Source organism: Alcanivorax sp. VBW004, from assembly GCF_009718865.1.
GTDB lineage: Bacteria > Pseudomonadota > Gammaproteobacteria > Pseudomonadales > Alcanivoracaceae > Alcanivorax.
This window is the reverse complement of the sequence record NZ_WNHC01000001.1, coordinates 1,860,641-1,975,983: the sequence shown is the minus strand read 5'-3', so window position 1 is coordinate 1,975,983 and position 115,343 is coordinate 1,860,641. Positions and strand designations below refer to the sequence as shown.

Genomic DNA, 115,343 nt, shown 5'->3' with positions numbered 1-115,343 from the left:
CGCATCTCCCAGGTCCTGGCGCAGAAACCCGGCCAGGTGCTGCAAGGTATTCACATGCGCCCCGCGGGAGACCCGCTTCTTCATGGCGGTCATAACCGCCTGGATATAATCCCGGGCAATGTCCTCCAGGGGGCGCGCCTTCATATCCGCCAGCATGGGGCCCAATTCACGGTAGGTTTTCTGACAATGGGCCAGTAACTGGAATTTGTGCCGGCTGTGGAAGGCAATCAGCTGCTGGGCGGTAAGCCCCCGCTCCATCATCTGGCACCAGTCGTCATACAGAAAAACGCGCTCAATGAAATTCTCCCGCAGGGTCGCATCATTCAATCGCCCTTCTTCTTCCAGCGGCATCAGCGGGTAGCGCTCTGCCAGCGCCGCCGCGAACAACCCGCTGGCATCACGGCGCTGCACATTGCCGGCAGCGTTATAAACACGGATTCGCTCCATGCCACAGCTGGGGGATTTGGCCATCAGGATATAACCGCGCAGGGGGGCCAGAGACGGCAGCGTACGGTCAATAAAATCCTGCATCAGCGCGGTGCAGTCACGCTCGCCATCCGTGGTCAGCAGGCGCAGGGCCTCGCTGCCCGGCTCCTGTTCTGCCTGGGCAGGCTCGACAAGATGCATGGCCTTGCGCGGCGCCGGCATCCCCGCCCCCATTTCGGGGCACAGCGAGCGGAATTCAAAGTACGACGACAGCACCTCGGTACAGTAGCGGGAATGCTTATGCCCCTTGTCATGGCGCACCTCCAGGCCCATCAGACAGGCACTGATCCCCACCGGAATACGCATCCCGGGCAACGTCGACAACGATGATGATGATTGAGCACTGTCCATGGAGCGACCTCACTGGTTGCATGAAAGAGCATCACGATGCATGGGCTCTTTCATGTTGTACACGAAGTAAATCTTGTACAACTTTAACCTGTCACTCTGTCAACGACCTGTGAATGCGGCTATCCATCTATCCATCACGTGCCTGCAAGACAACAATCACAAAGGTGCAATCGCCGGGCCCTATGCTTATACTTCCCGCAACACTGACATTATGGACAGTATAATGCGTATTCTTGTCTGCGGTGGCCGCGATTTTGACAACCATGCCCTGCTGGAGCAGACCCTCTGCCGCCTGCACCGGGATGACACCCTGAGCCTGTTGATTCACGGCAACGCCAGCGGCGCCGACCGCCTGGCAGGCCAGTGGGCCCACAACCACGGCATCGACCAGGTGAGCTACCCCGCCAACTGGAAAGCCCACGGGCGGGCCGCCGGCCCCATGCGTAACCGCCGCATGCTGCATCATGGTCGCCCACAGGGCGTCATCGCCTTCCCTGGCGGGCGCGGCACTGCACACATGGTGGAGCTGGCTGAATTGGCCGGCCTGCCTGTGTGGAAGCCCGCCGAGGAACACGACAACCGCTTGTTTCAACGCACTGGCGAACTGCAGCGCTGATCGATCGCTGCCCGCACGGAACATCGGAGGGAGAGAGAAGCTGGGAGGCTGAAACGAAAAAGGGCCCGCCGTAGGCGAGCCCTTTTAAATATGGTGGGTCGTGCTGGATTCGAACCAGCGACCAATTGGTTAAAAGCCAACTGCTCTACCAACTGAGCTAACGACCCGCTCCCGAAGGAGGCGCAAATAATACGGATTTATTTCTGGGTGACAAGGGGTTAACCGAATTTTTTTCCGCTTTATTGATAGTTTGTTGGATCTTTAACCAATGCATCCTCGAACCCCTGGCTGCGCAAGCGGCAACTGTCGCATTTGCCACAGGCATTGCCATTCTCGTCAGCCTGATAGCAGGACACCGTGAGCCCGTAATCCAGCCCCAGCGCTACCCCCTGCTGAATAATCTGCGCCTTGCTCAGGTGCATCAACGGGGTCTCGATCTGCATCGGCCGGCCTTCCACCCCGGCCTTGGTGGCCAGATTGGCCATGGACTGGAACGCCTCGATAAACGCCGGGCGACAATCCGGGTAACCGGAATAGTCCACCGCATTCACGCCAATAAAAATGGCTTGTGCATCAACCACTTCCGCCAGGCCCAACGCCAATGACAGGAACACGGTATTCCGCGCCGGCACATAGGTCACCGGGATGCCCTCGCCGCCATCTTCCGGCACATCGATGGAATGATCGGTCAGGGCGGAGCCGCCAATATTGCCCATACCCAGCTCGATAACACGGTGGCTCAATGCCCCCAGCGCCCCGGACACCTGCACCGCCGCATCCAGCTCCGAACGGGTACGCTGGCCATAATCAAAGGCGATGGTATGGCATTCATAGCCCTGATCCCGGGCGATGGCCAGGCAAGTGGCTGAATCCAGGCCACCGGATAGCAACACCACGGCTTTTTTCATGGCAAGGCTCCTTAATTACTTATAGCTTGAAGGTTTCGGGTTTTGGGGCTGTACAGAAGGCAGTCAACGTCGGACGCCCATCAGCGCCCCCGGGCATCATTCCAAAGGTATTTATGCAGCTGTAGCTGAAAACGTACCGGCAAGCGGTCTGCCACAATCCAGTCCGCCAATTCTCCCGGCGCCAGACCGTCCTGCACCGGCGAAAACAGCACATCGCTGACCCGTTTATGCAGCTGGTGCTGGTCCAGCATGAAACGCGCCCAGTCATAGTCCTTGCGGTCCGCCAGTACGAACTTCACCTGATGGTGCGCCTTGAGCAGGGGAATATTCTCCAGACGATTGTTGTGCTGTTCCCCGGAACCCGGCGCTTTCAGGTCCATGACCACAGAAACGCGCTCATCCACTCCGACAATATCCATGGCGCCACCGGTTTCCAGGCTCACCTGGTAACCATCATCACACAGCGCCGTGAGCAACGGCAGGCAGTTCGGCTGAGCCAGCGGTTCGCCACCGGTCACCGTCACGTAGTGCGCCCCATGGGCGGCTACCTGCTCGCGAATCGCCGCCAAGGTCCATTTCTCCCCTCCGGAAAAGGCATATTCCGTATCACACCAGACACAGCGCTGCGGGCAGCCGGTCAGGCGCACGAATACCGTCGGGCAGCCCACGGTGCGGGATTCACCCTGTAGGGAATGGAAAATTTCGGTAAGACGGAGTTCCACAACATCTCCTGAGGGCCCCTTAATCGTCTGTTGGGGCGGAAATGCGCGGATTCTATCACCTTTGCCGGCCTCTGTGCCGCCGGTAAAGGTGACAGGAAGGTGTTACGCGTTGAGCTGGTCCAGCAGGCTCTTGGCCTGGCCGGCTTCGCTGCTATCCGGGTATTGCTTGATCAGCTTGTGCAGATTGACCTTGGCGGGCGAAACCTCACCGGCCTTGGCCTGCATGACGGCCAGGATATAGAGGCTTTTCGGGGCCTTGCTATGGTCCGGGTAATCGTCGGCCACCGCCTGAAAATGGCCTTCCGCCTTCTTCAAGTCCGGCTCTTTCTGGTCACTGTATAGCTTGCCCGCCCAGAAATGGGCGTTGGCCCGGGACATTCCCTGCGGGAATTCACCCAGATACGCCTCGAAACCGGCAATGGCACCCTTGAAGTCACCACTGACCAATTTGTCCTTGGCAGCATTGTAGGCGGCACGGTCCGCTTCCGGGTCATTATCCCCTTCAGCGCCGTCCTCTGGCTGCTCGGTCTGTCCCCGTTCAGCCAGCGTATTAATTCGGGTATCCAGATCCAGATAACGCTCACGCTCGGCTTCCTTGAGAGTGGAAAGCTCGTGTCGCAACTCTTCCAGCTGACCCTGCAGCTGCTGAATCTGTTCTTCAAACTGTTGCTGCTGTTGCATCAACACCATCAACCCATCCTCGTTCACCGCAGCAGACGGTGTGGAGGTATTGCGCATTTGGGATTGCGCCTGGGCGAGGCTACGCTCTTCAACGGCCAGCGGCCCAGTGCTCTGTGCATGCGCACAGAACACCAGGGAGCTGAGCATCGCGCCTGCGAACAGGCGCGCTGTCATCACTACCTTCATGCCTTACGGACGGCCGGACAGGTAGTTGATTTCTACGCGGCGGTTTTTGGCCCAGTCCATTTCACCGTGGCCAAAGGCTGCCGGCTTCTCTTCACCGTAGGAAACGATTTCCAGCTGTGAGGAAGCAACACCTTGTACGCGCAGGAACTTCTCTACCGCTTTGGAACGACGCTCGGACAGAGCAACGTTGTATTCACGGGTACCGCGCTCATCAGCGTGACCTTCCAGACGAATTTTCGCGTTAGCGTTGTTCTTCAGGTAGGTCGCGTGGGCACGCAGGGTTTCGAAAGCCGCAGCCGGAACGGTGTTGCTGTCGAACGCGAAGTAAATAACGCGAGAATCGGTAGTACCGTCGTAGTTGGACGGATGGTTGTAGAAGTTGTCAGCAGTCAGCGGGATGCTGCTGGTGTCCGGCTTAACCGGCTCTGACGGCTCAACCGGAGTGACCGGAGAAGTGTCAGTCTGCTGAGACATGTTGTCAGTCGCAGAAGTGTCGTCTTCAGTCGGGGTGCTGGAACAGGCTGCCAGGGCAGCTGCCAGCACAATGGCAAACAGCGGGTTAAGTAATGAACGCATGCGAAAAGCTCCTATAATTTCCTAGTATTGGACTCCGAGAACCACTCAGAGGAACGGCGACCATGCCGGTTCTCTGACTTCCCCTTCCTTCGACGGCAGCTCAACTTTCACTCTGCCATCGATGGATACGGCTTCCAGAACCCCCGTTCCCCCGTGTTGCGTCCCGTAAATTACCATACTTCCATTGGGTGCAACACTGGGCGATTCATCCATATCGGTGCGGGTCACAATATTGAATGTGCCGCGCTGGAGGTCCTGCACACCGACATTGAAATTTCCATTTCGTCGATGCACATAAACGAGATAGCGGCCATCGGGGGTCACATCCGAGCGCGCATTATAGGCGCCCTGGAACGAAACCCGCCGGACCGACTTATCATTTATGTTCAGTTTATAAATCTGTGGGCCACCGGAACGGCTGGAGGTGAACACCAGATGTTCGCCATCGGGCAACCAGCGCGGCTCGGTATCAATGCCGTAATTGTTGGTTAGCCGGGTCAGCCCTTTGGTGGACAGATTTAGCATATAAATTTCGGGGTTACCGTCACGCGACAGCGTCAGAGCCAGCTTCTGGCCATCCGGCGACCAGTCCGGGGCGCCGTTGATGCCACTGAAACTGGACACTTTTTCGCGCTCGGTGGTGGCCAGGCTGTGAATATAAATGGCCGGGCGTCCCTGATCTTCAAACGATACGTAAGCAATTTTCCTGCCATCCGGTGACCAGGTCGGGCTCATGATCGGCTCTTTACTGCGCAGAATCGTGGTCACACGATGGCCATCCGCATCCGCATATTGCAACTGATACGGGTTGGCATCATGACGGTTGTGCGTCACATAAAGAATCTTGGTGGAAAAGGCACCGGGAATACCGGTGAGCTGTTCGTAGATACGGTCACTGATGGCATGGGCCACATCGCGCAGCTGAGACTCTGGCGGGCGATAGGTTTCCGACATCAGTTTTTTCTGCCGGGCCACATCGAACAGCGCATAGCTGACTTCATAACCACCGGTTTCCTGAGCCTTCATGCTGCCCGTAATCACATATTCCGTGCCCAGCACCTTGAAGTCCCGGTAGATCATTTCCTGTTCATTACGGGGCCGGCTAAGCATGTCTTCCGGGGGCAGCGGCTTGAATTGACCGCTGCGATGCAGGTCGGCTTGCACAATCTGGGAGACATCTTCCGGGGCATTTTGTGCGCCATCAAAGGGCACAACGGCGATCGGCACCGCGTCCACGCGACCTTCGGTCACCTTGATCAGCAACTCTGCCTGGGCATTTACCATCCACAGGGCTGCCATCAGGGCGATACTGATTTGTGTCCACACTTTGCGTTTACAGGCTTGCTGCATCCTTAACACACCTATCATTGTGCAACTCCAGGATCAAATTCGATCACCAGTGAGCGAAACTGTTCGTTAAACAACTGGCCATCCGGTACCGGTAACGGACTGGCCAGCTTGACGGCATTCATGACCGATTCGTCGAAATCCGGGTAACCACTACTTTGTGCCACCGATACATTGATCACTTCACCGCCCGGGATCATCTGTATTTTTACCCGCGTGGTGATGTCATCCCGGTTACGGTAATTGCCGGGAATCCGCCAACGCTGCCCCACATGGGCGGCGATGGCATCGGTAAAACTGGCCACTTCGGCATCAGCCTGGTCCGCATTACTGGCCGCTTCCTGATCAGGCTGATCGGACGCCTTGCTCTGCCTGTCCATTTCCAGCTCTTCCTCGGCCAGCATTTCTTCCACGCTGGGAGTGTCAATGTCGGGCACTACCGGTTTTGGATCCGGTTTGGGCGCTGGCTTCGGGTCCGGCTTCTTCACCGGATCCGGTTTTTTGTCCGGCGCAGGCTTGGGCTTGGGCTTGGGTTTTGGTTTTGGTTTCGGCTTTGGCTCCGTTTTCGGTTCAGGCTTTGGCTTCGGCTTTGCTGCCGGCTTGGGCGTTGGCTTCACTTCCGTTTTCGGCTTCGCCACGGGCGCCGTCTGTTGTTTCGAGCGTTCCACCATGGTGGCTTTTACATGGGGCGGCACCACCGGAGCCTTGTGCAGGGACGGGTCTGTGCTCCAGCTGAACACCAGCAACCCGAACACCAGCAGATGGATAAACAGCGTGAACAGCAACCCAACGCGGCGATCACTCATTGCGTCCCTGCGGTTCCGTCACCAACCCGAGCTGGGAAATACCCGCTTCCTGTAACGCGCCCATCAACGACACCACCCGGGCATAGGCCACGTTGCCATCGCCTTCCACCAAAAACAGGGTGGACGGCTTGTGCTTGTGGATGCGCAGCACATGGCCTTTCACGGTTTCCAGGCTGGACGACTGCTGGCTGTCGCCACCCACATCGATGAAATAGCTGCCATCGGCGGTTACGGAAATGATCACCGGCTCGTTCTTGGTGGTATCAATGGGGTCGCTGTTACTGTCCGGCAGGTCCACATTGATGCCCTGGGTCATCATCGGCGCCGTGGCCATGAAGATCACCAGCAGCACCAGCATCACATCGATGTAGGGCACCACGTTCATCTCGGCAACGAGCTTGCGCGGCACCCGTATCTTTACGCCGCTCATGCTCATGCTCCGCGCCCGTGGGCCTGACGGTGGAGGACGGAAGAAAACTCTTCCGCAAACATTTCATTTTCCGTCAGCAGGGCGTCGCTCTGGGCGGAGAAGCGGTTATAGGCCATCACCGCCGGGATCGCCGCGAACAGACCAATGGCCGTGGCAATCAGCGCTTCTGCGATACCCGGAGCCACCACACTGAGGGTGGCCTGCTTCACGTTGGCCAGCGCCATAAAGGAGTTCATGATGCCCCAGACTGTACCGAACAGGCCCACGTAGGGACTGGTAGAGCCGACCGTGGCCAAAAAAGGCAAATGTTTGGTGAGCCGGGTCTGTTCTCGCTGCAGGGCCACGCGCATGGCCCGTTGAGCACCATCCATGACCGCTTCGGCCCCGCGGGTACTCTTGGAAAGCCGGGCGAACTCCTGGAAGCCGGCACGGAAAATGGCCTCGCTACCGGAATCCACATCCGGATCCTTGCGGCTCTGATTATAGAGAGAAGCCAGATCATCGCTGGACCAGAACTTTTCTTCAAAAGCCCGTCCCGCCCGATGGGCACGGCCGAGCACCCGGAAACGGCCCACAATCATGTACCAGGACGTCACTGACGCCATAATCAACAGCGCCATCACCAGCTGCACCACCACGGTGGCATTGCTGATCAAACTGACGACAGACATGTCGGATGCCTCAACCATGTAGCCCTTCTCCTTTGCTGGCCGCGCTAAATTTTTTATACAGTGCCGGCGGAAGTGCCGACGGCTTCAGGGTATCGGCGCTCACGCAGGCCACTTTAATCTCTGCCTGGCAGATCAAGGCGCCCGTTTTGCGCACCTGCTGATCGAACACCAGCGTGGCCTTACCCAGTTTTTTCAATGTGGCTGTCACGGTCAGCGCATCATCAATACGTGCCGGTTGGCGATACTGCACATTGGCGGAATGCACCACAAACTGAAAATTGTCGTCCGCCAGCGCATAATGCTGGTAGCCCAGCGTACGCAGAAACTCGGTGCGCGCCCGCTCCATGAATTTCAGATAATTCACGTAATAGACAATGCCACCGGCATCAGTGTCTTCGATGTAGACGCGCACAGGCAGGGTAAATTCCCCGTTTTCCTGATCTTTTTCAATCATTAAACAAATCACCGTCCTGCCGCGGGCGCTGCAGGCCAAAATGTCGCCAGGCGTGGTTGGTCACCGCACGCCCGCGCGGGGTGCGCTGAATGAAGCCCTGCTGAATCAGGTAAGGCTCCACCACCTCTTCCAGGGTGCCGGAGTCTTCATTGAGCGCCGCCGCCAGGGATTCCAGCCCCACCGGCCCACCATCAAATTTGTGCATGATCATGTCCAGCAGGCGGCGGTCTGTGCCATCCAGGCCACAACTGTCCACTTCCAGCATATCCAGTGCCCGCTGAGCGATGTCTTCGGTAATGCGACCATCGCCTTTCACTTCGGCGTAATCGCGCACCCGGCGCAACAGGCGATTGGCGATACGGGGGGTGCCCCGGGCGCGGCGTGCCACTTCCATGGCTCCCGCCGTTTCAATGGGAATGGCCAGGATGTCGCAGGCGCGGCTCACAATGCCGGACAGGTCATCCACGGAATAGAATTCGAGGCGTTGCACAATGCCGAAGCGATCGCGCAATGGAGCGGTGAGCAAACCGGCGCGGGTGGTCGCGCCCACCATGGTAAACGGCGGCAGGTCCAGCTTGATCGAGCGAGCGGCCGGGCCTTCACCGATCATGATATCCAGCTGATAGTCTTCCATGGCCGGGTAGAGAATTTCCTCTACCACCGGGGAGAGGCGGTGGATTTCATCCACGAAGAGCACGTCGCCCTCTTCCAGATTGGTCAGGATGGCGGCCAGATCCCCGGCTTTTTCCAGCACCGGACCGGAGGTGGACTTGAGTTCGCAACCCATTTCACGGGCAATAATGTGCGCAAGGGTCGTCTTGCCGAGACCCGGCGGGCCAAAAATAAGGGTATGGTCGAGAGCTTCACGGCGACCGCGCGCGGCATCAATAAAGATTTCCATGCGCTCGCTGACTTTCGCCTGCCCGTGATAATCCGCCAGGCTGGCCGGGCGAATGGCCCTGTCCTGTTGCTCTTCGTGGCTGCCAACCGCAGCCGCGGTAATGACTCGTTCGTTATCCATGCCTGCGGCGGGCTTGCCTCTATATCGTGGGAGTCGCTAGCGTATCGCACCCCGATGCCGTACTGCTATTACTGTTATCACAAAGTGAGGGGCAACATCAGGATGCAGCGCTAGCGGGCCAGGCTTTTGAGTGCCTTGCGGATTAATTGTTCACTACTGAGGCCATCCTCATCCGCCGCTTTGGCCACCGCCGCGGCAGCGTCCTTGTTGCGGTAGCCCAGCGCTTCCAGGGCGGCAATGGCATCGCTACGGGCGTCATCCGGCTGTCGGGTATCGACCCGGCCGGGCAAGCTCACCGGGCCACCGTCAATCTTGTCGAGCCGATCACTCATTTCGATCACCAGCCGCTCGGCGGTTTTCTTGCCAATGCCTGGCACCTTTACCAACGAGGTAGTGTCCTGATCCTGGATACAGCGCGCCAGGCGATCCGCTTCGATGCCGGACAGAATCGCCAGGGCCATTTTCGGCCCCACACCGTTCACCTTGATCAAGGCACGAAACAGCTCTCGCTCATAGCGGTCGGCAAAGCCATACAACAACTGGGCGTCTTCGCGGACCACAAAATGGGTATGCAGGGTCAGTTCTGCGCCCGCGTCGGGCAGGTCGTAGAACACGGTCATGGGGGCTTCCACTTCGTAGCCAACGCCGCTCACATCCAGCAACAATACCGGGGGGCGTTTTTCCAGCAGGGTTCCGCGAAGTTGTCCGATCATGGGTTTATCCGTGTTATTTGCAATTAACTGAAGAGCGCTTAACGAAGCCGCCCTCGCCTGACAGCCGTGGCGCCGCCCACCTGGCCAGAGAAACACGCATATGCGCGTGACAAAGGGCGATAGCCAGCGCATCGGCCGCATCTTCCTGGGGGCGCTGTTCCAGCTTTAACAGGTACTTCACCATTTCCCCCACCTGATTCTTTTCCGCCCCACCTTTGCCAACCACCGCCTGCTTCACCTGGCGAGCGGAATATTCAAACACCGGAACATGGGCCTGCATGACGGCAGCAATGGCTGCTCCCCGGGCCTGTCCCAGTTTCAGGGCGGAATCCGCATTGCGCGCCATAAAGACTTTTTCAATGCTGACTTCCGCCGGGCCGAATTCTTTCACCACCTGATCAATGCCCGCGAATATTTCCCCCAGGCGCGGCGGAATCTCCTTGTGGGTAGTGGCGATAGTACCGAAAGCCACCGCGCGGGAACGGTTTCCCACCACATCCACCACGCCGTAACCGGTGCGTCGCGAGCCGGGATCAATACCCAGAATAAGCGCCATATTCCATAGACCCGTAATAGAAAGACAGGCACCACAATCCAGCACCTGATAATTGCCTCCGTTCTACCTGACCACTGTCCGGATGTCCAGCTTGATCAGGAGACGCTTCACGCGGCACGCCTGATGCGGCACGCCCAAAACCCGGGAATGGATTGCAACTGCCAGCACGAAGCCACCAGCAAACGCCAGATAACAAAAAGCCCCGAGCTATCCGGGGCTTTTGTTTGTTTCGCAGCGAGACGCTGGACGCTTATTGCGACTCGTCTTCCGGCGCCGGCCAGCTGGCGTTGGTATAAACGTTCTGCACGTCATCCAGATCTTCCAGCATGTCGATCATCTTCTGCACGGTTTCCGCGGTATCGGCATCCATTTCCGCTTCCGTGGACGGGTGCATGGTGACTTCCGCTTCGGCGAATTCCAGCCCCGCTTCACGCAGGGCATCAACCACTTCACCGAAACTCTTGTCGGGTGTGGTGGTGACCACAAAGCCGTCGTCTCCGACTTCTTCCACATCTTCTGCGCCGGCTTCCAGGGCCACTTCCATCAACTTTTCTTCGTCTACACCGGACTCAAAGAAAATTTCGCCACGCTTGGTGAACAGGAAGGCCACAGAACCGCTGGTACCCAGATTACCGGCAAACTTGGAAAAGGCATGGCGCACTTCGGCCACGGTGCGGTTCACGTTATCGGTCATGGTTTCTACCAGTACCGCCACGCCACCCTTGCCGTAGCCTTCATAGGTGATTTCGTCCATGTTGCCGTCGTCATCACCGCCGGCACCACGCTTCACGGCCCGGTCGATGGTGTCGCGGGTCATGTTCTGGCCCAGCGCCTTGTCGATAGCCGCCCGCAGACGCGGATTATCGTTGGGTTCGCCGCCACCCATCTTCGCGGCCACGGTAAGCTCGCGAATCAGCTTGGTAAAAATCTTGCCGCGCTTGGCATCCTGGGCCGCCTTGCGGTGCTTGATGTTGGCCCACTTACTATGTCCTGCCATGTTACCTCCGCCAGCACGCAGCACGCGTCACGCAACACATTTGCGGCACGCTTCTTTGCGTGAAGCGTGCTGCGTGGTGCATGCCTGCGTCTCTTTATATCAACCTTCTTCTTTTCGTACCTGTACGCCCACTTCACGCAGCTGCTTGTTGTCCACCGGTGACGGCGCGTTGGTCATGGTGCACGCTGCGGTCTGGGTCTTCGGGAAAGCAATCACGTCACGGATCGACTCACAGCCGGTCATCAGCATGACCATGCGATCCAGGCCGAACGCCAGACCACCGTGGGGCGGTGCTCCGTACTTCAGACCATCGAGCAGGAAGCCGAACTTTTCATCGGCTTCTTCATCGGAAATACCCAGGGCTTCAAATACGGTGCGCTGCATGGCCGGGTTGTGGATACGGATGGAACCGCCACCCAGCTCGGTGCCGTTAAGCACCATGTCATAGGCCCGCGACAACGCTTCTGCCGGGTTGCTCTTGAGCTCTTCCGCGCTACAGCTGGGCATGGTGAAGGGGTGATGCAAGGCGTGGTACTGCCCTTCGTCTTCCTCGAACATGGGGAAGTCCACTACCCACAACGGCGCCCACTCGCCTTCGACCAGGTTCAGGTCGTGGCCCACTTTAACGCGCAGGGCGCCCAGGGCCTCGTTGACGATCTTGGCCTTGTCGGCACCGAAGAAGATCAGGTCGCCGGTCTCGGCGCCGGTGCGCTCAAGGATCCCTTTGATCGCATCCTCAGTGAGGAATTTCAGGATCGGTGACTGCAGGCCTTCTGCGCCAGCGGCCAGGTCGTTGACCTTGATATAGGCCAGGCCCTTGGCGCCATAGATGCTGACGAACTTGGTGTAGCCGTCGATATCCTTGCGCGACAAGGAGCAACCGCCCGGTACACGCATGGCCGCCACACGGCCTTTCGGATCGTTGGCCGGACCGGAGAATACCTTGAAGTCCACTCCAGCCAGCAGATCGGCGATGTCGATCAGCTCCAGCGGAATACGCAGGTCCGGCTTGTCGGAACCAAAACGCTGCATGGCTTCGGAGAACGGCATGCGCGGGAAGTCCGGCAGCTCCACATCGAGCAATTCTTTAAACACCGAACGCACCATCCGCTCGGTAATCCCCATGATGTCTTCTTCCTCTACAAAGGAAGCTTCCAAGTCAATCTGGGTGAATTCGGGCTGACGGTCCGCACGAAGATCTTCGTCACGGAAACACTTGGCAATCTGGTAGTAACGATCAAAGCCCGCCACCATCAGCAGCTGCTTGAACAGCTGCGGAGACTGCGGCAGCGCAAAAAAGCTGCCCGGATGGGTCCGGCTGGGCACCAGATAGTCACGGGCACCTTCCGGAGTCGCCCGGGTCAGGATCGGGGTTTCCACGTCCATGAAACCCTCGCCTTCCAGGAAAGCACGGACCACGTGGGTCAGGCGCGAACGAAACTGGAAGTTGCGCAGCACTTCCGGGCGGCGCAGGTCCATATAGCGGTACTTGAGGCGCACCTCTTCACCGGCAGCAGAGTGGGCATCCAGCTCAAACGGCGGCGTCTCGGCCTCATTGAGGATGGTCAGTTCCTTGCCCAGCACTTCGATGTCGCCGGTGGACATCTTGCTGTTACGCACCGCTTCGTCACGCATGCGTACCCGGCCGCTCAGGCGCACCACATACTCGCTGCGTACTTTATCGGCCAGGGCAAAGGCTTCAACGGTATCCGGGTCGAACACCACCTGCACCAGACCATTACGATCGCGCAGGTCGAGGAAGATCACCCCACCGTGGTCACGGCGGCGACTGACCCAACCGCAAAGCTCTACTGTTTCTCCGTCGTGGGAGGCTCGCAAATCACCGCAATAATGGCTTCGCATGCTTAACGTCCGCTTGTGTTCTGATTACGCCGTCCGGCTTATTGAAGGCGACCCCAGGCTGACTGAAGCCTGCCCCGACGCCGGACCACTGAAAAAGGCGCCACAGTATAGCGATTCAACCGTCCACGAGCCATGCCAGACGGCGATTCACTGCCAAACGGGCCACATGCCTACCTAATTTCACAAAATACCTTGAAAAATAGTGTCCCTACGCCTTGTGCCCTGAAAATCCATGGCATATAAAAGATGCGAACCCTATCAGGCGCCCTCTGTGTTGTGCAGTCCAGGGGCAGACCTGACAAGGAAGCACCGCCGGTTATCCGTACCATTGCGGAACCAATACAACATCAGGAAGACACCAAAAAGGGGTAAGCAATCCATGGCTGCAAAGAAAAAGACAGCTGCTAAAGCTTCCAGCGCTACAGCGGCTCGCAAGGTGAAAACCATCACCGAACCGATGAACAAAACCCAGATCATTAACCAGATCAGCGAAACCACCGGCCTGACCAAGAAAGACGTCAACGCGGTTTTCGACGAGCTTGGCGATATCATGGAAGGTCACCTGAAAAAGCGTGGCGCCGGCCAATTCACCCTGCCGGGCCTGCTGAAAATCGTGACCCAGAAGAAGCCCGCCACCAAAGCGCGCAAGGGCATCAACCCGTTCACCGGGGAAGCCACCACCTTCGCTGCCAAGCCTGCCCGCACCATGGTCAAGGTTCGTCCGCTGAAGAAACTGAAAGATATGACCGCCTGATTCATGCTCCACCACCGGGTGCCTGGCGCCCGGTGGGCTCTCCCTCTCTCCCCGCCCATTTCATCGCGCCACCCCGACTTGTTTGCCCTGCGCTGGCCCCCAAAGGCCGCAAGCCTCTATAATGCCGCCGCATACGGAGGAGACCCCCATGGCTGAACGTAAAGACAAGCAGAAGGTGATCGGCGAGCCGATGACCGATGAACAGATCGCAGTATTTTTCGACTTCCCTCCCGAGGAGGGCGTAAACGGGGACTTCCACCTGCTGGAAAAAGCGTATCGCGCCCTGCGCGCCGAGGATTTCGCCCGCTTTCTGACGTTCTTTAAGGACCAGAACCGGGATCTGGATGCCCGTGACCCACAAGGCCGCACCCTGCTGGACCTGGTTGCCCAGCACCCGAAAGGCAAGGATTACGCGCAAGCCCTGCGCGACGCCGGCGCCAACGCCTGATCCGCTCCCCTGCTCCCTCGCCTGCCCGCCAAACCGGGCAGGCACATTAACGATACACTCCTGCTGACAAACTCATACTGAGCAGAACTTGTTCACTTCCCGCCTGCGTGGCATTGTTAGGTCACAACCAAGGGCTATCGGGGCCCGGCGAACCTGTTCGCCTACAACACACAACAACAACAAGAGCTGTAAACATCATGGCAGCATATTTTGTACCGTTCTGGCGCTCTCTGTGCCTGATCGCGCTTTGCGCTATCAGCTTGCAAGTCCATGCGGCCCGCGATGACGAGGCCGACGACGAGATGGATGAAGTCACCCCGGAAGAACTGCAAATGCAGGAAATCCCGGTGGATGAACGCATCTTTGTCGAAAAATGGAATGAAGTGCCCTACAAGAAAAGCTACTTCACCTATACCGACAAACAGATCCGCGACAAATGGGAATACCTGATGCGCGGCCTGAAGGTGCCCTACCCGTCCGCCGCCTACATGAAGGAACAGTTCGAAAAGTACCCCTTCATGAAAGAAGACATCGAGGGCTGGAACGGTGATTATCAGGTGCTGGAGGCCCGCAGCCTGCAGGTATGGCGCAAGTTCTTTGCCGGTGACTTCCAGGAAGCCCGCGAAGAAGGCCTCAAGCTTGGTCCCATCGGCAAGATCCCTGCCCTGTTTTCCCAGCTGATGTACGCCATCTACCTGGCCGATCGCCAGAGCACCAAATACATGATGCTCCAAGACGTGGCCAACCAGGCGCAAGAGTACTTTGATGACATGGAAGAAGCGGCCGACGATCCTGCCGTGGCCCCCATTGTTGCCTCGGTGAAACTCGGTTACGCCTACGCCATTGCCCGCATCGCGGAAGAATCCCCGGTGCCCGTGGTGGTCGCCCGTCGCTATATCGGCAAGATCAAGAACAGCGCTGAGGAAGTGGTTGAGATCATGCCCGACCAACCGCTGGCACATGCTTTCCGCGCCGGCGTGGACGCCGGCATTATGCGCCGGGTGGGCAAGTTCACCGGCCGCATGACCTATGGCGCGCGCACCACCACGGTGGAAGAATCCTTTGCCGACGCCCTGACGCTGGCTCCGGATATTCCCATCGTCAATTACGAATACGCCAACGCACTGATCTACATGAACCGCAAGCGTGACCTGAACGAAGCGATCAGCTACCTGGAAAAAGCCATGAAGATTCGTCCGGAATATTCCATGGATGCGCTGGACGTCATGTACTCCTACAAGCGCCTGCAGGAAGTGCGCCTGTATGCGCTCAACTTCCGCAGCTTCCGCAAGTTCGAGAAACTGCGTCGCAAGTACAGCAAAAAGACCGACCGGAACCTGACCAGCATTATCAGCGACCCGCTGAGCATGGATATGCTGAACAACCCGGACAAATACATCCTGCCCGAGCGCAACTAACAGGCAACGCATGTCCTTTTATGAAGACAAGCTGTTCCCGGTATTACTGGATTGGGCCACCCGCCCGGTCTACCGGGACCGGCAACGTCTGCTGGCCCAGGCCAGCGGCCGGGTATTGGAGCTGGGCGTCGGCACCGGCGCCAACTTCCCTTTCTACAGCCATACCGCCACCGAAATTCATGGCATTGAGCCAGCCGGCGGGCTGCTCTCATTGGCCCGTGACAGTGCCCAACAGTGCGATTCGCCCGAACGATTTCATCTGCAAGAAGGCGATGCCCAACAGCTCCCCTATCCCGATCAGCATTTTGACACGGTGATTGCCTGCCTGGTGTTCTGCACCATTCCGGACCCGGATCAAGCGGCGAAAGAGGCCTTTCGCGTCCTCAAGCCCGGCGGCACACTGCTGTCACTGGAGCATGTACTCAGCGAACGCCCCTGGATTCAACGCCTGCAAAAAACCCTGAATCCAGCGTGGAAACCGCTGGCTTGCGGTTGTCAGCTCACCCGCGATACCGCTCGTATTTTCCAGCGTGCGGGTTTTCAGGCCGAGACCGCCCGCCAGCACCGCCATCCCAAACTGCCCGCCTTTGCCGGCGAGCTATACGAAGGGCGACTGCTGCGGCCTTGAAGAGCAGTAGAAAGTTCAAAGTGTAAAGTTCAAACGCGATGATAATTTCGTGCCGACACTGAAAAGCGTTCCTTCGCGCTGCGGCACTGTGTGCGGGTGCTGAGCCATGGAATGGCACGGCGCTATGACGCGCTTTTCAACTTTACACTTTGAACTTTCAACTCGCCCTCACCCGGGCAAACTGCCACACCTCCCCGCGCCGATTTACCGCTACAATAGCCACCATGGATAACCGCCCTCCCTTATTGAACTGGCGCCTGCGACTCATCTGGTTGCGCAGCCTGCTGGTACTGGCCATCACCCTGGCCCTGATCGTGCTGCAACGGTTCGGCCATACCGGCTATCAGTTGGCCGAACTGGGCTGGCTGGGCGCGTTGTTGCTGCCCAACCTGGTCACCCTGTTCACCCGCAAGGTCCACGGTCGCCGCCACAGCCAATTATTGACGCTGGAGCTGGCCATGGACGTGGTGCTGTTTGCCGGCCTGATCCAGGGCTTTGGTGGTGCCGGCAATCCGCTTTCATTCTACTTGCTGGTCCCCGCCCTGATGGCCTCGCTGACTCTGCCCATGACAGGGGGACTGTTGGTCGCCCTGCTGGCACTGGGCGGCTACATGGTGTCGCTGAGCTGGTATCAGATGCCCGCCATGAACAGCCCGCTACACGCCCTCAGCCACCAGCTCAGTGGCCTGCACAGTGCCGGCATGGCCGCTGTCTTCATTGCCCTGCTGGTCATGCTCAGCCTGCTCGGGCAGGTCATCCAGCGACTGATGCGACAACAACAACGACAACAGGAACAGGCACTGGATCTGGCCGGGCGCCGTGAGCACATGTATCAGGTAGCCGCGACCCTGGCGGACCAGGCCCATGAACTGAATACCCCGCTGGGCACACTGGTGATGCTGGCAGACAATCTTCTCCACGCCCCTGAAATGCCCGATTCCCTGCGTCCGGAAGTCGAGCAAATGGACCACCTGGCCCGCAACGTGGCCAGCCGCCTGAAACAAGGCACAGCCACCCAGCTGGAATCCGGCCTGCCTCTCAGCGTCCTGATCCAGCAGTTACAGCAGCATTTGCGTCATCTGGCACCCACCCTCAGCGTGACGCATGCGCTGGAAACGGACCCTCAAGTGGCCGACAGTCAGAGCTGGTTCCGGGTACTGTGCAATCTGGGCTACAACGCCATGGACGCCGGCGCCACGCGACTGACCATCACTGTCAGCGACCATGCACCCCTCTATCGGCTCCAGCTCAGTGATGATGGCCCGGCCCACCCGGATTCAGAGCGCGAAGGGCTGGGCATGGGGCTCACGCTGGTGCACTCCAGCCTAGCGCAAATCGGTGCCGAGCTGGAAATGGACTTTGGCCACAGCTGGACCCAGGCGCGGATTCACTGGCCGCAAACCGACAGCCCGGGAGCCGCATCATGAACAACGCCTCTCTCAGCCGTCAGCTGTTGCTGGTAGAAGACGACGACTTGCTCGCTGAACAAACCGCCCGGGCACTAAGCCGCCATGGTGCCCAGGTCCATGTGGCCCATGATCGCGAGCAGGCATTGCAGCTGATCGCGCAGCTCACCGCCCAAGACACCCCGCTGGACGGCGCGATTCTGGACCAGAACCTGGGCAGCGATAATGGCCTCGACCTGATTGAACCGGTCCGCCAGCAGTTCCCCCTTTGCCGGGTGATCCTGTTGACCGGCTACGGCAGTATCGCCGCCGCCGTCGCCGCCACCCACCGTGGCGCCCACAACTATCTGACCAAACCCGCTGGCGCCAACGACATCCTGCAGGCACTGGATGCCGACCCGGCCAGCCAAGCGCTGCCCCTGCCAGACAGCCCGCCCTCACTGCAGCGGCTGGAATGGGAACATATCCAGCGCACCCTCGACGCCCACGGCGGCAATATCTCGCGGGCTGCAGACGCCCTTGGCATTCACCGCCGCACCCTGCAACGCCGGCTGAAAAAACGGCCCAGTGCCAGCGACTATTCACGTGACAACCAGCGAGAAAACCCGCACCACAAGGTTGACCCGCCAGGCAGTTAAGGTTCTCGTTCCCCCCGCCCTTGGCTTACACTGTGGGCTGACGTAAACAGGGATGCAGAGCTTGGCGCACCATCGATACCACAATCGGCAGAGCAAGACGTTCATCCTGATGCTGCTGATGCTGTTTCCCGCCCTTGCGTTCGCCAAAGACACGCCAAACCTGCACATCACCGGCAACGCCAGTGAGGCGGTGGCCAACAACATTCGGGCGCTGGTGGACCTGTCTCGCTATCCCTGCCGGCCCCCCCGGGCCCAGTACGGCCTGATCCGCCGGCAAATCATTGCCAACAGTACCGATGCCCTGCAGGCCATGGGCTACTACGACAGCCAGCTTTCCCTGTCCGCCGATGAAAACGGCGACTGCGTCAGCGTGACCCTGGACGTGAACACCGGCCCACCAGTGATACTCAAACACGTGCAAGTGGAAATCACCGGCGATGCGGCCCAGGATCCGGCGTTCACCAGATTGGTGGAGCAGGCGCAGCTGGCCACCGGTCAGCGGCTGCAACATGACCGCTACAGCAACCTGAAAAAGAGCCTGCAACAGCACCTCATCAGTCGCGGTTACGTCCACGGCGAGCTGACCACCCACACCCTCAAGGTGGACACAAAAGCCCACCGGGCCAGCATTACGCTGCATGTGGACAGCGGCCCGCGCTATCACTTCGGTGAAGTCACCGTTAGCGGCAGCGTACTCAATCCTTCATTGATTAACGCCTATGTCAGCTTCCAGGAAGGCGAGCCCTACGACAGCGGCCGCATGCTGGAAACCCAGCAATCGTTTCTTGGTGCCGGCTACTTCAGCGCCGTGCGGGTACAAAAAGGGGAACCTAACGACACCACCCGCCGGATTCCCGTCAGCATCGCACTGACGGACAACAACCGCTGGTCGCTGCTCACCGGTGTCGGCATCAGCACCGATACCGGGCCACGGGTCCGGCTGGGGGTAGAGAATCGCCGGGTCAACAAGGCCGGCCACCGCTTCCGGGCGGAGACCGAGTTGTCCGAAGTGCAGCAAGGGGCCGGGGCCAGTTACCAGATCCCGCTGAAGGACCCGCTCCATGAACGGCTGGACCTGCACACCAGCTTCGTCAACGAAAACACTGACAGTAATGAAAACGAGCGCTGGAGCACCGGGGCGGATTATATCGTCGAACTGGAAAATCGCTGGGTGGCCACCACCTCCCTGGAATTCCTGCGTGAGACCTACCAGATCGCCGACCAGGTGGATCAGGCCGAACTGCTGATTCCCGGTTTCCAGTTAAGCCGCGTCAAGGCCGACGACCCGGTCTACCCCACCTTCGGGTGGCGCCTGAACACCGCCGTACGGTTCGCCGATCAGAACCTGTCATCCACGGCCTCCTTCTTGCAACTCACCAGCGGTGGCAAGATTCTCTTTCCCTTGCTGGGCGGGCGCGTTTTGATGCGCACCGATCTGGGTTACACCGAGGTCAATGATGTGACCGAACTGCCAGCCTCCATCCGCTTCTTCGCCGGTGGCGATTCCAGCGTGCGCGGTTTCGCCTATGAATCCCTGGGCCCGGAAGACAGCAACGGCGACGTCATCGGCGGGCGTCACCTGGCCACCGGCAGTCTGGAATACGATCACCCGCTCACCGAGAAATGGCACTTGGCAGCTTTCACCGATGCCGGCAACGCCTTCAACGATTTCGATGCCTTCGAGCCGCGCCACAGTGCCGGCATCGGCATCCGCTGGCGCTCGCCACTGGGGCCGATTCGCCTGGACATTGCCCGGGCCGTGGACGAGCACCGCGACTGGCGCCTACACCTGAGCATGGGGCCGGACCTGTGATCGGGCGCGAACCTCAAAACGGCTTTGCCCTGCGCTCCGTCCTGGCCCGCAGCTTGCTGGTATTACTCAGCCTGTTGCTGGCCTGTCTGCTGGGCCTGACGCTGCTGCTGGGCACCGCCACCGGCAACCGCTGGCTACTGGAAAAAGCCTCCCCCTTTATCCCCGGCGAACTCAGCCTGGGCGAATGGCACGGCAGCCTGCTCAGCGGCATCACCCTCAATGACATCGACTACCGCTATCAGGGGCTGACCGTGACCCTGGATCAGGTCAGCGCCGACATGGTGCCACGAGCCCTGTTCAGTGGCTGGCTGGAACTGGAAAGCCTGTCCCTTGGCACCCTGCACATTACGCTTGCGCCCGGAGATGACACCGAGCCGCAACCGGCGGCCCTGCCAGAGAGCCAGGCACTGCCCTTCGGGATACGTATCGACCGGTTAACCGTGGATGCCTTTCAGCTGAACGACACGGTACTGGTCAGCAAGCTGGAAGCAGACAGCCTCGCGGCCTGGCGACGCTTCCAGATCGCCCGCCTGCACACTCACACCCTGGCCGGTGCCAGGGTGCAGGCCACCGCCCAGGGCAAATTGACCGCCCCCTTCGATGTGCAAGGCACCGCTAGCTGGCAGCTGCCACTGCCCGACACCGATACCTTGCAGGCACAACACGCCAGCGGCCAACTCACCCTGGCGGGCCCACTGAGCCAACTTCAGCTGCACCATCAGCTTACCGGCCCGGTGGAAATGCAAAGTCAGGGGGAGTGGCGGCTCAAGGATGAGCAATGGCAAATCGCCCTGCACCATCGCTGGCCAGCCCAGCCGTTGCCGCTTGCCTTGCCGCAGCCTTTGTCGCTGGGCAAAGGCGAACTGGACACAAGCGGCCCGCTCGACGCACTGCGCCTGAACGGCCACACCGGCTTGTCCAGCGGTGAGCGCAATGTAGCCATCACCGTGGACAGCGTCCTCATTCCCGGCGGTATTACCCTGCATGAATTCACCGTACAGGACGGCGACCAGACGCTGGCCAGCAACGGCCAGGTGATGTTCAGCCCATTAAGCTGGGATCTGGATCTCAGCGGCGACCTCAACACCGCCCTGCTGCACCCGCTCTTCCCCGGCCAACTGGCCATCGACGGCCACAGCCAGGGGCAATGGGACGGCGATCGCTGGACCCTGTCGCCCAGTGAGCTGTCGTTGCGCGGCCAGGTGCGCCAGCAGGCACTGTCATTCACCAGCACCCTGCAAAGCCAGACGCCCGATGGCAAACAACAATTGCAGCTGAACACCCAGGGCAGCTGGGGAGACAACCAGCTTCAGGCCAGCGGCCAGGTGTGGCCACAGTGGCAACTACGCAGCAACCTGACACTGGCACGCCTGCAGCAATTATACCCGGGGCTGAGCGGGAATCTGGCTGGCCAGATTCAGCTGCAGGGCACATATAGCGACCCGGCACTCAGCGGCCAACTCACCGGCAATACCCTGGGCTGGCAGGACTGGCAGATAGCACAGGTGCAAAGCCGGTTCTCACAACTGCGCCTGCCGCAAACCTCGCACCGCGGTGACATGGCGCTAAGCCTGACCGGCAGTCAGCTCAAACAAGGCAACACCGAACAGGTCAGCACCCTCTCCGTCACCGTCAACGGCAGCTGGGGCCAGCATCAGCTCAAGGCTGAAGCGAGCCGCGCTGAGGTGAGCCTGGAAACCCGCTTGCATGGCGGCATCGACCCGGCGGCCACCGCATGGCAAGGCACCCTCTCCGGCACCCGGCTGCAACACACTCGCCTGGGGCAGTGGCAACAGGACACGGACAGCAGCTTGCGTGTCTCTGCCCAATCGCAATCACTTGCTCCATTCTGTCTGGTACAGGCTCCCAGCCAGCTGTGCCTGCAGGGCAGTCATACAGCCAACGCCCAAAACAGCGTTGACGCAGAGCTACGCCTGGCAGATCTACCACTGGCCCTGGCCAATAGCCTGCTCGGCCCCACCCTGAGCCTGCAGGGCGCCGTGAATGCCGACATCACCCTACGCGGCCCGCTGGACAAGCCCGATGGCCAGTTCTCCCTGCAAACCCGGGACGCCAAGATCACCGTTAACACGGCAGATGCCCCTCCCCCGGTGGAGATCGAAGCGCTCACCGTGCAAGGCACGCTCGCCGATCAACGACTCAGCAGCAACCTGACCCTGACCACCGCGCTGGGCAATGCTCACGCGCAACTCGAACATGGCCTGGCACTGGACTCGTCGCTGCGAGGTGACGTGGATTTCACTCTGAACAGCCTGGCCTTTGTGGAACTGTTCACCGCCGACCTCCGCGAAGTGCAGGGCCGTATTCACGGCGACTTTTCCCTGGCCGGCACGGTCCGTCAGCCCATCATGAACGGCGCCATCAAGCTGCAGAACGGGCAAGCGCTGATTCCTTTTCTCGGGATCGATATCGCCGACTTGCAGGTGGCCATTCAGGGCAATCCCCAGGGCAAACTGGACATCACCGGCTCCGCTCAGATGGGCACGGGCACTCTGAATCTGAACGGCACGGTGGATCCCGGCGAGAAAAACATCCCCCTGCAGCTGACACTTGGCGGCGAACGCCTGCTTGCCGCTGACCGGCCCGATGCCCGCATCCTGCTAACGCCGGATCTGACCCTGGCGGGCGACCTGGAAGGGCTGAACCTGACCGGCGCCCTGGCCATTCCGGAAGCCGAAATCCGGCCAGTGGAAATTCCGGAAGGCGCCATCACGGTCAGCAACGATCAGGTGCTGGTGCATCAGGAAGGCGACAGCAACAGTCAGCTGCCACTGGGTATGGATGTCACCCTGACATTGGGTGACAAGGTCCACTTCAAGGGTTTCGGGCTTGACGCCATGCTCGGCGGCACACTGCAGGTTGAGCAGAAACCCCAGCGGCCACCGCAACTCAATGGCGAGCTGGTGATTCGCGAAGGCCGCTACCGGGCCTACGGCCAGAACCTGGCCATCAGCGACGGCCAGCTGATTTTCCAGGGGCCACCGGACAACCCCGGCCTGGATATTCGCGCCATCCGAAAAATCCCCAGCGAAGGCGTAGTGGTGGGTGTGCAGTTGAGTGGCACCCTGCAAGAACCCAGTGCATCTCTGTTTTCCGACCCCAGCATGGAACAAAGCCAGGCCATGTCCTACCTGCTCACCGGCCGCCCACTGGAAAGCGGCTCCAAGAGCGAGGGCAACCAGATTGCCCAGGCACTGGCGTTATACGGGCTGGAAAGAGGCAGCGGTGTCACCGAAAAGATCGGCGACAAACTCGGTGTGGATGACATCAGCGTGGGTAGCGACTGGGAAAGCGACGACGCGGCACTGATGCTCGGCAAACAACTCTCCGAACGGTTGTATCTGACCTACGCGGTGGGCCTGTTCGATGCCATTTCCACCGTCATCCTGCGCTATACCCTGACCCGAAGCCTGCACCTTGAGGCCCGCTCCAGCAGTGAATCGAACAGCATCGACCTGATCTGGGAAAAAGAATTGAGGTAAAGGAACGCGGCAAGCTACAAGCATCAAGCTGCAACGCGGGTTGGGGCAGTGCCACACTGTGACCGCCCTGCCCGCGAAACTCAGTTGAAAGTTCAAAGTGAAAAGGGAAACTGGGTGAGGCGTCCCCGTTACCCTATCCCGTTTTTGCAGCTTGCAGTTCAATGCGGCAGCGCATAGGTCCCGGTGACGTGGGCAACCATTTCATCGTTGCCCTCACTGAACAGCTGCACTTCCAGCACCGCAGCGCGACGCCCCAACCGCAGAATCACCGCCTCGGCAATCAGGTCCGCCGGGGCCGGGCGTGACAGGAAATTGATATTCAGGTTCTGCGTCACCGCCATTTCCACCCGACCCAGCTCACCCAGGATCGCCGCGTACATGGCCGCATCCGCCAGCCCCATCATGGTCGGCCCGGAGATACTGCCACCTGGGCGCAAGGTCGACGGCCGGAACGGCGAACGCACCCGCGCCCGCCGCGCCCCCACTTCCTCAATCCGCAACCCTTCTTCCGAGGCCGCTGGCAGGCCCTGGTAAATGACATCCTGCACCTGCTGCGCATTCAGCATATCCATCTCTCAATCAATACGGTAAAACCTCAAGCATACGAGAGCTCGCCAGATAAACACAGTGCGGGAAACGCCGGATGACTGGTTAGCAATGCCCTTTGGCCATAGAATGGAGGGCTATCGAATCAACTGGCCGAAGACATCTTTATGCGCACCTCCCAGTATTTGCTTGCTACCGTTAAAGAAACCCCGGCGGACGCCGTTGTGACCAGTCACCAGCTGATGTTGCGGGCCGGCATGGTGCGCAAACTGGCTTCCGGCCTCTATACCTGGCTGCCATCCGGGTTGCGGGTACTGCGCAAGGTGGAGCAGGTAATTCGTGAGGAAATGGACCGGGCCGGCGCGCAGGAAGTGCTGATGCCAGTGGTGCAGCCCATGGAACTGTGGGAAGAATCCGGCCGGGCGCCGGCCTATGGCCCGGAGCTGCTGCGCATTACCGACCGCCACAACAACCCTTTCTGCCTGGGCCCGACCCATGAAGAAGTGATCACCGACATGGTGCGCAACGAGCTGCACAGCTACAAACAGTTGCCGGCCAACTTTTACCAGATTCAGACCAAGTTCCGTGACGAAATTCGCCCACGTTTCGGCATCATGCGCTCGCGGGAATTCATCATGAAGGATGCCTATTCCTTCCATACCAACATGGATTCCCTGGCAGACACCTACCAGATCATGCACCGGGCCTACTGCGCCATCTTTGATCGGCTGGGCCTGGATTATCGCCCGGTGGAAGCCGATACCGGCGCCATCGGCGGCGCCGCCAGCCATGAATTCCATGTGCTGGCCGAGTCCGGTGAGGATGATATCGCCTTTTCCGATGGCTCCGACTACGCCGCCAATGTGGAACTGGCGGAGGCGCTGGCCCCTGCCATAGAGCGCCCGGCGCCCGGCGCCGCCATGGAAAAGGTGGATACCCCCAATGCCAGAACCATTGAGGAACTGGTGGCCCAGTTCGATCTGCCCATCGAGAAGACCATCAAGACGCTGGTAGTGAAAGGGGCCGAAGAAGGCCAGCTGGTAGCATTGCTGGTACGTGGCGATCACGAACTGAACGATATTAAAGCCGAGAAGCTGGAGGCCGTCGCCACGCCACTGGAATTTGCCAGCGAAGATGAGATTCGCAAAGCAATAGGTGCAGGCCCCGGTTCACTGGGCCCCGTAGATCTGCCATTTACGGTCATCGCTGATCGCAGCGTGGCGGTGATGAGCGATTTCGGTGCCGGCGCCAATGAAGATGGCAAACACCACTTCAACATCAACTGGGAACGGGACGTGGCCCTGCCACAAATCGCCGACCTGCGTAATGTGGTCAATGGTGATCCCAGCCCGGATGGCACCGGCACCCTGAGCATCAAACGCGGCATCGAAGTGGGGCATATTTTCCAACTCGGTACCAAGTACTCCGAAGCACTGGGCGCCACCGTGCTGGATGAAAATGGCAAATCCGTGGTGATGCCCATGGGCTGCTACGGCATCGGCGTGACCCGCGTGGTGGCCGCCGCCATTGAACAAAACAACGACGACCGGGGCATCATCTGGCCGGAAGCCATTGCCCCGTTCCAGGTGGCCCTGATTCCGGTGAACATCAAGAAAAGCCCCCGGGAGCGTGAGCTGGCAGAAACGCTCTACGCCGAGCTCACCGCTGCCGGTATTGAGGTGATCTTCGATGACCGCGAGAAGGAACGCCTGGGCGTCAAACTGGCTGACAGCGAACTAATCGGCATCCCCCATCGCATCGTCATCGCCGAGCGTGGCATGGACAACGGCGTGCTGGAATACAAGGGACGTGGGGATGCAGACAAGACCGAAGTGCCGGTGGATGAGGTGGTGGCGTTCATCAAATCCAAACTTGGCTAACCACACCTGTAGGAGCACCGTTCAGGGTGCGAACCTCGCGTAGCGAGGAATCGTCCGCAGGACGATCAAGCATCAGAACACTCGACAGGTGTTTAACAAAGCAATAAACAAAGAGGCCGCGCCCAACCTTTGGGCGCGGCCTCTTTGTTTATTAAAACTGGAAATGAATAAAGTCTGTTTGAAATCCGGGATTCCTGATCGTCCTACGGACGATACCGTGCTACGCACGGTTCGCGCCTCAAGATACGCTCCTACAGCGGCTCCGAAAAGAAGCTTCAGTTTAAAGCTTCACAGTCCTTTTCACTGCCATCACCTGACTCATGGTGTTGTCGCCATGGGCGGTCAACTGCCAGAGCGGCAGGCCACGGCTGTCCTTTTCTGCCGACCGGTTGATCAGCCCCAATGCCCGCAGATGGATTTTCACCTGATTAAAGGCATGGGCTGCCAGCACCACATTGCGCACGGCGTGGGCTCGAGGGAAATCGTTCTGCACATCCCCCAGAGCCTTGCGGCCGATAAAATCTTCCAGCGCTTTCTGCAACACCGATTCCGCCGCCGGGTTCAACATCAACGGCGCCACACAGGAAAAGGCCTGATCCCAGCTAATCTTGGTGGTCACCATGGCCAGCTTGCAGTCACCGCCTTCATACACATTGCAGGAATAATCCAGCGCCACCTGGTCCCCGGCACGGGCCAGGGTCTTCAAGGGGGGGCGCGCCTGGCTGAGCGCTTCTTCACGCTCTTTTTCCAGCAGTTCAATGCGCGCCTTGAGCGCCTCCGCCTGGGCACCACCGCCCTCGCCCGCCTGATCGGCACGCACCCAACCCACTGCATGGTGTTCACGCATCAGGTGGGGAATCACCTTGCCAGCCAGCTCGTTCAGGCCTGCTTCAGTACTCCAGCGATAGCACGTCACCTTCTCTTCCAGCAGGCGCACAAAATCGTCACGGCGCACCTGACCATCCCGGGTCGGCTCACGCTGCGCTTCCGGCAAGGCGGAGGGATTTTCATGGATAAAGGCAATTATCGGTTTGCGCTTGGTGGCGGCGAAGATGTACTCACGGTGGATCTCGCTGAGCCCCATCGGCGACAGGGTGCCGTAACGGCCGCCCACAATCAGGATGAAATAATCACTGGTTTCGATCAGCTTCTGGATCACCGGCAACAGGGTATTGCCGTCCGCCGCCGCACTATCCAGGCCGGTAGGAATCAGCCCGTGCTCCAGCATGGGCAGTATCAGTGCCTGGCGCGCGCCCTGCATATCAGGGAACGTGGCGCTGATAAAGACTTGATAGCGTTTGTTGGCTGTCGCGCTCACCCTGATCAAAACCTCTTTCTTTGTTATTCCGGCCCGCCGGGCCGTGCCTGTGGAGGGCTATTAAAGCGCCTGAATGCCCTGATCACAAGCCAGCCCGCTGACCCAAAAGCCGGGTCTGGCCACGACATGGGACATTTCACCGGTTCGTGCTAGCCTGAGCCCAGCCTATAACGCGGCCGGGGCCGCTATAATGGCTGGTCGCGCGGGCAGGCAGACGGGAGCCCCGGGCACTCCACTCTCAAAGCTTACAGGAAAGGGACGCCATGCAAACCATTGCCTTTTACAACCTGAAAGGGGGCGTAGGTAAAACCACCACCGCAGTCAACGTGGCCTGGCACGCTGCACGCTGGAAACACCGCACCCTGCTCTGGGACCTGGACCCGCAAGGTGCCGCCAGCTTTTACCTGGGGGTGGACGATGGCGATGGCTACAAGGCCGCCAACCTGATCAAGGGCAAGCAGCCCATTGGCCGCCTGAAACGGGAAACCCGCTGGGCCAACCTGGATGCGATCCCTGCCGACCTGTCCATGCGCAATGCGGATATCAAGCTGCTCGAGAATGGCGGCGCCAAAAACCGCCTGAAACAGCTCATTGCCCCGCTGGGGGAAAGCTACGAACTGGTAATCCTGGACTGCCCGCCCACCCTGAGCCCGGTGGCGGAAAGTATCTTTGCCGCGGTGGATTACCTGTTTGTCCCGGTCATCCCCACCCACCTGTCTGTGCGCGCCTTCCAGCAGGTGCTCGACTGGATCGACAGCAAGAACTACAAGAACCTGACCGTAGTACCGTTCTTCAACATGGTCGACCGCCATCGCGACCTGCACGTGGAAATGCTGGTGAAACGCCCCAAGGCCATGAAGGGCGGATTGAAAGGCTGGATTCCCTACTCCACCCACGTGGAGCAGATGGGCGACCACCGGGCCCCGGTCGGCGAATTCGCCCCCTACACCCCCTCCGCCCAGGCCTTCCGCGCCATGTGGTTCGAGATTGCGGGGAAACTGAAACTCTAATTAATAGCTGGCGCGAGCCCGCTCCAGGGTGTTTGAAACGCAAGAGGCCGCGTCCAGTATCTGGACGCGGCCTCTTTGCTTTCGGAATCAGAAACTCCTGATCCGCGACGTTATTAATTATTCATTATTAACTATTAATTGCCTTCCCACGGGTTTGCCCGCTCAAGAATCTCCCCCAGATCCAGCCCTTTGGGCAAGGTGCCGTAGTTGCGATCCCCATGCTCACCCAGTCGCGAAGCAATGAACGCTTCAGCCACGGCGGTATTGCCGGCGGCCACCAGCTGGCTGGCCTGCATGGTCAGTGATACCCGATCCACGATATCCCGGGCCCGGTATTCAGCCTCATCCATATCGCTGAATTCGCGCTTGAGCGCGTCCACGGCCTTGTCCAGACGGGCATCACTCCCCTGGGTCTTGGCCAGTTCCGCAAACCAGGTATCCAGCACTGCCGGCGTTTTACCGAGGGCGCGAAGCATATCCAGCGCTTGCACATTGCCGGAGCCTTCCCAGATCGCATTGATTGGCGCTTCGCGATACAAGCGTGCCATGATGAAGTCCTCCGTCACGCCGTTGCCACCCAGGCACTCCATAGCCTCGTAGGCATGGAACGGGGTGCGTTTGCAAATCCAGTATTTGCCGGCGGGCAAGCCCAGACGCAGCAGCAGGCTTTCATGGCTGTTGGACGGGTCCAGTGTGGACTGATCCAGCGCTTCGCCCATGCGCATGGCGATGGCCAGGGAACCTTCCACTTCCAGCTGCAGATCCGCCAGCACATTACGCATCAAGGGCTGGTCCAGAAGCGTTTTGCCGAAAGCTGCACGCCCGGCCGCATGGTTCACGGCCTGGGCCACCGCCTGACGTTGCCCCGATGCCGATCCGATCATGCAATCGAAGCGGGTCATCGCCACCATTTCGATAATCGCCGGCACCCCACGGCCTTCTTCGCCGACCAACCAGCCCAGCGCACCGCGCAACTCGATTTCCGAGGAAGCGTTGGACACGTTACCCATCTTGTTTTTCAGGCGCTGCACCTGGATCGGGTTCTTGCTGCCATCCGGGCGCCAGCGCGGCACCAGAAAACAGCTCAACCCGCTTTGCGTCTGCGCCAGCACCAGAAAGGCATCGCACATGGGTGCAGAGGTAAACCACTTGTGCCCAACCAGCTCATAGGCCTCACCCGGCCCTTCATTGCCAATGGCGGTAGCAACGGTGGTGTTGGCACGCACATCGGAACCGCCCTGCTTTTCCGTCATGCCCATGCCAATGGTCAGCGCCTGCTTCTCGGTATGGGGCACATTGCGCGGGTCATAGGCGTTATTGAGAATCTTGGGTAACCACTCCTTCGCCAGTGCCGGCGTCAGGCTGATGGAGGGCACCGAGGCAAACGTCATGGTCAGCGGGCAACCGTGACCAGCGTCGACCTGCGCCTGTAAATAGCTCTGCGCTGCCCGGGCCACGTGTGCACCTGGCTTGGGGTTTGACCAAGGCGAGGAGTGCATGCCGGACTCCAGCCCCAGGGCCATCAACCGGTGGTAGGACTCGTGGTATTTCACCAGGTCCACCCGGTACCCCTGACGATCGTGGGAAAAAAACTGTGGCTTGTGTTCGTTGGCCAGAAAGCCCCATTCGATCACCTCGGCACTGCCGGTGCGGGCACCGTGGGCAGACAGGGCATCCTCCGCCCAGCCCGCGCCATGGCGGGCCACCGCCTCGCGCAGGGCCGTATCGTTGTCGTAAGCGTTGTAATCTTCCAGCGCCCGGGCCTGGTTGAAGACCTCATGGGTCTGGGCCAGCGGGTCCGCTTTCAGGGTATCGTGCTTGGCATTCATATGAGCTCTCCCGGTTTATTAACGCAGCGTGTTTCACGCTTCATGCAACAAGCTCCACGCCCCACTCCCCACACAGGGAAAGCGCGCTGCCGTTGCCGCTTTTTACGCAGTCTGTTGCTGCTGAATAGCTTGCGCCTGCGCCCGGGGAGCACCCACCGCGCGCAGACAAAATTGGGTCAGGGATTCCGCCAGGCTGGCCTTGGGCAGCGGTTCGGACAGCGGCCCCACCAGCGCCTCAGCAATGGCACCCACCAACGCGGCGGCACTGACGGCTGTGTCCTGCAGCGGCAGGGAGCCCTGGCTGACACCGTCACTCAGCAGTTGCTGGTACAGCTCGGCATAACGCTGACGGTAGATCAGACGCTCCGCGTCCACGGCCGGGTCTACCGGCTCGGCGATCAACGACCAGGCCAGCGTGGGCGCGGCTTGCGCCCGGCGTACAAACACCTGCAGCACGTATTCCAGCCGCTGGGCAAAATCGCCGTCTTGCTCCATGGCCTGGGCCACCGCCGCCACTTCCCGCTCGGTGGCCAGGCGAAACACCTCCGCCGCCAGCATCGCCTTGTTGTCGAAATAGCGATACAGGGTGCCCACGCCAACGCCAGCCTGGCGGGCCAGCGTCTGCATGGTCAGCCCGGCAAAACCGCTGTCACGCACCAACTGCTCTGCATTACGCAGCAAGTGGGCACGCTGGGCCGCCTTGCGGGCTTTCACATTGTCGGTTTCCCGGTACGCCATAAACGGAATCCACATTCATTTCTTAAAAGAAGTGAATCATGATTCCGACTTTCGAGCAAGCACCACCTGTCGCGCGGCTCGATGCGGCAGGAGCGTCGCTAGCGACGCGCCTACAACAAGCCTGCCAACACCCCCAGCGCCGCCATGCCCAGCACCATCCCCCACAAGGGCACCGTCTTGCTGCGCAGCACCACGAATCCCGCTACCACGATCAACAGGTCCCACCCATCATGCACCGCAGAGACCAACACCGGCTGATACAGCGCCGCCAGCAGCAACCCGACCACCGCCGCATTGATCCCCGCCACCGCACCGGCCAGTGCCGGGCGGGAGGACAACCATTGCCAGCCTTCCATCATTCCCAGCACCAGTAAAAAACCGGGCAGAAAAATCGCCAGTGTGGCCAGCAAGGCGCCCCACCAGGGGCTGGCTGGCAGCAAAACCGCCCCCAGGTAGGCAGCCAGCGAGAACATCGGGCCAGGCACCGCCTGGGCAGCCGCATAACCGGTAAGGAACGAGTCCGGGCTCATCTGTGGCCCCACCAGCTCCTGCAACAATGGCAACACCACATGGCCACCACCGAATACCAGCGCACCGGCGGTGAAAAAATCATTCCAGAGACCCAGCAGCCGCCCGGCGGGCAGCACCGCCAACAGTGCCAGCAGCACCAACAGCCCCAACGGCAACCAGCGCCAGACCGGCTTGCCCTGCAACGGCTCCACGTTTGCGGGCCGCAACCAGTGCCAGCCCACCGCTGCCGCCAGCAGCAGGGCCACCACTTGCCCCCAGAGCGCAGGCCAAAGCAGCAGCAACAGAGCCACGCCCAGTGCCAGCCCCCTGGTCAGCGGGGCCGTACAAAAGCGCGTACCCATATTCCACACGGCATCGGCCACTACCACCACCGCCAGCCACTTCAGGCCTGTGACAACACCGCCCTGGAGCCACTCCGGCAGTGCTGCCGCATACATGGCCAGCAGTGCCATCAACAAAAAGGACGGCAAGGTAAAGCCCACAAAGGCAACAAAAGCCCCCGCCACGCCACCGCGCACCCGGCCAATGGCAAAACCCAACTGGCTGGAGGCCGGACCCGGCAGAAACTGGGTGAGAGCCAGCAAGCGGGCAAAGTCCGCCTCGCTCAACCATTGCAGTTGCACCACAAATCGCTGGTGAAAATACCCCACATGGGCCGCCGGGCCGCCAAAGCTGATCAACCCCAGCAGCAGAAACTGGCGAAAAATTTCTGTCATCACCTACACTCTTTCCCATCTACAGGCCCAGAACGCTACCACACCGTCATGGCAATCGAATGCCTGTCGCCCGGATGTCATCGTCCCGGCCCCACGGGTATACTCCCGGCCATGCAATCCAATGCCCACTCCGTTCTCGAACACGTCTTCGGCTACCACCAGTTTCGCGGTGAACAGCAGACCATTATCGATACCCTGATACAGGGCGACGACGCGCTGGTGCTGATGCCCACCGGCGGGGGTAAATCCCTGTGCTATCAGATCCCGGCCCTGGTCCGTGCCGGCACCGGTGTGGTGATCAGCCCGCTGATTGCCCTGATGCAGGATCAGGTGGATGCGCTCAAGGCGCTGGGCGTGAAAGCCGGCTTCCTTAATTCCACCCTGTCACTGGAGCAAGTACGCGAGCTGGAAAACGCCTTGCTGCAAGGCGAGTTGGACATGCTCTACATCGCCCCGGAGCGGCTGATACAGCCGCGCACGCTGGCGCTGTTGAAACAGGCCGAGATCGCCCTGTTCGCTATCGATGAAGCCCACTGTGTGTCCCAGTGGGGGCATGATTTCCGCAACGACTATCTGCAGCTCTCTCTGCTGCACCGGGAATTCCCGCAGGTGCCCCGCATTGCGTTAACCGCCACCGCGGACCAGCGCACCCGCACGGAAATTGCCGAGCGACTGGACCTGACCCAGGCGCGACATTTTGTCTCCAGCTTCGACCGCCCCAACATCCAGTACCGCATCGAGCGCAAGGACGGCGCCCGTAATCAGCTACTGCGCCTGTTGCGTGCCGAGCACGCCGGTGAAGCGGGGATCGTCTACTGCCTGTCGCGCAACAAGGTGGACCGGGTGGCCGAATGGCTATGCCAGCAGGGCATTAATGCCCTGCCCTACCACGCCGGGCTTTCTGGCCCTGTGCGGGAAAAACACCAGCAGCGCTTCCTGCGCGAGGACGGCATTGTCATGGTCGCCACCATTGCCTTCGGCATGGGCATCGACAAACCTGACGTGCGGTTTGTGGCGCATCTGGATCTGCCCAAGAGCATTGAGTCCTACTATCAGGAAACCGGCCGGGCCGGCCGTGATGGCAACCCGGCCACAGCCTGGATGGCCTATGGGCTGGAAGACGCCATCAAGCTCAAACAGATGCTCGCCCAGAGCAGCGGCAACGAGCAGCACAAGCGCAACGAAAACCAGCGCCTGGAAAGCATGCTGGGGCTGTGCGAAATCACCCATTGCCGCCGCCAGGCATTGCTGCACTACTTTGCTGAAACCCTGGAAAAACCCTGCGGTAACTGCGACACCTGCCTGCATCCACCGGAAACCTTCGACGCCACCGAAGCCGCCCAAAAGGCCCTGAGCTGTGTCTACCGCACCGGCCAGCGCTTCGGCGTCAATCACCTGATCGACGTGCTAACCGGCAACCGCTCCGACAAGGTCGCCAGCGCCGGGCACGACCATGTGTCTACCTGGAACATCGGCAACGAATTCAACGCCAACCAGTGGAAAAGCATCTACCGTCAACTGGTGGCCCGCGGCCTGCTCACCGTGGACATGAACGGTTACGGCGCGTTGCAACTGACCGACGCCTGCCGCCCCTACCTGCGCGGGGAACAGCCCCTGCACCTGCGCAAGGAAATTGCCAAAGCGAAAAAGGCCGGCACCCGCAAAAGCCAGTCCAACGTGGCGGAAGCGGATCGCGCCCTGTGGGAAGCACTACGCGCCTGTCGCAAACGGCTATCCGAAGAAGAAGGGGTGCCGCCCTACGTGGTCTTCCACGACGCGACCCTGATGGACATGCTCGCCATCCGCCCGCGCAACCGCATGGAACTTTCCGCCGTGAGCGGTGTAGGGGATCGCAAACTGGAGCGCTACGGCGACGACTTTCTTGCCGTTCTCAATAAAGCCGCGAATGGCAGCAGCGCCGGCGAGGCAGAAGACGCCGGCCCGGACAGCAACGAGATTCTCACCCTGGCCCTGGCCAACATGGACCCGTCCGCCATCGCCCGGCAGCAGAACCTGAACGAGCAGACCATCTACCGGGAGCTGAGCCAGCTGGTGGTCAACGGCAAGCTGTCACTGGAACAGGCCCTGGGCCTCAGCGACGTGGAAATCGGTATCATTCAGGACGCCCTGCTCAGCCAGGCCAACCTGGCGGAAGACACTTTCAGCTACCGCCAGATCAAGGAACAACTGGCTGACGACTGGCCCACCGGCGTCCTTCACTGTGTCCGCCAGGCCATTCTGGCTCAGTGCTGATCCGCACTGAGCCAGATTCAGCACGGACGTTCAAATAAAATTCACTGGATCGTCAATCCTCCCACACACGCCCTCTCCACAATCCCCCGACCGACTCTTATCTGACTGGGGAATCCATTGTGAAACGGCTCAATTACAACCTTGCGGCTCTGCTTGCCGCACTTGCGCTTACCGGCTGCGGGGGCGATTCGTCGTCCTCATCCGACGACACCGACACAACTGATAAAGGCAGCACCCCCGCCACCACAACCACCCTGCGCATCGGCTTGTTGCCCGATACCCAGGGCGGCGGCGACAACGTGGCCATGCACCCGATGAAAGCCGTGCTGGATAAAGAACAGGCGCTGGGCGCCAACATCGTCATCCCCGTGGGGGACCTGACCGACCACGGCACCACCGGCGAATTTGAACAGTGGACCTCCATTGCCGAAGGTTACCGCGATGCCGGCATCGAATTTCTGCCATTGATGGGCAACCACGAAGACAGCTATGCCTACTCCGTGGAGTGGGTTGAAAACATGAAGCACTACATTCCCGATGACGCCGTCCATATGGCCGGCGCGCAGTACCTGAATTATTACGTGATCCGCGACAACGTGATGATTGTTCTGCTCAAGTACTACAACCTGCCGATCGCTTTTCAGTGGATCAAGCAGGCGGTCAATACCCATCGCGATGAGGTAGACCATATCGTGATCGCCAGCCACGACGGCCTGATCGGCGCCAAATACGGGGAAACCCGCGAAATGATCGTGGAAGGCGTCACCGGCGACAATCTGCTGATGAACCAGTGGGATGATATCCGCGCCTTTTTCGCCCGCAATGACGTGATCTGGGTACAGGGCCACGAGCACATGTATCAGCGCTCTGTTATCACCGCCCCGATTTATGTGGATCCCGCCTCCTGGACCGAAGAGGAAGGCAACTACCGGCTGCCGCAGTACACCCAGATCGTTTCCGGCAACGCGTCCTACAAAGGCTACGAATTCCGTTACGGGGAACGCGAGCTGGTGCAGCGCATCGTGCAGCAAAAAATGAACACCAAGAGCAACGGCTCCACCGCCTACGATGTGAATGCTTCAGTACTGACCTTCCAGGGCCCGCGAGTGGATTACGAGTCATGGTTTGCCGAACACACTATCAGTAGCAACGAAGACGGCGTGAAAGAACTGGCTGATCCGAACTGGCAATTGCTGGACCGTTTTTCACGTACCAGCAACCGCTGCGAGCGCGTGGTCTACCCCAACTCCATTCCCGACGGCACCCGCCCGGTCATGTATCTGGACAGCCAGTACATCAGCAATGACTGCCGCGCAGACGATGGCAGTACTGCCAGAATGGTGGCCGGCACCAACAACACCTTTAACCGCCTGGAAAGCCGCACCCGGGACATGGAACTGACCCCCGGGTTCAGCCGAGCCGAGAGCGTGCCGGATTTGATGCGCCTGTCTTATCAATACCTGTTCCAGTACAACCAGCCCTGGACCCCGAACCTGAACGCGGAAAACCGGGTCATCCCCAACAGCGGCGACAGCAATGTGCTGGATATTCCGGAAACTACCATGGACCTGAAAGAAGATGTGGCCATGAGCTGGCAACCTGCCACAGAAGACACCCTTAGCGACATTCTGATCATCAGTGGCACCCAGAATCAGACTGGCACTTACTCCAGTGCCTATGGCGCGATCAAGGATCTGGAAGCCGATACCGGCCTGCCAGGCAGCCAGCCGGACGGCACCGCCAAGCAAGCCCATATCCTGCCCGCCAGCGCCAGCAAGGACTGGGATTTGAGCAGTGCAGTCTCAGATCGCTACGCCCTCACCTTTGATGTCGCCGCCGGTATCGCCACTGAGACGACTACTCTGGGTATGCATAGTGAGTCCGGTTGGCAGGCCGTCACCTCAGCGGGTTGCGTAATCAACCAACCTTTCGATGAGAGCTTCCTGGCGACCCCACCGGTGCGCAGCGCAGGCTGCGACGCGGAACCACTGGTGGGCTTCGATGCTGACCACGGGCAACGCTGGTGGGTCGTCCTGGAGCAGGACGCGGAACTGGCCTTGCTGGCACGTTAACCTGCCACGTAAAGCCCTGTTACCCGGCCCTTCCCGTCACGCGGGGAGGGTCACCCCTCCTCTTCCTGGCGTTTGAATGATCGAGAAAACTGCAGAATCAAAAAATTGATCAGCGACAGCACCAGGGCAATTTCATAACGACTGTAAGCTACCGAAATACCGATCGCCCCGGTATTCCACAGGCTCGCCGCCGTGGCGGTACCGCTCACATTAGCCCCATCCTTGAGAATCGCCCCACCGCCGATAAAACCCATGCCGGTAATAATCCCGTACATGACCCGCGCTTCCGCATCGGAACCGGTGTACACCTGCATTCCCACCAACATATAGCCACAAGCCGCAATGGAGACCAACGGGAAGGTACGCAAGCCAGCACCTCGCGCCCTCTGCTCCCGGTTCCAGGCCACCGGCAGCGCCAGCACAAAAGCGGCGCCAAGCTGAATCAGGTGGGTCCCCACCTGCGCCCAGTCCAGTTCCTGCATATCGCTCTCCTTGCTTAATAGGGGTACGGGGTTTTGCCCACGGCCACTGACAGCAACCCAACCCGGCTACCATTGAGACGCATATGTAAGCAAAAGCTTACATCGACACAACAGAAGCCCGCCGCCCGATCACGCTACCGTTAGTACACAGAATAAACAGAGGGGAAGGAAAAATGGAACAGGATGAGTCTCTGGATCTGAACTGGCTCCCCGAGCAGCTTGATGGCATCTTCGAAGACAGCCATGCCGCCGACGCCGGCCAATGGGAATCCATAGAAAGCCACGATATCAGCTACCAGGCGGCCTGAACCGGCCGTCGGCTTTACCAAGCATTACTCGTGTTCACGCCCCGGATCAGTTAGGCTTGCCGCCCTTTTCCAGCTGATCCTCCCAACTTCATGCATTTTTCAGATCTCGGGCTGTGTGATGCCCTGCAAGCGGCCGTGGCTGAGCGTGGCTACGACACGCCTTCCCCTATTCAGGCCCAGGCCATTCCCGCCGTACTGTCCGGCCGTGATGTGATGGCCGCCGCCCAGACCGGTACCGGCAAAACCGCCGGCTTTACCCTGCCGCTTCTGGAACGCCTTCGCACCGGCACCCCCGCGCGCAACAATCAGGTCCGCGCCCTGGTACTCACGCCAACACGCGAGCTGGCCGCCCAGGTGGCGGAAAGCGTCTCCACTTACGGCAAGAACCTGCCGCTGACGTCCAGCGTGGTATTCGGTGGCGTGAAGATCAATCCGCAAATGCAGCGCCTGCGTGGCGGTTGCGATGTGCTGGTGGCCACACCAGGACGCCTGCTGGACCTGTATCAGCAGAACGCGGTGAAGTTCGATCACCTGGAAGTGCTGATCCTGGATGAAGCCGACCGCATGCTGGACATGGGCTTTATCCACGACATCCGCAAGATCCTCTCGAAACTGCCTCCCAAGCGGCAGAATCTGATGTTCTCTGCGACCTTTTCGCCGGAAATTCGTGCGCTGGCCAAGGGGCTGGTTAACGACCCGGTGGAAGTGGATATCAGCCCGCGCAACACCACCACCGAACTGGTCACTCAATGGATCGCACCGGTGGACAAGAAGCGCAAACCCGCCCTGCTGACCCACCTGATTCAGGAACACGGCTGGTTCCAGGTACTGGTATTCAGCCGCACCAAGCACGGCGCCAACAAGCTGGCCAAGCAACTGGAAGCCAACGGCATTGAAGCCGCCGCCATTCACGGCAACAAAAGCCAGAACGCCCGAACTCGCGCTCTGGCCGACTTCAAGAACGGCAAGGTCCGCGCCCTGGTCGCCACCGATATCGCTGCTCGCGGTCTGGATATCGAGCAGTTGCCCCAGGTGGTCAACGTGGACCTGCCCAATGTGCCCGAGGATTACGTGCACCGTATCGGCCGTACCGGCCGGGCCGGCGCCACCGGTCAGGCCATCTCCCTGGTCAGTGCCGACGAATTCCAGCAGCTCAAGGACATTGAACGCCTGACCCAGCAACAGCTGGAGCGCAAAATCGTGGCGGGCTTTGAACCCGGCGAACCGCTTCCTGCTGGCCGCGCGCCCCTGCCTCCGAAAAGCTCGCGGCCCAAGAAACCGAAAAAGCCCTCCTCCGGTGGTCACCGGGGCGGGCAGTCGTCCGGTAACGGCCAACGCGCCCAGCAAGGCAACAAGGCCAGCGGCAATGGCGGCAATGCGGGCGCCGGAAAACCTGCCGGGAACGGGCAGCGTCGGCGCCGGCCGCAACGCAACAACCGTCCGGCAAATGGCAATAAAGCCTGAATCGCGACATGACTCATAATGTCCGGCGCCTGACGCCCGACAAAAAAACGGGGCCAACTGGCCCCGTTTTTTATGCTGACGCCAACCCTTAACGCTGGCGTAACAGCCCCTGGTAGTGGGCCATATAACCTTGCAGCTCGGCATCACTCAGGTCTTTCAGCACCTTGTTGTTCACCGCATGCACCGCTTTGCGGCTGCCATCCACCCCCACATTCAGGGCCTTCTGGGTCACAAAACCTACCTTCACTTCCTTGGTGTTGGCGACAAAAACTTCATCGATAATCTTGTCGGCCACATCGCCCATGGCGCGGGTGACCAGCGCCACATCCTCGGTGCCTTTGCCCGCCGCACACAACTCGGTGGCCTTGCGGAAGGTCTCGGCAAAGGCGTCATCCACCGGGAATGAAATATGGGCCTGGTTACCGTTATCGTCACCGGCCTGCCAGTACATGGCTTTCACGTTCGCCAGTACCGGTGCAAATTCCTTGCTGGTGATTTTCTTGAAGATCTGGCGAGTCAGCATGCTGGACGCTTTACCCGCAGTAGAAACGGCAAAATCGATGACTTTTTTCTGGCCACCGGACAGTTCGGTCATGTTGGCCGGCTCCACCAGAAACAGGCTGAGAACACGGTCGGTCAGATGATCTGCCATCTGGATAAACTTCTCCGCGCTGTCCTTGCGGTCGTTTTCAACAGCGTGGATGAAATCTTCCGTGCTGTTCACCAGCGCCGGGTTTGCGGGAATCGCCACCACATTTTGCATTGTTATGTCCTTGCCTGTTCTATGTGCCCAGGCTACCCCATCAGGCAGCCGATCAAGCTGGCCATAATAACGGGGCGATGGGCACAGGGGAAACGCCGATCAGGCCGGAATAACAAAGCTGATACGTCTTCAGGGCGAACTCGCACTTTGTGTAACCGCACCGGCTTGCGACGGATGACGGATATCCACCTGTGGCGTAGTCAGCATGGTGCCATTCATGGCGCAATCCGGCCCCAGGTTAACCTGTTCAAAACTGGCCGAGGCCTCGGCATTGCGCCATACCAGCGACACCGGGCCCGGACCGCAAACACCCCCGAGCAAGGGCACCCGGACTTTTACCTGCATATCATGCACCGTGAGCTTGCGGGGGCTATCCACTTGCCCTTGCCAGGGTAGCCCCAACGCCTTGATGCTTTTACACAAAGGATTGAGCCCGCCGAAAGTCACCTCAGTAACACGAAGCCCACCGGCGGCATCCACGCGGCCATCAAAGGTGGTTTCACAGGACACCGGTATCCGGCCTTTTTTCATGGCCAATTCACCACTGGCGGAAAAGGGCCCAGCCGGCGCCACGGCCACGTCGGCATAAGTGGTGAAGGAAAGCGACAACAACACGATGGGCAAGAGCACGGCGCTCCTGCGGGCAATGACAGTCCTTATCATTGTTATTATTCCTGTTTCTGTTCTTATTTTGTCCGATGTTTTTCTGATTATCTCCCCACACCCATACTGTCACGGCAATTCAACGGCTGCCAATCACCGCACGGCGGATCTTCGCCGCAATGCTACCGTTTATCGCCCTCCGGAAATTGAACAGCATTCACACCAATTGATAACTGATCCCGCCCAGCACCGCCAGGACCACCGCCCACTTGGCGGTTACATAGAATCGCTTGTTCTTCCGCTTCACCGATTTGAGAAAACCCTTGTAGGCGATCACACCCTTGCCCAGTTTGTTACCAATACCGGTGTGGCTACTGTCCACGTTGTCGATCATGAACAGGCGATTGAAAAACCAACCAAAGAACCAGTAGCCCTTTTGCACCCATTTGCTCTTCAAGGGACGGTCCACGTCGGTCATCAGGATGATGCGGGGCGTCTCGGTGCGGTTCCACGCAGAATGAATATAGGTTTCGTCGAAGATAATGCTGTCGCCATCGCGCCAGATGTAATCCTCTTCGTTCACCGTCAACCCGCAGTTTTCATCATTGGGCGTACTCAGCCCAATGGAGTAGCGCAGCGTATAGGCAAACGGGTCGTGATGACGATTCAGCTTCTTGCCCGGCATCAATACGGCGAACAGGGCAATATTCAAGGTGGGAATCTGCTCCAGCAGCGCCATGGTTTTCGGCGCCAAGTCGTAGGCCGAGGGCAGCTTGTTGTCGTACACCTTCAGATAAAAACTGGTCCAGCGATTGTCCTTGTAAAAACTGCTGGCCGGCAGATCTTCTTTCGCCGTAATCAGGCCACCGTGGTACAGCGCCACCGCCTCATCGCGAATGGTTTCCCAGTTGTCTTCGATCAACTGTAATTCCGGCAGATGCGACAAGCTGAGACGCGGCGTGGTTGGCACCTTGGACAGCAAATAGGCCGGAATATTGAACGGCACCATAAAGGTGGAAAAGTCCGACAGCTGGCGCTTCAGGCCAAACGGTTCCCGGTTACGCATCCGAATAAAAATAATGCAGCCGGCATAAATCAGCAGACAGGCCAGAATCACGGTCATCTGTTTTCCTTTGGTTCATTGATTCCAGGTTCGAGGCAACCCGCGCTGCCCGAAAAATCGACGGACGGGATTTTAAAGCAAAATCCCCCGTAAAACCGGGATAATACCTGCCAATTGCCGCCATTGCTCTGTCTGACAGGCCCGTCGGTCTGTTCGCCCCGGCCCTGCCGGGGCCGCCATCATTGGCCGACACCCCGGTTAGCGGTACATTCTAGCCTTGCCTTTGCACAACAGCCGCCACCCTTGAGGAATCCACCCTGTGACGCACCGAATTCTGCCCCTGATCGCCTGCCTGCTGCTCTTGGCACAGTGGAGCCACGCCGACGATAGCTCGCTGACCATCAAGGATGTCATTGATACAGGGGAGAAAGCCGAAGCGGTGATTGCCGACTCCCTGCAAGATGACAGCATTCGACCCGGTGACACCCCCCTCTCGACCATGCTGGCCATCATGGACGCCGCCCAGGACGGAAACTGGGACGCCGCCGGGGCTTACCTGGACATGCGTTACCTGCCCGCAGACATGGCCGACAAGGACGCCGCCACCTTGATGGAGCAGCTGAACATTGTCTGGGGACAGCAGCGCATTCTGGACCTGACCCGGTTATCCACCCACCCGGAGGGGCACCGGGATGACGGCCTGCCCAGCTACCGGGACAAGATCGCCACCCTGACCCTGCCGGACGACACCCTGACCCTCTATCTGCAGCGGGTACCCGGCGATGACGACCGTCGTATCTGGAAAATTTCCAACGCCACAGTGCAGCAAATCCCCCATCTCTGGGAGCTGTTCGGTTACAACCCGACCATCACCCGTTTGGCGGATTATCTGCCGGATTTCACGGTCCTCTATATGCAGAACTGGCAGGTGGCCGGGCTGATACTGATCATCATCGGCGCCTGGCTGGCCTCTTCCCTGCTGCGCCGGCTGACACTGCGCCTGCTGGAGTTCTCGGACCGATACCGCAATACCCTGCACCAGTTCTTCTCCATGCCGTTTCGCTGGTACCTGTTCTTCAAAATGATGCAGCTGGGCGTGGCCGAACTGGGCCTGTCCATCCGCGCCCAGGTGTACCTGAACCAGTCCGCCCTGGGCTATCTGGCCACCCTGTTCCTGGCGCTGGGCGTTATCGAGCTGCTCTCCGCCCTGTTCCTTAGCAGCGCCCAGAACCAGAAGTACTGGTCCGGCATCATCCGGCCAGTTCGTACCATCCTGAAAATGATCGCCGCTGTGGTGATTTTTCTGCTCTGGCTCAGCGACTCCGGCTACGACATCACCACGGTGCTGGCCGGGCTGGGCATTGGTTCCATCGCCGTGGCGCTGGCCGCACAAAAGACCCTGGAGAACGTGATTGGCGCCTTCACCCTGTACATTGCCAAACCCGTTCAACCCGGCGACTTCTGCCGGGTTGGCGCCACCGCCGGCGTCATCGAGGAAATCGGCCTGCGCTCTACCCGCATTCGCCAGACGGACCGCACCGTGGTGTACGTTCCCAACGCGGTACTCGCCAGCGCCAGCATCGAGAACATCAGCGAGTCCGATTTCCGTCGCTACCACCGCGACCTGCATATCCGCCTGGGTGCCAGCACCGACCAGCTGCGCCAGTTACTGGTCGACCTGCGGCGCTTGATTTACAGCCACCCACGGCTCACCGAGCGTGCAGCCCGAGTGCGCTTCGAGGAAATCCTGCGGGACGGCTACCGCATTTCCCTGAACTGCTATGTGGACAGCAGTGCCTACGGCGAATTTCTGGCCGTGGCTGAAGACCTGAACCTGCGCATCCTGCAAATCCTGGAGGATAACGGCGTCCACCTGGCGGTGCCGGTTCAGCAATGGGTCAACAACACCGAAGGCAGCACTCCCACGGTGCAACGCAGTCAAGATGAGGCTTTGCCCTTCCCCGACTTCAGCGACGACGACAAGGCGGCCATGAAAGGCAGCCTGGACTATCCGTACAAGGGCTAAAAACGTATATACATTGACTATCTAAAAGATAGCCTATAGCCTCATTGAAAGTCGAGCGTGAACCGGCGACGATGCGGCGTGATTTTTCATGGTGATGACCAATGGCAAAAAGCAAAGCCAAAAAGAAAAACAGCCAGCTTATCGTCCGAATCAACGACGAAGAGCGTGTGCGCTTTATCGAGCTCTGTGAGGAACTCGATACCAGTGCAGCAAGGGAAGTGCGCCGGTTTATTCGCGACTTTATCAAGAATCAGGAAGCGCCTTCCGGCGACTGACTGAAACCGATAAAACCTGTATTCGATATAAACGACGGAGCACACCATGTCTCAGAAGAAAAAGCTGAAAAAAGCCATCAAGAACAGTAAAGCCAAGATCAGCAAGCAAGAAAATGTTGTGAAGAAACTGAAGAAAAAGCTCAAGAAGCTTTAATCTTCCATTGAAGGGGCCGGCATCGCCGGCCTCCTTCAACCACGTTCAACCTTCCTCAACTTTCTTCAACGTTCTCCCGCACCCTCTCGCCCAATTGCATATCCCCCACGCACCCAGCCGCGCCGCGTACTGATTCAGTGTCAATCATCAACATCCCGCCAATGGCGGTGTTAACATCAAGCTTCACGGGTTCAGGGGATGTTTGGGAATGATGCAACGGCTCGCTTTGCTATTCAGTCTTTTCGCTTTCACTGCCGCATGCAGTTTTCAACCCGGCATCGTCGATGACAACGCTCTGCGCGAAGGCGCCACGCAACATGCGGAACAAGCGCTGACCGTACGCGCCAGCGTCATCAGTGACAGCGATGCCCACGACATCTTTGGCGTGGCCCTGGGCATACACGGCATTCAGGCCGTCTGGCTGGAAGTGGACAACAACACCGGAACGCCGCTGTATTACCTCCCTGTCACCACCGACCAGCAATACTTTTCGCCACTGGAAGTGGCCTGGAAAGTGAAGGGAAAGTTCGGCAAGGAAGATGAAAAAGCCGTGGACCGCATGTTCGTTTCCCGTGCCATGCCCATCAACCTGCCAACCGGCAAGCGCACCAGCGGCTTTGTATTCACCAACCGCGATCTTGGCGTCAAGGTGGTCAATGTGGACCTGCTGGGAGGCGGAAAAAGCTGGCAATCGTCATTCATCATCGACGTGCCGGGCATCAAACTCGATGTGGAAAAAGTCGATATCACCACCCTGTATAACGAGCAGGACCACCTGGAAGTGGATCGCGATGGCCTGCGCACCTGGCTAGCAGAGCAGCCCTGCTGCACCCACAACGACGACAGCAGCGCCAGCGGCGACCCGATCAATTTCGTCCTGGTCGGCGACAGCCAGTTGCTGCTCAGCGCCATGGTGCAACGCGGCTGGGACCTGACCGAGCGCATCCATGGTGGCTCGATCTGGAAAACCACCAAATCCTTCCTGATGGGTTCCAGCTACCGTTACTCCCCGGTGAGCTCCCTTTATGCCCTGGATCGCCCCCAGGATATGGCGTTGCAAAAAGCCCGTGGCAATATTCACCAGCGCAATCACCTGCGCCTCTGGCGGGCGCCACTACTATGCGACGGCGAACCGGTCTGGCTGGGACAGATCAGTCGGGATATCGGTGTACGCTTTACCTTCAAGTCACCCACCCTGACCACCCACAAAATCGACCCGGATGTGGATGAGGCCCGGGACTATCTGCTCCAGGACATGATTTTTTCACAACGGCTGGCCGAGTTCGGGTATGTACGCGCCATGGAAGCCAAACACATCGACAACCCCGGCCATAACCTCACCGGCGATCCCTTTATTACCGATGGCCTGCGGCTGGTAATGTTCTTCCATAGTCCCATGACGCCCATGCATGAAGTGAAAAATCTCCACTGGGAACAGCCGGACCGGAACCGTCGCCACTGGATAGAAAGCGATTCGGCCCCGGCAGCGCCATCACCGTAACTTTTTTGCTTTCTTTACAGATTGCCGCTTGAGTCCTTCAAATCAACCCGTAGGCTTTGTGGATAATGCTTACTCACCGATTGGAGCCAATCATGTTCATTCGATTTCTGACCGTGCTTGCCGCCGCGTCCCTGGTCGCCTGCGTAACCGCCGCCTCCCCGATCCGGGTTGCTGACGGGAACCAGAATGAAGGTACCGTGACCCTGGCCACCGACTATAACCTGATGCAGAACCCACAGATGGACTGGCAACAAGGCCTGCAAAAAGCCAGCGCGCAATGTCAGGGCTGGGGCTACAGCGGCGCGATTCCCAGTGGCAAACCCAGCCAGAGCTGCAGCAATGAAACCCAGGACGGTGACTGTATCGGCTGGACAGTGAACGCGACCTTCCAGTGCACCGGGCAGGCTCCCCAGCAGTAACGGCTGCCGGCAATGAATAGGGGTTATCGCGGAATTGAGTGATCAGCCGGCTTCAGAACTTGTCCTATTATCCAGTCCTGGCAAGCGTTGGACGCCGGATGCCCGACGACGAACGCTTGCACTCAAAGCCTGAAAACCTTGGTCGCCATGGTCTCTGCGCAAAATTCCTTACCCGATAATTGCCGAAATAATCGTCCTGACAATCCCTCAAAGTACTCCTCAAAAAAGGTACCGCAATAACGACAACTTCTCAGGCTATGGGGTTTTAACGTCAGGCATCCGGCGTCAAGTGTTTGGCAAAGCGCCGGGTATTCGCGATAAACCCTTAAGACGGCGAGTAGCGCGTTATTCACACTTATCCGCGAAAAACAAAAAAGCCTCTTAAAAGAGGCTTTTTTGTTTATCTTTCTGATGCCTAGATGCCTACTGAGCGAACGTGCCCAGGTCAGCCCTGATTACTTGTCGGCGTCCAGCGCCTGGTAGTAATCCATCAGGATCTGCGCCACTTCAGGGCGAGAGAATTCCGGCGGCGGGGCAATCCCCTGGCCCAGCATCTCACGCACCTTGGTGCCTGACAGCAGAACAAAATCGTCCTTGGTGTGATCCGGCACATCACGCATCATCACCACACGATCGAGCTTCTTGGAGTAGGCGGTATGGTCGGCTTCGAAGATCTTGATCTCCAGAGCGTCAGCCGGCACTTTCTCCTGGAAGATGGTTTGTGCGTCGAAGGCACCGTAATAATCACCCACACCAGCGTGGTCACGACCCACGATCAAGTGGCTGCAACCACAGTTCTGGCGGAACACCGCGTGCAGCACCGCTTCACGGGGGCCGGCATACAGCATGTCAAAACCGTACCCGGTGATCATCACGCTATTGGGTGGGAAATACACTTCTACCATCTTGCGAATAGAGGCATCACGCACTTCGGCCGGAATATCACCGGCTTTCAGCTTGCCCAGCAACATGTGGATCAGGATGCCATCGGCGTTCAGCGCTTCCTGGGCCATGCGACACAATTCTTCGTGGGCACGGTGCATCGGGTTACGGGTCTGGAAAGCAACCACATTACTCCAGCCGCGCTCAACAAACTCATTGCGGATGGAAACGGCGGTGCGGAAGGTGTCGGGGAAGTCGTCAGCAAAGTAGGAATAGCTCAGCACCTGGATATCACCGGAAACGATAAAGTTGCCCGCCGCCAGGAAATTCGCCACGCCCGGGTGCTGCTTGTCGTTGGTAGCGAAGACCTGCTCGGCCACCGCTTCCAGTTCCGCGTCAGAGGCTTCTTCGATAGCCGCCACGTCCATCACCGCAATCACCGGCTGGCCGTCCACATTGGGGTCACGCAGGGCAATGCGCTTGGCACCTTCAATCGCGCTGACATCCTTCAGCATATTGACGATCGGTACCGGCCAGAACAGGCCATCGGCAGTGGTCAGGTTTTCGGCCACTGACAGCATATCTGCCTTGTTCATGTAACCAGACAGCGGGGTGAAATAACCGGCCCCCATCATCACCGCATTGGCGGCAGCCGCGGAACTGATCACCACCGACGGCAGAGACTCCGCTTCATGCTGCAGGGCAACGCGGGCAGCTTCATCGGCGACGTACAGGGGGGTTAATGCGTCCGCACCATGCGGCTTGACCAAAGCGACCATCTATTCACTCCAAATGCTTAATCAACGAGGGATCCATTTCGCGGCGCAGTATAGCAAAGGATCGGCACCAGGTCGGCCCGGCAATAAGTAATAAGGAAAACACAAACAAGAATAAGGCAGACAGCGGCAACCGCCGTCCAATCAGACCGCCAGGGGGACTCGCCCCCCTGACGCCTGCCTGAGCTGCAACAGGTTGCGGGCCGGATTATACGATTGGCGGCTCCCCCGACAGGGTCGGCCCTTCTTCAATATCGTGGGTGAACTCTTCCAGCGACTGCGCCACTTCCCCCACCTCCTCGAAACGGGCGATGTGGTAGAGGGCTTCGCCTTCGTTAACCAACGGCAGATTGTTGCGGCCGACCAGAATGCCGGCGGCAGGGGCGTGGATATTAATGTCATCGCCGCCAAAGGGGCTGGAGATACGGCCGATGAGATCCCCTTTCTTGATCCAGGCGCCCAGGGCCACCAGGGACAGGAAGACACCGTCACGCTCGGCACGCACCCAGCTGGAGGAGCGAGCGATATAGGGCTCAGCGGGTGCCTTGGTGCGGCGGGAACCGGTCATGCCCAGATGATGCATCACGTTGAGCACGCCTTTGACGCCAGCACGAATGCAGGACTCATCAAAACGTAGCGCCTCGCCTGCTTCGTAAGTGATAACGGGAATGCCCTGGGCTTCCGCCACTTCACGCAGCGTGCCCTCGCCCAGCACCGAGTTGATTACCACGGGCACGCCAAAGGCGTTGGCCATGGCACCAGTATCGTCGTTGGACAGGTTGGCACGAATCTGTGGCAGATTATCGCGGTGAATGGCGCCGGTGTGCAGGTCCACCGCGTGGGTCGCACGGTCCAGTACCTGGGTCTTGAACTGCCACGCCATGCGCGCGCCCAGGCTGCCGGTTTCCGAGCCCGGGAAGCAGCGGTTCAGATCCCGACGGTCCGGCAGATAGCGAGATTTGTGAATAAAGCCGAACACATTCACCACCGGCACCGCCAACAGCGTGCCGCTAAGGTTTTTCAGGGCAGAATGGCGTAACAGGCGGCGGATGATTTCCACGCCGTTCAGCTCATCGCCATGGATAGCCGCGCTGACCATGAACACCGGCCCGGGCTTGCGACCGTGGATCACGTGAATAGGCACATTCAGCGGGGTCTGGGTATAAAGCTGAGCCAGCGGCAGCTCCACTTTTGTGCGGGAGCCGGGCTGAACGGTAATACCATCAATTTCAAAGGGAGCGTTTTTCGGTTCTTTTGGATTTTTCATTTCTCACCCGAAACAGGCACTAAAATTTCATCCACTGTAGGCGCCTCCCATGAAAGATAACCCTACGGTGCAACATCTTCGCGTTCGCGCCTCAAGTGGCGCTCCTACAGAAGCGAGGATCAGCCTTTGGATCCTTTCGTCTGGGTTCTGTAGGGGCGGGCATCCTTTTCGATGAACTTGATAATCATGCCAGCCACATCCTTGTTGGTGGCCATCTCAATCCCTTCCAGGCCGGGGGAGGAATTCACTTCCATCACCACCGGACCATGGTGCGAACGCAGGATATCCACCCCCGCCACATTCAACCCCATGATGCGCGCGGCTCGCACAGCGGTGGCGCGCTCTTCCGGGGTGATACGAATCAGGCTGGCACTGCCACCCCGATGCAGGTTGGAGCGGAACTCGCCCGGCGCGGCCTGGCGTTTCATGGCTGCAATAACCTTGCCGCCTACCACAAAACAACGGATATCAGCGCCGCCGGCTTCCTTGATGTATTCCTGCACCATCACCGACACATTCAGCCCCATAAAGGCTTCGATTACCGATTCCGCCGCCTTGCGGGTTTCCGCCAGCACCACGCCGATGCCCTGGGTGCCTTCCAGCATCTTGATCACCAGCGGCGCACCACGAACCATGTTGATCAGGTCGGGAATATCATCCGGGGAGTGGGCAAAACCGGTGATGGGCAACCCAACGCCTTTGCGCGAGAGCAACTGCAGCGAACGCAACTTGTCCCGGGAGCGAGAGATGGCTACCGATTCATTGATCGGGAAGACACCCATCATTTCAAACTGACGCACCACCGCCGTACCGTACTGGGTAATCGAGGCGCCAATACGCGGAATCACCGCATCAAACCCTTCCAGCACTTCACCCTTGTAGTGAATTTCCGGCTTGTGAGCCACCATGCTCATGTAACAGCGCAGGGTGTCGATCACATGCATTTCATGGCCCGCTGCTTCGCCGGCTTCGACCATGCGTCGCGTGGAGTACAAGCGCTTGTTTCGGGAAAGAATCGCAATTTTCATGGTTGCTCTTTTGTGCCGCCAAGGAGGAATGACGCTGTCGGGTCCACGGTAATCAGGTCCATGGCGGTTCGTCCCAGCAGCATGCGGAATTTCATGTTCTCACGGTCCGTGAGAGTAATCTCAATGGGCCAGTGACGCCCGCCCAACACAATCTCGGTGCGAATCACCGGGCGCTCTTCCTTGTGCCCACCGGAGTCGGTGACCACACGGCGATCCAGCACCGGAGCTTCGCATTCACGGATAGTATCCTGATCCTGGATCGGGTGAATGCAAAAACGCACCCACTCGGCGCCATCGCGCTCAAACGTTTCCACCTGATAGGCGTGCAACGCGGACGTGCGGGCACCGGTATCCACCTTCATCTTGATGGCGTCGATACCCAGTTCAGGCAACGTCGCCCATTCCCGCCAGCCAACGGTGACCTTGTTCGTCACTTGCGACTCTTTCAATGCCATCAATCGCGTCCCAGCAATTCGATTTTATAGCCGTCCGGATCCTGCGCGAATGCCAGCACCGTGGTGCCGTGCTTCATGGGGCCCGGTTCGCGGGTGATACGCCCGCCTCTTTCCCGAATACGCTCACAAGCAGCGTACACGTCGTCCACGGCCAGAGCCACATGGCCATAGCCGTCACCCAGATCGTAGGACGACTGGTCCCAGTTACAGGTCAGCTCCAGCACCGCGCCTTCAGATTCCGGCTGGTAGCCCACAAATACATTGGTAAAGCGCCCTTCCGGGTAGTCCTTGCGCCGCAATTCGGTCATCCCCAGCACCTGGGTATAGAAAGCGACGGACGCCTCAAGATCACCCACACGCAGCATGGTATGCAGGATTCGCATGGTTAGAAAAACTCCTGACAACAAGGAAATGCACAGGTGCCGGAAGCGCCTGCCGTGTCAGGGCGAAGTGTGGTGCGAGAAGGGTCGATTGACAATGAAAAAGTGGGTTTGCGGAGGGGAACACTGTAAAATATACAGGTCACCGTCGCTCATAGCGGACACGCCGGGGGCTACCCCGACATCAGGTGCGAGTCGCGAGAACCTGAAGATTTCACTCTTTGAGGTTTTGCCTTTCGACACTCGCAACTCGCCACTGCTGTTATCGCGACTCAGGGCAGGAACAGGGACCCCTGATCCTCTACCCAGGCTTCCGGCACACTGCCCTCACGGATACGCTGCGGGTGATCCCCCACATCCACCCGAGCCACTTCCTGGCCGCTGGCATAATTGAACACTGACATCTGGTCAGTGCCGCTCCAGGAAATATAGCAGTGTTCACCATCCTGGCTGGTGGTCACCCAGTAGGGTTTCTCGCCCACCCCGGTGTGAATCTGGTATTCAAAGGTGCCACGCTCCACCAGAGCCACATAGTCGCTCATGGTACCCGCCACACACAGGGTATCCCCGGCATCATTCATGGCGATACCGTGATGGGCCGAATCATTGACGTACTTTTCAATCGGCATGTCCGGCACAAGGTTAGGCAATTCCGCCAGGCGGGTAATCCGGTCTTCCTGCATGTCGTATTCGATGAAGCCATGCAGAAAGGAAAGCTGGAAATAGAAAAAGCGCTCGTCCGGGGTATGGGCCATGGGCCGGACCGCCGGGCTGAGATTAGCAAGGCCAGCCTCTTCCAGCTTCACTTTCATGTCGATTTTTTTGAGGATGTCCAGGCTGGCTGCATCCACCACCTGAAAGACTCGCTCGCCTTTCAACTTGATGGGGTCTCTATCCAGCGGCAGGAAAACATGACCAATGCTGGCATGGTAAATGCGCTCCCCATCCTCGGAATATACATTTTCGTGCGGGGAATTGCCTGACGGGAACTGGCCAACTTCGGTGCCGGTTTGCACATCCAGAATATGCACGACCTTGCCTGTGGACGCCGACACAGCCACTTGGCTGCCATCCGGGGAAATGGCCATATGATCGGAGCGATAGCCTTCCACCGCAAAGCGCCATGCAATATCACCGCTAGCAATATCGATGGCAACCACATCCGCAAAGCTGGGCCGGGACACGATCAGCAAGCGGCCATCATTGCTGCTGTACATATCGTCCACGTACTGATGGTGGCCTTCGCCAATGAAGACTTTGATCGCCTCGTAGAACAATAGCGTCACCGGGTTCAAATAGATCTGGGTCACCCGCTTTTGCTTATCGGGAATACCGTTGATACGCCCCAACCGCTCGTGACTGGCCATGTCGATCACATCAATCATGCCTTCCCAGTTGTTGCCCACGAAGATCACATCGCGCGCGCCTTGCGCCGTACTCCCCCCCGTCTCTTCTTCATCATCCCACCAATTCCACCAACTGGCGGACGCGAGCATCGGCAGGCCCAGTGCCACTATCAGCATCAGCACCTTAACCAGCCGGCTACCGCCCCCTGCATGCAGAATCTGCAACATATGCCTCTCTCCCTTGGTATTATTGTTTTATTGAGTGCACGACCGTACACCTGACAATGCAACCAGAACAAAAGGGAATAGACAGGAATGTGCTCACCTGCTCAGAGGCGACGGGACCCGGATCACTAAAGAGAAAAAGGTGCCAGATGGGGTCTGGCACTTTCTTCCAATGCAGAAGCGGCTAAGGTTGGCCACGCGGCCAGCCCTGGCACATGAAACCCTGCCCTGAATGACGGCCGGTGAGCGGTTCCTCATTGCAAAGAACAACCGGCTTTCAACGGTTCGCTTGTGAGACACCGCCTGCTTCAGGGCAGGAACAGGGATCCCTGATCGTCTACCCAGGCTTCCGGCACACTGCCCTCACGGATACGCTGCGGGTGATCCCCCACATCCACCCGGGCCACTTCCTGGCCGCTGGCATAGTTGAAGACTGACATCTGGTCGGTGCCGCTCCAGGACACATAGCAGTGGTCACCGTCCTTGCTGGTAGTGACCCAGTAAGGCTTTTCGCCAATACCGGTTTTCAGTTCATAGGAGAAATCGTCACGGTCCACCAGCGCCACATAGTCACTCATGGTGCCGGCCACACAGAAGGTGCTGTCGTCGGCGCTCAGGGCAATGCCGTGGTGGGCGGAATCGTTCACATAGGTTTCCCGGGTCACCAGTGGACCGGTCAGGTCCGGCAACTCGGCCAGACGCAACACTTTCTGCTCTTCCATGTCGTACTCGATAAAGCCGTGCAGAAAAGACAGCTGGAAGTAGAAATAACGCTCATCTGCCGTGTGCGCCATGGGCCGCACTGCGGTGCTCAGGTTGCCGTGGCCGGCCGCCTCCAGATCGGCTTCCAGATCCAGCGTTTTAATAATTTCCAGGCTGTCGGCATCCACTACCTGAAACACCCGCTCCCCCTTGGTCGCATCCAGCAGGTTCTTGCCCAGCAGGGCATCGGTGACGCCGCCCAGCAGCTCGCTGTCCAGCGGGGTGTACACGGTACCGATACTGGCGTGATAAATGCGCTTGCCGTCCTCGGAGTAGATATTTTCGTGGGGCGAGTCACCGGACGGGAACTTGCCCTGCTCTTCACCGGTTTCCACATCGAGAATATGGACCACATTGCCGGTTGAGGCGGACACGGCCACCTGGGTGCCATCCGGAGACAATGCCATGTGATCAGAACGGTAGCCGTCGACCTCAAAACGCCAGACCACCTCACCGGTGGCAATATCAATGGCGGCCACATCCGCATAGCTGGGGCGGGAGACGATCAGCAGGCGGCCGTCATTGGAGCTGTACATATCATCCACGTACTGGTGATGGCCTTCGCCAATCAACACGCGGATGCCCTGGAAAAACACCAGATCCACGGGGTTCATGGCAATCGCCTGCTCCCGCTCGGCCTGGTCCGGTATGCCATTGATGCGCCCCAGCCGCGTGTAGGTGCTGGCATCAATCACATCGACCATGCCTTCCCAGTTATTACCCACGAAAATCACCTTGCGCGGACCTGCGGGCTCCACCTCGGGGGGCGGCTCCGGCGTTTCGGTGTCGGGCACCTCTTCGTCAGACACCTCCCGACCGGACTCTTCCCCTGAAGGGGCGGCGGCCGGGGCCGAACTGCTACCGCCCCCGCCACAGCCGGTCATCAACAAAGAGGCACACAAAGCCAGGGCCCCCAGGGTCTGGGGCAAGAATGGGGTCGGCGAAACGGGTTGACGATCCAGCATGGCGATTCCTCAAATGAGCCTGTTGTTGTCGATATATCGCTGCCCACAGGTTAATTGAGACGATCGTACAATCTAAATGTATTTTCCTTGTTGTTATGTAACGTATTACGCCAGACACTCGATGCCTGACGCCTGACATAAAAAAACCGCCGCGAGCCAAAGGCTTGCGGCGGTTTCCGTGTTGCGTGCTGCGTGACGCGTGCGGCGTCTCTTTAACCCAACTTGCGGCCCGTCTTGGCGGCAATACGCAGGCGCAGCGCGTTGAGCTTGATAAAGCCTTCCGCATCTTTCTGGTCGTAGGCGCCGGCATCGTCTTCAAAGGTGGCGATGGACGCATCGAACAGGCTGTCGTTGTCGGAACGACGGCCTACCACGGTCACGCTGCCCTTGTAGAGCTTCAGGCGAACTTCGCCGTTCACGTGTTCCTGGGTGGCATCGATCAGCTTCTGCAGGGCCAGGCGCTCCGGGCTCCACCAGTAACCGTTGTACAGCAGCTCGGCGTACTTGGGCATGACGGAGTCTTTCAGGTGCGCGGACTCACGATCCAGAGTCAGGGACTCAATGGCACGGTGGGCCGGCAGCATGATGGTGCCCCCCGGTGTTTCGTAGCAACCACGGGACTTCATACCCACATAACGGTTTTCCACGATATCCAGGCGGCCAATGCCGTTATCGCCACCCAGCTTGTTCAGCTTTTCCAGCACCTGCGCCGGGCTCAGCGCATCACCGTCGATGGAGACGATGTCGCCCTTTTCGAAGCCCAACGTGATGTAGGTGGGCTGATCCGGCGCGGCTTCCGGGCTCACGCTCCAGCGCCACATGTCTTCTTCCGCTTCCCACCACGGATCTTCCAGGTTGCCGCCCTCGTAGGAGATGTGCAGCAAGTTGGCATCCATGGAGTACGGGGATTTCTTCTTCTTGCTGGAGAAATCCACCGGGATATTGCGCTCTTCGCAGTACGCCATCAGCTTTTCGCGGGAATTCAGGTCCCACTCACGCCACGGCGCAATCACCTGAATGCCCGGGGCCAGGGCGTAGGCGCCCAGCTCGAAGCGCACCTGGTCGTTACCTTTACCGGTGGCGCCGTGGGAAATGGCATCGGCACCGGTTTCTTCAGCAATTTCCACCAAGCGCTTGGCGATCAGCGGGCGCGCAATGGAGGTGCCCAGCAGATACTCGCCTTCGTAGATGGCATTGGCACGGAACATGGGGAATACATAATCACGCACAAACTCTTCGCGCAGGTCTTCAATGTAGATCTCTTTCACGCCCATGGCTTCTGCCTTGGCGCGGGCCGGCTCCACTTCTTCCCCCTGGCCGATATCGGCGGTGAATGTCACCACTTCACAGTCATAGGTATCCTGCAGCCATTTGACGATAACTGAAGTATCCAGGCCACCGGAATAAGCCAGTACCACCTTGTTGATCTTGGACATTGAAAGACTCCGCAAATGGGCGACCGGCAGCGCGTGGGCCGGCCCCCGATGAATCGTGGGGCATATCGAGGGGGCGTATTGTACCCGTCCGCCCCCTTGCACGTCACCTCCAGGCAGCGCCGGGCCCGGTTTCGCCTGTTGCCGGGGTGGGGATTCCGGTAGCATAAGCCCCGCTCGCAGCTGCGCTTGCGGTTTCTGCGGGGTCTTTGTGTTTGATGGAGTGATCATGAGCGATCAGCATCCCAGCCTGGCGCTACGTTTCCGCGGCTTTTTGCCGGTAGTCATTGACGTGGAAACCGGGGGATTCAATTCCCAGACCGACGCGCTGCTGGAAATCGCCGCCGTCCTGATAGAAATGGACGCCCAGGGCAACCTGCGCCCGTCCACCCGCATCCAGTTCCATGTGGACCCGTTCCCCGGGGCCAACCTGGAACAGGCGGCACTGGATTTCACCGGTATCGACCCGAGCAACCCGCTACGCGGCGCCGTCTCGGAAGAAACCGCCTTGAAAGGGGTATTCGAGCCCATACGCAAGGCCGTGAAGCAACACGGTTGCAGCCGCGCCGTACTGGTTGGGCACAACAGCTTCTTTGACCAGGGCTTTCTGAACGCCGCCACCGACCGGGCCGATATCAAACGCAGCCCGTTTCACCCCTTCTCCAGTTTCGATACCGCCACATTGGCCGGACTGGTGTACGGGCAAACGGTGCTGGCCAAAGCCTGCGAAGCCGCGGGTATCCGCTTCAGCCAGCGCGAAGCCCACTCCGCGCTGTATGACGCCACCCGCACCGCCGAGCTGTTCTGTTCCATGGTCAACCGCTTCAAGACCCTGGGCGGCTGGCCACCACCACCAGCAAAAACCATCCCGCCAACCCTGGCGAAAGCGCTGGATTGAATTAGCCGCAACACGCTCCACGCAGGCACGCCACACGCTAAAACCACCGCGTGCCCGCGTGTTGCATGCCGCATGAAGCACAAAAAAAAGGGGCGCTATTTCTAGCGCCCCTTTTTTTGTGCTGCTTTCTATTACAGCTTGTCTGCATTACCAGACAGGTACTCGGCCACACCGTCCGGGGTGTCCTTCATACCGGAATCACCTTTCTGCCAGCCCGCCGGGCACACTTCGCCGTGCTCTTCGTGGAACTGCAGGGCGTCAACCAGACGAATCAGCTCGTCCATGTTACGGCCCAGCGGCAGATCGTTAACGATCTGGCTGCGCACCACACCGTTCTGGTCGATCAGGAACACGCCGCGGAAGGCCATACCGCCTTCAGACTCAACGTCGTAGGACTGGGCAATACCGTGGTTCATGTCAGCAGCCAGAGTGTATTTCACCGGGCCGATACCGCCATCGTTAACCGGGGTGTTGCGCCATGCGTTGTGGGTAAAGTGGCTGTCGATGGAAACACCGATCACTTCCACGTTGCGCTCTTTGAACGCGTCCATGCGGTGGTCCAGAGCGATCAGCTCGGACGGGCACACAAAGGTGAAGTCCAGCGGGTAGAAGAACACCAGGCCATACTTGCCCTTGATGGCTTCGGACAGGGTGAACTCGTCAACGATGCTGCCATCGCCCAGTACAGCAGGAACAGTAAAATCCGGTGCAGGTTTACCTACCAGAACGCCCATTGTTTCTCTCCATTGTTTCCATTCTTACGGTATAGCCAGAGCAAAGCGCTCGCTCTGGCCGCTTGAAATCCTGTGGAGCAGCGATCATACAACGCCCGCAGCAATACTGCATGGGGCCGCTGAGTGCTGCTACGCACAATCATGGGGATTCCTCCCCGGCTTTCAACAGGTTGACCTGGTTGTTTGGCACGAATGTGAATACTTTGCGCAAAACACCGCCAATTCAACGGCGGGACCGGCTCCAGATCACGGTCCCCGTCAGCGCCAGGATCACCAGCACCAGCGCCGCCAAATCCATGACCAGCTGCCCGGCCAGGCCAAACAAGCGCCCTGCATGCAGATCCAGCAACAAGCGCTGCCAATTCAGTGACGGCGGCACACTCTGCGCCACAATGCGCTGCTTCATGGTGTCAGGCAGCGACTGCTGGCGAGAAGGCGTCCAGGCGGCATCATCCGGCAACGTCACACTGGCCAGCTGATCCACATCGTACTGGCTCAACCCCTGCTCGGTTTTCAGCACCAGCCCCTGATCATTGCGCCCCATGGCACTGAATGCCGGCACCCCATAGGCCGGCCCCATGCGTTCCACCTGCTGGCCCTGAGCATCCAGCAGCAACAGTGCGTCAGCACAGCCGACCACCGTCCAGCCGTTATCCTGCACCACGCCACGCAACGGCGCCCGACAATAGAGGCTCTTTTCCCCGTCAATAAACAGGCTGTCATTGGCCTGGGCATACCAGCGGTGATCCAGGGCGATACCCGACACGGACTTTGGCACCGGCGCACCGTACCAGCGAGCCAGCAGCGGCGGCAGCGGCCGGGACGACCAGCCAAAGGAGTCGATATGATTGAGCAGGACGCCGGTGACAGACAGCACCAGCACGGGCAGCGCCACGGCCAACCCCAACCAGCGATGCCAGCGGCGCCACTGCCGGGTCGGTTTGCGTTGGTTCATGACGGCCTCGGTATTCAAAAAACCCGTTAATGCGCAGCAACCGCTACGGCGTAAGCTGCTGATCCAGCCACAGAGCCAACCGGGCCGCACGCTGCAAGGCATCCACCGACAAGGTCGCACCGGTAATGCCATCGATGGAACGGTCCAGTTTGCCGTTTTCCAGTTGCGCCTGATCGAACTGCCGGGTGAAGAAGGCATGCCGCACTTCCCAGCCCCGGGATTCGCGATAAATCAACACGCGCAAAGAAGCGATTCTACCGTCTTTAACACTAATACCAAGGGTAATGGGGTGATCCCGCCCGATGACGTTCAGCACCCAGGCACTGGTTGTTCCATCTGACCAGTAACGCTGGCGGAACCCCGGGTCTTCCTTGCTGAGCGCAACCGCCTGCTGGCGCTGCGTCTCATCCAGCCAAAGCATGGCCGGCGCTGGCACAGCCGCAAACTGCTGCGCCATAAAATCTGCGACGGAAAGATACACATCTTCCGCGCGGGCGTTTCCTGACAGACACAGCAGCAGAGTGAGCGACGCCCACCCTGCTGCCTGTCGAAGCGATCTCAAGCGCAAGGCCTAGAAGCTCCAGCCAATACCGAGATTGATGCTGTCGTCAGCCTTATCATCCTCGGTGGAGTTTTTGTAATTCACATTCTGCATATCGGCCTTCACTACCACCTGCGGCACAATCCAGTAGTTCACACCGAAGGTGCTGATCATGGATGCTTCGTTGTCAGTACCATCTTCCGCCAGCAGGTTGATGTTCTCATAACGACCGAACACACCCAGCTTCTCGGTAGCCTTATAGGACAGCTCATACAACTCACCATCCTGACGGTCAGCAGCCGTATTAAAGCCGTTAAAGTCCCAGCGGGCTTTCTGTACCGTCGCGGTGATGCCCGCGATGGTGTAACGGGCGTGGGCTTCCACCAGGCGGGCGCTGACATCTTCCGGACCCAGATCCTGATTTACGTCTTGCTGGTACTGAACCGACGATGCCAGATCCAGCCCGGGAATGCCGACAAAGCGCAAACGCCCCGTGGCCGCCCCTTTATTGGCCGCTGCTTCAGAGACTTTCTGGCGGCTGCCGCGAATGCTGGTGGTGCTGCCCTGGAAATCCAGGCCGGAATGCACCGCGATGTCATAGGTCAGACCCGCGCCCAGATCCTGGCTGAACATGGCGCCGGCTTCCCACCAGGTCGCAGGAATCACCGCGCTTTCCAGGCGATTACGCTCCACACCGTAGAAGGTGTTCGGCTCATGGGTTTCGTTGATAATCCCCACCGGCACCAAAAATTGACCCAGCTTCAGCTTGGTATTGGCGGTCGTATCGATCTCGATGTAGGCCTGCTCAAGCTCAACTTCGCCGTCTTTGCCTTCCCCGGCCAGGCCATGCTCCAGCTCAAACTCGGAGAAAAAGCGCACTTTGTCCGTAAAATCGTAGCCGAAGAAAAGCACGAAACGGTGCGCATCGACTTCGTCATTCTGCTGCTTGCCACCGAACTCGGGGTCTTTATTGAAATGGTTGTAGTGCAGCTCGCCGTAACCGCCGATGCTCACTTTACCGAACGGATTGGAGGAGGCGCCCTGCTCTTTTTGCAGTGCTTCTACTTGCTGGGCAAGAATGTCGATCTGTTTCTGCAGGTCTTCGGCGGATTGCGCCGCCTGCGCAGAAAAAGGCACAGCGGCCATTGCCGCAGCCATAAGGGTACGCTTGAACATGTTTCTTCCCTTCCCTAATGAAGAAGAATTGAGTGATAACAACGGCGGGAATTTAAACGAAGAAGAAACAAGATTGAAACTTATTCTTAATACACTTTTTGTAGCCAAGCATTAAAAAACCCGGTTCACCCGGGTTTTTTAATGCTGAATATTATTCGGAGAAAAATAAAAAAGTTTCCCGAATTTAATTCAAATCAGGACTCGGACTCATCCGACTCCACTGCAACACCGTCCACCAGCTCTTTAAGCTGACCGGAACGGTACATATCCATGATGATATCGCAGCCGCCAACCAGCTCGCCGCCCACCCACAATTGGGGATACGTGGGCCAGTTCGCATACTCTTTCAGGTTCTGGCGAATTTCCGGCGCTTCCAGAATGTTCACATAGGCAAACGGCTTGCCAACGGCGGTCATGGCTTCCACCACCTGGGCGGAAAACCCACACTGGGGAAACTGGGGAGACCCTTTCATGTAGAGGATCACCGGGTTTTTCTCGATCTGGTCTTTGATGACCTGCATCACATCCATTACTTCACCTATCTCGTATTGAGTGCCGTTACGCCTGTAAATCTCGCGGCACGTAATCATCTGGCAACACCTCTGCCACAGAGTTACGCCCTATAGTGGCCATTGTACCACTGTCACCCCCCATAACCGCCACCACCCGGGGAGGCGATGATCAGCCGGTCGCCGGGGGCGACCTCGGTACTGTACTTGGGGGGCAAAGCCTGATTATTCAAGCGGTTCTCACCGGCAGCGCCCTCTCCACCGCCAGCCAGCCCCCAGGGGCGGTAACGGCGACGCTCGGTCAGCAGCGTTACACTGGCTGGCCCCAGAAATTCCAGTTCCCGCAGGATGCCCTCGCCCCCTCGATGCTGCCCGCGCCCTCCACTGCCGTGGCGAAGCTGGTAGCGGTGCACGCGCAGAGGGTAGTGGGATTCAAGGCTCTCAATCGGCGTGTTCAGGGTATTGGTCATATGACTGTGAACCCCGGACAGTCCCGCACCAGAGGCATGGCCACCGGTGCCGCCGGCCATGGTCTCATAATAATCCCAGCCCTGTTCTCCCGCGGCTCCCATGGCCACATTGTTCATGGTGCCCTGGCTCGCTGCCGGAATAACGTCAGGAGCCACTTGGGCCAGCGCGCCCAACACCACATCCACCACCCTGGAGCTGGTTTCCACATTACCGGCTGCCACTGCCGCCGGGCGACGGGCATTAAGCAGTGAACCTTCCGGTGCATACAACTTGATGGGGCGGAACAGACCATCGCAGGCGGGTACATCATCGTCCATCAAACAACGAAAACAGTAATAGGCCGCCGCCGCCGCCACGGACAAGGGGCAATTAATGTTGCCGGCAACCTGCCCGGCCGTGCCGGTGAAATCCAGCGACGCTTCTTCCCCACGGATCGTCAGCGCCAGCACAATGGGAATATCCTGTTGCCCCTGGCCGTCGTCATCCATGTAATCTTCAAAACGATATTGTCCATCTGGCAGCGCAGCGATACGCGCCCGGGCCCGCCGCTCACCGTAATCATTGAGCGCATCAAACGCCTGGGCCAGCGCCGCGCCATCCTGCTCTGCCAACGCCGCCAGACGAGCCGCCCCTGCCTCACAGGCACTGGCCTGGGCGGCGAAATCGGCAAAGCGGGCATTGTCCACCGGCAACACCGCCCGGGCGTCAGCCTGCAGCCCAGCCAGGCGCCGGCACAGCGGCACATCCCACCGCCCCTGCTGCTTGAGCAACGTGGGCGCAATCACTATCCCTTCCTGGGCCAGGTCCGTAGACACCGGCATGGAACCCGGGCTGTGAGCACCGATATTGGCGTGGTGGGCGCGGGTCACCGCGAAGCCGAGCAACGTCGGCCCCACCAGCACCGGCGCGATCACCGTCACATCAGGCAGATGCGTGCCGCCCAGGTAAGGGTCATTCACCACCATCAGGTCCCCCGCCTGCCACTCCCTGCCAGCAACCAGATCGGCCATGGCGTAGGCCATGGACCCCAAGTGCACCGGTATATGCGCCGCCTGGGCACACAACCGGCCCCGGGCGTCAAAAATGGCACAGGAGAAATCAAGCCGGTCCTTGATATTCGGAGACAGGGCACTGAGACGCAGCACCGCGCCCATTTCATCGCAGACACCGGCAAGGCGGTTGGCAAAAATACTCAGCTGGACAGGATTCATAAAGGCGATCAATAGCTAACAGTGAATAGTTAATAGCTAAAACCATTAACCCTTGAGGCAAACAAGCCTAACGCCAATCCATGCAGGGTGTTAACTATTCACTGAAATGTGCGCTATTATCGGGGGTTCCCGGCAGCCTAACAGCTGCCGTTTTTTGTTTTGGTCATGCCAAAACAGACGAATTCGCTTTAACGAGTCAGGGTAATGAGCCAGCAATTTTTGATTCCCACCTACGCGCGCCAGCCAGTGGCTTTCGTGCGGGGCGAGGGCGTGTGGTTGTACGATGAAAACGACCACAAATACATGGATGCCATCTCCGGGATTGGCGTGTGCAACCTGGGCCACTGCCACCCGGCGGTCACCCGCACCCTGGCCGAACAGGCCGGGCAGCTGATGCACACCTCCAACCTGTATCGCATTCCCGCCCAGGAATCCCTGGCCCAGCGCCTGTGCGAGCTGAGCGGCATGGAGAACGTATTTTTCTCCAACTCCGGCGCGGAGGCCAATGAGGCCGCCATCAAGATTGCCCGCCTGTACGGCTCGCGCAAACAGATTGCGCGCCCCACCGTGATCGTCATGGAAGGCAGCTTCCATGGCCGCACCATGGCGACCTTGTCCGCCACCGCCAATGCCAAGGTGCAGGAAGGCTTTGCGCCCCTGCTGGACGGCTTCATCCGTGTGCCGTTCAACGATCTGGCAGCGGTGGAAGCCCTGGCTGACAATCACGATATCGTCGCCGTACTGGTAGAACCGGTACAGGGCGAAGGCGGTATCCACATCCCCGCCAACGATTACCTGGCCGGCCTGCGCACCCTATGCGACCGCAATGACTGGCTGCTGATGCTAGATGAAATCCAGTCCGGCAACGGCCGCACCGGGGACTACTTTGCCTGCCTGGGCGCCGGCATCACCCCGGACGTACTGACCACCGCCAAAGGCCTGGGCAACGGCTTCCCCATCGGCGCCTGCCTGGTGGCCGGCAAGGCTGAAGGTGTTTTCGGCCCCGGTAACCACGGCAGCACCTACGGCGGTAACCCGCTGGGCTGCGCGACGGCCCTGGCGGTGGTGAACACTCTCACCGACGACATCATCGACGGCGTGGCCGATAAAGGCAGCTGGTTGAAAGACGCCTTTCTGCAGGCGTTTTCCGATCTGCCCATGGTCACCGAAATTCGCCAAAAAGGCCTGATGCTGGGCATCCAGCTGGATCGCCCCTGTGCCGAACTGGTCAACCGGGCCCGCGACGCCGGCCTGCTGATCAATGTCACCGCCGGTTCCGTAGTGCGGCTACTGCCGCCACTGGTGATCAGCCAGGCGGAAATGCAGCACCTGGTGGACACCCTGTCGACGCTGATCCACCGTTTTGCCGACGAGCAGGAGGTCGCATGACCCGTCATTTCCTGACCCTCACCGACCTCACTCCGGATGAGCTCGGCTACCTGATCCAGCGCGCCATCGAGCTGAAAACCATGCTGCGCAATGGTCAGCACCACGAGCCACTGCAGGGCAAAACGCTGGGCATGATTTTCGAAAAATCATCCACCCGCACCCGTGTTTCCTTCGAAGTGGCGATGACCCATTTCGGTGGTTCCAGCATTTTCCTGTCACCCCGTGACACCCAGCTGGGCCGCGGCGAACCGATCGAGGATTCCGCCCGGGTACTGTCACGCATGGTCGACGCGGTGATGATTCGCACCTTTGACCACGCCACCCTGCAGACCTTTGCCGACCACTCTGCGGTACCGGTGATCAACGCCCTAACCGACGACTTTCACCCCTGCCAGTTGCTGGCCGACATGCAAACCTATGTGGAGCACCGCGGCAGCATTCAGGGCAAGAAAGTGGTGTGGGTCGGCGATGGCAACAACATGTGTGCCAGCTACATCAACGCCGCCAACCAGTTTGATTTCGAACTGGTGATCAGCAGCCCGGATGGCTTCACCCCGGACAGCGATCTGCTGGGCCGTTACCCGGACCGGGTCAGCCTGGAGCCGGACGTGGCCACCGCCGTGCAGGGCGCTCACCTGGTCGTCACCGATGTGTGGGCGTCCATGGGGCAGGAAGACGAACAGCAAACACGCCTGAACGCCTTTGACGGTTATCAGGTCACCCCGGAGTTGATGGACAGGGCCGACCCGGATGCGCTGTTCATGCACTGCCTGCCAGCCCACCGCGGCGAGGAAGTCAGTCATGAAATGATGGACGACCCTCGCGCCGTGGTGTGGGACGAAGCCGAAAACCGCTTGCACGCCCAGAAAGCCCTGCTGGAATTCCTGCTCACCGGGCAGCATTGATGGCAACGCTGCACGCACCATGCGAGGCACAGCACGCGGGCATCGCCCCGTGCTGCGTACAGCGGGACGCCTGGAGCGCACGACCATGAAAGAGCCACTACTGCGCCTTGAAAACCTGGCTTGCGGCTATCACCAGCAAACCGTGGTAAAGGGGTTAAAACTGGAACTGGCGGCGGGTGAAATTGCCTGCCTGCTGGGCCCCAGCGGCTGTGGCAAGACCACCACATTGCGTGTCATCGCCGGGCTGGAACCGGTAACCGCCGGCTCTATCAGCATTCAGGGAAAACAGGTCTCCGGCCCCCATCGTCAGCTGCCTCCCAACCAGCGCGGCCTGGGCATGGTATTCCAGGAACACGCCCTGTTTCCTCATCTCACCGTGGCAAACAACGTGGCTTTCGGCCTGCGACAGCAAAGCCGGGAGGAACGCGAAGAGCGGGTACACGCGAGCCTGCAACGGGTACGGCTCAGCGGCCTGGAGCAACGCTACCCCCACGAACTCTCCGGCGGCCAACAACAGCGCGTGGCGCTGGCCCGGGCACTGGCCCCCCAGCCCGCCCTGCTATTGCTGGATGAGCCTTTTTCCAGCCTGGATCTGGATCTGCGCCGGGCTCTGGCCCAGGAACTGGGAGACATCCTGCGTCAGGAAAAGGTCACCACCCTGCTGGTGACCCACGACCAGGAAGAAGCCTTTGCGCTGGCCGACCGGGTCGGCGTCATGCAACAGGGCCACCTGGAGCAATGGGATACGCCCTATAACATTTACCACGCGCCGGCGAACCGGTTCGTGGCAGAGTTCGCCGGTTATGGCACCTTCCTGCGCGGCACCGTGCGTGATGGCAACACCGTTCACACCACCCTGGGCGATGTCACCGGCCGCAGCCATACCCCCCTGCAACCGGGCACTGAAGTAGAAGTGCTACTGCGCCCGGAAGACGTGATCGCCGACGAATCCGCCCCCCTGGCGCTCCCCGTCACCCGCCGCCAGTTCACCGGCGCCAGCATCCTCTACCACCTGCGGGTTGGCGCCAACGAAACCCTGCTCTGCCAGACCGACAGCCACACCAATGTGGTGGAAGGCGACAACCTGCATGTGCGGCTGGGCACCAAGCATTTGGTCACTTTTTCAATTAATAATGAATAGTTAATAACTCGCGACCAGACTAATCGTTGTCTGCACATACTAGGAGGCCGCGCCCAAACCATGGGCGCGGCCTCTCACCTTCCAAAAAACACTGACTTTTGTCGCGCAACTATTAACTATTCATTATTAATTATTCACTATTTCTTCATGCCACCTGGCTCTGATCCCGCCCCCCGGACTTGGCCTTGTACAAACCCTGATCGGCCCGGTTAAGCAGCTCATCGACACTTTCGCCATCCCGATAATCCGCCACACCCACAGACAGGCTGACAGTGGCCGGGCCGCCCTGGGCATCGAAACGCTGTTCACGCCAACGCTGACGCAGACGTTCAGCCACCAGCAGGGCGCCGTGGGCATCACTTTGCGGCAACACCAGCAAGAACTCTTCCCCGCCCAGGCGACCAAAGTAGTCACCATCACGCATGCCCGATAACGCCAGCTCGGAAAACTGGCGCAGCACCCGGTCGCCCCAGTCATGACCGTGCCGGTCGTTGATCTTCTTGAAGTGATCCAGGTCCACGTAGCACACGGCAAATGGTACCCCCTTGCCGTCAGACAGGGCGCGCTGGCGCTCCAGAATTTCCAGCAAGTGGCGACGATTAAACAACCCCGTGAGATCATCACGGATGGCCATTTCCCGCACCTTTTCCACCGCGTTGGCCAGCTCCCGGTTTTTTTCTGCCAGCGCATTCCGCAGGCGGTTTACGCCCCCACCGGTAACCGCAAAGCTGACCGAAATCATGGCGAACACCAGCCATTGCAACAGCTCCACCGACAGACTCAACTGCACCCAGCGATCCATCAGTGCCACCCACAGCATCAACGCATAGGCCGCACTGGCCAGAAACGCCACCGCAATCATCACTTTGCCACTCAGGCGGAACGACACCATCAATAACGCCGCAAAAAACAGGGTTACCACGCTGAGTCGAAACTCATCCACGTAATACCCCGACACCATGAACACCCCGGTGAAATACAGAATCAACGGCAGCGACAGGCTTGGCTCACGAAGATTCAAGGTAACACCGGTTGCCATCAACAGTTGGTACGCCAACAGGGAAATCCAGATCAACGACACCAGCACCAGCGCTTCCGGCAGCGCGATGTGCATATAACCCAGTTGAAAATAGACCACACAGAGCAAGGTATGCATGGCCATAATCGCCATGGCCGAACGGCTATGGCGTTGCATCAGGCGCTTTTCACTCAGCGTCAGTTTTTCTGCCTGGTGGAGATCCTGATTCATTCCTTCTCCCCGACAATCAATCTATCGCGTCCGGTTTCCTTGGCCCGGTACAGCGCCTGATCCGCCCGCCTGATCAACTGCGCAGGCGTCTCACCGTGATTCAGCATGGCCAGCCCTCCGGAAACCGTAACCACCAACCCGGGCGCATCCTTGAAACGCTGACTGCGCATGCCCATCAGGATGCCCTCCACCAGATTACGCGCCTCCTCAGGGTCACTCACCGGCAACACCAACATGAACTCCTCCCCACCCAGACGGGCGGCGAAGTCCTGATTGGTCAGGTGACGCTGTGTCACGTCCGCAAAGCGCTGCAGCACCAGGTCGCCCATGCGATGGCCATACTGATCATTGGTTTTTTTGAAATGGTCCAGATCCAGGTACACCACCCCCAATTGATAGGCACCGCGAGCGGATTGCCCACACGCCTTGCTCAGCAGTTCCATGGCATGGCGACGACGGTAAAAACCGGTCAGCTCGTCTTTCACCGCCATGTCATGAATGCGCTCAACAATTTGCCCCAGTTGCTGATTACGCCTCCCCAGCTGGAAGCGGATGGTGGAAATTTCTGACGCCACCAGCATGGCCGCCAGCACCATGACACTGAACAGGCCCCACTGGATCCACTCGCCGCGAACATCCACCACTTCCGGCCAGTACACACAAACAACCCCCAGCACCACCGCGTAACCCAGCACGCAATACCCGGCCAGGGCGAGGAATTGCCGTAGCGACGCCTGCAACACCCCCATCTGAACAATGGCAAAGAAAATCAGCATGATGCACAGACGCACCTGATCGACGACCAGGGCAGTCACCAGCAGCCCGGTGGTGGACCACACCATCAGCGGCATGATCATGGAAGGTTCGGATAGCCGGCGGTTCAACCCCACCAACATGAACAGAATAAACAGCAGATGCCCGGCCCAGAGGCCAGCAAAAAGAGAATAGAAAAGGACCTCGCCACCGCGGAAAAAATCCAGCTGCAAGGCAATCCAGCAAAGTAGCGTATGCGCACCACCTCCCGCGAGGATAGCGAAGAGCACGCGACGTAGCCGTTGCGACTGCATGGCCACAGGGTGGAGCGGTAACGTTTGATCCATGCGGATTCCCGATTCGGTGCGCCCCTCTCCCACTAGCAACCGCACCAACTGATAGCAAATTAGTATTAATATTGAACCAATAGTAATACCAAGTGCCTACTCCGTCACAGTTTGACCATCCCCTAAACCGAACCGCTCATCGTTGTAAAACGCATTTTACCGACGGCAAAACCCCTGATTTTTATGCCATTTACTGTTCTCAGGCACCCGGCGAAGCCTGGCAGACCCGAGCGACGGCATCCCGCCAGCCCTGATAGCGTTTCTGGCGCTCCGGTTCATCCAGCTGGGGGGAAAACTCCCGTTCACAGCGCCATTGCTCAGCCACGGCATCCAGTGATGTATATAGCCCGACCCCCAGGCCCGCCAGATAAGCTGCGCCGAGAGCCGTGGTTTCGGTCACCACCGGGCGGTCCACACAGACGCCCAGCACATCTGACAACGTCTGGCTCAGCCAGTTGTTCACCACCATGCCCCCGTCCACCCGCAGGGTGGTCGGTCGGGTGCCACAATCAGCCGCCATGGCATCGAGAAGATCCCGGGACTGATAGCACACCGCTTCCAGCCCCGCCGTTACCACCTCCGCAATCCCGGTGTCGCGGGTCAGCCCCGTCAAGGCTCCCCGGGCATGGGGGTCCCACCAGGGCGCCCCCAGGCCGGTAAAGGCCGGCACCAGATACACCCCGCCGGCGGAACCGGCACGGCGGGCCAGGGCTTCGGTTTCGCTGGCATCGCGAATCAGGTTGAGGCCATCGCGCAGCCACTGGATCGCCGCACCCGCCACAAAGATGGAGCCTTCCAGCGCATAGGTTGTCTTGCCATTCAGGCGATACCCCACGGTGGTCAGCAAACGGTTATGGGATTCCACCGCCTCGCCGGTATTCATGACCATGAAGCAGCCGGTGCCATAGGTGCTTTTCACCATCCCCGGGGCAAAACAGGCCTGCCCCACCAGCGCCGCCTGCTGGTCGCCGGCAATGCCGGCCACCGGCACGGCTGCGCCCAGCAGTTCCGGGCAGGTGGTACCAAAGTCTGCGGCACTGTCACGCACGTCCGGCAACACCGACGCAGGCACATTGAACAAGGCCAGCAACGCCTCATCCCAGCACTGCTCGTGGATATTGAACAACAGGGTCCGTGAGGCATTGGTGGCGTCGGTGGCGTGCACCTTGCCGCGGGTCAGCTGCCACAGCAGCCAGCTATCAATGGTGCCAAACGCCAGTTCACCGGCCTCGGCACGCTGGCGGGCGCCGGGCACGTTATCCAGCAGCCAGGCCAGCTTGGTGGCAGAGAAATACGGGTCCAGCAACAACCCGGTTTTGCTGCGCACCTGATCTTCATGGCCCTGATCACGCAGCGCCTCGCAGGTGGACGCGGTACGCCGGTCTTGCCAGACAATGGCTTTGGCCAGCGGGTCGCCGGTTTCCCGATCCCACAGCACGGTGGTTTCGCGCTGGTTGGTAATACCGATGGCCGCCAGCTGCTGCGCCTCTACCCGGGCATTGCGCAAGGCTTGCTGACACATGGCCAGAGTGTCATTCCAGATTTCCATGGCGTCATGTTCCACCCAGCCATCCTGGGGGAAATGCTGACGAAACTCTTTCTGCGCCTGCCCACAGGCACGGCCACTGGCATCAAAAACAATGGCGCGGGAACTGGTAGTCCCCTGGTCGATGGAAAGGATATAAGACATGACTCGGCTAACCTTGTTATCAGTATGGGGGGCGGGATCAAACAAACACCGCGAGATACCACGGGAAGCGTATTTTAAATGAAGGCCAGATGACAGATTGCACGATAACGGCCAACCCGATAGACCTTATCGGCCATTGCGGGCCTGGGCTGGCCTGCGCTCCCCCAACGATTTCGTACTGTCGCCCGACGCCATCACCCTTAACGGGGTCACTATTCGCCTAGCTCATCCGGCCCAGCACATGCTGGCCCTGTTGGCTCTTGGGCAAGGTCACGGTAAAGCGGGCACCGCCTTCCGGGCTTTCATCCACGCGGATTTCTCCGCCGTGCCAATCCACAATCCGCTTCACGATGGACAGGCCCAGACCATAGCCGCCGCTGGCCCGGTGACGGCTTTTATCCAGCCGGGCAAAGGGTTTGAACACTCGCTCGCGTTCGTGTTCAGGAATGCCGGGGCCATCATCATCCACATGGATCACCACCTGATCCTCGCTCTCTTCCACTCGCATGACAATGCGCGATTGGGCATAGCGCAGGGCATTGGTTACCAGGTTCTGCAACACCCGGTGCAGGTAGCGCTCTTCCGCTTCCACTTCCAGGGTCGGATAGGGGTTCGCCACGGTGATGGCGGTTTCATCGCGGATGGTTTCCAGCTCATCGCGCAATTGCTCGCACAGCTCGCCAATCACCACCGGCTGGAATTCGATATTGGGCGTACCCTGCTCCAAGCGAGCATAGGTCAGAATTTCGTCGATCAACTGATCCAGCTGTTCGATATCGTGATCCATGGCATTGAGCTTTTCACGGCGCCGCTCCGCCGACTCGATATCCGCCAGCATCTCCAGGCCAAAACGCAGGCGCGCCACCGGGGTGCGAAGCTCATGGCTCACCGCCCGGGTCATCTCCCGCTGGGATTCAATAAGCCGGCGAATGTGCGCCGTCATGCCATTAAAGGTCGCCGCCACCTGGCCGATGGCATCACTGCCTTCAATATTGGCATAGGCCCCCAGGTCCCCACTGCCCAGCTGACTCACCGCACCGTCGAGTTGTTTCAGCCGCCGTTGCAACGGGCTCACCTGCAGGTAGGTGGCCAGCGCCACCGCCAGCAAGCTGGTGGCCCCGGCAATCAGCAACAGTTCAATGGGGAATTGATCAAACAGGCTTAGCGGGCCGATCATCAGCAGCTTGCCAGTCTGCGCCACCGGCGCATAAATGCGGATGCTGGAATCGCTGCGGGTACTGTCATCCAGGGCAATGACCACCTCACGGCGGTTGAGACGCTGCTCCTGCTCACCATCCAGGGAAACGTCATCACGCTGAACCAGTGTCAGGGGATAACCGAATTGATGCTGTAGATCAGCCAGTGCCGAAGCCCACTCGGACTCCTGAAAATGCGACAAATGATTGAGGATCAACACCGCCGTGGCCCGGGCCTGTTGCTCGGACACTTTGGTCATGCGTGTGTTGATATAGGCGTCTTCGTCGGGGATCTGGAACAGAATGTCGGCGTAGCCTGCATCGTCATTCAGGCGCATGACCACCAGGCCATCTTCCAGATGCAGGGTTTCCCGGTATCCCAGCGCCAGCTCCTCGCGGGACTTCAGGCTTATCTCGGCACTGAACAGCTTGCTGAGCACCTGGCTCCAGCGATCGCGCTCCCCGGCTTCATAGCGCTGGTAGCCCTCCGCCATCAGGAAGAAGGTACCGCGGGCCATTTTCTCCCGGTACAGATCGGATCGGTAGCTGTTCACCAGCTCCACGGCGCCATAGGTGATGGCGCCGATAAAACACAGCGCCAGCAGCAGGCCCCCGTAGAGCCTCAGGAAAATACTATTCAAACGTCACCCAGCGTCATCCCTGCGCCGCGACGGCCAAAGCAGCCGTTATGCCGCGCCGATTTCCTTGACGAACAGATAGCCCTTGGAACGCACCGTCTTGATGCGCTTGGGATTTTCCGGGTCGTCCCCCACTTTCGGGCGAATCCGGGAAATGCGTACATCAATAGAACGATCCTGACCGTCATATTGAATGCCGCGCAGTTTCTCGAAAATCGTTTCCCGTGACAGCACCGTGCCCGCATTGGACGCCAGCAACCAGAGCAAGTCATATTCGGCGCTGGTCAGGTCCACCGACTCACCCGCCAGGGTTACTTCCCGGGCAGAGTTGTCGATCACCAGGGCGCCAAATTCCAGACGGGCCGGGGAGTTGTCGCGTTCGCTGTCGGTTTCCACCCGGCGCAACAGGGCACGAATCCGTGCCAGCAACACGCGGGGTTTCACCGGTTTGGCCACGTAGTCATCCGCGCCCATTTCCAGCCCCAGCACCTGATCCATGTCATCCGTGCGAGCGGTCAGCATGAGGATGGGATTCTTGTAGGCACTGCGCACTTCACGGCATACCGTCAGGCCGTCGGCGCCGGGCAGCATCAGATCCAGCACCACCAGATCCGGTTGTTCTGCACGAATACGGCGAATGGCTTCTTCACCGTCGCTGACGACCGTGACATCCAGGCCGTTGCTTTGAAGATATTCACAGGTTAAATCGGCAAGACGCTCGTCGTCTTCTACGATCATGATGGCTGGCGGGTTATCCTGCACCGTTGTCATCCCGTCCTTATCCTTTTGAATTTGTATCGTTATTGTCGTTTTGTTTCAGCGCCAACCCGGCGAACTGTAACAAACGTATCCCTATCGGATGTTTATACGCATACACGCTGTGCACGGCAACCTCTCGGGCTACCCATCGTACAAACAACCGCCATACCGCGCTTGCGCATGGCGCCCCCTGCCTGCACACAGTGCACCACGTGACCGTTTTTCCCCATTGACAAACACTATATCTAGTATGTGTCTGCACAGAAAAAAAGCACCCTAATTGCACCCACATCGCCCCACAGGTTATCCACAAGATTTCCCCAGGCGAAGTGCTTGCAAAAAAGCGGACGCAACTATAACTTGTACTGAACTTGGACGCCGACCCCAAGATGTTGGGTTTTTGTAAAAAAGGCGCCACCCCAGGACAAAACAGTCTACAGCGTGGAAAAGTGCAGCCGCATCAGCGATTTAGCCTTTTCCCGACCAGAAGGGGAAAGCAGAACGTCATGGATAAGACACAACATATTGTGGTTCGCGCGCTCGCGATACCACCAGGCACTACCCAAGACACGATTTAACACGCCATGGCCTAGCGGTCGTGGCGTTTTGCGTGGTGATGACACCGCGCCCACAACACACAACATAGACAGAACAGCACCGACAACGGAGAGGGCACCATGCAAACGGATATGAGCCAAAACCCACAGAACGCCGGCTCCCCTGCCAGCGACAGCAACGATCAGGACCAGAGCCTTGCCAGCACCGCCCCCGGCCAGCTGCGCGTGATCAAGCGTAATGGCAAGGTAGTGAGCTACGATGACGACAAGATTACCGTTGCCATCAGCAAGGCCTTCCTGGCTGTCGAAGGCGGCACCGCCGCTGCATCGTCCCGCATCCATGAAACCGTGGCGCGCCTGACCGAACAGGTCTCCGCCACGTTCAAGCGTCGCATGCCTTCCGGTGGCACCATCCACATCGAGGAAATTCAGGACCAGGTGGAACTGGCCCTGATGCGCAACGGCGAACAGAAAGTCGCCCGCGACTACGTGCTGTACCGCGAACAGCAGGCTTCCAAGCGCGCCGCCGAGCACAGCAGCGATCTGCCCGCACCGACCCACCAGGTGGACATGTCCGTCACCATGGAAGACGGCAGCAAGGCACCGCTGGACATGGCACGCCTTGAGCACCTGATTCGCGCAGCCTGCTCCGGCCTGGAAGACGTGAACGCCGACAAGATCATCACCGAAACGGTGAAGAACCTGTACGACGGTGTCTCCATCCACGACGTGAACACCTCCATGGTGATCACCGCGCGCACCATGATCGAAGTGGAGCCCAACTACTCCCAGGTCACTGCCCGCCTGCTGATGGACAAGATCCGCGCCGAAGCCCTGCAGTTCCTGAATGTCGCCGAGCGCGCCAGCCACGATGAAATGAACGCCCTTTACGGTGAAGCGCTGAAAGCCTACATCGGCAAAGGCATCGAGCTGGAACTGCTGTCTCCGCAACTGGCCGAGTACGACCTGGACAAGCTGGGCGCTGCCCTGGATGGCAACCGCGACCTGCAGTTCTCCTACCTGGGCCTGCAAACCCTGTACGACCGGTACTTCATCCACCACAACGACGTGCGCATCGAACTGCCCCAGTGCTTCTTCATGCGTGTGGCCATGGGCCTGGCGGTGGAAGAAGACAACCGCGAAGCACGCGCCATCGAGTTCTACAATCTGCTGTCCAGCTTCGACTACATGAGCTCCACGCCGACTCTGTTCAACGCCGGCACCCTGCGCCCGCAGCTGTCCAGCTGCTACCTGACCACCGTGCCGGATGACCTGCACGGCATTTACGGCGCCATCCAGGACAACGCCATGCTGTCCAAGTTTGCCGGTGGCCTGGGTAACGACTGGACCCCGGTGCGCGCACTGGGCGCCTACATCAAGGGTACCAATGGTCGCTCCCAGGGTGTCGTGCCCTTCCTGAAAGTGGTCAACGATACCGCCGTGGCCGTGAACCAGGGTGGCAAGCGTAAAGGCGCGGTCTGTGCCTACCTGGAAACCTGGCACATGGACATCGAGGAATTCCTGGAGCTGCGCAAAAACACCGGTGATGACCGTCGCCGTACCCACGACATGAACAGCGCCAACTGGATTCCCGATCTGTTCATGAAGCGTGTGATCAACGAAGAAGACTGGACCCTGTTCAGCCCCAACGACGCCCCGGACCTGCACGACCTGTACGGCGAAGCGTTCGAGAAGGCGTACCTGGAATACGAAGCCAAAACCCGCAGCGGCGAACTGAAACTGTTCAAGCGTCTGCCCGCCATCAACCTGTGGCGCAAGATGCTCTCCATGCTGTTTGAAACAGGCCACCCCTGGTTCACCTTCAAGGATCCGTGCAACCTGCGCAGCCCGCAGCAGCACGTGGGCGTGGTGCACTCCTCCAACCTGTGCACCGAGATCACCCTGAACACCAACCAGGAAGAAATCGCCGTGTGTAACCTGGGTTCCGTGAACCTGGCCCAGCACGTGGACGAAAACGGCCTGGATATCGAGAAGCTGCAAGGCACCATCAACACCGCCGTGCGCATGCTCGATAACGTAATCGACATCAACTACTACAGCGTGCCCCAAGCGGAGCGTTCCAACATGAAGCACCGCCCGGTGGGCCTGGGCATCATGGGCTTCCAGGACGCACTGTATAAGCAGGGCATCAGCTACGCCTCCAGCGACGCGGTGACCTTTGCCGACAACTCCATGGAAGCGGTGAGCTACTACGCCATCCAGGCCTCCGCCAAGCTGGCGGAAGAGCGCGGTGCCTACCAGACCTTCGACGGTTCCCTGTGGAGCCAGGGCGTACTGCCCATCGACTCCATCGAGATCCTGGTCAACCAGCGTGGCGAGGACTACTGCAAGGTCGATCGCAGCCAGACCCTGGATTGGGACAGCGTGCGCGCCATGGCCAAGAAAGGCATGCGTAACTCCAACGTGATGGCCATCGCGCCGACGGCGACCATTGCCAACATCACCGGGGTCTCCCAGTCCATCGAGCCCACGTACCAGAACCTGTACGTGAAATCGAACCTGTCCGGCGAGTTCACCGTGGTCAACCCGTACCTGGTCAGCGCCTTGAAAGAGCGCGGCCTGTGGGACAACGTGATGGTCAACGACCTGAAATACTACGATGGCTCCGCACAGCCCATCGAACGGATTCCGGCGGACCTGAAAGAACAGTTCCGTACCGCCTTTGAAGTGGAGCCACGCTGGCTGGTGGAAGCGGCAAGCCGTCGCCAGAAATGGATCGACCAGGCTCAATCCCTGAACCTGTACATCGCGGAAGCGAACGGCAAGAAGCTGGACGTGACCTACAAGATGGCCTGGTTGCTGGGGCTGAAGACCACCTACTACCTACGTGCCATCGGCGCCACCCAGACCGAAAAATCCACCATCAATGATGGCAAGCTCAACCGGGTTTCCTCCAAGGTGGAAGAGCCAGCCGCGGAATTCGGCCAGGCCGCCGACGTGCCCCAGGCCTGCTCTCTGGATGACCCGGACTGCGAAGCCTGCCAATAAACGCCGGACGCCAGATGCCAGACGCTCAACGCACGCCTTTCTTTAAGCGTCCGGCGTCAGGCATCCAGCATCAGGCCACTTAAAGAATGCACCACCGGTGACGCCATCGCGCCACCCTTGAAAGAATGGAGAGAACACATGCTGAGCTGGGACGAATTTAATGCGCAAGAGACGCCTGTCGCCAAACCGCAGCCCGCAAGCGCAACGCCGCCGCAATCTGAGACGGTATCTGACCAAGCGGCACCTGAAGCTAAAGCACCGGGAACGGGAAGTACTGCGGATGATGGAGTCGAGCAACAACGACGAGACAACACCGCCGCCGCCCGAGCCGCCTCAGACGCCGTAGCCCGCGCCCAGGCCACCGTGGCCAAGATGGATATCGAAGAAGGTGTTGCCGAACTGGAAGGCGCCTCTGGCCGTGTGGAAGTTGACGACAAGCGCATGATCAACTGCCGCGCCGACCTGAACCAGTTGGTCCCGTTCAAATACGACTGGGCCTGGCAGAAATACCTGGATGGCTGCGCCAACCACTGGATGCCCCAGGAAGTGAACATGAACGCCGACCTGGCGTTGTGGAAGAAAGCCGACGGCCTTACCGACGACGAGCGCCGCATCGTCAAGCGCAACCTGGGCTTCTTCTCCACCGCCGACTCCCTGGTCGCCAACAACCTGGTGCTGGCCATCTACCGCCTGATCACCAACCCGGAATGTCGCCAGTACATCCTGCGTCAGTCCTTTGAAGAAGCCATTCATACCCACGCCTACCAGTACTGCATCGAATCACTGGGGATGGACGAAGGCGAAATCTTCAACATGTATCAGGAGATCCCCTCCGTCGCCAAGAAAGCGCAGTGGGGCATCCAGTACACTCGCGACCTGTCCGACCCGGAGTTCACCACCGGCACCGTGGAAACCGACAAGGCCCTGCTGGAAAACCTGATCGCGTTCTATTGCGTACTGGAAGGTATCTTCTTCTATTGCGGCTTCACCCAGATCCTCTCCATGGGGCGTCGCAACAAGATGACCGGCGTCGCCGAGCAGTTCCAGTACATCCTGCGTGACGAATCCATGCACGTGAACTTCGGCATCGACGTGATCAACCAGATCAAACTGGAAAACCCGCACCTGTGGGATGCCCAGATGCGCGACAAAGCCACCCAGATGATCCTGGAAGGCGCCGAGCTGGAAATCCAGTACGCTCGCGACACCATGCCGCGCGGTGTACTGGGCATGAACGCCGCGATGATGGAAGAATACCTGCAGTTCATCGCCAACCGTCGCTTGGCCCAGCTGGGCCTGCCAGAACAGTTCAAAGGCGTGAACAACCCGTTCCCGTGGATGAGCGAAATCATGGACCTGCGCAAGGAGAAAAACTTCTTCGAAACCCGGGTCACTGAGTACCAGGTGGGCGGGGCGCTTTCCTGGGAATAACGAAAAAAGGTGTGAGTTGCCATTAGAGAGGGCACGTTTGCCATTAGGCGGTAACGTGCCCTCTTTTATATCAATCACTTACAGATTTCTTGCCATTAGGAGATCGCACTTAGCTGCAAACGTGCAACTAAACGCCCTCACACTTCTACCTCAGCAGCTCTTCGCCACAATCTACGCGCACCTCTTCCCCCTTCCTTATTGCCTGTCTCCACGATTAGCCACCTAGCAGGCTGACTGAAGCTTGAATTCTTCTTGGCAATACTTGCTGCTCATAGATACCTCTCTGGTTGCCATTTTGGATGACTGAAAGGTGTCTAGCGAACTGGTGCCAATTCAGTTTGTAGAAAACCCTCAGCACTCCCAAAGAAAAACGCCCAACTCAATTGAGCCGGGCGCTTACTGTGGCGATCAGAAAATGTAGCGAGCAATCTCTGTTGAGTCGCCCCACGTATTAGAGATCAAAGCCACTCCCCATACCAGGATGGATATCCTTGATCAGCTGGGTACCGGCGGCAGTGCCGTCAGTTTTCCATAGCTCTACACCAATATCAGAACGGTAGGCCACAATCAGTGCAACACCGGGCAACACTTCTACGAGGGGGGCTGCATCATTCTCATGGAAATAGGCTTCGCCGAGCGAGTAAAAGTCAGTGTCTGCTGTCCCTGGCTCGATATCCTTGAGAAAGACGGTACCGGCCACCGTCCCGTCCGTGGTCCACATGGCATGGCCGTTTGTGACATCCCAGCCACTAAACAGAATCGCCTCCCCCGTGGACATCAGGTAGTTAACATTATCGGCATCGAACAGAGGCAAAGTTCCCGCTTCAGAGCCATCGGATACCCACACCTCATTGAGGGTACTTGTAGGATCGGGGCGAGCCGTAAAATACAATTTGTCGTCAAGGGCATTCAGAAAACGAATCCTCGAGCTGGAATTATTGATGCTGGAGTTATTGACCACTGGATTGATGTCTTTCACCAGAACGGTGCCTGCTTCGGTCCCATCGGTACGCCACAACTCGTTGCCCTGGCCAGTACTTTCTGCCGCAATAAAGTAAATATCACCCCCCATGGCAACAAGATTGTTGGGTGAAGAGCTGGGCGCACCAACCGCGATATCCTTGACCAGTTCCGTGCCTGCGGTAGTACCATCACTCTTCCACAGCTCAGCGCCGGTAGTGCCATCCGTCGCTCTGAAATACAGCATGCCATCCACGCTGATCATTTCAGAGATACCGGATGACGCGGCTCCAGGCGCAATTTCCGCCACCATCACGGTTCCCGTTGCAGTACCATCCGTTGTCCACAACTCATAACCTGCGGTGCCATCATTGGCGGAAAAGTACACAGTAGAATCCATGGTGACCAAATTACTGACCCCCGCTCCGTTTACCCCGGGCTGTATGTCCTTGACCATGACCGTTCCCGCGGGAGTGCCATCGGTTTTCCATAGCTCGGTGCCACTGACGTCATCATAAGCGCCGAAATAGAGCGTGCCATCAGCGACCGTAAAACTGGAAATGTAAGTACTTGCCGTACCAACACGAATATCCTTGAGCAGGGTCGTTCCCGCCTCAGTGCCATCGGTTACCCAAAGCTCATCTCCATAGAGATCATCGTCATCCGCCAGGAAAATGGTTTTTCCACCCAGACTGCCAAGCACGACGATATCAGCCCCGCCGCCCACATGGATCACCTTGACCATGGACGTACCGGCTTCCGTACCGTCCGTTTTCCACAGCTGCAAGTTATTTGCACCATCGCTTGCCGGGAAAAATTTCACTGTGGGGCCTGTAGAAGATGGCACCGGAGCCGCCCCGCCACTGGAGCCACCACCACCGCATGCCGTCAAAAACAATGCCGCACCTAGCAAATACCACGCTTTCATAATCGATCCCTCTTTCATTTTTTTGGGTTTATTTTCCCATTTATTGAAATCTATCAGAAGGAACCTGCCCGTGCACACCCTTTTAATGGGTTAAAATTCAGTCACAACTGCCTGAAAAACGGCCCCTTTAATCAAAAAAACCATGTAATTACAGAGGATTGCACTTCATTCTTGGCCGCGTTACCGTTGAGGTAGACTCAGCAAAATATGGGTCACACATCCCATATTTTACAATTCGTCATCATGCGGATCGTGAGATTGCTGTACGTTGGGAAGTGTTCGACGAATCCAGGCCCTAACCGGGAGCAGGCTGCGAAGGGAGACAGGATTATGAGATATACTGCCTCGCCCCAAGATCCGAGAGCATCGGCAGTGTCGTTGCTGGCGCGATATACCAACACCCGGATAGCAAGGCAGCGCGCACGGGAAACAATGGGCCGCAGAAATTCATCTTCAGCACCTGGTTAGTATCCAATGTCCGGCACCTCATCCAACACAGGGTTTCACAAAGCGGTCCGCAAGCTGATGCGTCCGCTTGTGCGGATGGCCATCAAGCGCGGGATCTCAGTGAATGATTTCTACCTCTGGCTCAAGGCCATTTATGTAGAAGAAGCGGAAGGCTTCACCATTGAAGGCAAGAAACAAAGCACCTCCCGCATCGCTCTGCTTACCGGCCTGGACCGAAAGGAAACCGCCCGCCTTCGCAAGCTCAATCAGGACATGGGCGCCCTCCTGCAACAACAGACCAAGCGAACCAACCGGGCTGTCAGAGCCATCAATGCGTGGCAGAAAGAAGCGCTCTACTGTGATGAACAGGGCAAACCAAAGGCACTCCCCCTCTACGGCGATGGCACCAGCCTCGAAAGCCTGGTCCACCAGTACTGTGGCGATGTCACTGTCGTTACCGTGCTGGGAGAACTGGAACAGTCGGGGCTGGTTGATCTCCATGACGACGACACCGTGACCCTGAAAGACACCAGCTATATTCCCCACGAAGACAATGAAGAGCTGCTTTTCCTGATGGGACAGGCCGCTCACGACCTGCTGAACACCAGCACTTACAACATTGAACAACAGGGAAAAACCTCCCGCCTTCAGCTGAGCGTTGCCTATAACCGGGTTAACCCCGAGGTGATAGCCAAGTTAAAGGTGCTGATTGAAGCGGACAGCCTGGAGCTTTTGCAGAAGCTGGATCGATGGCTGGACAGGGAAATTGACCATCAAGAAGAGACCAGCCCCCAGCAATACCGAGCGGGCGTTGGTATCTATTATTTTGAAGAATCCATGGACTCGGGCTCAGAGCAATGAAAAAGACCACCCAACTTGCTTTCTTTCTTCTCGTTGCTCTGCTGCTCTCCTGCGGCGGGGAATCCTACCCTCTTGCCAGCAATGATGGCGGAATATCAGGCACAGGCAATGGTGGAAGTAAATCTTCGCTTTCGGGATCAGCCTATAAAGGCCCCTTTATTCAGGATGGCGAAGTCAATGTCCTCAAGATTGAGGGGGATACCAGCTCGCTGATCGCGAATTCACAAATCCAGGACAATCTTGGGGATTTCCTTCTTGAGGTGGAACCCGGACTGCTTTCCGTTAATACCACCGGGCGCTTTTACGATGAAACAGAGGCGACGTACTCCGAAGAGTCAGTCACGCTCAAGGCACTGGTCAACAAGGCCCCGGAGCAGCAAGCCAACATTTTTGTGAACACCCTGACGCTGCTAAGCCACGATTTGGCCGTGGAGTTGATCAACCAGGGCAACAGCTACGAACAAGCCACCGCCGACGCGCAAAGCAGGGTGAAAACCGTACTGGCAGCGGTGACCGGAGACATCCCGACCAACCAGCCCTTTATCAAAATGAACATCATCAATAGCCCGGGGACAACGCCTGAGGACAATGCCTACTCGCTCTATATTTCATCGCTTTTCACTGAGGCAGTGAATGAAAGAAGTATTGAAGAGCCTTACACCATGACCACTCTTCTCAACGCGTTACGGGCAGACGTTATCAACAACGATCCCATTGATGACGCCACCCTGCTGTCTTTGCAGGAAGCGAATGGAAGACTGGATGCAGCCTCGATTCAACAAAATCTGGAAGCGGTACTGATTGGTGAAACCATTGCCCCGGTCGGCAATGTGATTGAAGCGGTTTCACCCGGGCTGATTCCCCCGTCCAATCTGACCACATTTACAGACACGGCGAATCTCACTATCGCGCAACGCTTTTGCTTTGACATGAGCGCCGATTGCTCAGATCCGGGGCACAAGGCTGAAATCATTGTTGCTCAAGGCTACAGCTATGAACTCCAGATTGATGACAACGCCGATTTCTCCTCTCCCATCGTCGACCTGACAGGCTGGCAGCGTAACTTCTATAACATTGAGCACGCTTCCCTGGGCAGCGGCATCCGGTACTTCCGGGTCAGGAAAAACCATGATGACGGTCAGTTCAGCACCTGGACGCAGACGAATTTTATTGTGCCCTGAAGCAAAGCAGCGGGCTAACGGCCAACACCGACATTCGTTAACCTGCTTCATACTCAAACGCCCTATGCGATGCATGGGGCGTTTCCAGTTTTAAGCGCGCACCAAACAAGCACAGGGAGAAACGCCTTTTGGACTGCCACAGGGCGCTTCCGCGCCCTTTTCCGCACTGCGGCTGCAATACGCTACAAGACCTGCTTCTGAAAAAGCCCCTCGCAAGGCATTATTTTTTCGCTGTCAGCTGCACCATCATCTTGCTGTAACCGCGCACAAAGTTTGACTGCACACACTCCGGCTCGCTGAGCACCTCAATGTCGTCAAAGCGCTGCAGCAGCTCTTCCCACAGGATACGCAGCTGCAACTCCGCCAATCGATTCCCCATGCAACGGTGTACACCGAATCCGAAAGACAAATGATTACGTGCACCCTTACGGTCGATCATGAAGGTATCCGGCTGATCAATATTGCGCTCATCGCGGTTGCCGGAGGCGTACCACATCACCACCTTGTCACCCTTCTTGATGGTTTTTCCGTTTAGCTCCACATCCTGTTTGGCAATGCGTCGCATGTAGGCCAGCGGCGTTTGCCAACGGATAATTTCGGAAACCATGTTGGGAATCAGGGCCGGGTTTTCCTTCAGCTTGGTAAATTCGTCGGGAAATTGGTTCAGGGCCAGCACGCCGCCGGTCATGGAGTTGCGAGTGGTATCATTGCCGCCAACGATCAACAGGGTCAGGTTCCCCATAAATTCCATGGGCCGCTTGACCATGTCTTTGGTTTCTTCGTTCGCCTGCATCAGGCTAATCAAATCAAACCCGGCTTCCTGCCCCGCCGCTCTCTGCGCGGCTTTGTCGTGCCAGAGCTTGACGAAGTGCTTGCCCGCATCCGCGGCAGCAGCAAAAATTTCATCTGAATCAACCCGCCCCCCGGTGGTTTCCGGGCTGGCGGTGGACACATCGGACCAGTACACCAGCTTGTGCCGCAGTTCGTAGGGGAAATCCAGCAGCGTAGCCAGCATTCGTGCAGTCAGTTCAATGGACACCGTTTTTACCCAGTCAAACGGTTGACCAACCGGCAGCTCATCCAGCACTTCCCGGGTACGCTGACGGATCAGCCCTTCCATCTCTTTCAGGTTTTTCGGGGCCACCACATTCTGTACCGCTTTACGCTGCTCATCGTGCTTGGGCGGGTCCATGGCGATGAAGGTTTCAATTTCCAGGCCTTCAGGGGTTCGCCCCAAGGTAATGATCGGCTCGGCAGAAAACAGATCATGGTGCTTGTCCACGAAGACGATGTCGTCATAACGGGTAATCGACCAGAACGGACCAAAGGGACTGTTTTTCTGGTAGTGCACGGGGCACTCATCGCGCAGACGCTTGAAGTAGGACTGCCATTTCTTTTGCCGAAACAGAAACGGGCTACTGACGTCGATATCTTCAATGGCCAGCGTATCCACTTCCGGGAGCGGGCTCTCAACAAAAGTGGGCACATAGGGCCCTTTAAATAGGGTGTTCTTGATCTTCAAAAAACGGTGTACGGCACGGATCTGCCAATGGGCGGGTATCACCGGGGCAGTGATATTCATCGCGGTGGATTTCAGTGACATGATTCTCTCCCTGTGGGTGGCGAAACAGCAAAGGTTTACATCTGGAATTCAGGTAACTGAACCACCAGGCCGTCCAGTGCTTCGCTGGCTTCAATCTGGCAGGCCAGACGTGAGGTATCAGCACGCTCGGGGGTCATCCCCAGCATCATGTCCTCCTCATCACTGGTGCTGCCGGTTTTGGCAAACCACTCGCTGGAGACAATCACATGGCAGGTGCCACAGGCACAGGCCCCACCACAGTCCGCATCAATGCCGGGAATGCTGTTATCCACGGCGATCTGCATCAGGGACTTACCAGCCTCGATCTCGACCTCATGCTCCGTTCCGCCAAACTCAATAATGGTCACACTGGCCATCGCTCTGCCTCACCTTGTTGTTGTGTTATCCCAACAGTGCGCCAAGCCATCCCGCATCAGCAGGTCATTTTTTGACAACAAGGGGTCATTTAAAGACAATCAAACTTGCCACCGCACAGAGCCTCCCATGACAACATCCCCCAGCCCAGCCAACAGCCAGGCGTCCAACCCGTCGCATTATGCTCGCTTGATTGCCCGCGAACTCGGCCTTCAGGCCCCCGATCTTGGCCGGCTGCTACCCAACACAGGGCTCAGCGTTGAACAGCTGCTTGACGAAGACAGCCTGCTCACCGGGCAGCAGCAGGTTCAGTTACTCAACAATGCGCTCTCTATAAGTGATGACCCAGCCTTTGGTTTTCGTCTGGGCCGACGGCTCACCCCTGCTACCCACGGTGCGGTGGGGTTTTTGGCTCTTAGCAGCGCGAACCTGTTTGAGGCTCTGCAAGCAATTCACCTTTTCGCACCAACTCGGATGAACTTTGTGCGCATTGAGCTTTTTGATCGTGGGGATTGGCTTGAGTGTTACGGGCACTTCGATATGACGCTAACGGATCAAATGCGCCGCTGTTTGACCGAAGCCTTTATCATGATGTTTTTCGAGACAGCCGAATCGATTCTGGGCCGACCGGCCCATGAAGTTGAGGCCTTGATAGATTACCCGGCTCCGCCCTATGCAGCCTCCTACAACGAGCATCTACCCGGCCCATACGAGTTTTCAGCAGAAAACTTTATCGCAAAAATCCCTAAAGCCCTGTGCTTCTACCCCAACATTGCCGCCAACCATGAGAATTACCAGCTAGCGCTTCAGCAGTGCGAAACCATGCTGTCCGAACTGCGCACCAATACGCAAAGTTTTCGCTATCGGGTAGAAAAAATGATGCTGTCTTTTCCGCCAGGCACACTGGCTGAAGAAGAAGCCGCTGCGGCACTATTCATGAGCAAGCGCACCCTGGCGCGTAAACTGAAAAACGAAAATACCGGATTTCGCCAAATCCAGAAGGACATCCTGTCCCAACAGGCGGCGAACTATCTGCGCGACAGCAAGCTTACCGTCGACGCCATCGCCGCGCTTTTGAACTACCACGACAGCTCCAACTTCCGGCGCGCGTTCAAGCGGTGGTTTTCCGTTACGCCAGAAACATTCAGGCAATCTCTTTGATTCTGACCACCCACAAGCCAGAGCCTGCAGAATAGCGGGATGCCGCTTGCGAAATGCCTGTGACCTTTCATCATCAACGCTCAAACTTTCATCAATTTCGGGGAATTGCCGTTTGTTTTACGCCATCATCATTGGCAACATGGGAACGAGCCTGTATCAGGGCTCATCCCAACTGCAGGAGGCTTCGCATGAGCGATTACGACGACAGAGATGATTACCAGCAAGAAGCCGAAGACCTGTTGGAAACTATCGAGCAGGTGGAAGAAACCCTGACGGTCATGTCCAAGGTGGTCGGGCAGCTGAAAGAGCAAGTGGCGTCACATCTGGACCCGAATACGGTGGAAATGAGCGCCGAGGAATTCCTTGATCAGTGCGAGAACCTGGAAGGGACCTGGCACTAGCGCCGCACAGACCGCTTTCGCAGAGCACCTGAGCAAGGGCTCTGCGCACAGAGGGCCACATCGCTTGCCCTCGCTAGTCCGCTTGCCCATCCGGGTAGCGGCGAACCCCGCCAACCCAGGTGCCCAACACCTGGATCGATGCCCAGTCGCCAATCGCTTCCCGCGGATCCCGATCCAGCCAGACCAGATCCGCCCGCATTCCCGTACGCAACTGCCCCACCTGATCCGCAACCCCAAGCTGTCTGGCTGCATCCACGGTCACCGCCTGCAGCGCCCGCTCCACGTCCACAGCCTGCTCCGGGCCCAGCAAGGCCCCGGACGCCGTTTTGCGTTCCACCGCATTCCACACCAGCTGTAACGGCTCAAAAGGCACGACCGGCGAATCCGCATGCAGGGTAAAACGCAATCCGGCTTGCTCCGCTTGCGCCAGCGGGCTGATCCGGCGAGCCCGTTCCGGCCCGAGAAAAACATCCCGGTGACGATCGCCCCAGTAATACACATGGGTATTGAAGAACGAGGGGATCATATCCAGCGACACCATCCGCTGCAATTGTGCCGGGGTCGCCATCTGCGCATGGATCAACACCGGCTGCACCTGCACCTGCGGGCAGACCGCCCGCGCGCCGGCTATCGCATTCAGACTCAGATCAATGGCCGCATCGCCGTTGGCATGCACCGCCACTTGACGACCCTGGCAATGAAACTGCTTTACCTGATCACTGAGCGCCTCCTGGGACAGTGTCGGGAATCCCAGATAGTCCGGCGGGTAATCCGCCGGCAAGGTGTAATACGGCTCACTCAGAAACCCGGTATAGCCCTGCAGGGAGCCATCACTGACCAGTTTGACCGGGCCCAGGTGAACGCGATCCCCTTGCACAATGGCCAGATCACCCGCCAGGCGCTGCTGCTCGGCATCGGCGTTGGGCCAGACACTCAGGCGTAGCGGAATCAGGCCGAACTGCAGCGCGGGTTTCAACGCCCGAACCGCCGCCGGGTCTGCCAGACCGTTCTGGGCAAAGGTAATGCCCCGCGACAGATAGATATGCGACGCCCGGGACAACACCCGCAAACCGTCCAGGGGCGCCAGTTCCAACGCCTGGCTGCGCACCGGGTTAAACGCGGTTTCCGCCAGCAAACCATTGAGCCGCCCGGTTTCATCGCGACCATAAAACCCGCCCGGCGGGTCCTCAACGTCTTCCCTGATACCCATGCTTTCCAGCGCAGCGGAATTAACCACCCCCAGATGCCCGGAAATATGCATCACCATGATGGGCCGCGTCTTGCTCACCGAATCCAGTTCTGCCCGGGTAGGGTAACGCTGCTCGCCGATGGTGGTGTCATCAAAGCCATACGCCAGCAGCATTCCATCCGGGCGGCGCTGAGCCAGCAGGCGCAACCGCTCCAGCAGCGTGTCGATGCTGTACAAATCGCCAATCGGCGGGCTGTTGGCATCCACCGCCACCGCAGACAACCCTTCACCGGGGAAATGCCCATGGGCTTCAATAAACCCCGGCATTACCGTGCCGCCATCCAGGTCGATCACGGAAACGTCCCGGCTGACCTGCTGGCGCAACGCCTCGACCTCGCCCAGCGCCACAATCTCGCCCCGCTTCACCAGCATGGCATCCGCCACCGGCTGTTGCGGGTCCATGGTCAGTACCGTGCCATTAAAAAAGAGCTGGGCCGCTGGCGCCGGCGGGTTAAACCAACGATGCACGCCCGCCACGGCCAGCACGATCAGGGCAACGATGACCACCAATACCCACAATCCGGTTTTCTTCATAGCGTCTCTCTCACTGCTGGCCCGGCATTTTCGCCGTTGTTTGTTATTGCGCAGACTCTGCCCGTCCGCTCCGGGGAGAACAAGTGGGATTGTCACCGGCTTTCCATCCCCACGGCGGTTTATCATCACATTTTTAAATGAAACAGATTCGTTAACCCCATACCGGCCTGCCCCCCGAGCGCGCTATAGTGAAGCCCGACATGGAGGTATCGCACCTTTTGGGTGCGCCTTTTGTGCACCAGAACAAGGAAAAAGCGGCACCATCCTTGCATTAACCGCGATGATTATTTTTAACCACGCATCGTGGAACCCGCACGGCCACAAGCCGGCAACGGGATCAACTGGAGACAAAGAGTCATGAAAGCATCGGATTTGTTCGTTCGCGCCCTGGAAGCGGAAGGGGTAGAACACGTTTTTGCCATTCCCGGTGAAGAAAACCTGGACCTGCTTGAGTCGCTGCGCGGCTCCAACATCAAGCTGGTTATCACCCGTCACGAACAGGCCGCCGGCTTTATGGCATCCACCTATGGCCGCCTTACCGGCAAAGCCGGTGTGTGCATGTCGACCCTGGGCCCCGGTGCCACCAACCTGGTGACCGCCGCTGCTTATGCCCAGCTCGGCGCCATGCCCATGGTCATGATCACCGGCCAGAAGCCGATCAAGACCAGCAAACAGGGGCAGTTCCAGATCATCGACGTGGTCGACATGATGCGCCCGCTAACCAAGTTCACCAAACAGGTGGTCAGCGGCGACTCCATCCCCACCCGTATTCGCGAATCCTTCCGCCTGGCCCAGGAAGAGCGTCCCGGCGCCACCCACCTGGAGCTGCCGGAAGATATTGCCCGCGAACATTCCACCATGCCGGTCACCGAGCCCAGCGCGACCCGCCGCCCGATTGCTGAAGACAAGGCCATCTGCAAGGCGATTGAAGCCATCAAGGGCGCACGCAAGCCGCTGCTGCTGGCCGGTGCCGGTGCCAACCGCAAGCTGACCAGCAAGATGCTGCGCCAGTTTGTAGAAAAACTGGGCATTCCGGTGATCACCACGCAGATGGGCAAAGGGGTAGTGAACGAAACCGGCCCCCATTTCCTGGGCAACACCGCCCTGTCCGACGGCGACTTTGTACACCGCGCCATCGACCAGGCCGACCTGATCATCAACGTGGGCCACGACGTGGTGGAAAAGCCGCCCTTCTTCATGCGCCCCGGCGGTGCCGAAGTGGTTCACATCAACTTCAACTCCGCCCAGGTGGACCCGGTCTACTTCCCACAGATCGAAGTGGTCGGCGATATTGCCAACAGCCTGTGGCAGCTCAAGGAGCGCCTGGATCCCCAGGAACACTGGAGCTTCTCGGACTTCCACCGCATCCGCGATGCGCTGCAAAAGCACATCAATGAAGGCATTCAGGACGACAGCTTCCCGATTCGCCCGCAGCGCCTGGTGGATGAAATCCGCAAGGTCATGCCGGAAGACGGCATCCTGACGCTGGATAACGGCATGTACAAAATCTGGTTTGCCCGCAACTACCCGGCCACCAAACCGAACACCGTGCTGCTGGATAACGCCCTGGCCACCATGGGCGCCGGCCTGCCTTCCGGCATGGCCGCCAAGATGGTGCACCCGGACCGCCGCGTCATGGCCATCGTCGGTGACGGCGGCTTCATGATGAACAGCCAGGAGCTGGAAACTGCGGTGCGCCTGAAGCTGGATATCGTGGTGCTGATTCTGCGCGACGACGGCTACGGCATGATCAAGTGGAAACAGAACGACATGGACTTCCAGGATTTCGGCCTGGACTTCCAGAACCCGGACTTCGTGGATTACGCCCGCGCCTACGGCGCCCACGGCCACCGCGTGGAATCCACCGCCGGCCTGGGCCCGCTGGTGGAAGAGTGCTACCAGCAAGGCGGCGTGCACGTGATCGACTGCATGGTGGATTACCGCGACAACAGCCGCATCCTCAACCGGGAAATTCGCGAACTCAGCAGCAAACTATAACGCTGACACGCAGCACGCTACACGCACCATGCTTTGTTGCGTGCCAGCGTGTTGCGTGGAGCGTGCTAGCTGGCGATTGATCACTCCCAGCCTCATGGCCCACTAAACGCCATTAAGGAACCAAGATGCTAAAAGACGCCTACCCCTACTACCTGGCCAACGAAGCCGTCTTCGCCAACCAGGATCTGAATGTCACCGACAAATACAGTGGTGAAGTGGCCACCCGTGTGGCCATGGCGGATGCCGCCACCATCGACAAGGCCATCGACGCCGCCGACAAGGCCGCCAAGCCCATGGCACAACTGGCGCCCTACGAACGCCAGGCGATTTTGTACCACTGCGTAAAACGCTTTGAAGAACGTTACGAGGAACTGGCCCTGGCCTTGTGCATCGAAGCGGGTAAACCGATCAAAGATGCCCGTGGTGAAGTGGGCCGCCTGATCGACACCTTCCGCGTGGCCGCCGAAGAAGCCGTGCGCATCGACGGTGAGATGCCAAATCTTGAAATCTCCGCTCGCGCCAAAGGCTACCGGGGCATGGTCAAGCGCGTCCCCATTGGCCCGTGCTCGTTTATCTCCCCGTTCAATTTCCCGTTGAACCTGGCCGCCCACAAAGTGGCGCCGGCCATCGCCGCCGGCTGCCCTTTTGTGCTCAAGCCGGCCAGCCGCACCCCCATCGGCGCCATCATCATTGGTGAAGTCCTGGCAGAAACCGACCTGCCGAAAGGCGCGTTTTCCATCCTGCCCTGTCACCGTGAAGGGGCCGACCTGTTCACCACCGACGAACGCTTCAAGCTGCTCAGCTTCACCGGCAGCCCGGACGTGGGCTGGGACCTGAAAGCCCGTGCCGGCAAGAAACCGGTGATCCTGGAACTGGGCGGCAACGCCGCGGTAATCGTGGACGAAGATGCTGACCTGGACGACGCCGTGGAGCGCATCACTTTCGGTGCCTTCTACCAGTCCGGCCAGAGCTGCATCGGCGTACAGCGCATCCTGATTCACGATGCCATCTACGACGAACTGAAAACCCGCCTGGTGGAAAAAACCGCCGGCCTGAAAATGGGCGACCCGAAAGACGAAGACACCTTTATCGGCCCGGTGATTTCCGAAGGCGAAGCCACCCGGCTGGAAAACTGGGTCAATGAAGCCGTCGATGCCGGCGCCACCCTGCTGGTGGGCGGCAAGCGCGACGGCGCCATGCTCGAAGCCACCCTGTTGGAGAACGCGCCCAAAGGCACCAACATCGTGGAAGAAGAAGCCTTCGGCCCGGTGGCCGTGATCAGCCGCTTCAGCGATTTCGACGATGCCCTGAACACCGTCAACGAATCCAAGTTCGGCCTGCAAGCCGGCATCTTCACCCGCGACCTGTACAAGGCCCAGAAAGCCTGGGACGAACTGGAAGTGGGCGGCGTGGTGATCGGCGATGTCCCCAGCTGGCGCGTGGATAACATGCCCTACGGCGGCGTGAAGGACTCCGGCCTGGGCCGCGAAGGCATCCGCTGGGCCATCAACGACATGACCGAAGAACGGCTGCTGGTGATCCGTACGCCACAATAGGAGACGCAGTTAAGTATTTGTGCGTAAGCCGGGACTTACAGTCCCGGCGTTATTTCTTACATAAACACCCGCATATTCTCACATTACCAACAGCCCAAAACGCCTACCATCGAAGAGAACCCCATCAGGATTCAACTTCATGGCTGCGTCTATTCCTCTCGTTTCTGCGCTGGTTTCTGCCTTGCTTCCTGCCACGGCACCGCCTCCCGAAGGAAGCTGGTATCAGCCTGATATAGATGTGAGCTGGCAAATTCAGCTCCAGGGCCCGATCAACAGCGGTTATACCGCTGACCTCTATGTGCTGGACCTGTTCGACACGCCCCAGAATGTGATCGACGACTTGCACGCCAGTGGCCGCCGGGTGATCTGCTACTTCTCCGCCGGCACCTTCGAGAACTGGCGCGAGGACAAGGGTCGCTTTACCGCTGCCGACAAGGGGCGACGCCTGGGCAACTGGCCCGGGGAGCGCTGGCTCGATACCCGCTCGATCAATGTCCGCGCGATCATGTCTGATCGCATTGCCCTGGCCGCCAGCAAAGGCTGCGACGGGGTGGATCCGGACAATGTGGATGGCTACAGCAACCGCACCGGTTTCCCGCTGAGCTATAACAGCCAACTGGACTACAACCGCTTCCTGTTCGACACCGCTCACGATCACGGCCTGGCCGTATCACTGAAAAACGATTTGGGTCAGATTGAAGACCTGGTCGAATACGCCGACTTCGCGGTTAATGAATCCTGCCACCAGTGGCAGGAATGCCACCTGCTGACCCCCTTTATTGAAGCCGGCAAACCCGTGCTGCACATCGATTATCTGTACGGATCGGACCCGCAAGGCCACAACATCCATTGCCAGCACATGAACAGCCTGAGCTTTCGCTCGCTGACACTGCCGGTGGCACTGGACGACAGCTACCGCTTTAGCTGCAACTAACGTTTTCTCCAAGACTCGCCAGGTAAACACCGAGACTGCCCCCGGCATCGGGGGCTGCTACACTGCCCTTTCGACCATTCGGAATGCAGTGTTATGCATGACACCCTGACACTTATTGTGGTTTTGCTCGGCAGCGCAGTGGCCGCCGTGGTGCTGTTCCGCCGCTTGGGCATGCCCCCCATTCTTGCCTACCTGCTTTCCGGACTCGCCGCCGGCCCCTTCGGATTCGGCTGGATCAGCGACGTGGAAGGGATCCAGCATCTGGCGGAATTCGGCATCGTTTTCTTGCTGTTTACCCTGGGCTTGGAGTTTTCCATTCCCCGTTTACTGACCTTGCGCCGCATCGTGTTCGGCGCCGGTCCGCTGCAGGTCATTCTTACCGGCGCCGCTGTATTCGCTGTAATGCGCTTGCTGGGCTTTCAACCCATGACCTCCGGCATCACCGCCGGGGCGCTGGCCCTGTCCTCCACCGCCATCGTCATTCGTGACCTGATCGGGCGCGGCGCCGTCAATACCGGTTACGGTCGCGCCTCCACCGGCATCTTGCTGTTTCAGGATCTGGCGGCGGTGATCATGCTGGTGATGTTGCCGGTAATCAGTAACAGCAATGATGACGCCTTGTGGGCCATGGCCGGCATCACCCTGGGAAAATCCCTGTTGCTGTTCGCCGGCATTTACGTGGTGGGAAAATGGATACTGCCACGGCTGCTGGAAGAAACCGGCCGCGCCCGCTCCGATGAAGTGTTTGTGATGACGGCCCTGTTGCTGGCGCTGGTCGCCGCCTGGGTCACGCACTGGCTGGGCCTCTCCATGGCACTGGGGGCCTTTCTGGCAGGCATGATGCTGGGGGAAAGTCACTTCCGCCATCAAATCGAAGCGGACCTGCGCCCCTTCCGTGACCTGTTGCTGGGGCTGTTCTTTATCAGTGTCGGCATGCTGGTGGACCCGAACCTGTTCGCCGAACAGTGGCACTGGATCATCCTCGCTGCCGTCTCGCTGATGCTGTTCAAGGCGGTACTGATTTTCGCTTTGCTGCGTCTGCTGGGAGAGCCCGCCGACACCGCCACGCGCACTGGTCTTATCCTGTCACAGTGTGGCGAGTTCGGGTTTGTGCTGGTCGCGCTGGCGGTATCTCATCAGGTCATGTCGCCGGGTAAAGCCGGCCTGCTGGTGTCCATCACCGTGCTCACCATGGCGGTGACCCCCGCCCTGCTGCAACACAGCGGCAAACTCAGCCGTCGCCTGCTGCGCCCCTGGATGGAAATCCCCAAGGACAGCCCGGTATCCGATGACATCACCGGCCATGTCATCCTGTGCGGCTATGGCCGGGTGGGCCAGAACCTGATGCGCTACCTGAACCGCTTCCACCACCATGCCGTGGCCGTGGATATGGATCTGGTACGCCTGCAGGAAGCCAGTGCCGCCGGCGAACATATCCTGTTTGGCGATGCCAGCCGCAAGGACATTCTCGAACGGGCGGGTATTCACCGCGCCCGCCTGCTTGTAGTGACATTCGACGACGCGCGCCTGGCAGAACGGATCATCCACACCTGCCGGGATCTCAACAGCGACGTACGGGTGCTGGTACGCACCCGGGACGACACCCACCTGGATGCACTCACGGCAGCCGGTGCCGCCGAGGTCGTACCCGAGGTGCTGGAAGCCTCCCTGATGCTGGTGGCCCATGCCCTGATGATGCTGGATGTTCCTTTTGAACGGGTGCTGGCCATGCTGCGCAAGACCCGCCGCGACCGCTACCGCATGCTGCAAGGCTATTACCACGGCGATTCCTTCCCCACCACCGACAGCGCCGGCAACCCGTACCGGCTGCTACACGCCGTGACACTCAGCGAGAAAGCCCGCAGCATCGGCCGGAGTATCCGTGAGTGCGCACTGCGTGACGTGGAAATTCGCGCCGTAAAACGCGCCGAACAAACCCGCGAAAGCCCGGACGAAGACCTGATACTGGAACAGGGAGATACCGTGATTCTCTACGGCCCGCTGGAGGCCGTGGAAGCCGCCGAGGTCCGTTTGCTGGGCGGCTGATCTGCCTGCAAGGCAGCAGACAGGCGGAAGCCATTTCCCGGCCAGGGGCCTTGCCCGGGGCACAGCGATATAACAATATTTCATCCCTAACGATGACAATTCGATAGACGAGAATAATGGCAACCCGCCGCAGGCCTGCGCCGGGTTTTCTGTGAGGAAAAACGCAGCATGCATTCCAGTTCCATTACTCTGGTGAACCCACAGGAACCGTCTGACGAGCAGAGTCCGGCCGCTCCGTCACTGACACACGACGAACTGCAGCGCTTCAACCAGTTAGTAAGCACTCTCTACGGCTGCCTGCATTTCAGCCAGGGCTTCCAGCTTTTTTTCGATGCCTTCCAGGCCCATTTCAACGCGCTCCAGGGTGGCATTCTCGGCTTGAGTGACCATCCACGACGGATGATCTATGGCTGGACCTTCGGTTACCCGGAGGGGTTTGAAGAATGGTATATCCACAGTGATCTGCCCGAGCGCGATGAAGCCCTGGCCCGCTACGAGGCCCTGCCGCCCCGCCAGTTCGATTCTTTCCTGCGCGGCAATGCCAGCAAAAGCATTCTTGATATGCTCAGCGAGGAAAGCCGCACCTGGGCGCAAGCCGTCGGCATGGGGGACAGCGCCGGCATGCTGGTGAGCCGCCAGAACGACTGCAACGTGGTCTTCCTGGCCAACCGCCATCAGGATTTTGGCCCCTACACGGACCATGACATTCTGCAGATGAACCTGCTCGCGCCCCATGTGGAGAATGCCGTCAGCCTGCACTTCAAGCTCTACCAGTCACGCAGCAACAACGAAAGCCTGGCGCTGGCGCTCAATCACGTCAACAAGCCCATCATCGTGTTCAACGCTCTGGCCACCATCGCCCAGGCCAACCGCAACGCCCTGGATTTGCTCGCCCACAGCGACACCCTGAGCATTTCTGAAAGCCAACGGCTCCAGTGTCGGGACACCCGCCTGAATCGCAAACTCAGCGACGCCATCAGCGCCTGCCTTATCCTCTCCCAGAAAGGCACCCCCGCCACCAGAACCCTGTTTGTCAGTAGCCGCCACGAACGAATCGCCATCTGCCTGACACCACTGATCGCCGACGAGAAAGAGCACAACGGCGTGCTGGCAGAACTGTTCCGCTACGACAGCAACATGGAACCGGACCTGGGCAAACTGCAATCGCTGTTCCAGTGCACCCCGGCCGAAGCGGGCATTGCCGCCGAGCTGATCCACGGCCTCAATGCCGCTGAAATCGCCGATAAAAATGGCATTTCTGTTCACACAGCCCGCCAGCACATCAAAAGTTTGCTATCCAAGAACGGCTACCGAAAACAGACAGAGCTGGTCGCCATGCTGGTCAGAGCCCTTTCATAAGCAACAAACGGATACCAGGTGGCATTGTCAAACAAAAAGGAACACTTGTTCACTTTTGACTTGCCCACTGCCCGGCTTCACAGTATTTTGTGAACACTTATACACAAATCCTGTGGAGGGCCCGTCCCCATGCGAGCCACATCAGTGCAAAACACCCCTGTCCAGCCTGCTCAGCCGCAGCCGGACCAGGTGCCGAACTGGCAACCGCTCAACGACTTTGCCGAGCGCAAACAGCAAGACAGCGGACTGAAAGCCTGGATTGCCGTGGTCGAGGGTTGCATCAAGGCCATCGAGAAAACCGCCTGGCAAGGCCGGGAGATCGCCGACCAGGCCATTACTGCCTGCAAGGCCGTCACCCGTGGTGCCAATGCGGTAAACGAAGAAATGCAGCTGCTCGCCGACGAAGCCCGCCGCTGGCCCGCACGCCTCAAGCGCCTGACCAAAACCGGCTGGATGCTCACCAAGGTGGTCACCAGCTACCGCCTGTGGGGCACCAGAGCCGCGTTCCTGCCGGGCAGCATGCGCGATGCCGCGCTGGCCAACCTGCACAAGCGCAACGCCAAACGTTTTCGTGACACCTCCCTGGAGCAAGGCGGCGCTTTCCTGAAAATCGGCCAGCTGCTCTCCAGCCGTCCGGACCTGCTGCCCCAGGCCTGGGTCGATGAACTGGCCGTGTTGCAGGACCAGGCCAGCCCGGTGGCCTTTGCCGACATTGCCGCAGTACTGGAGCAGGAGTTCAACCAGCCACTGGATACACTGTTCGCCCATGTGGACCCCCAGCCCCTGGCGGCGGCCAGCATCGGCCAGGTGCACCGCGCCCGCTTGCACGATGGCCGCGAAGTGGCCGTCAAAGTACAGCGCCCGGGGCTTGATGAGGTGGTCGAACTGGACATGACGCTGCTCAAGGTCTTCATGGATGCGGTGAAATCCGCCCTGCCGCCCATGGATATCGACACCATCGTCAACGAAATCCAGCGCACCGTTCGTGAAGAACTGGACTATCAGCGTGAGGCCCGGGTCATGACAGACATCGGCCGGCAGCTCGCGGCCATCCCCGGGATTCGGGTGCCGACACTGGTGCCCGAGTGCAGCAGCCGGCATGTGCTCACCACCGAATTCATTCAGGGCGAGAAGCTCACCCTGACTCTGGATCGTTTGAAAACGTCGGATCCTGCACGGGTCAGCGCCCTGCTCAGTACGCTGCTGGATGCCTGGTTCTGCCAGGTACTGCACGGCGGCCTGTTCCATGCCGACCCGCACCCCGGCAATATCATGATCACCCCGGACAATACCTTGGTACTGCTGGATTTCGGCTGCGCGCAAGCACTCACCGACGACGCCCGCCGGGGCTACTTCCGGGTGCTGCAGGCTTGCATCGTGGGTGATGAAACCGTCATCGCCGATACCCTCACCGCCCTCGGCTTTGTCACCCGCAGCGGCGATCCGGCCACCCTGCTGGCATTCGTGTCTGCCGTGCTCGACCAGGTCCGCGATGCCATTATCAACCCCGATCAGCAGGCCGGCTGGCCCAGCCCGGAAGCCATGATGCAGCAGGTCAGCGAACTGCTCGGCCAGCTGGAACATGACCCGGTACAGACCCTGCCCGGCGATTTCATCATGCTGGCCCGAGTCTTCGGCACCCTGGGCGGCCTGTTTCTCCACTATCAACCCAATGTGGATGTGGCCACCCTGGTACTCGGCTACCTGACCCGCCCGCTGGACGGCCCCACCACCGCTCACACCACCAGCCAGGCGGCCTGACAGCCTACACAATCCATCCGCTGGTCCCTGCAAACGGCAATGTCCGGCCCGTCCGGCCTTGCCGTTTTGTATCCCTATGAAAAGAAACTGTCACCAATACTGACAATAACGCTACAGCACCGCCCCCTGATTAATGTGCACACTTGTACCAATCAATGTGTACGATAGTGCCATAGAAACACGCACGCCCTGCACATTAGACCAATAAGAACAGTGCCCACTGCAGGCACCACCAAGGGGTTAGCGATGTTTTTACTCAGCCAGGCTCCCGCCTTTGCTTCTCACCGGCTTGCGCTGGCATTAATGCTCAGCGCCAGCCTGCTTGCCGCCTGTGGCGGTGGAGGCAGCAGCAGCGCACCCGCCGTTGCCAATGATTCCCCCACGACTCCGGAAACGCCCCGTGAGCCGGAAACGCCGGACCCCACACCCGAGCCTGAGCCGGAACCCGAGCCCCTGAACCGCTACCAATTCGCCAATGGCTGCTACACCCTGCAAAGCCAGCAACAGTTTCTGACCACCAGCGAAGACGGCTATAGCCTCACCAACGACGCCGGTCAGGCCACCGCCTTCTACATGAAGCCCACTGACCTGGGCCGCTACCTGCTGCTTTCCGATTATCAACGTGATCCCGGCAGTGCCGGCAGCAAACAGTTGCTCGGCATCAGCGATCCAGCCGGAGAGTTTCTTGATCAGAGCGGCAACTTTGTCGGAGAGCTGAGCTATTTGGTATCCGGGCTGGGCGACACCCTCAATCTGGTTCTGGACCCGGTTGCCCCCCTCGGTGGCCTGCTGCGTGAACTGGGCGAAAGCCTGGGTGGTATCGGTACCGGGCTGGGTGACACCAATATCCAGCCCAGCCTGGCCATGGTCGATGACGCCAACGATCTGACCGTCTGGAACCTGAACCGCAGCGACGGCGACACCTTTACTCTGGCCTCCAACGTGACCGGCCTGCTACTCACCGCCGGCGACGACGGTCTGACTCTCACCTCCCCGCAACTGGAAGCTGACAACAACCGTTTCACCCTGGCGCCCAGCGACGGATGTAGCACTTACCCGGAAGCCGAACTCAACGCCGCCGTCGCAGATGACGGCCCGGCCAATTACCTGACCGAGGTTCCCCGTTTCCAGAATGTAGACGGCTTGGACGACGATGACATCTTCGGTTTCGTGGATGCCCACAGCCATATTTCTGCCTACGAATTTATCGGCGGGCGGGTGAATTACGGCGACCCCTTCCACAAGTTCGGGGTCGACCATGCCCTGCACGACTGTGCCGTCAACCATGGCCCCCAGGGGCTCACCGGGCTAATCGAACAAGTCACCAGCAACCCTGGTCCCCATGAAACCCGGGGCTGGCCGGACTACACGTTCTGGCCCCGCAGCAACTCTTTGCAACACCATCAGAGCTACTACAAATGGATTGAACGGGCGCACCTGGCGGGCATGAAAATTCTCGTCAACCACCTGGTGCATAACGAGATTCTCTGCCAGCTCAATCCGCAGAAACAGAATGACTGCGACACCATGGCCGCCATTGAAATGCAGGCCACACAAATGCATCGCATGCAGGATTACATCGACGCCCAGAACGGTGGCCCCGGCAAGGGCTGGTTCCGCATCGTCACCGATCCCGCCCAGGCCCGGCAGGTCATCGGCGACGGAAAAATGGCGGTCATCCTCGGCGTGGAAGCATCCAAGGCACTCAACTGTGGCGAGTTTCTCAATGCCCCGGAATGTACCCGCGAAGAAATCGTAGAGCGGCTGGACCGGCTCTACGCCATGGATGTACGCAGCCTGTTCCCGGTACACAAGTTCGATAATGCCTTCGGGGGCCACCTGCCCGATCTGTCGGAAGGTGTGGGTATTGGTGCCGTGCTGTATGGCGGCAACCTGCTGGAAACCGGGCACCTGGTGGAATTCGAGGACTGCCCGGATCATGACCACGAAGGGGACGCGATTGCACTGGAAGACCCGCTTCAACCGCTGGGCATTTTTGACCAGCTGCTATTCCAGATCGACTACGTCGGCGACCGCTTCCCGGCGACGCCGGAAGAGTTCGCCGCCTACGATCCACGCCGTGGCACCGACCACCTTTGTAACACCCGCGGCCTCACCGACCTGGGTTTCTTCCTGATCGAAGAACTGACCCGCCGCGGCATGATGATCGAGATTGATCACATCAGCCGCAAGGCCGCCACCCAGATTCTCGATGTTACCGGTGCACGCGATTACCCGATTATCAACAGCCATGGCAACTGGACCGGCACCGAAGCCCTGCGCGATCAGATTGCCAGCCAGGGCGGCGTGACGGCGTCCTTCGGTAGCGTGCGCGGCAATTGGGTAGACCAGCTGACCCGCGACGGCAACCGCCCCCGCGACCCGGCCTTCAAGGTTGGCCCCTTCGGTGGCGCCCCGTTTGCGTCTGACGTCAACGGCATTGCCAATCTGGCCGGCAACCCCGGCACTCCCGATCAGGAAGCCGAGCTTTATCCCTTCACCTCGGTGGATGGCCAGGTGCAATTCAACAAACAAATTACCGGTGACCACGCCTTCAGTCTCTATGAAGGCCGTGGCGTGGCGCACTACGGACTCTATGCGGACCAGATCGCCGACATGATGCTCAACAGCGATCGTCCACAGGAAGAAATTGATGACGCGGTGAACCAGCTGTTCACCTCGGCAGAAGCGTACATACGGATGTGGGAACGACTGGAGCAGGCCGCGCAATAGCGGCCATACCTCCACATGAAACATGCAACTTTCAGGCAGCAGCAACAATAAACGACAACGGGGAACCGATCATGAACATGAACCGATTCTGGCCTGCCATCGCACTGGCGGTCACTCTGGTACTCACCGCCTGCGGCGGTGACGGCGGCGGCTCATCACCGGCCAATAATTCCGCAACACCCAACAATCCCGACAATGGCGGCGACGGTGGAGATGACGGTGGTGACGGCGGCGATGATGGAGGCGATGGCGGTGACGGTGGCGACACCACGCCCCCCGATACCGTTGGCCGAACGTTCCTCATCAGCCCCGGTGAAGACGCCACCGAAGACATGGTCAACGCCATGGTCCAGCTGCGTCCAAAAGACACCCTGCAATTCGAGTGCGGCTACTTCGAACTGGACCAGGGTATCTTGATCCAGGCCACCGAAGATGTGTTGATCAAAGGTTGCGGCAAAGACGAAACCATTCTGTCGTTCAAAGACAGTGTCAACGTGACCGGTCTGGAAGCCCTGAATATTCGCGGCATTACCGTGGAAGACCTGACCATCCTCGATTCCCCCGGCGACGCCTTCAAATTGAAGAGCGTAAAGTGGGGCACCCTGCGTGGCGTACGTGCCATGTGGTCCGGTGGCGGCGAACCGATCACCGCAGATAACTACGCGGAAAAGATCCATGTGTCCTGTACCGCGCCCCCCTACAACGAGGGAGATTCCAGCCCGGATTACACCCCCAGTTCCGCCAGCGGCCGCTACGGTATCTACCCGGTAGAGTCAGAGAACATTCTGGTAGAAGACAGTGAATCCATCGGCGCCAGCGATGCAGGCATCTATGTTGGCCAGACCAACACCGCCATCATTCGTAACAGCCGTGCCGCTTATAACGTCATGGGTTTTGAAATCGAAAACGTGCAGGGCGGCGAGTACGACAACAACATTGCCGAGTGTAATACCGGCGCCTTCCTGATCTACGACCTGGAAAACATCACCCGTTACGGTGATACCTCGGTGATGATCAACAACGTGGCCCGCAACAACAACACCTACAACTTTGCCCACAGCGGTCTGGTGTCAGTGGTGCCCCGTGGCACAGGTTTTATTACCCTGGGTTACGACAACATCGAAGTCCTTAACAACACCTTCGAAGATCACAGCACCGCGGCGGTGATCCACGTCAGCTATGAGCTGATTGATGGCAAGAACAACACCGCCGATAAAAAAATCGACCCCTATACCGAGGGGCTTCACATCCATAACAATGTGATGAAAAACTCCGGTTACGACCTGCCACCACCGGACCTGGAAAAACTGGCCAACGGCGAAGTAGAAAGCGTACTGCCGACCCTGATCGGCCTGAAAAACCTGCCGGAGCTTTCGCCGAATCTTCTGGAAGTATTGGGCAGCCTGCCTAACCTTCTGAATCAGGGTAAAGGCGCGCATATTGTCTGGGACGGTCTGCGTGACGATCTGGATGAAGACTGCCCCTACCCGGTGGACAACAATGGCGATCCGGTTCCCATGTGGGACAGCGGCAAGCCCATTCATACCAACGAACACCCGAACCCCAGCTGTCACTACAACGCTTACAAGTTCAACGAAAACGGCGACCGCATCCTGCCGGAGTGGGGCACCTGTATCCACGATAACGAGCTGAACAGCGACAGCGCCCCCTACCTGAACTTCCACGGCACCGATGGCCTGGAACTGGTACTGGCCATTGCCGAGCAGGACTTCTCCATTCTCGACCCTGCAGGCATCAAAGGGGCCATTGAAGGACTACTGAATATCGCCTCCGACACCGACATGTCCGAGCATGATTGCCAGGCCCGTTTCGGCAAAGTACTGGAAACACTGCCGCGGGTAGAAATTCCGCCTTTCGAGCCCAGCGGTGAGTTCGACCCCGCACCTTCGGATGAAGTTGTAGAGTTCTACTGTAGTGCAGACGTTGCAGACGGCGAGATCAACCGCGAAGCACTGAACTACAACTGCCCGACGCTGGATCAGTACAACCTGTTTGCCGATGCGCAAGACCCACGTAGCACACCAAACGAGAGCGGCCAGCCTTTTGTGCTGAACACCAAGCTGTTCTCTGATTACTCAACCAAGTATCGAGTCGTGTTTGTACCACCCGGCGAGCAAGCGGTGTATAGCGATGGCCAGGACGGCAACAACGTTAACGGCAGCATCGTTTTCCCGGAAGGCACCGTGATTGCCAAAACCTTTGCTTTCACCGACGAAAGCCAGGGCACCGAAGTACCGGTAGAAACCCGCTTGCTGATCAAACGCAGGAACAGCCAGGACAGCGCCGTCTGGGTAGGCCTGCCCTACATCTGGGAGGAAGAAGACGGCAAGAGGGTTGCGCGTCTGGCCATGAACGGGGGCACCGCGTCGGTTGCCTGGCATTACCGTGATGCGGATTCCAACACCCTCCTCACTGGCAGCACCGATGGTTACACCATTCCTAACGGCAACCAGTGTGTTACCTGTCACGCCAATGATGACCAACCGGCTGGCAGTGCCCCCATTGGGCCCAAGCCGCGTAACCTGAACCGTGCCTACAAAGCGGAATCTGCCTTTATGGGCACCAGCGGTCAGGCCGGTTTCCCGGCGGTAAACCAGATCAAGCAGTGGAAAGATCTGGGGATTCTGACCGGCGTGCCGGAGTTGACCATCAGCAATGGGGTGGCCACCAACATTGAGCATCTGCCACGCTGGAATGTGCCCGGTGACAGCGGTGAAACCGCCAACTCAGCGGCGGATATCGAAAGCCGTGTGCGGGCCTACCTGGAAGTGAACTGTCAGCACTGCCACAACGACAAGGGCGCCGCGTCCAACACCGGTTATTACCTGGATCACTTCCGCGATGTGAACGCCAGCTATGGCGTCTGCAAGAAGCCCACGGCCACCGGCGGCGGTTCCTGTGGACGCCAGCATGTGCTGGTACCCGGCAGCGCGGGCAGCTCCATCGTCTCTTGCCGTCTCAGCGCAGAAGATGATCCGCAGAAAATGATGCCACCGATTGCCCGCAGCGTTGCCCATGGCGAAGCCACCGCGCTGATGGATCAGTGGATCAATAATGTGGTGGATAGCAGCTATACGAACGCTAGCGCCTGTAACTGATCGACCCCCCTCCCTCCTCTCCAGCACCATCGGAGGGGAGTGCAACACCCCCTCCCTGCAAAGGGAGGGTTCTTAGGGCCTGTTAACAGACCCTAGCCGCTCTGCGGCCGCTATACGCGTCAGGCACCAGGCGTTTGGCGTCCAGCGCTCTTCTTTTTATCTCGAATGGCTTTCAACGGTGCAGACAATTTATCCGGATGACGCGGGTGAATGGCCGCATAGCATTCAAAAATTTCGGCCAGATCCTTCTCTACATCCCCACACGGCTCAATGACACGGGCAAAGGTAATTTCCTTTTTGCGGTAATCTGCGGTGGCCACCACAATCGGCACACCGGCCTTCTGGGCGATCCGGTAGAAGCCGGTCTTCCATTGTGTCGCCCCGCCCCGGGTGCCTTCCGGCGCCACCACCATCACCAGCTTGTCGCGGCTATTGAACTGCTCCACGGTCTGCTCAACCACACCACCCGCCTTGTGCCGGGCAATGGGCAACGCCCCCATCCAGCGCAGCATGGCCCCAAACGGCCCCTTGAAGGCGCTGTCCTTGATCATCACGTGAGCATCCAGCCCCAGCTGCATCATGGCCGCCAGCGTATAGATACCATCCCAGTTGGAGGTGTGCGGCCCGCCGATAATCACCGCCTTGGGCACTGCCGGCATGGGGTTGGTCACCCGCCAGCCTGCCAGGCGCAAAAAACCGCGGGCAAGCGACCGGGAGAAAGCATTACCGCGACGGGGATAATCAGAGTCCAGGGCTGATGACATGGGATTGTCCATTGCAAAGAGAGCGGCGATCATACGCACGCAGCCCAAGGATCACATTGGCACTAACGCCCAAAATACACACGAAGCGATAATCGGCCCCATGCATACCCTGCATTATCTGACAGGCTATCCCTCCCAGATTCAGCAACAGGCCCAGGCTCTGCTGGATCAGGGCCGGCTGGGTGACTATCTGCTACAACGCTACCCCGACAAGCATGATATTCAAGGTGACAAAGCCCTGTTCCAGTATGCCAACAGCCTGAAGCAACAATACCTGCGCAAGGCGCCGCCGCTGGGCAAGGCCCACTACGACGCCAAGCTGAAAACACTCAGCCAGGCGCTGGGTATGCACACCAGGCGTACCCGCATTCACGGCAGCAAATTGCGCAGCCATAACAGCCTGCGTATCGCCAGCCAGTTCAAGGCAGCGCCGGAAGCCTTTCTGCGCATGATCGTGGTCCACGAACTGGCTCACTTCAAAGAAACCGACCACAACAAGGCGTTTTATCAGCTCTGTTCACACATGGCGCCGGACTACCATCAACTGGAACTGGATACCCGGCTCTGGCTTCTCTGGCAGGACACACGCAACCGCTGACACAGGCACCGCCCGCAAGAACCAGACCGCCCCCTGACACCCCGCCCCAACAGCACCAAAACGTCAAAAACCTCTTTCTTCAACAAGCATTTACATTCCCAACCGCGAATATCGGCAAAGACCATAGCCGGCAGTTTCATGTCCCCGCCATAAGGGCGTAGTATGAAATGACTTAACGTCATAACGCAGGGTCATCAGTGCCTAGGTTTGTGGCAATGCTGTACTGATCCTGCGCCAGTGTTCCGTGTTGGCGGCCGTTCTATTCCGCCCGCGCGGGACTCCAATCAGAGCCCAGGAGGTGTGTAGTGACACGGATTGGCCAGGACACCCTGAACAGCAAAAAAACGCTGCAAGCCAACGGCAAGACCTATCATTATTTCGACATCAATGCGGTCGCCGACAAAGGCTGGGGTGATCTCAGCAAGCTCCCCTTTTCCCTCAAAGTCCTTCTCGAAAACCTGCTCCGCTTTGAAGACGGTGACAGCGTCACCGGCGCCGACATCGAAGCGGTGATGCGCTGGCTGGAACAGAAACGCTCCGACAAGGAAATCAATTACCGCCCGGCCCGGGTACTGATGCAGGATTTCACCGGCGTCCCCGGTGTGGTGGATCTGGCGGCCATGCGCGATGCAATCAAGAAAGCCGGGGGAGATCCGGGCCGCATTAATCCGCTGACACCGGTGGATCTGGTCATCGACCACTCGGTGATGGTGGACAAGTTCGGCAACCCGCAAGCTTTCGAAGAGAACGTGGAAATCGAGTACCAGCGCAACCGGGAGCGTTACCAGTTTCTGCGCTGGGGCCAGAAAGCCTTCGACAACTTCCGCGTGGTGCCGCCGGGCACCGGTATCTGCCACCAGGTGAACCTGGAATACCTGGCCAAGGGTGTGTGGTCGTCCGAATCCGAGGACGGCAACACCTACGCCTACCCGGACACCCTGGTGGGCACCGATTCCCACACCACCATGATCAACGGCCTTGGGGTACTGGGCTGGGGCGTGGGCGGCATCGAAGCGGAAGCGGCCATGCTTGGTCAACCTATCGCCATGCTGATTCCCGAGGTCATCGGCTTCAAGATCAGCGGCAAGCTGCGTGAAGGCATCACCGCCACCGACCTAGTGCTGACCGTCACCGAAATGCTGCGTCGCCGGGGTGTGGTGGGCAAGTTCGTGGAATTCTTTGGCGACGGCCTGGCCGACCTGACCTTGGCCGACCGCGCCACCATCGCCAACATGGCACCGGAGTATGGCGCCACCTGCGGTTTCTTCCCCATCGATGAGCGCACCACCGAATACATGAAGCTGTCCGGTCGCGACGAAGACACCATTGCGCTGGTGGAAGCCTACTGCAAGGCGCAGGGCCTGTGGCGCTCCAGCAGCGACCCGGACCCGGAATTCACCGACGTGCTGGAGCTGGACCTGAACGATGTGGTGCCCAGCCTGGCTGGCCCCAAACGCCCTCAGGACCGGGTGCCGCTCACCGCGGTGAAACGCACCTTTATCGACGTAGTCACCGACACGCTGAAACTCAATGACGAGGAAATCAGCAAGCTGGAAGGCGAAGGTGGCCAAACCGCCGTGGGCAATCACGAGCCCAGTGGCGGCGATGTGCCGGTGGTCATTGACGGCAAGAAACATCACATGAGCCACGGCGACGTGGTGATTGCCGCTATTACCTCCTGCACCAACACCTCCAACCCCAGCGTCATGCTGGCCGCCGGCCTGGTGGCCAAAAAGGCCGCCGAAAAAGGCATGAACCGCAAGCCCTGGGTGAAAACCTCGCTGGCGCCCGGCTCCAAAGTGGTCACCGATTACCTGGATGTCACCGGCCTGCAGAAACCGCTCAACGATATCGGCTTCGATTTGGTGGGCTACGGTTGCACCACCTGCATCGGCAACTCCGGGCCGCTGCCCCCGGAAATCGACAAGGCCATTTCCGACGGCGATCTGGTGGTGGCCTCCGTGCTGTCCGGCAACCGTAATTTCGAAGGCCGGGTTCACCAGAGCGTACGCACCAACTGGCTGGCCTCACCGCCACTGGTGGTGGCCTATGCCCTGGCCGGGACCGTGAAGATCGACCTGGATTCCGACCCCCTCGGCAAGGACAAGGACGGCAACCCGGTTTACCTGAAAGACATCTGGCCCAGCTCCGATGAAATTCAGGCCGAGTTGGTGAAGATTAACGACGACATGTTCCGTAGCCAGTACGCCAGCGTGTTCGAAGGGGATGAAATCTGGCAGAGCCTGCCCATTCCGGATTCACAAACCTACGACTGGGATAGCAGCTCCACCTACATCCAGAACCCACCCTTCTTCGACGGTCTCACCGCTGAGATGGACGATGTACAACCGGTGAAAAACGCGCGCATCCTGGCAATGTTAGGTGACTCCATCACCACCGACCACATCTCCCCGGCCGGGGCCATCAAGGCGGATTCCCCCGCCGGCCATTACCTGCAGGGGCACGATGTGGAGCCCATCGACTTCAACTCCTACGGCTCACGCCGGGGCAACCACGAAGTGATGATGCGCGGCACCTTCGCCAACATCCGTATCCGTAATGAAATGACCCCGGACATCGAAGGCGGGTTTACCAAGCACCTGCCTGAAGGCGAGGAAATTTCCATCTACGGCGCCGCCATGCGCTATCAGAAAGACGGCATCCCCACCGTAGTGGTCGCCGGCAAGGAATACGGCACGGGCTCCAGCCGTGACTGGGCTGCCAAGGGCACCAACCTGTTGGGCGCCAAAGCAGTGATTGCCGAGAGCTACGAACGAATTCACCGTTCCAACCTGATCGGCATGGGCGTGCTGCCCCTGCAATTCCCGGAAGGCACCGACCGCAAAACGCTGAATCTGGACGGCAGTGAAGAGGTGGACATTCCGGATCTGGACAACAACTTGAAACCGGGCGACACCGTCACCGTGGTCTTCCGCCGCGATGGCAAGGAGCAGAAAGTGGACGCTCTCTCCCGCCTGGATACCGCGGCAGAAGTGCAGTACTACAAAAACGGCGGCATCCTCCATTATGTGCTGCGGCAGATGATGAAATAGAGATGCAGCACGCTTAACGCAACAGGCAACAACGCGGCCCGGCCGCGTTGTTGCCCCAAACCCCAAAGGCCGCGCCCGGAAACGGACGCGGCCTTCTGCATTTGGGACTCCCTGTCGCAGGTCGCATTTACCCAAGGACACAGAGAGGCCGCAGGCCGTAATCCGACACTCTGCGTTCCCGACCCCCCACCGTAGATTGTCGGCTTACGCCGCTACGCGACTAAGCCGACCTACGGAACTCGTAGCGCGTAGCACCCCTCGCCCGGTTTTTGCTATGCTGGCTGTCTTCCACACCGGGTTTCGGGGAACTCCGTGCGTATCGTCTTCACTTTTCTTTGCTGCCTACTGGGCAGCCAGGCCATCGCCCAATCGCAAACCAGCGACGCGGATCTGCTAACGGCAGAACAACGGGATGCACGCCTGCGCGAACAGCAGGAACTGGAAGCCCGTGCCAGCGAGCTGGAAGCCCAACAGCAAACCACCCGCGAACTGCTGGACCAACAAGAGCAGTATCTGGATGCACTGCGCGCCCAGATCCAGTCGATGAAAGCCTCGGATAACGCATCCGCCTCCGCCAACCCGGCAGACACTACGCCATGATTGGGCAATGGCTGCAACGCCTGTTCCGCCGCACCCATCGGCCCACTGCGCCCGCTGGAGCGGCCACACCGGAACCGTCCACTCTGACCGACACCACCGAAGATACCCCAACACTGTTGACGATCCTCTCGCCCTGTTTCTACCCTTTCAGATTCGCCCACTGGAAAGCGCCGACCTGGGTGAACTGCTGGGCGTATTCCGTGAGGCCATCCAGATCAGCGCCGCCGACCAATACAACCAGCAACAACGGGATGCCTGGAGCCGCGCTCAAAGCCACGAAAGCCTGATTTCCGCTCTCAGTGAAGGGGAAGCCGTGGTCGCCGAATGGGACGACGCGCTGGTGGGTTTTGCTCACCGGGTCAATGGTTATATCAACATGGTCTTCGTACACCCGGATGCCAGCCGCGTGGGCATTGCCACGCTGCTCTACCAGCACCTGGAAGACGGCGCCCGGGTGGAAGGCATCACCGAACTCAACGCCCACGCCAGCCTCACGGCCCACAACTTTTTCCATTTTATGGGGTTTACCAGTGAAGGCCAGGAAGAGGCTGAACGCGATGGCGTGCGCCTGCCCCGGCACCACATGCGCAAGTCACTGGTCTGAATCAAGAACCGCAACACGCCTCACGCAGAACGCAACACGGGCAACCGCTGCGCGCCAGATGCCCGACGACTGACGCTTTCATTCAAAATCTGAAAAGCCTGGGCTCCATGCGTTCTGGGTAACACGAATTACCGGAGCGTGCCCTGAATCTCCCTGCTCCGCCCATTGATCAATTAATCTGATCAAACCGGTCGAGCCATTCCCGTGGGTTGGTCGGCAGACGCCCCCTATACTTATCCCATTGCTGAAGAGAACCCCGCTTCAGCTACCCAATCACATTGCGCTCACTCTGTGGTTATACCCCGGGCCATCAGGGCCCATTGATTCCCCCTTAAGGCCGTCCCCCCGACGGCCATTTTTTTGCCGCTCCGCGGCCGCCACACGCTTCACGCTGCATGCAACACGCCACGTATATGTGATTCAGGACTTGTAGAGCAGCTTTCCCACACTGTTGAACGCCTTTTCCGACAGGCTCATACGAATCATGGCGCGAAATAAGGTTTCCGGCAGCCACCGGCGCGCCAGCAACAACATGCGAGCATCCGTACCCACGCTATAGCGCAGCCGTTGGCTGGAATCGTTGGCGGCCTTGTAGATCACCTTCGCCGCATCTTCCGGGCTAGAACCGCCCGGCCCGGTCTTGTCCATGACGCCGAACTGGGCTTTGGAATACTGATCGTAGGTACTGACACCGGTGCGGTTATCCCGATCCGCCGAGCGGCCGAAGAACGCTGTATTCACCGCCCCCGGTTCAATGATTTTCACTCCGATGCCCAACGGACAAAGCTCATACACCAGCCCTTCGGTGAATCCTTCCACCGCCCATTTGCTGGCGTTGTACACACTGTAAAGCGGCAACGGTACACGCCCAACCATGCTGGCCACATTCACCAGCGCGCCGCTTTTGCGTTCGCGAAAATGCGGTAACACGGCCCGGCAGGTTTCCATCAGGCCAAACACATTGGTATCGAACTGACGAATGATCTGGGCTTCGTCCAGGGTTTCAAACGCCCCCATCAGGCCGTACCCCGCATTGTTCACCAGCACATCAATAGCGCCAAAATGTTCAATGGCCTTTTCAACCGCCGCATGAATGCTGGCACGGTCATTCACATCAAGAGGCAGGCACAACACCCGCGGCAGGGCGGCCAGCGTTTCGGCTTTTTCCGGCTTGCGCAGGGTCGCGACCACATTCCAGCCCTTGTCCTGAAACAATCGTGCCGTGGCATAGCCGATGCCGGAGGACGCACCGGTGATAAAAACGGTTTTCGTTTGCACTGCAGTCATTCTGTTTTCCTTTATTGCTGATCCGTTGAACCACCACCCTCAGGCATGGCCAGGGTGATTGGTGCCCGGTCGGATAAGATCCTGTTCCGCGTCGCCGAACATTTGCCCCAACACCTTGCGCTGGGCACGACGTCCCCTATGCTGCTGCCACTGGCGTAGCCCCGGGAGATAATGCTGACCACTGAACGAGAGCAGTCGCGGCAACAGTGTGGCCAGCGGGTACCAGGCCGATACCGATTCCGGCAGCCCCAGCTGCGCCATCTTGTCGCGGCTCAGAAAGTAACGGCTGACACTCAGGTGTTTCTGATAGGCAAGCTTGCGCTGCAGGGACTCAAATCGGCGGAAGTGACGCTCCAGCGGTTCTTCAGCCAGGGCCTTGCCCAACTCCCGACTGGTCCAGTCCGGCTGGCTCTGGGTCATCAAGGTATGGTGCAGCAACACAATGCCGTCCTGCTCCCGATCCACCAGCCACTTTTCGTCCACGCCCATCAGCCAGCAGGTATATTTCCACAGGTGCATCACCGCACGGGATTCCCGCGGCGTCACCGGCACCCCCATCTTGCGCAGGCCACCCAGCATCACCACACAGAACCCCAGGTAGGTGGCCACCATGTCCACCTGACTCAGGGGCATGCCCCACCGGGTAGCATCCCACTGGCCACGGCTCGCCAGGTTGCGGCGCACCAGCGAATGCACCAGACGCACGTGCAAGGTGCCCCGGAAACCCGCACTGAAACGTCTCAGTCCGCCTTGCTCGGTGCAATCGACCCACCACTTCCCGGTCTCGGCAATGCGTCGCGAAGCGCCCTGATTCAACGCCCCGGTCAATACCAGCGATTGATTGAAACCGGACAGCAGGTAGCCCCCCATCAATGCCAGATCGCGCAGTACATAGGGCGCGGTCATCCCGGTGGAGTGAATAAAGCGGGCGCCCTCATCAATCAGGTCGAAGTCGACCCAGGCCGGGCGCCTTTCCACACTTTTGATAAACAGCCGCAGCGGTTCCGGGCAATCCGGGATGGCCGCCAGCCCCTCGGTAATGGCGGTTTCAAACAGCGCCCGTGACTCACGGGGGCCATAATCCATCATCCAGTCCACCAATAAATCCATGGCCGGATCCCCCACATTGAGCGCCTCCAGCACCGCACTGAATTCGCCCCGGCTGGGGGCCAGATCACGGCCCAGCAGCTTGCGCAGCAACGCCGGCGTGGGTTGCTGGGTTTTCTCGAACGGGCGCGCCCGGCTTGGGGTCGCATCAATATGAGCCTGAACCGTCATCTCGGCCTCCACGGTGTGCTTGCATTGGCCGGAAACATAATGCGAATATGTATTCGCATTCAATTCGCATTAGAGGCTCCATGCGCAAACGTCCCCAACAGCAGCGTTCCCGGGAGCTGGTAAAAGCACTGATCGACGCCACCGCGAAAGTCATCCAGCAGCAGGGCCTGGACAACACCACCACCGCCCGCATCGCCGAAGTGGCCGGCGTCAGCGTAGGGTCCCTGTACCAGTATTTCGGCGACAAGGACGGCCTTATCGAGGCGCTGATGGAGAGCCTGGCAGACGATATCGGCGCAGGCCTGAAGCGCTTGCCGCTGCTGGATAATGTGGATATGAACGCAATGATCAGCAGCGCCATCCGGTTTGGTTTCGCCGTGCTCAACTCCCGCGACGGGCTCTACCTGGAGCTGGTACGCAACTGGCACCGGCTACCCACCGACCGGGTCGTGAATACCTTGCAGCAGCATTTCATGGATCTGGCCAGGCTCTACTTCCTGCGTCACTATCGGGACTACCCGATTCGCAATCTGGAGGTGCGGGTGTTTATCGTCACCAACAGTGTGCTGTTCACCATGGTCCGCCATATCAGCCAGAACAACGGCCTGATTCGCGAGGACGATTTGGCCAACGAGCTGACCCGCATGGTCGCCGGTTACATGGCCACACCACCCGATCACCAGGGCACGCGGTAATGACACCGGATCTGGCCATGACCTACTGCCGCATGATTGCCCAGACCCTGGGCCTGGATCAGGGCGGCCTGGAAAAACTGGTAACCGATACCGGGGTGGACGTGGACACCCTGCAGCACAGCGATGGCTTCATCGACTGGCCCGGCGCCCGCCAGTTAATCAGCAATGCCCGCCAGCTCAGCGACCGCCCGGATATCGCACTGCAAACCGGCCTGCGTGCCCTCCCCGCCATGCACGGCCCCATGGGCATGGCGGCCATGGCCAGCCCCACCCTGCGCGATGCCATGCAGTTGTTTGCCCGCTTCATCAACACCCGCACACAAGTCTTTACCACGGTGTTTGAAGAACAGCAGGACACCATTACGCTGCGACAGGAATTCGCCTACCCACTGGATGACAACGTGCAGTTTCTGGTCGAATCCGTCATGGCCTCCGCGTTCGCCTGCCATGTGGTATTGCGCGGCAAATCGATTGACGGGGGAGAAGTCCATTTCAATTACCCGGCCCCTGACTACGCGGAGTGTTACGCACAAACCTTCCCCGGCACCCGGCTGGTCTTTGACGCGGCTTACACGGCCATCAAATTGCCTGCCCGCTACGGCGATGAAACCTTGCCCAGCCATGATCGAGACCTGCTGTGGATCGCCATCGAGCAATGCGAGGCCCGCCAGGAAGCACTGCGCAACCGTGGCACCGTCAGCGACCAGGTGCTGGCGCTACTGCATCAACACCATGGCAAGGCCAGCCTGGATACCGTGGCCGATCAGCTGCACATGAGCCCACGCACCCTGATCCGCAAACTCAAACAGGAAAACACCCGCTTCCAGCAGCTCCGTGACCAGACTCTCAGCCGCCGCGCCGCCCAACTGCTCGGGCTGCCGCACTACACCATGGCCGCCGTGGCCGAAGATCTGGGCTACACCGACGTGGCCAGCTTCCGCCGCGCCTTCCAGCGCTGGTTCGGCACCACCCCCGGCAGCTTCCGGCGGGAATAAAACAACGCGACAAGCCTCAAGCTACAAGCTGCAACGCGGGAGAAAGGGGTCGGGATGCGGCGGCAGTGCCCGCGCCAGACCTGAATTCGCAAGCACAGTGCTGCTGGTGCGAGGGCCTGTACCGTGTTGCAGCTTGTAGCTTGAGGCTTGCTGCTGTTCTTTGTCACTTTTTATCCCCCTGATGGCAATTTCGGTTCTTACCTTTTCCTTGCCAACGGTAAACACTGTGTTTTCAGACTAAGCGGGAGACTGCCATGACAAGTACAACAACCGATAGCGACGCCCTGAAAACACTGGCCAGGCTGAAAGTGTCGCCCAAAATCGCCTGGCCCACAGTCACCCTGATGATCCTCGCGCACGGTGCCAACATCCTCAGCTGGGTCATGGTGTTGAATGATCTGTGGCCCGCTTGGGTTGGCCTGATCATTAACAGCATTGGCGGCTACATCATGTTCACCCCCGCCCATGAAGCCATCCACCGGGCGGCGGCGCAGAAGTCCGAGCACAACGACCTGATCCTCTCCATTGCCACCTTTGTGGCCGTGCCCTTTGGCAAGGGCAAAATGTTCCGTCTGCTGCACATGCGCCACCACCGTTTCGCCAACGACCCGGAGAAGGATCCGGATCACTGGATGGCCAGCAGCCTGTGGACCATGCCGCTGTGGGGGTTCTGGCCTTTCATTTACCTGATCAACTTCCTGCGCAAACCGGACGTGCTGCCCAACGTGAAGCCGACTGAAGTCTGGCGTGAACTGGCCGTGGCCGGCGTCGCCCTGACCGCCCTGTTTCTCTGGGCGCCCTACGAAGCGCTGATGCTGTGGCTGATCCCCTCCTACATTTCGTTCTACTTGATGTGCCTGGTGTTCATGGTGCTGCCGCACTACCCGCATACGGGCCGTCAGGATGAGAACCCCAACACCACCGCGCTGATGCGCATGGGCAAGGAGTGGCTGCTCACGCCGATTCTCATGTACCAGAACTATCATCTGGTCCATCACCTCTACCCCACCGTGCCGTTCTACCGCTACGGCAAGGTGTGGAAAGCCCGTGAGCAGTACCACCGGGAACACTCCGGCAGCATGATTATTTCGCCTTTTCAGCTCGGTCCAGACAACCCACCCGGCAACGCCTGACAGGAGAACAACAATGACAAAAACCGTTTTGATCACCGGCGGCGCCGGCGGCATTGGTCGGGAATTCTGCAAGCTGTTTAATTCCGACGGTTACCGCATCCTGGTGTTCAGCCTGCTTCAAGAGGAACTGGATGCACTGGGGCAGCAGCTAAAAAGCCAACGAGCTGATGTGGATTACCGCCCGGTGCAGATGGATCTGTCACAACCCGGTGCCGCTGAAGAAATCATCCAGTGGCTGAATCGTGAAGACATCGAGCTGGACGTGCTGGTGAACAACGTGGGCTTCGGCATGATGGGTGAACATGTGGAACAGGACAGCCAAAAGCTGGAGCGCATGCTTACCCTGAACAACATCCTGCTCAGCAAGCTATGCATGTTGGTGGGTGCAAAAATGAAGGCCCGCGGCGAAGGCAAAATCATGAACATCGGCTCCCTGGCCGGATTCTGCCCCATGCCCTTCTTTGCCGCCTACAGCGCCAGCAAGGCCTTCGTGATTAACCTGAGCGCCTCGCTACAGGAAGAACTGAAACCCTACGGTGTGCAGGTCACCTGCTTCTGCCCCAGCACTACCAAAACGGCGTTTCTGGATACCGCCGAAAGCAAACACCAATCCTCCAGTGGCATCAGAGAGTTTGTCTCCGCACAAATCGCCACCCCGGAGGAGGTGGCTCAAGCGGGTTACGCCGCCCTGAACAAGGGCAAGCGTTACGCCCTGCCGGGCCTGTCTGTCACCCTGCAAAGCATCTGGATCCGCATGATGCCCCTGCGCGCCATGGCCAGTTTCGTTTATAAAAAATCGGTAAAAGAGATGAATGGCTGACCAACAAACCGCTAGAAACGAAGCTCCCCATGCCCTGCGGATATGAGGCGCGAACAAGACCGTTGCGGGTCGCGGGAAGCGAGTTTCGAAAGCCCTCCCAAAGATCCCGGTTTTGGTTTTTGCCTTTCGTAACTCGAAACTCGTCACTCGCTGCGCGGCTCAAGCGCCCCACCGGCGCCCGTTTCGCTCACCCCATGTCGCTTCCCTGCCGAATCCGTTATGTTGAGGATACCGCAGGAAAAGGAATGGCTCATGGCAGGCGCAAACAGTGACACGGACTCCCCACCGCTCAGCACCACATCGTTGGCGGTATTGATCGATGCAGACAATACACCCCCCAAAATCGTCGACGGACTGTTCGAGGAAATTGCCAAATTTGGCACCGCCAGCGTCAAGCGAATCTACGGCGACTGGACCAAACCCAATCTGGGTGGCTGGAAAAGCGTGCTGCTGAAACATTCCGTACAGCCGATCCAGCAATTTGCCTACACCCAGGGCAAGAATGCCACCGATTGCAGCATGATCATCGACGCCATGGATCTGCTCTACACCAAACAGCTTTCCGGCTTCTGTCTGGTGTCCAGTGACAGTGATTTCACTCGCCTGGCGGCAAGGTTAAGGGAGGAAGGCCTGACCGTGTATGGCTTCGGTGAACGCAAGACACCGGGGCCTTTCGTGGCCGCCTGCGACAAGTTTATCTACACCGAAGTGCTGCGCTCCGACCATGCCCCCGAGAGCACCTCAGACAAACCCGATGCCCCCGCCCAGGCAGAAACACCTGTCAGCAAGGAGCCACCGCCGCTGCAACTGATCGCCAACGTGATCGATGATATTTCCGATGAGGACGACTGGGCCAATCTGGGCACGGTGGGCCAACACCTGAGCAAGCGCAAACCCGATTTTGACACCCGCCTGTTCGGCCACAAGAAACTCAGCGACATGATTCGTGCCTACCCAAAATGGTTCCAGATTCAGAAAGGGCAAGGCAAAAGCATCCAAGTAAAAACCCTACGAAAATAACGTTTTTCCTTCACCAACCAACTGAAACGCAAGAGGCCGCATCCAGATAATGGACGCGGCCTCCTCGTTTCCAGCAATCAACAACCGCTGACCGCGCAACTATTAACTATTCACTGTTAACTATTAACTGCCCTTTACCGCACCAACCAGAGACTGAGCTGCGGAATATAGGTAATCATCAACAAGGCAATGATCAATATCAGCATGAAAGGAACCGTCGCCGCGAACAGTTCGGTGACTTTCTTCTTGAAGCGGTAACTGGCGATAAACAGGTTCATGCCCACCGGCGG

The 115,343-nt window shown here is 59.0% G+C and carries 97 protein-coding genes and 1 tRNA gene (2 of these 98 running past the window's edge); 46 read left to right on the top strand and 52 right to left on the bottom strand.

What is annotated here, in order from left to right; genetic code table 11:
• On the bottom strand, positions 1 to 837 hold the 5' portion of the coding sequence (locus F1529_RS09040) for a DUF523 and DUF1722 domain-containing protein (RefSeq protein WP_230457747.1). It extends 174 nt beyond the left edge of the window; 837 of the gene's 1,011 nt are visible here — the first part of the coding sequence; its start codon is at positions 835 to 837; its stop codon lies off the left edge, out of view.
• A 223-nt stretch (positions 838 to 1,060) separates the two neighbouring features.
• Here F1529_RS09040 and F1529_RS09035 point away from each other — a divergent pair, with 223 nt between their 5' ends.
• The gene (locus F1529_RS09035) at positions 1,061 to 1,453 is read left to right on the top strand and encodes a DUF2493 domain-containing protein (RefSeq protein WP_007148944.1); all 393 of its coding nucleotides are present in this window, start codon (positions 1,061 to 1,063) and stop codon (positions 1,451 to 1,453) included.
• A 91-nt stretch (positions 1,454 to 1,544) separates the two neighbouring features.
• Here F1529_RS09035 and F1529_RS09030 read toward each other — a convergent pair.
• The 15 genes from F1529_RS09030 to aspS form a co-directional block, all read right to left on the bottom strand.
• A tRNA-Lys gene (locus tag F1529_RS09030) sits at positions 1,545 to 1,620 on the bottom strand.
• Between the two features lie 72 nt (positions 1,621 to 1,692).
• Entirely contained in the window at positions 1,693 to 2,361 is a 669-nt protein-coding gene (gene queC / locus F1529_RS09025; protein WP_007150225.1) for a 7-cyano-7-deazaguanine synthase QueC, read from the bottom strand.
• Positions 2,362 to 2,441: 80 nt separating this feature from the next.
• Entirely contained in the window at positions 2,442 to 3,083 is a 642-nt protein-coding gene (queE, locus tag F1529_RS09020) for a 7-carboxy-7-deazaguanine synthase QueE (RefSeq protein WP_370456990.1), read from the bottom strand.
• A gap of 102 nt (positions 3,084 to 3,185) precedes the next feature.
• A complete protein-coding gene (gene ybgF / locus F1529_RS09015) occupies positions 3,186 to 3,938 on the bottom strand; it encodes a tol-pal system protein YbgF (RefSeq protein ID WP_230457746.1) in 753 nt (250 codons plus the stop codon).
• 15 nt (positions 3,939 to 3,953) lie between these two features.
• On the bottom strand, positions 3,954 to 4,526 hold the full coding sequence (gene pal / locus F1529_RS09010) for a peptidoglycan-associated lipoprotein Pal (protein WP_007150084.1): 573 nt from the start codon (positions 4,524 to 4,526) through the stop codon (positions 3,954 to 3,956).
• Positions 4,527 to 4,571: 45 nt separating this feature from the next.
• Positions 4,572 to 5,876, bottom strand: coding sequence for a Tol-Pal system beta propeller repeat protein TolB (gene tolB, locus F1529_RS09005; RefSeq protein ID WP_007151225.1), 1,305 nt, complete (start codon positions 5,874 to 5,876; stop codon positions 4,572 to 4,574).
• 14 nt (positions 5,877 to 5,890) lie between these two features.
• On the bottom strand, positions 5,891 to 6,679 hold the full coding sequence (gene tolA / locus F1529_RS09000) for a cell envelope integrity protein TolA (protein ID WP_155133953.1): 789 nt from the start codon (positions 6,677 to 6,679) through the stop codon (positions 5,891 to 5,893).
• A complete protein-coding gene (tolR, locus tag F1529_RS08995) occupies positions 6,672 to 7,109 on the bottom strand; it encodes a protein TolR (RefSeq protein WP_155133950.1) in 438 nt (145 codons plus the stop codon). The genes tolA and tolR overlap by 8 nt, the downstream gene beginning before the upstream one ends.
• Before the next feature lie 2 nt (positions 7,110 to 7,111).
• Positions 7,112 to 7,798, bottom strand: a complete 687-nt coding sequence (gene tolQ / locus F1529_RS08990; RefSeq protein ID WP_155133947.1) for a protein TolQ — start codon at positions 7,796 to 7,798, stop codon at positions 7,112 to 7,114.
• The gene (gene ybgC / locus F1529_RS08985) at positions 7,791 to 8,234 is read right to left on the bottom strand and encodes a tol-pal system-associated acyl-CoA thioesterase (protein WP_155133944.1); all 444 of its coding nucleotides are present in this window, start codon (positions 8,232 to 8,234) and stop codon (positions 7,791 to 7,793) included. Before ybgC ends, tolQ begins: the two co-directional genes overlap by 8 nt.
• Entirely contained in the window at positions 8,227 to 9,255 is a 1,029-nt protein-coding gene (ruvB, locus tag F1529_RS08980; RefSeq protein ID WP_155133941.1) for a Holliday junction branch migration DNA helicase RuvB, read from the bottom strand. The genes ybgC and ruvB overlap by 8 nt, the downstream gene beginning before the upstream one ends.
• A gap of 110 nt (positions 9,256 to 9,365) precedes the next feature.
• Positions 9,366 to 9,968 carry a Holliday junction branch migration protein RuvA gene (gene ruvA / locus F1529_RS08975; RefSeq protein WP_155133938.1) on the bottom strand — a complete coding sequence of 201 codons (603 nt, stop codon included), beginning with the start codon at positions 9,966 to 9,968 and terminating at the stop codon, positions 9,366 to 9,368.
• Between the two features lie 13 nt (positions 9,969 to 9,981).
• The gene (gene ruvC, locus F1529_RS08970; RefSeq protein WP_370456989.1) at positions 9,982 to 10,524 is read right to left on the bottom strand and encodes a crossover junction endodeoxyribonuclease RuvC; all 543 of its coding nucleotides are present in this window, start codon (positions 10,522 to 10,524) and stop codon (positions 9,982 to 9,984) included.
• A 250-nt stretch (positions 10,525 to 10,774) separates the two neighbouring features.
• Positions 10,775 to 11,521, bottom strand: coding sequence for a YebC/PmpR family DNA-binding transcriptional regulator (locus F1529_RS08965; protein ID WP_007149807.1), 747 nt, complete (start codon positions 11,519 to 11,521; stop codon positions 10,775 to 10,777).
• A gap of 99 nt (positions 11,522 to 11,620) precedes the next feature.
• Positions 11,621 to 13,384: an aspartate--tRNA ligase gene (gene aspS, locus F1529_RS08960; RefSeq protein WP_007150352.1), complete on the bottom strand. Its 1,764-nt coding sequence runs from the start codon at positions 13,382 to 13,384 to the stop codon at positions 11,621 to 11,623.
• Positions 13,385 to 13,763: 379 nt separating this feature from the next.
• On the opposite strand from aspS, the gene F1529_RS08955 reads away from it, so the two are divergent.
• The 8 genes from F1529_RS08955 (at position 13,764) to F1529_RS08920 (ending at position 23,992) form a co-directional block, all read left to right on the top strand.
• Positions 13,764 to 14,138: an HU family DNA-binding protein gene (locus tag F1529_RS08955; RefSeq protein ID WP_007150746.1), complete on the top strand. Its 375-nt coding sequence runs from the start codon at positions 13,764 to 13,766 to the stop codon at positions 14,136 to 14,138.
• Positions 14,139 to 14,286: 148 nt separating this feature from the next.
• Positions 14,287 to 14,586, top strand: coding sequence for a PA4642 family protein (locus F1529_RS08950; RefSeq protein WP_155133935.1), 300 nt, complete (start codon positions 14,287 to 14,289; stop codon positions 14,584 to 14,586).
• Positions 14,587 to 14,783: 197 nt separating this feature from the next.
• On the top strand, positions 14,784 to 16,004 hold the full coding sequence (locus tag F1529_RS08945; RefSeq protein ID WP_155133932.1) for a hypothetical protein: 1,221 nt from the start codon (positions 14,784 to 14,786) through the stop codon (positions 16,002 to 16,004).
• Between the two features lie 10 nt (positions 16,005 to 16,014).
• Positions 16,015 to 16,632, top strand: coding sequence for a class I SAM-dependent methyltransferase (locus F1529_RS08940; RefSeq protein WP_007150953.1), 618 nt, complete (start codon positions 16,015 to 16,017; stop codon positions 16,630 to 16,632).
• Between the two features lie 224 nt (positions 16,633 to 16,856).
• Positions 16,857 to 18,059 carry a HAMP domain-containing histidine kinase gene (locus tag F1529_RS08935; RefSeq protein ID WP_155133929.1) on the top strand — a complete coding sequence of 401 codons (1,203 nt, stop codon included), beginning with the start codon at positions 16,857 to 16,859 and terminating at the stop codon, positions 18,057 to 18,059.
• Positions 18,056 to 18,676, top strand: coding sequence for a response regulator transcription factor (locus F1529_RS08930; protein ID WP_155133926.1), 621 nt, complete (start codon positions 18,056 to 18,058; stop codon positions 18,674 to 18,676). The genes F1529_RS08935 and F1529_RS08930 overlap by 4 nt, the downstream gene beginning before the upstream one ends.
• A gap of 52 nt (positions 18,677 to 18,728) precedes the next feature.
• On the top strand, positions 18,729 to 20,489 hold the full coding sequence (locus F1529_RS08925) for an autotransporter assembly complex family protein (protein ID WP_230457745.1): 1,761 nt from the start codon (positions 18,729 to 18,731) through the stop codon (positions 20,487 to 20,489).
• Entirely contained in the window at positions 20,486 to 23,992 is a 3,507-nt protein-coding gene (locus F1529_RS08920) for a translocation/assembly module TamB domain-containing protein (protein ID WP_370456988.1), read from the top strand. The genes F1529_RS08925 and F1529_RS08920 overlap by 4 nt, the downstream gene beginning before the upstream one ends.
• A gap of 158 nt (positions 23,993 to 24,150) precedes the next feature.
• On the opposite strand, the gene F1529_RS08915 is transcribed toward F1529_RS08920, so the two are convergent.
• The gene (locus tag F1529_RS08915; protein WP_155133923.1) at positions 24,151 to 24,558 is read right to left on the bottom strand and encodes a PaaI family thioesterase; all 408 of its coding nucleotides are present in this window, start codon (positions 24,556 to 24,558) and stop codon (positions 24,151 to 24,153) included.
• A gap of 147 nt (positions 24,559 to 24,705) precedes the next feature.
• Between F1529_RS08915 and F1529_RS08910 the strand changes: the two genes are divergently transcribed.
• Positions 24,706 to 26,418, top strand: a complete 1,713-nt coding sequence (locus tag F1529_RS08910) for a proline--tRNA ligase (protein ID WP_155133920.1) — start codon at positions 24,706 to 24,708, stop codon at positions 26,416 to 26,418.
• A 280-nt stretch (positions 26,419 to 26,698) separates the two neighbouring features.
• Here the strand turns inward: F1529_RS08910 and F1529_RS08905 are convergent, their stop codons facing one another.
• On the bottom strand, positions 26,699 to 27,736 hold the full coding sequence (locus F1529_RS08905; RefSeq protein WP_370456987.1) for a DUF4062 domain-containing protein: 1,038 nt from the start codon (positions 27,734 to 27,736) through the stop codon (positions 26,699 to 26,701).
• Between the two features lie 263 nt (positions 27,737 to 27,999).
• Here F1529_RS08905 and F1529_RS08900 point away from each other — a divergent pair, with 263 nt between their 5' ends.
• Positions 28,000 to 28,746 (top strand): ParA family protein, encoded by a 747-nt coding sequence (locus F1529_RS08900; RefSeq protein ID WP_007149533.1) that lies wholly within the window; start codon positions 28,000 to 28,002, stop codon positions 28,744 to 28,746.
• A gap of 134 nt (positions 28,747 to 28,880) precedes the next feature.
• Here F1529_RS08900 and F1529_RS08895 read toward each other — a convergent pair whose 3' ends face one another.
• From F1529_RS08895 to chrA, 3 genes are all read right to left on the bottom strand, one after another.
• Positions 28,881 to 30,575 carry an acyl-CoA dehydrogenase family protein gene (locus F1529_RS08895; RefSeq protein WP_155133917.1) on the bottom strand — a complete coding sequence of 565 codons (1,695 nt, stop codon included), beginning with the start codon at positions 30,573 to 30,575 and terminating at the stop codon, positions 28,881 to 28,883.
• Between the two features lie 102 nt (positions 30,576 to 30,677).
• Complete coding sequence (locus F1529_RS08890; protein ID WP_155133914.1) at positions 30,678 to 31,328, bottom strand: TetR/AcrR family transcriptional regulator; 651 nt, start codon at positions 31,326 to 31,328, stop codon at positions 30,678 to 30,680.
• Positions 31,329 to 31,423: 95 nt separating this feature from the next.
• Complete coding sequence (gene chrA / locus F1529_RS08885) at positions 31,424 to 32,560, bottom strand: chromate efflux transporter (protein ID WP_155133911.1); 1,137 nt, start codon at positions 32,558 to 32,560, stop codon at positions 31,424 to 31,426.
• Positions 32,561 to 32,671: 111 nt separating this feature from the next.
• Here chrA and recQ point away from each other — a divergent pair, with 111 nt between their 5' ends.
• Positions 32,672 to 34,813, top strand: coding sequence for a DNA helicase RecQ (recQ, locus tag F1529_RS08880; RefSeq protein WP_155133908.1), 2,142 nt, complete (start codon positions 32,672 to 32,674; stop codon positions 34,811 to 34,813).
• 119 nt (positions 34,814 to 34,932) lie between these two features.
• The gene (locus tag F1529_RS08875; RefSeq protein ID WP_370456986.1) at positions 34,933 to 36,885 is read left to right on the top strand and encodes a metallophosphoesterase; all 1,953 of its coding nucleotides are present in this window, start codon (positions 34,933 to 34,935) and stop codon (positions 36,883 to 36,885) included.
• Positions 36,886 to 36,935: 50 nt separating this feature from the next.
• Here the strand turns inward: F1529_RS08875 and F1529_RS08870 are convergent, their stop codons facing one another.
• A complete protein-coding gene (locus F1529_RS08870) occupies positions 36,936 to 37,367 on the bottom strand; it encodes an MgtC/SapB family protein (RefSeq protein WP_007148851.1) in 432 nt (143 codons plus the stop codon).
• Positions 37,368 to 37,540: 173 nt separating this feature from the next.
• Between F1529_RS08870 and F1529_RS17695 the strand changes: the two genes are divergently transcribed.
• Both F1529_RS17695 and F1529_RS08865 read left to right on the top strand, forming a co-directional pair.
• Positions 37,541 to 37,675, top strand: coding sequence for a hypothetical protein (locus F1529_RS17695; protein WP_007148563.1), 135 nt, complete (start codon positions 37,541 to 37,543; stop codon positions 37,673 to 37,675).
• 90 nt (positions 37,676 to 37,765) lie between these two features.
• On the top strand, positions 37,766 to 39,139 hold the full coding sequence (locus tag F1529_RS08865; protein WP_007149722.1) for a DEAD/DEAH box helicase: 1,374 nt from the start codon (positions 37,766 to 37,768) through the stop codon (positions 39,137 to 39,139).
• An 88-nt stretch (positions 39,140 to 39,227) separates the two neighbouring features.
• Here F1529_RS08865 and F1529_RS08860 read toward each other — a convergent pair whose 3' ends face one another.
• The 3 genes from F1529_RS08860 to F1529_RS08850 all read right to left on the bottom strand — a co-directional run bounded on the left by F1529_RS08860 (position 39,228) and on the right by F1529_RS08850 (position 41,628).
• Positions 39,228 to 39,902, bottom strand: a complete 675-nt coding sequence (locus F1529_RS08860) for a hypothetical protein (protein WP_155133902.1) — start codon at positions 39,900 to 39,902, stop codon at positions 39,228 to 39,230.
• A gap of 129 nt (positions 39,903 to 40,031) precedes the next feature.
• Positions 40,032 to 40,532 (bottom strand): activator protein, encoded by a 501-nt coding sequence (locus F1529_RS08855; protein ID WP_370456985.1) that lies wholly within the window; start codon positions 40,530 to 40,532, stop codon positions 40,032 to 40,034.
• A 190-nt stretch (positions 40,533 to 40,722) separates the two neighbouring features.
• A complete protein-coding gene (locus tag F1529_RS08850) occupies positions 40,723 to 41,628 on the bottom strand; it encodes an aspartyl/asparaginyl beta-hydroxylase domain-containing protein (RefSeq protein WP_155133896.1) in 906 nt (301 codons plus the stop codon).
• 259 nt (positions 41,629 to 41,887) lie between these two features.
• Here F1529_RS08850 and F1529_RS17785 point away from each other — a divergent pair, with 259 nt between their 5' ends.
• The 4 genes from F1529_RS17785 to yecR all read left to right on the top strand — a co-directional run bounded on the left by F1529_RS17785 (position 41,888) and on the right by yecR (position 45,943).
• Positions 41,888 to 43,594 (top strand): mechanosensitive ion channel family protein, encoded by a 1,707-nt coding sequence (locus F1529_RS17785; RefSeq protein ID WP_155133893.1) that lies wholly within the window; start codon positions 41,888 to 41,890, stop codon positions 43,592 to 43,594.
• A gap of 101 nt (positions 43,595 to 43,695) precedes the next feature.
• A complete protein-coding gene (locus tag F1529_RS17530) occupies positions 43,696 to 43,869 on the top strand; it encodes a hypothetical protein (RefSeq protein ID WP_007150661.1) in 174 nt (57 codons plus the stop codon).
• Positions 43,870 to 44,231: 362 nt separating this feature from the next.
• Positions 44,232 to 45,524 (top strand): LssY C-terminal domain-containing protein, encoded by a 1,293-nt coding sequence (locus F1529_RS08840; protein ID WP_155133890.1) that lies wholly within the window; start codon positions 44,232 to 44,234, stop codon positions 45,522 to 45,524.
• Between the two features lie 92 nt (positions 45,525 to 45,616).
• The gene (gene yecR, locus F1529_RS08835; protein WP_155133887.1) at positions 45,617 to 45,943 is read left to right on the top strand and encodes a YecR family lipoprotein; all 327 of its coding nucleotides are present in this window, start codon (positions 45,617 to 45,619) and stop codon (positions 45,941 to 45,943) included.
• Between the two features lie 455 nt (positions 45,944 to 46,398).
• On the opposite strand, the gene sat is transcribed toward yecR, so the two are convergent.
• The 8 genes from sat to F1529_RS08795 form a co-directional block, all read right to left on the bottom strand.
• Positions 46,399 to 47,604: a sulfate adenylyltransferase gene (gene sat, locus F1529_RS08830; RefSeq protein WP_155133884.1), complete on the bottom strand. Its 1,206-nt coding sequence runs from the start codon at positions 47,602 to 47,604 to the stop codon at positions 46,399 to 46,401.
• A gap of 205 nt (positions 47,605 to 47,809) precedes the next feature.
• The gene (locus tag F1529_RS08825) at positions 47,810 to 48,868 is read right to left on the bottom strand and encodes a succinylglutamate desuccinylase/aspartoacylase family protein (RefSeq protein ID WP_155133881.1); all 1,059 of its coding nucleotides are present in this window, start codon (positions 48,866 to 48,868) and stop codon (positions 47,810 to 47,812) included.
• A 119-nt stretch (positions 48,869 to 48,987) separates the two neighbouring features.
• The gene (gene rimK / locus F1529_RS08820; RefSeq protein WP_007148982.1) at positions 48,988 to 49,896 is read right to left on the bottom strand and encodes a 30S ribosomal protein S6--L-glutamate ligase; all 909 of its coding nucleotides are present in this window, start codon (positions 49,894 to 49,896) and stop codon (positions 48,988 to 48,990) included.
• Positions 49,893 to 50,351, bottom strand: a complete 459-nt coding sequence (locus tag F1529_RS08815; RefSeq protein WP_007150043.1) for an ATP-dependent zinc protease — start codon at positions 50,349 to 50,351, stop codon at positions 49,893 to 49,895. Before F1529_RS08815 ends, rimK begins: the two co-directional genes overlap by 4 nt.
• Complete coding sequence (gene gloA, locus F1529_RS08810) at positions 50,351 to 50,734, bottom strand: lactoylglutathione lyase (RefSeq protein WP_039926957.1); 384 nt, start codon at positions 50,732 to 50,734, stop codon at positions 50,351 to 50,353. Before gloA ends, F1529_RS08815 begins: the two co-directional genes overlap by 1 nt.
• 269 nt (positions 50,735 to 51,003) lie before the next feature.
• Positions 51,004 to 52,305 carry a serine/threonine protein kinase gene (locus tag F1529_RS08805; protein WP_230457744.1) on the bottom strand — a complete coding sequence of 434 codons (1,302 nt, stop codon included), beginning with the start codon at positions 52,303 to 52,305 and terminating at the stop codon, positions 51,004 to 51,006.
• A 305-nt stretch (positions 52,306 to 52,610) separates the two neighbouring features.
• A complete protein-coding gene (locus tag F1529_RS08800) occupies positions 52,611 to 54,029 on the bottom strand; it encodes a YncE family protein (protein ID WP_155133878.1) in 1,419 nt (472 codons plus the stop codon).
• Between the two features lie 212 nt (positions 54,030 to 54,241).
• Positions 54,242 to 55,465 (bottom strand): argininosuccinate synthase, encoded by a 1,224-nt coding sequence (locus F1529_RS08795; RefSeq protein WP_007150960.1) that lies wholly within the window; start codon positions 55,463 to 55,465, stop codon positions 54,242 to 54,244.
• Between the two features lie 226 nt (positions 55,466 to 55,691).
• Here F1529_RS08795 and rnt point away from each other — a divergent pair, with 226 nt between their 5' ends.
• On the top strand, positions 55,692 to 56,360 hold the full coding sequence (gene rnt / locus F1529_RS08790; RefSeq protein WP_039926955.1) for a ribonuclease T: 669 nt from the start codon (positions 55,692 to 55,694) through the stop codon (positions 56,358 to 56,360).
• 131 nt (positions 56,361 to 56,491) lie between these two features.
• On the opposite strand, the gene F1529_RS08785 is transcribed toward rnt, so the two are convergent.
• The 6 genes from F1529_RS08785 to F1529_RS08760 all read right to left on the bottom strand — a co-directional run bounded on the left by F1529_RS08785 (position 56,492) and on the right by F1529_RS08760 (position 61,957).
• Complete coding sequence (locus tag F1529_RS08785; protein WP_007148668.1) at positions 56,492 to 57,094, bottom strand: peroxiredoxin; 603 nt, start codon at positions 57,092 to 57,094, stop codon at positions 56,492 to 56,494.
• A 223-nt stretch (positions 57,095 to 57,317) separates the two neighbouring features.
• Positions 57,318 to 58,049, bottom strand: coding sequence for a PepSY-associated TM helix domain-containing protein (locus F1529_RS08780; protein WP_196220383.1), 732 nt, complete (start codon positions 58,047 to 58,049; stop codon positions 57,318 to 57,320).
• Positions 58,050 to 58,092: 43 nt separating this feature from the next.
• The gene (locus F1529_RS08775) at positions 58,093 to 58,506 is read right to left on the bottom strand and encodes an FMN-binding protein (RefSeq protein WP_155133872.1); all 414 of its coding nucleotides are present in this window, start codon (positions 58,504 to 58,506) and stop codon (positions 58,093 to 58,095) included.
• 114 nt (positions 58,507 to 58,620) lie between these two features.
• On the bottom strand, positions 58,621 to 59,766 hold the full coding sequence (locus F1529_RS08770) for a porin (protein ID WP_007148647.1): 1,146 nt from the start codon (positions 59,764 to 59,766) through the stop codon (positions 58,621 to 58,623).
• 194 nt (positions 59,767 to 59,960) lie between these two features.
• On the bottom strand, positions 59,961 to 60,296 hold the full coding sequence (gene grxD, locus F1529_RS08765; protein ID WP_007151000.1) for a Grx4 family monothiol glutaredoxin: 336 nt from the start codon (positions 60,294 to 60,296) through the stop codon (positions 59,961 to 59,963).
• 113 nt (positions 60,297 to 60,409) lie between these two features.
• Entirely contained in the window at positions 60,410 to 61,957 is a 1,548-nt protein-coding gene (locus tag F1529_RS08760) for a hydantoinase B/oxoprolinase family protein (protein WP_155133869.1), read from the bottom strand.
• Between the two features lie 204 nt (positions 61,958 to 62,161).
• Here F1529_RS08760 and F1529_RS08755 point away from each other — a divergent pair, with 204 nt between their 5' ends.
• From F1529_RS08755 to F1529_RS08745, 3 genes are all read left to right on the top strand, one after another.
• On the top strand, positions 62,162 to 63,346 hold the full coding sequence (locus tag F1529_RS08755) for an aspartate aminotransferase family protein (RefSeq protein ID WP_155133866.1): 1,185 nt from the start codon (positions 62,162 to 62,164) through the stop codon (positions 63,344 to 63,346).
• Entirely contained in the window at positions 63,343 to 64,251 is a 909-nt protein-coding gene (gene argF / locus F1529_RS08750; protein WP_007151445.1) for an ornithine carbamoyltransferase, read from the top strand. The genes F1529_RS08755 and argF overlap by 4 nt, the downstream gene beginning before the upstream one ends.
• 85 nt (positions 64,252 to 64,336) lie before the next feature.
• Entirely contained in the window at positions 64,337 to 65,392 is a 1,056-nt protein-coding gene (locus F1529_RS08745; protein WP_155133863.1) for an ABC transporter ATP-binding protein, read from the top strand.
• A 145-nt stretch (positions 65,393 to 65,537) separates the two neighbouring features.
• Here the strand turns inward: F1529_RS08745 and F1529_RS08740 are convergent, their stop codons facing one another.
• From F1529_RS08740 to F1529_RS08720, 5 genes are all read right to left on the bottom strand, one after another.
• Positions 65,538 to 66,641, bottom strand: a complete 1,104-nt coding sequence (locus F1529_RS08740; protein WP_007151577.1) for a GGDEF domain-containing protein — start codon at positions 66,639 to 66,641, stop codon at positions 65,538 to 65,540.
• Positions 66,638 to 67,741, bottom strand: a complete 1,104-nt coding sequence (locus F1529_RS08735; RefSeq protein ID WP_155133860.1) for a diguanylate cyclase — start codon at positions 67,739 to 67,741, stop codon at positions 66,638 to 66,640. The genes F1529_RS08740 and F1529_RS08735 overlap by 4 nt, the downstream gene beginning before the upstream one ends.
• 199 nt (positions 67,742 to 67,940) lie before the next feature.
• The gene (gene glpK, locus F1529_RS08730) at positions 67,941 to 69,431 is read right to left on the bottom strand and encodes a glycerol kinase GlpK (protein ID WP_155133857.1); all 1,491 of its coding nucleotides are present in this window, start codon (positions 69,429 to 69,431) and stop codon (positions 67,941 to 67,943) included.
• A 220-nt stretch (positions 69,432 to 69,651) separates the two neighbouring features.
• The gene (locus F1529_RS08725) at positions 69,652 to 71,268 is read right to left on the bottom strand and encodes an ATP-binding protein (RefSeq protein ID WP_155133854.1); all 1,617 of its coding nucleotides are present in this window, start codon (positions 71,266 to 71,268) and stop codon (positions 69,652 to 69,654) included.
• A gap of 45 nt (positions 71,269 to 71,313) precedes the next feature.
• Entirely contained in the window at positions 71,314 to 72,036 is a 723-nt protein-coding gene (locus tag F1529_RS08720; protein WP_007149065.1) for a response regulator, read from the bottom strand.
• A 665-nt stretch (positions 72,037 to 72,701) separates the two neighbouring features.
• Here F1529_RS08720 and F1529_RS08715 point away from each other — a divergent pair.
• Entirely contained in the window at positions 72,702 to 75,590 is a 2,889-nt protein-coding gene (locus F1529_RS08715; protein ID WP_155133821.1) for a ribonucleoside-diphosphate reductase subunit alpha, read from the top strand.
• Between the two features lie 138 nt (positions 75,591 to 75,728).
• Positions 75,729 to 77,021 (top strand): ribonucleotide-diphosphate reductase subunit beta, encoded by a 1,293-nt coding sequence (locus F1529_RS08710; RefSeq protein ID WP_039926948.1) that lies wholly within the window; start codon positions 75,729 to 75,731, stop codon positions 77,019 to 77,021.
• A 451-nt stretch (positions 77,022 to 77,472) separates the two neighbouring features.
• Here F1529_RS08710 and F1529_RS08705 read toward each other — a convergent pair whose 3' ends face one another.
• Positions 77,473 to 78,909, bottom strand: a complete 1,437-nt coding sequence (locus F1529_RS08705) for an ELWxxDGT repeat protein (RefSeq protein ID WP_155133818.1) — start codon at positions 78,907 to 78,909, stop codon at positions 77,473 to 77,475.
• A 474-nt stretch (positions 78,910 to 79,383) separates the two neighbouring features.
• Here F1529_RS08705 and F1529_RS08700 point away from each other — a divergent pair, with 474 nt between their 5' ends.
• Together F1529_RS08700 and F1529_RS08695 are read left to right on the top strand one after the other, a co-directional pair.
• Positions 79,384 to 80,217, top strand: coding sequence for a DUF6502 family protein (locus F1529_RS08700; protein ID WP_155133815.1), 834 nt, complete (start codon positions 79,384 to 79,386; stop codon positions 80,215 to 80,217).
• The gene (locus F1529_RS08695; protein WP_155133811.1) at positions 80,214 to 81,398 is read left to right on the top strand and encodes a hypothetical protein; all 1,185 of its coding nucleotides are present in this window, start codon (positions 80,214 to 80,216) and stop codon (positions 81,396 to 81,398) included. The genes F1529_RS08700 and F1529_RS08695 overlap by 4 nt, the downstream gene beginning before the upstream one ends.
• A gap of 220 nt (positions 81,399 to 81,618) precedes the next feature.
• On the opposite strand, the gene F1529_RS08690 is transcribed toward F1529_RS08695, so the two are convergent.
• Both F1529_RS08690 and F1529_RS08685 read right to left on the bottom strand, forming a co-directional pair.
• Entirely contained in the window at positions 81,619 to 83,001 is a 1,383-nt protein-coding gene (locus tag F1529_RS08690; protein ID WP_007150924.1) for a cytochrome P450, read from the bottom strand.
• 35 nt (positions 83,002 to 83,036) lie between these two features.
• Positions 83,037 to 83,357, bottom strand: a complete 321-nt coding sequence (locus tag F1529_RS08685) for a 2Fe-2S iron-sulfur cluster-binding protein (protein WP_007151144.1) — start codon at positions 83,355 to 83,357, stop codon at positions 83,037 to 83,039.
• A gap of 127 nt (positions 83,358 to 83,484) precedes the next feature.
• Here F1529_RS08685 and F1529_RS08680 point away from each other — a divergent pair, with 127 nt between their 5' ends.
• Positions 83,485 to 84,516, top strand: a complete 1,032-nt coding sequence (locus tag F1529_RS08680; protein ID WP_155133808.1) for an AraC family transcriptional regulator — start codon at positions 83,485 to 83,487, stop codon at positions 84,514 to 84,516.
• Between the two features lie 188 nt (positions 84,517 to 84,704).
• The gene (locus F1529_RS08675; protein ID WP_007149518.1) at positions 84,705 to 84,917 is read left to right on the top strand and encodes a hypothetical protein; all 213 of its coding nucleotides are present in this window, start codon (positions 84,705 to 84,707) and stop codon (positions 84,915 to 84,917) included.
• Between the two features lie 73 nt (positions 84,918 to 84,990).
• Here the strand turns inward: F1529_RS08675 and F1529_RS08670 are convergent, their stop codons facing one another.
• Complete coding sequence (locus tag F1529_RS08670) at positions 84,991 to 86,700, bottom strand: amidohydrolase (RefSeq protein ID WP_155133805.1); 1,710 nt, start codon at positions 86,698 to 86,700, stop codon at positions 84,991 to 84,993.
• Positions 86,701 to 87,057: 357 nt separating this feature from the next.
• On the opposite strand from F1529_RS08670, the gene F1529_RS08665 reads away from it, so the two are divergent.
• The 8 genes from F1529_RS08665 (at position 87,058) to F1529_RS08630 (ending at position 102,206) form a co-directional block, all read left to right on the top strand.
• Positions 87,058 to 88,698, top strand: coding sequence for an acetolactate synthase large subunit (locus tag F1529_RS08665; protein ID WP_155133802.1), 1,641 nt, complete (start codon positions 87,058 to 87,060; stop codon positions 88,696 to 88,698).
• Between the two features lie 125 nt (positions 88,699 to 88,823).
• Positions 88,824 to 90,254 carry an aldehyde dehydrogenase family protein gene (locus tag F1529_RS08660; protein WP_155133799.1) on the top strand — a complete coding sequence of 477 codons (1,431 nt, stop codon included), beginning with the start codon at positions 88,824 to 88,826 and terminating at the stop codon, positions 90,252 to 90,254.
• A 139-nt stretch (positions 90,255 to 90,393) separates the two neighbouring features.
• A complete protein-coding gene (locus F1529_RS08655; RefSeq protein WP_155133796.1) occupies positions 90,394 to 91,188 on the top strand; it encodes an endo alpha-1,4 polygalactosaminidase in 795 nt (264 codons plus the stop codon).
• Between the two features lie 93 nt (positions 91,189 to 91,281).
• The gene (locus F1529_RS08650; RefSeq protein ID WP_155133793.1) at positions 91,282 to 93,234 is read left to right on the top strand and encodes a monovalent cation:proton antiporter family protein; all 1,953 of its coding nucleotides are present in this window, start codon (positions 91,282 to 91,284) and stop codon (positions 93,232 to 93,234) included.
• 168 nt (positions 93,235 to 93,402) lie between these two features.
• Positions 93,403 to 94,593, top strand: a complete 1,191-nt coding sequence (locus F1529_RS08645) for a helix-turn-helix transcriptional regulator (protein ID WP_155133790.1) — start codon at positions 93,403 to 93,405, stop codon at positions 94,591 to 94,593.
• A 129-nt stretch (positions 94,594 to 94,722) separates the two neighbouring features.
• On the top strand, positions 94,723 to 96,354 hold the full coding sequence (locus F1529_RS08640; RefSeq protein WP_155133787.1) for an AarF/ABC1/UbiB kinase family protein: 1,632 nt from the start codon (positions 94,723 to 94,725) through the stop codon (positions 96,352 to 96,354).
• A gap of 246 nt (positions 96,355 to 96,600) precedes the next feature.
• Positions 96,601 to 99,087, top strand: coding sequence for a membrane dipeptidase (locus F1529_RS08635; protein ID WP_155133784.1), 2,487 nt, complete (start codon positions 96,601 to 96,603; stop codon positions 99,085 to 99,087).
• Between the two features lie 71 nt (positions 99,088 to 99,158).
• Positions 99,159 to 102,206 (top strand): parallel beta-helix domain-containing protein, encoded by a 3,048-nt coding sequence (locus tag F1529_RS08630; protein ID WP_155133781.1) that lies wholly within the window; start codon positions 99,159 to 99,161, stop codon positions 102,204 to 102,206.
• Positions 102,207 to 102,325: 119 nt separating this feature from the next.
• On the opposite strand, the gene F1529_RS08625 is transcribed toward F1529_RS08630, so the two are convergent.
• Positions 102,326 to 102,970, bottom strand: a complete 645-nt coding sequence (locus F1529_RS08625; RefSeq protein WP_230457742.1) for a lysophospholipid acyltransferase family protein — start codon at positions 102,968 to 102,970, stop codon at positions 102,326 to 102,328.
• On the opposite strand from F1529_RS08625, the gene F1529_RS08620 reads away from it, so the two are divergent.
• From F1529_RS08620 to F1529_RS08605, 4 genes are all read left to right on the top strand, one after another.
• Positions 102,969 to 103,568, top strand: coding sequence for a M48 family metallopeptidase (locus F1529_RS08620; protein WP_155133775.1), 600 nt, complete (start codon positions 102,969 to 102,971; stop codon positions 103,566 to 103,568). The genes F1529_RS08625 and F1529_RS08620 overlap by 2 nt on opposite strands.
• A 305-nt stretch (positions 103,569 to 103,873) precedes the next feature.
• Complete coding sequence (acnA, locus tag F1529_RS08615) at positions 103,874 to 106,621, top strand: aconitate hydratase AcnA (RefSeq protein WP_370456984.1); 2,748 nt, start codon at positions 103,874 to 103,876, stop codon at positions 106,619 to 106,621.
• Positions 106,622 to 106,933: 312 nt separating this feature from the next.
• Positions 106,934 to 107,221: a hypothetical protein gene (locus F1529_RS08610; RefSeq protein WP_155133772.1), complete on the top strand. Its 288-nt coding sequence runs from the start codon at positions 106,934 to 106,936 to the stop codon at positions 107,219 to 107,221.
• Positions 107,222 to 107,228: 7 nt separating this feature from the next.
• On the top strand, positions 107,229 to 107,825 hold the full coding sequence (locus F1529_RS08605) for a GNAT family N-acetyltransferase (RefSeq protein ID WP_155133769.1): 597 nt from the start codon (positions 107,229 to 107,231) through the stop codon (positions 107,823 to 107,825).
• Between the two features lie 420 nt (positions 107,826 to 108,245).
• Here the strand turns inward: F1529_RS08605 and F1529_RS08600 are convergent, their stop codons facing one another.
• Both F1529_RS08600 and F1529_RS08595 read right to left on the bottom strand, forming a co-directional pair.
• Positions 108,246 to 109,112, bottom strand: a complete 867-nt coding sequence (locus F1529_RS08600) for an SDR family oxidoreductase (protein WP_155133766.1) — start codon at positions 109,110 to 109,112, stop codon at positions 108,246 to 108,248.
• Between the two features lie 39 nt (positions 109,113 to 109,151).
• Positions 109,152 to 110,390: an oxygenase MpaB family protein gene (locus tag F1529_RS08595; RefSeq protein ID WP_155133763.1), complete on the bottom strand. Its 1,239-nt coding sequence runs from the start codon at positions 110,388 to 110,390 to the stop codon at positions 109,152 to 109,154.
• A gap of 80 nt (positions 110,391 to 110,470) precedes the next feature.
• Between F1529_RS08595 and F1529_RS08590 the strand changes: the two genes are divergently transcribed.
• The 5 genes from F1529_RS08590 to F1529_RS08570 all read left to right on the top strand — a co-directional run bounded on the left by F1529_RS08590 (position 110,471) and on the right by F1529_RS08570 (position 115,053).
• The gene (locus F1529_RS08590; RefSeq protein WP_155133760.1) at positions 110,471 to 111,085 is read left to right on the top strand and encodes a TetR/AcrR family transcriptional regulator; all 615 of its coding nucleotides are present in this window, start codon (positions 110,471 to 110,473) and stop codon (positions 111,083 to 111,085) included.
• On the top strand, positions 111,085 to 112,080 hold the full coding sequence (locus tag F1529_RS08585; protein WP_155133757.1) for an AraC family transcriptional regulator: 996 nt from the start codon (positions 111,085 to 111,087) through the stop codon (positions 112,078 to 112,080). Before F1529_RS08590 ends, F1529_RS08585 begins: the two co-directional genes overlap by 1 nt.
• A gap of 254 nt (positions 112,081 to 112,334) precedes the next feature.
• On the top strand, positions 112,335 to 113,213 hold the full coding sequence (locus F1529_RS08580; protein ID WP_007148407.1) for a fatty acid desaturase: 879 nt from the start codon (positions 112,335 to 112,337) through the stop codon (positions 113,211 to 113,213).
• A 13-nt stretch (positions 113,214 to 113,226) separates the two neighbouring features.
• The gene (locus F1529_RS08575) at positions 113,227 to 114,033 is read left to right on the top strand and encodes an SDR family oxidoreductase (protein WP_155133754.1); all 807 of its coding nucleotides are present in this window, start codon (positions 113,227 to 113,229) and stop codon (positions 114,031 to 114,033) included.
• A 252-nt stretch (positions 114,034 to 114,285) separates the two neighbouring features.
• A complete protein-coding gene (locus F1529_RS08570; protein ID WP_039926941.1) occupies positions 114,286 to 115,053 on the top strand; it encodes an NYN domain-containing protein in 768 nt (255 codons plus the stop codon).
• A gap of 134 nt (positions 115,054 to 115,187) precedes the next feature.
• Here the strand turns inward: F1529_RS08570 and F1529_RS08565 are convergent, their stop codons facing one another.
• Positions 115,188 to 115,343 carry the final stretch of a TRAP transporter large permease gene (locus F1529_RS08565; protein WP_155133751.1) on the bottom strand. It continues 1,134 nt past the right edge of the window, so only the last 156 of its 1,290 coding nucleotides appear in the window; its start codon lies beyond the right edge, outside the window; the stop codon is at positions 115,188 to 115,190.

What these genes read in the sequence shown, in the direction of transcription:
- F1529_RS08760 (WP_155133869.1), bottom strand. Translation starts at nt 61,957, where the DNA reads ATGAATCCTGTCCAGCTGAGTATTTTTGCCAACCGCCTTGCCGGTGTC.
- F1529_RS08825 (WP_155133881.1), bottom strand. Translation starts at nt 48,868, where the DNA reads ATGAAAAATCCAAAAGAACCGAAAAACGCTCCCTTTGAAATTGATGGT.
- F1529_RS08805 (WP_230457744.1), bottom strand. Translation starts at nt 52,305, where the DNA reads ATGTTGCAGATTCTGCATGCAGGGGGCGGTAGCCGGCTGGTTAAGGTG.
- tolQ (WP_155133947.1), bottom strand. Translation starts at nt 7,798, where the DNA reads ATGGTTGAGGCATCCGACATGTCTGTCGTCAGTTTGATCAGCAATGCC.
- F1529_RS08660 (WP_155133799.1), top strand. Translation starts at nt 88,824, where the DNA reads ATGCTAAAAGACGCCTACCCCTACTACCTGGCCAACGAAGCCGTCTTC.
- tolR (WP_155133950.1), bottom strand. Translation starts at nt 7,109, where the DNA reads ATGAGCGGCGTAAAGATACGGGTGCCGCGCAAGCTCGTTGCCGAGATG.
- F1529_RS08685 (WP_007151144.1), bottom strand. Translation starts at nt 83,357, where the DNA reads ATGGCCAGTGTGACCATTATTGAGTTTGGCGGAACGGAGCATGAGGTC.
- F1529_RS08940 (WP_007150953.1), top strand. Translation starts at nt 16,015, where the DNA reads ATGTCCTTTTATGAAGACAAGCTGTTCCCGGTATTACTGGATTGGGCC.
- F1529_RS08710 (WP_039926948.1), top strand. Translation starts at nt 75,729, where the DNA reads ATGCTGAGCTGGGACGAATTTAATGCGCAAGAGACGCCTGTCGCCAAA.
- F1529_RS08650 (WP_155133793.1), top strand. Translation starts at nt 91,282, where the DNA reads ATGCATGACACCCTGACACTTATTGTGGTTTTGCTCGGCAGCGCAGTG.
- tolB (WP_007151225.1), bottom strand. Translation starts at nt 5,876, where the DNA reads ATGCAGCAAGCCTGTAAACGCAAAGTGTGGACACAAATCAGTATCGCC.
- ybgC (WP_155133944.1), bottom strand. Translation starts at nt 8,234, where the DNA reads ATGATTGAAAAAGATCAGGAAAACGGGGAATTTACCCTGCCTGTGCGC.
- F1529_RS08860 (WP_155133902.1), bottom strand. Translation starts at nt 39,902, where the DNA reads ATGCAAAATGTGGTGGCGATTCCCGCAAACCCGGCGCTGGTGAACAGC.
- F1529_RS08715 (WP_155133821.1), top strand. Translation starts at nt 72,702, where the DNA reads ATGCAAACGGATATGAGCCAAAACCCACAGAACGCCGGCTCCCCTGCC.
- F1529_RS08915 (WP_155133923.1), bottom strand. Translation starts at nt 24,558, where the DNA reads ATGCTGAATGCGCAGCAGGTGCAGGATGTCATTTACCAGGGCCTGCCA.
- F1529_RS08900 (WP_007149533.1), top strand. Translation starts at nt 28,000, where the DNA reads ATGCAAACCATTGCCTTTTACAACCTGAAAGGGGGCGTAGGTAAAACC.
- F1529_RS08935 (WP_155133929.1), top strand. Translation starts at nt 16,857, where the DNA reads ATGGATAACCGCCCTCCCTTATTGAACTGGCGCCTGCGACTCATCTGG.
- F1529_RS08850 (WP_155133896.1), bottom strand. Translation starts at nt 41,628, where the DNA reads ATGACCGTGATTCTGGCCTGTCTGCTGATTTATGCCGGCTGCATTATT.
- ruvA (WP_155133938.1), bottom strand. Translation starts at nt 9,968, where the DNA reads ATGATCGGACAACTTCGCGGAACCCTGCTGGAAAAACGCCCCCCGGTA.
- F1529_RS08595 (WP_155133763.1), bottom strand. Translation starts at nt 110,390, where the DNA reads ATGACGGTTCAGGCTCATATTGATGCGACCCCAAGCCGGGCGCGCCCG.
- grxD (WP_007151000.1), bottom strand. Translation starts at nt 60,296, where the DNA reads ATGGATGTGATGCAGGTCATCAAAGACCAGATCGAGAAAAACCCGGTG.
- F1529_RS09035 (WP_007148944.1), top strand. Translation starts at nt 1,061, where the DNA reads ATGCGTATTCTTGTCTGCGGTGGCCGCGATTTTGACAACCATGCCCTG.
- rimK (WP_007148982.1), bottom strand. Translation starts at nt 49,896, where the DNA reads ATGAAAATTGCGATTCTTTCCCGAAACAAGCGCTTGTACTCCACGCGA.
- F1529_RS08870 (WP_007148851.1), bottom strand. Translation starts at nt 37,367, where the DNA reads ATGCAGGAACTGGACTGGGCGCAGGTGGGGACCCACCTGATTCAGCTT.
- F1529_RS08590 (WP_155133760.1), top strand. Translation starts at nt 110,471, where the DNA reads ATGCGCAAACGTCCCCAACAGCAGCGTTCCCGGGAGCTGGTAAAAGCA.
- F1529_RS08645 (WP_155133790.1), top strand. Translation starts at nt 93,403, where the DNA reads ATGCATTCCAGTTCCATTACTCTGGTGAACCCACAGGAACCGTCTGAC.
- F1529_RS08605 (WP_155133769.1), top strand. Translation starts at nt 107,229, where the DNA reads ATGGCTGCAACGCCTGTTCCGCCGCACCCATCGGCCCACTGCGCCCGC.
- F1529_RS08800 (WP_155133878.1), bottom strand. Translation starts at nt 54,029, where the DNA reads ATGCTGGATCGTCAACCCGTTTCGCCGACCCCATTCTTGCCCCAGACC.
- queC (WP_007150225.1), bottom strand. Translation starts at nt 2,361, where the DNA reads ATGAAAAAAGCCGTGGTGTTGCTATCCGGTGGCCTGGATTCAGCCACT.
- F1529_RS08625 (WP_230457742.1), bottom strand. Translation starts at nt 102,970, where the DNA reads ATGTCATCAGCCCTGGACTCTGATTATCCCCGTCGCGGTAATGCTTTC.
- F1529_RS08945 (WP_155133932.1), top strand. Translation starts at nt 14,784, where the DNA reads ATGGCAGCATATTTTGTACCGTTCTGGCGCTCTCTGTGCCTGATCGCG.
- F1529_RS08670 (WP_155133805.1), bottom strand. Translation starts at nt 86,700, where the DNA reads ATGAAGAAAACCGGATTGTGGGTATTGGTGGTCATCGTTGCCCTGATC.
- rnt (WP_039926955.1), top strand. Translation starts at nt 55,692, where the DNA reads ATGAGCGATCAGCATCCCAGCCTGGCGCTACGTTTCCGCGGCTTTTTG.
- F1529_RS08930 (WP_155133926.1), top strand. Translation starts at nt 18,056, where the DNA reads ATGAACAACGCCTCTCTCAGCCGTCAGCTGTTGCTGGTAGAAGACGAC.
- sat (WP_155133884.1), bottom strand. Translation starts at nt 47,604, where the DNA reads ATGGTCGCTTTGGTCAAGCCGCATGGTGCGGACGCATTAACCCCCCTG.
- F1529_RS08580 (WP_007148407.1), top strand. Translation starts at nt 112,335, where the DNA reads ATGACAAGTACAACAACCGATAGCGACGCCCTGAAAACACTGGCCAGG.
- F1529_RS08775 (WP_155133872.1), bottom strand. Translation starts at nt 58,506, where the DNA reads ATGGCGCAGCAGTTTGCGGCTGTGCCAGCGCCGGCCATGCTTTGGCTG.
- F1529_RS08585 (WP_155133757.1), top strand. Translation starts at nt 111,085, where the DNA reads ATGACACCGGATCTGGCCATGACCTACTGCCGCATGATTGCCCAGACC.
- chrA (WP_155133911.1), bottom strand. Translation starts at nt 32,560, where the DNA reads ATGACAGAAATTTTTCGCCAGTTTCTGCTGCTGGGGTTGATCAGCTTT.
- F1529_RS08740 (WP_007151577.1), bottom strand. Translation starts at nt 66,641, where the DNA reads ATGAATCAGGATCTCCACCAGGCAGAAAAACTGACGCTGAGTGAAAAG.
- F1529_RS08840 (WP_155133890.1), top strand. Translation starts at nt 44,232, where the DNA reads ATGATGCAACGGCTCGCTTTGCTATTCAGTCTTTTCGCTTTCACTGCC.
- F1529_RS08630 (WP_155133781.1), top strand. Translation starts at nt 99,159, where the DNA reads ATGAACATGAACCGATTCTGGCCTGCCATCGCACTGGCGGTCACTCTG.
- ruvB (WP_155133941.1), bottom strand. Translation starts at nt 9,255, where the DNA reads ATGGATAACGAACGAGTCATTACCGCGGCTGCGGTTGGCAGCCACGAA.
- F1529_RS08680 (WP_155133808.1), top strand. Translation starts at nt 83,485, where the DNA reads ATGACAACATCCCCCAGCCCAGCCAACAGCCAGGCGTCCAACCCGTCG.
- ybgF (WP_230457746.1), bottom strand. Translation starts at nt 3,938, where the DNA reads ATGACAGCGCGCCTGTTCGCAGGCGCGATGCTCAGCTCCCTGGTGTTC.
- ruvC (WP_370456989.1), bottom strand. Translation starts at nt 10,524, where the DNA reads ATGGCGCTTATTCTGGGTATTGATCCCGGCTCGCGACGCACCGGTTAC.
- F1529_RS08890 (WP_155133914.1), bottom strand. Translation starts at nt 31,328, where the DNA reads ATGTGGATTCCGTTTATGGCGTACCGGGAAACCGACAATGTGAAAGCC.
- F1529_RS08770 (WP_007148647.1), bottom strand. Translation starts at nt 59,766, where the DNA reads ATGTTCAAGCGTACCCTTATGGCTGCGGCAATGGCCGCTGTGCCTTTT.
- F1529_RS08640 (WP_155133787.1), top strand. Translation starts at nt 94,723, where the DNA reads ATGCGAGCCACATCAGTGCAAAACACCCCTGTCCAGCCTGCTCAGCCG.
- F1529_RS08755 (WP_155133866.1), top strand. Translation starts at nt 62,162, where the DNA reads ATGAGCCAGCAATTTTTGATTCCCACCTACGCGCGCCAGCCAGTGGCT.
- gloA (WP_039926957.1), bottom strand. Translation starts at nt 50,734, where the DNA reads ATGCGAATCCTGCATACCATGCTGCGTGTGGGTGATCTTGAGGCGTCC.
- F1529_RS17695 (WP_007148563.1), top strand. Translation starts at nt 37,541, where the DNA reads ATGGAACAGGATGAGTCTCTGGATCTGAACTGGCTCCCCGAGCAGCTT.
- F1529_RS17530 (WP_007150661.1), top strand. Translation starts at nt 43,696, where the DNA reads ATGGCAAAAAGCAAAGCCAAAAAGAAAAACAGCCAGCTTATCGTCCGA.
- F1529_RS08675 (WP_007149518.1), top strand. Translation starts at nt 84,705, where the DNA reads ATGAGCGATTACGACGACAGAGATGATTACCAGCAAGAAGCCGAAGAC.
- F1529_RS08955 (WP_007150746.1), top strand. Translation starts at nt 13,764, where the DNA reads ATGGCTGCAAAGAAAAAGACAGCTGCTAAAGCTTCCAGCGCTACAGCG.
- F1529_RS08895 (WP_155133917.1), bottom strand. Translation starts at nt 30,575, where the DNA reads ATGAATGCCAAGCACGATACCCTGAAAGCGGACCCGCTGGCCCAGACC.
- F1529_RS08720 (WP_007149065.1), bottom strand. Translation starts at nt 72,036, where the DNA reads ATGACAACGGTGCAGGATAACCCGCCAGCCATCATGATCGTAGAAGAC.
- F1529_RS08600 (WP_155133766.1), bottom strand. Translation starts at nt 109,112, where the DNA reads ATGACTGCAGTGCAAACGAAAACCGTTTTTATCACCGGTGCGTCCTCC.
- pal (WP_007150084.1), bottom strand. Translation starts at nt 4,526, where the DNA reads ATGCGTTCATTACTTAACCCGCTGTTTGCCATTGTGCTGGCAGCTGCC.
- F1529_RS08695 (WP_155133811.1), top strand. Translation starts at nt 80,214, where the DNA reads ATGAAAAAGACCACCCAACTTGCTTTCTTTCTTCTCGTTGCTCTGCTG.
- F1529_RS08815 (WP_007150043.1), bottom strand. Translation starts at nt 50,351, where the DNA reads ATGGCATTGAAAGAGTCGCAAGTGACGAACAAGGTCACCGTTGGCTGG.
- tolA (WP_155133953.1), bottom strand. Translation starts at nt 6,679, where the DNA reads ATGAGTGATCGCCGCGTTGGGTTGCTGTTCACGCTGTTTATCCATCTG.
- F1529_RS08705 (WP_155133818.1), bottom strand. Translation starts at nt 78,909, where the DNA reads ATGAAAGCGTGGTATTTGCTAGGTGCGGCATTGTTTTTGACGGCATGC.
- yecR (WP_155133887.1), top strand. Translation starts at nt 45,617, where the DNA reads ATGTTCATTCGATTTCTGACCGTGCTTGCCGCCGCGTCCCTGGTCGCC.
- F1529_RS08950 (WP_155133935.1), top strand. Translation starts at nt 14,287, where the DNA reads ATGGCTGAACGTAAAGACAAGCAGAAGGTGATCGGCGAGCCGATGACC.
- F1529_RS08735 (WP_155133860.1), bottom strand. Translation starts at nt 67,741, where the DNA reads ATGGATCAAACGTTACCGCTCCACCCTGTGGCCATGCAGTCGCAACGG.
- F1529_RS08620 (WP_155133775.1), top strand. Translation starts at nt 102,969, where the DNA reads ATGGGATTGTCCATTGCAAAGAGAGCGGCGATCATACGCACGCAGCCC.
- F1529_RS08575 (WP_155133754.1), top strand. Translation starts at nt 113,227, where the DNA reads ATGACAAAAACCGTTTTGATCACCGGCGGCGCCGGCGGCATTGGTCGG.
- aspS (WP_007150352.1), bottom strand. Translation starts at nt 13,384, where the DNA reads ATGCGAAGCCATTATTGCGGTGATTTGCGAGCCTCCCACGACGGAGAA.
- F1529_RS08780 (WP_196220383.1), bottom strand. Translation starts at nt 58,049, where the DNA reads ATGAACCAACGCAAACCGACCCGGCAGTGGCGCCGCTGGCATCGCTGG.
- recQ (WP_155133908.1), top strand. Translation starts at nt 32,672, where the DNA reads ATGCAATCCAATGCCCACTCCGTTCTCGAACACGTCTTCGGCTACCAC.
- F1529_RS08910 (WP_155133920.1), top strand. Translation starts at nt 24,706, where the DNA reads ATGCGCACCTCCCAGTATTTGCTTGCTACCGTTAAAGAAACCCCGGCG.
- F1529_RS08655 (WP_155133796.1), top strand. Translation starts at nt 90,394, where the DNA reads ATGGCTGCGTCTATTCCTCTCGTTTCTGCGCTGGTTTCTGCCTTGCTT.
- F1529_RS08570 (WP_039926941.1), top strand. Translation starts at nt 114,286, where the DNA reads ATGGCAGGCGCAAACAGTGACACGGACTCCCCACCGCTCAGCACCACA.
- F1529_RS08965 (WP_007149807.1), bottom strand. Translation starts at nt 11,521, where the DNA reads ATGGCAGGACATAGTAAGTGGGCCAACATCAAGCACCGCAAGGCGGCC.
- F1529_RS08785 (WP_007148668.1), bottom strand. Translation starts at nt 57,094, where the DNA reads ATGGGCGTTCTGGTAGGTAAACCTGCACCGGATTTTACTGTTCCTGCT.
- F1529_RS08635 (WP_155133784.1), top strand. Translation starts at nt 96,601, where the DNA reads ATGTTTTTACTCAGCCAGGCTCCCGCCTTTGCTTCTCACCGGCTTGCG.
- F1529_RS08745 (WP_155133863.1), top strand. Translation starts at nt 64,337, where the DNA reads ATGAAAGAGCCACTACTGCGCCTTGAAAACCTGGCTTGCGGCTATCAC.
- F1529_RS08865 (WP_007149722.1), top strand. Translation starts at nt 37,766, where the DNA reads ATGCATTTTTCAGATCTCGGGCTGTGTGATGCCCTGCAAGCGGCCGTG.
- F1529_RS08665 (WP_155133802.1), top strand. Translation starts at nt 87,058, where the DNA reads ATGAAAGCATCGGATTTGTTCGTTCGCGCCCTGGAAGCGGAAGGGGTA.
- F1529_RS08795 (WP_007150960.1), bottom strand. Translation starts at nt 55,465, where the DNA reads ATGTCCAAGATCAACAAGGTGGTACTGGCTTATTCCGGTGGCCTGGAT.
- F1529_RS08925 (WP_230457745.1), top strand. Translation starts at nt 18,729, where the DNA reads ATGCAGAGCTTGGCGCACCATCGATACCACAATCGGCAGAGCAAGACG.
- argF (WP_007151445.1), top strand. Translation starts at nt 63,343, where the DNA reads ATGACCCGTCATTTCCTGACCCTCACCGACCTCACTCCGGATGAGCTC.
- F1529_RS08700 (WP_155133815.1), top strand. Translation starts at nt 79,384, where the DNA reads ATGTCCGGCACCTCATCCAACACAGGGTTTCACAAAGCGGTCCGCAAG.
- glpK (WP_155133857.1), bottom strand. Translation starts at nt 69,431, where the DNA reads ATGTCTTATATCCTTTCCATCGACCAGGGGACTACCAGTTCCCGCGCC.
- F1529_RS08690 (WP_007150924.1), bottom strand. Translation starts at nt 83,001, where the DNA reads ATGTCACTGAAATCCACCGCGATGAATATCACTGCCCCGGTGATACCC.